The sequence below is a fragment of the Microbacterium sp. CCNWLW41 genome, assembly GCF_037083505.1.
The window spans coordinates 115,344-228,617 of record NZ_JBAOJP010000003.1; the positions used below are offsets into that span (position 1 = coordinate 115,344).

Here is a 113,274-nt window from a genome sequence, read left to right on the forward strand (position 1 = left end):
CGCGAGCCGCCCGTTTCTCAAGCTCGGCGTCTCGAAGGGGCTGCAGTACACCTACGACCCCGCAGCCGCCGCGGGAGCGCACATCCGCACGGTGACGCTCGACGGCGCGCCGCTGGATCCCGCCGCCGTCTACACCGTCGCGGCGAACTCCTTCCTCGCGGCGGGAGGCGACAACTTCGTCACCTTCGCCGAGGGCGCCGACCGGAAGGACACCGGGCAGATCGACCTGGAACTGCTCGTGAACTGGTTCCGCGACAACGGCACCGCCGAGCCCGACCTCGCTCAGCGCGCGGTCGGCGTGGTCCTGGGCGGCGCCGGCGAGGGCGGCTTCGCGGAGGGCGGGCCCGCCGCTCTCGACCTGTCCTCGCTGGCGTTCAGTGCGGGCGAGCCCGCGCCGGGGCCGGTGACGGTCTCGCTGGGAGACACGCTTCTCGCGACCGCGGAGATCGACACCGCGATCGTCGACACGACCGACGAGGTCGGCCGGGCGAGCCTCGCACTGACGCTGCCGGCGGGCGTGTCCGGGGAGCAGACGCTGACGGTCCGGGTGGAGAGCACGGGCACGGAGGTGCAGGTGCCGATCACGATCGTCCCCGCCGCACCGGTCGCCCCGCCTGCGCCGCCGGCTCCTCCGGTGGACGTGCTGCCGCCGACCGGCGCGGACCCGGTTCCGTTCGTCCTGCTCGCTGCGGCCCTGCTCGGTCTCGGCGGCCTCGTGCGGCTCCGCCGGCGGGCCTGACCCGACCGATCCAATGACGGCGACCGGAGCGATCCGGTCGCCGTCATCGTGTCCGCGGGCGTCACGGCGGCGCGCAGATGAGCAGCAGATGACGAGTTGGCCAACATCCTTGAGCGGTGTCGGAGACCGCCTCTAGTGTCAGGGTCGTGCGCCGTCGCGCCCGTCGAAGTGCGCGATCCGTCACCGGGGGGTTCACCGGAATCCGCCGTCCCGTATCCGAGGAGACAGCCCTGATGATGTCCGTCCCCGACGAGAACCGCGACGTTCCCGTCTCGCAGCACCGGCTTCGCGCCCCGTCCCGCGCGCACGCCGCCCGTCTCGGCGTCCTCGCCGCGAGCACCGTCTTCGCCCTCGGGGCCGGCGCCCTGGTCGCCGCCCCGGCCTATGCCGACACCGCGGGCACCGGCGTCGTGATCAACGAGGCGTATCTGTCCGGCGGCAGCGCCGGCGCCGCCTTCACGAACAAATTCGTCGAGCTGTACAACCCCACCGGAGCCGCCGTCTCCCTGGATGGCCTGTCGCTCCAGTACCGGTCCGCCACCGGGACGGGCAACGCCAACGGCGTGGTGCCGCTGTCGGGGGAGATCCCGGCGGGCGGGCACTACCTGGTCCAGGGCGGCAGCAACGGCGCGAACGGCGCGGCCCTGCCGACTCCCGACGCGACCGGCAACCTCAATCCCTCCGGCACGACGGGAACGCTGGCCCTGGTCGAGGGCACGACCGCCGTCGCACTCCCGACGGGCTCGGTCGTCGGGGCTCCCGGCGTCATCGACCTGCTCGGCTACGGCACCTCGAACACCTTCGAGGGCGCGGCGGCGACGCCCCCGGCGGGCAACACCGACGTGAAGTCGCTGAACCGGACGGACGGCACCGACAGGGACGACAACCGTGCGGACTTCTCGCTCTCGGCGACGATCACCCCGGAGAACTCCGGTGGCACCGATCCCGGCCCGGGCACGGATCCGACCGAGGCGACGATCGCCGAGGTGCAGGGCACCGGCGACGTCTCGCCGTTCGACGGCCAGGCGGTGACCGTGCAGGGCATCGTCACGGGCGACTACCGCACGGGCGGCTACCGCGGGATCGTCATCCAGACCGAGGGCACCGGCGGCGAGGTGAAGACCGAGGGCGCCTCGGACGGGATCTTCGTCTTCCTCGACGCGCTCGCCCCCGAGCTCGCGATGGGCGATCTCGTCTCGGTCTCCGGCTCCGTCTCGGAGTACTTCGGCCAGACCCAGATCACGCCCGCGGCCGTCTCGGACGTCGCTGTGGTGACGGCGGGCGTCGGCACCCCGGCACCGGTGGCCCTGCCTGACACGGTGCTCGGCGCCGACCGCGAGGCGTACGAGAACATGCTCGTGGCCCCGGCCGGCGCGTACCGGCTCGCGTCCAGCCACCAGCTCTACAACTACGGGACCCTGTGGCTGAGCGCGGGTGAGGCGCCCCTCGTCAAGAGCACGGAGACCACGCGTCCCGGCGACGAGGCGAACGCGATCGCGGCGGCCAACCGTGCGCACCGGATCCTCCTCGACGACGGATGGTCGCTGCAGGTCACGAACCAGGGGCACCCGGGTGGCCAGCCGTACTTCACGGCCGACACCGTGGTGCGAAACGGCGACGCCGTGACGTTCCCCGCCGAGGGCAGCATCCTCCAGTACGGGTTCGATGACTGGCGGCTCCAGCCGGTCGTGCCGATCGACGACGCGAGCGACGCGAGCCACAAGCCGACCTTCACGACGCTCAACCCACGCCCCGAGGCGGCGCCGGAGGTGGGCGGCGACCTGCAGGTCGCGTCGTTCAACGTCTACAACTACTTCACGACGCTGACGAGCGAGAACCCGGACGCGCGCGGCGCCGCCACGGCGGAGCAGTTCGCGATCCAGAAGTCGAAGATCGTCTCCGCCATCAACGGCCTGGACGCCGAGATCGTGGCGCTCATGGAGATCGAGAACGGCCCGAAGCTCGGCAAGCCGCTCGATGCGGCGCTCGCCGACCTCGTCGCCGGTCTCAACGCGGACGCGGGCTCCGAGGTGTGGGACTACGTGCGCACGCCGGCTGCGCTCGACAACCCGGCGATCACGGACTACATCTCCAGCGCCATCATCTACAAGAAGGCTGCGGCGACGCCCCAGGGGGACAGCGCCACGGTCGTGGACGAGACCGTGTGGGGCAACGCCCGCGAGCCCATCGCGCAGGCCTTCGACGTGGACGGGCGGATCGTGACGGTCGTCGCCAACCACTTCAAGTCGAAGTCGCCGCCGAAGAACGCCGGACCCGAGCCGGCCGACGGCCAGGGCTTCTTCAACGCCGACCGGGTCGCGCAGGCGCAGTCCCTGCTGGCCTTCACCGAGGACCTGCAGGCCCGTGCGGGCAGCGAGGACATGCTGCTCATCGGCGACTTCAACGCCTACGGCAAAGAGGACCCGATCGACGTGTTCGCCCAGGCGGGCTGGACCGACCTCGTCCCCGCACAGGCGCCGGGGCAGTTCACGTACACGTACGACGGCGAGCTGGGGTCGCTCGACCATGTGATCGCCTCGCCGTCGCTCGCTCCGTCCATCACGGGCACGGGGGTCTGGAGCATCAACTCGCCGGAGTGGGGCGATCGCGGGTACGCATACCCGGCCACGGAGGCCGGCACGCCCTTCCGCTCCAGCGACCACGACCCGATCCTCGTGGGAGTGTCCACCGAGATCCCTCCCATCGACATCGATGTGGTGACGGTGAATGATTTCCATGGTCGGATCGAGGCGGATGGTGCGTCGGCGGGGGCTGCGGTGTTGGCGGGGGCTGTGCAGCAGTTCCGGTCGGAGAATCCGAATACGATCTTCGCTGCGGCGGGGGATCTGATCGGGGCGTCGACGTTCACGTCGTTCATTCAGGATGACAATCCGACGATCGATGCGTTGAATGCGGCGGGTCTGGATGTGAGTGCGGCGGGTAATCACGAGTTCGATCAGGGGTGGGCTGATCTGCGTGATCGGGTGCAGGATCGTGCGGAGTGGGAGTATCTGAGCGCGAACGTGTTCCTGACGGAGACGGGTGAGCCCGCTCTGGCACCCAGCTGGGTCAAGGACGTGCAGGGCGTGAAGGTCGGGTTCGTCGGTGCGGTGACCGAGGACCTCGACACGCTCGTGTCGCCCGACGGCATCGCCGAGCTCGAGGTGCGCAGCATCGTCGACTCCGTCAACGACGCCGCGGCGGACCTGAAGGACGGAGACCCCGCCAACGGGGAGGCGGATGTCATCATCCTCCTCGTGCACGAGGGGGCGACCACGGTCGAAGCCTCGAGCATCACGCCGGACTCCCGCCTCGGGGAGATCGTGTACGGGGTCGGCCCGGACGTGAACGCGATCGTCTCGGCGCACACGCACCTCGCGTACAATCACGTGATCGACGGGCGTCCCGTCGTGTCCGCCGGTCAGTACGGCGAGAACGTCGGCCTGATGGACATCAAGGTCGACGCGACCACCAAGGAGCTGATCTCGATCACCAACGAGGTGAAGCCGCTCACCAAGGACAAGCAGCCGCTGTACCCGGCCGTGCCGGAGGTCCAGGCCATCGTCGACGAGGCGAAGGCCATGGCCGACGAGCTCGGCGCGGTCAAGGTCGGCGACATCACGGCGGACTTCAACCGCGCACGCCAGAGCGACGGCAAGACGGAGAACCGCGGCGGGGAGTCGACGATCGGCAACTTCGTGGCGGACGTGCAGAAGGAGGCGACCGGAGCGCAGATCGCGCTGATGAACCCGGGCGGCATCCGCGCGAACCTGTCCTACGCCTCGTCGGGTGACGGAGACCCGGACGGCAACGTCACCTACCGCGAGGCGGCCACGGTGCAGCCGTTCGCCAACACCCTCGTGACCCTGTCCCTCACAGGCGCGCAGCTCAAGAGCGTGCTGGAGGAGCAGTGGCAGCCGGAAGGGGCCGCCCGCCCGTTCCTGAAGCTCGGGGTCTCGAAGGGGCTGACGTACACCTACGACCCCGCCGCCGCGGCCGGGTCCCGGATCACGGGCATCACGCTCGACGGGGCGCCGATCGACCCGGAGGCGTCGTACACCGTGGCGGCGAACTCGTTCCTCGCGGCGGGCGGCGACAGCTTCTTCACGCTCGCCCAGGGCACGGACAAGAAGGACACCGGAAAGGTGGACCTGGCCTCGATGGTCGACTGGTTCGCGACGAACGGCACCGCGTCTCCGGACCTCGCCCAGCGCGCGGTCGGCGTCGCGGTCAGCCCCGCGGACGAGGACGGCTACACGGCCGGCGACCAGGTCACGGTCTCGCTGTCGTCGCTCGCTTTCAGCGCGGGGGAGCCGGCGCCCGGCGAGGTGTCGCTGTCCCTCGCCGGATCCGTCGTCGCGACCGCTCCGGTGGACACGACGGTGGTGGACGCGTCGGATGAGGCGGGCCGCGCCACGCTGACGTTCACGGTGCCCGAGGGCGTGACGGGCGCGCAGTCGCTCTCGATCGCCGTCGCGGGGACCGGGACGACCGCCTCCGTGCCGATCACCATCGCCGACACGGAGCCGGAGGAGTTCGCCGGCACCATCGCGCTCGACTCCTCGAAGGTCGGCGCGGGCAAGGCGGTGACCGTGCGCGGCTCCGGCTACGCGGCGGGGGAGACCGTCACGGCGACGCTGCGGGGCAAGAAGGGCACCACGGTCGACCTCGGCACGATCGAGGTCGGCGCCGACGGCTCCTTCACGGCCCGGCTCACCGTTCCGGCCTCCACGCACCCCGGCCCGTACACCCTCGCGGTGGCGCAGGCCGACGGCGACGAGGCGACGGCGACCCTGCACGTGAACCGCGGCAAGGGCGGATCCGTCGTCCGCGACATCCTCGACTGGCTGTGGGACCTGCTCGACGGCTGGTGGTAATCGCGGCCGCATGAGACGACGGAGGCCGTCGGGAGCGATCCCGGCGGCCTCCGTCGTGTCGGCGCGGGGGCGTGAGACGCCGCCCGAGACGCGGACGCCGCGGCGTCGTCCTCAGGCCCAGGGCAGGCAGGTGACCTCGGGGAACGAGAGGATCCTTTCGTCCTTGGTGACGAGAAGGAGCCCCTCCTGCTGCGCCTGAGCGACGAGCATCCGGTCGAAGGGGTCGCGATGCTCCCAGTCGAGCTCGCCGGCCGCCCTCATGTGGTCGACGCTCAGCGGCAGCTCCGCGGCGAGCAGCGCGCTCAGGAGATGGTCCCATCGGGTGAGGATCCGGTTGCCGTGCGGAAGCCGGCCGCTGCGGTCCTTCTGCGCGATCTCGAACGCACTGGCTGCAGAGACGAAGAGCGCGGCGGCCCGGGTCATCTCGTCGCGTACGGCGACCGGGATCCGGTCCGGGTCGGTGGCGAGCCAGACGAGGACGTGGGTGTCCAGCAGATACGTCGTCATGGCGCGGTCTCGCCGAGCGGATCCCCGGCGCCCCCGCCTTCCCAGGCGGCGAGCTCGCTGTCGGGCAGATCGCCGAACAGCGAGTCTGTGGGGATCGGGGGCAGCTCGGGGAGCAGCGGTCGATCGAGCTGCCGCTTCGGCGGCGAGGCGGCCTCGATCCGAGCGATCGGCGTTCCGGCGCGGGCGATGACGATCTGTTCGCCCGCCTCGACGCGGCGGAGCAGCTCCGACAGACGCGTCTTGGCATCCTGGACGTTGACGATCGTGGTCATGCCCCGATTCTACCTGGTCTGGTCTGCCTGACCAGACCAGGTAGATGCTCGATCGGAGGGCCGCGGCTCCGCGACTAGACTGGAGGCATGCCCGAACCGAAAGTCGCCAGCTTTCCGGCGATCCGCGGTGCGCTGAAGTTCTACCAGATCGCGTCGATCATCACCGGTGTGATGCTCATCCTGCTGCTGGCCGAGATGATCGCGAAGTACAGCCCGATCCACGTCGAGCTGTTCTCCGGCGGATCCGGCGGGCTGCTCTGGTTCGCGCCCGTGATCGCGGGAGAAGGATGCCAGTGGTACTCGCTGTTCATCCCCGGAGGGATGGGGTGCGAGATGACCTCGGCCGGCGACGGCTTCAACTTGTCGCTGCTGATCCTCATCGCCCACGGATGGTTCTACGTCGTCTACCTCTTCGCCTGCTTCCGGGTGTGGAGCCTGATGCGCTGGCCGTTCCTGCGGTTCATCACGTTGGCGCTCGGTGGTGTCGTCCCCCTGCTGTCCTTCTTCATGGAGGCGATCGTCGCCCGCGAGGTGAAGGCGTACCTCGCCCGTCGCGAGCAGGACGAGGCCGCCCGCGCGGACGCGTCCTCTGAGACCCCCTCCCCGTCGGATCCCGCCTCCGACGCCCGTCCCACCACGGAAGGTGCCCGGTGACCGAGACAACCCCCACCGACGGCGCGGCCAACGCGACCGTCCAGCGCCCTGCGCTGGTCGTCGACTTCGGCGCCCAGTACGCGCAGCTGATCGCGCGCCGCGTGCGCGAGGCCGGCGTCTACAGCGAGATCGTGCCGCACACCGCGACGGCCGAGGAGATCGCGGCCCGCAATCCGGTCGCGCTCATCCTCTCGGGCGGCCCGTCGTCCGTCTACGAGGACGGCGCGCCGCAGCTGGACCCCGCTGTGCTCGAACTGGGCGTGCCGACGCTCGGCATCTGCTACGGATTCCAGTACATGGCCCAGGTGCTCGGCGGCGAGGTCGCGAACACGGGGCTGCGCGAGTACGGGGCCACGGATGCGATGATCCCCGTCAACGACAGCTCCCTGCTCGGCGGCGAGCCCACGGAGCAGAACGTCTGGATGAGCCACGGCGACCAGGTCTCCCGGGCGCCCGAGGGCTTCGAGGTCCTCGCGACCACGCCCTCCACGAAGGTCGCCGCCTTCGCGGACGAGCAGCGTCGTCTGTACGGCGTGCAGTGGCACCCCGAGGTCAGGCACTCCGACCACGGCCAGGCCGTGATCGAGAACTTCCTGCACAAGGGCGCGGGCCTGCCCGCCGACTGGAACAGCGACAACGTGATCGCGGAGCAGATCGAGCGGATCCGCGCGCAGGTCGGCGACGCCCGCGTCATCTCGGCGCTGTCCGGTGGGGTCGACTCCGCGGTCTCGACGGCGCTCGTGCACAAGGCCATCGGCGACCAGCTCACCGCCGTCTTCGTCGATCACGGGCTGCTGCGCAAGGGCGAGCGCGAGCAGGTCGAGAAGGACTACGTCGCCTCCACCGGGGTACGCCTGATCACCGTGGACGCCGCCGACACGTTCCTCGGCCACCTCGCCGGGGTCACCGACCCCGAGGAGAAGCGCAAGATCATCGGCCGCGAGTTCATCCGCGCGTTCGAGAAGGTGCAGCGCGAGCTCGTCGACGAGGCCAAAGCCGAGGGCGCACCGATCAAGTTCCTCGTCCAGGGCACGCTGTACCCGGACGTCGTGGAGTCCGGCGGCGGCGCGGGCACCGCGAACATCAAGTCGCACCACAACGTGGGCGGGCTTCCGGAGGACCTCGACTTCGAGCTCATCGAGCCGCTGCGCACCCTGTTCAAGGACGAGGTCCGTGCGATCGGCCGGGAGCTCGGGATCCCCGAGGCGATCGTCGGTCGCCAGCCGTTCCCCGGCCCGGGTCTCGGCATCCGCATCATCGGCGAGGTCACGCGCGAGCGGCTCGACGTGCTCCGGGAGGCGGACGCGATCGCGCGCGAGGAGCTGACCCTCGCCGGTCTCGACCAGGAGATCTGGCAGTGCCCGGTGGTGCTGCTCGCGGATGTCCGCTCCGTCGGCGTGCAGGGCGACGGCCGCACGTACGGTCACCCGATCGTGCTGCGCCCCGTCTCCAGCGAGGACGCGATGACGGCGGACTGGACGCGCCTGCCGTACGAGGTGCTCGCGCGGATCTCGAACCGCATCACGAACGAGGTCCGCGAGGTCAACCGGGTGGTGCTCGACGTCACGTCGAAGCCGCCGGCCACCATCGAATGGGAGTGAGCTCCCGATGACGCGGAGGGGCGCGGACCGTCGAGGTCCGCGCCCCTCCGCGTTCTGCGCGTCACAGGCGCCGGGTCCGGTCCGGGGGTCCCGTCGGGTCGACCGCGCGAGAGTGCGTCGGGCAGGATGAAGAGCATGGCGAACGGACGCACGAAGCTCACGGTGGTCGGCGCGGGGAGCGTGGGGGTGAGCGTCGCGTACGCGGCGCTGATCCGAGGCAGCGCCGCCGAAGTCGCGCTCTACGACATCGCGACCGAGAAGGTCGACGCCGAGGTCCTGGATCTCGCCCACGGCACCCAGTTCACCCGGTCGTCAGTCAGCGGAGGGTCCGACCTCGCCGTGGTGGACGGCAGCGACGTCGTCGTGGTGACGGCAGGGGCCAAGCAGCAGCCGGGGCAGACGCGGATGGAGCTCGCGGGGACGAACGCCCGGATTCTCTCCTCGCTCCTGCCCGCGCTCGTCGAGCGCGCCCCGGAGGCGGTGTTCGTGATCGTGACCAACCCGGCCGACGTCATGACGGTGGTCGGCCAACGGGTCACCGGCCTGCCCCCTCAGCGGATCTTCGGGTCGGGCACCGTGCTGGACACCTCGCGGCTGCGGTGGCGCCTGGCGCAGCGGGCCGGGGTCAGCACGGCGAGCGTGCACGCGGACATCGTCGGCGAGCACGGCGACACCGAGTTCCCGCTGTGGTCGACGGCGACGATCGGTCCGGTCCCGATCCTGGACTGGCCGGGCGAGGAACCGTTCACGCCGCAGGAACTGGACCGGATCGCGGTGGAGGTCCGCGACGCGGCGTACGCCGTGATCCGCGGGAAGGGCGCCACGAACCTCGCGATCGGAGTGAGCTGCGCCCGGATCGCGGAAGCGGTGCTGCGTGACGAGCGCGCGGTGCTCCCGGTGTCGACGGTGCTCGACGGCGTCCACGGGATCAGCGGCGTCGCGCTGTCCGTGCCGTCCGTCGTGGGCGCGGACGGCGCGGTGCCGCTCGCTCGGACGCCGATGACGACCGCCGAGGAGGAGCGGCTGCACGCCTCCGCGGACGCGATCCGCGCCGCCGTCGACGCCCTCGCCCTCGGAGCGTGATCTCGCCTTCCTCGCCGAGCCCGCTGCGCCTGCATCCGCCGGTGCCGCCGCCCGACTGAGTCCTCCGCCGCGGAGCGAATCCTCCCACGGGGCGCGTCAGCCGAGGTGCTTCAGCGCCTCCCGGCGCGACAGGGGAGAGAGCCCCGGATGATCCGCGACGAAGGCCCGGACCCACTCCGGATCCGTCCGCGCGTACTCTCGCAGCGCCCACCCGACGGCCTTGCGGAGGAAGAACCCGGGATCGGGGATGTTGGGCTCGATGACCGCGGTGAGCAGCGCGCGGTCCGTGCGTTCCCTCCGGCCGAGCTGGGAGATGATCGAGGCGCGGCGGATCCACGGGTCCGGGTCCCGTGCCCAGGACCGCAACAGAGCGGTCGCCGCCTCGGGGTGCGCGTCGAGCAGTTCGGCGAGCCGGTGCGCGACCTCGTCGACGTGGTCCCACCAGGCGCCGGTGCGGATCATCTCCTCGTGCACGTCGAGCATGTCGAGGCGGCCTCTGACCGGTCGCAGACCCATGAGCTCGGTCGCCGCATAACGCTCCTCGCGGTGCCCGGCCTCGCGCCAGAGCGTCAACGCCGCGGCGCGGAGCGTCTCGGGGTCCGTCGCGCCCTGGGCGTCCCGCCGGGTCAGCGCGCGCACCGCCGGGACCCGCACGCCGAGGAAGGGCATCTCCGACTTCATGTAGGCCTGCTGTCCGGGGGCGAGCGCGGGGTCGGCGGCCCGGCACAGCGCGTCCCGGATGTCGCTCACGAGCAGGTTCGGCTCCACGCGCCGATTCTAGGCCGGGAGCGAGGGGCGGTGAGGTCCCCCGGGGCAGCCCGGGAGCGGGCGAGCACCTTTCTCGAAGAATTTTCGTCGCGGATGTCGATCCGGCGTCTTCTCGTTCGACGTCTGGAATGAGAGGGTCGAGAAGCGGCCCTCCGACCAGCACCGCGGACCCCGATCGGGGCCCGGTATCCCCCAGAAGGAGAAGAGACGATGAAATTCATGCTGATCATGCGCGCCACCGACGAGGCCGTGGAGGCGTACGAGGACACGCCCTTCGAGCAGGTCATCGAGGCGATGGGCAGGTACAACGAGTCGATGATGAAGGCCGGCGTGCTGCTGGCCGGCGAGGGGCTGACCGACGCGGCCGAGGGCTTCGTCGTGGACTTCAGCGCGGAGAAGCCCCTGATCACGGACGGCCCGTACGGCGAGACCAAAGAGCTGTTCAACGGCTTCTGGATCATCGAGACCGCCACCCGGGAGGAGGCCGCGGAGTGGGCCTCGCGCGCCCCGCTCGGGCCGGGCGCCTTCCTCGAGGTGCGTCGCGTCACGGAGTTCTCGGACTTCCCGGAGGACAACGAGTGGATCCAGAAGGAGGCCGGCTGGCGCGAGGAGCAGGCCCAGAAGGCGCAGGACTGAGCAGGATCCCGTGAGCGATTCCGCAGAGGCGACGGCGCACCCTACCGGATCCGGTCCGGCGGAGCGCGCCGTCGCCGCGGTCTGGCGCATCGAGTCCGCCAAGATCGTCGCGACCCTGACCCGCTACGTGGGCGACTTCGGCCTGGCCGAGGACCTCGCCCAGGAGGCGCTCGTCGATGCGCTCGCCCAGTGGCCGCGCGACGGCGTCCCCACCAACCCCGCGGCGTGGCTGACCGCCGTCGCCAAACGCAAGGCCGTCGACGGATGGCGGCGACGGGAGAGGTACGACGACCGGATCGCGACGATGGCCCACGACCTGGAGCAGGAGCAGGCGGAGGCAGCGGACGCGCCGCCGTGGGACCCGGACGCGATCGACGACGACGTGCTGCGCCTCGTGTTCGTCGCGTGTCACCCGGTGCTGTCGCGCGATGCGCAGGTCGCGCTGACGCTGCGGGTCGTCGGCGGCCTGTCCAGCGAGGAGATCGCGCGGGCCTTCCTCGTCCCGACCGCCACGGTGCAGCAGCGGATCGTGCGTGCGAAGAAGACGCTCGGTGCCGCGCACGTGCCGTTCGAGGTGCCCGCCCGTGAGGAGTTCACCGCCCGTCTGGGGGGAGTTCTCGGGGTCCTCTACCTGATCTTCAACGAGGGCCACGCGGCCACCAGCGGATCCGAGTGGATGCGCCCGGACCTCGCACGTGAGGCCACCCGCCTGGCCCGCGTGCTCGTCGGGCTCGTTCCCGCCGAGCCCGACGCGCACGCGCTTGTCGCGCTCATGGAGCTCACCGCCGCGCGCTTCCCGGCGCGGGTCGACGCACACGGGGATCCCGTGCTCCTCGCCGATCAGAACCGGACGCTGTGGGACCGCGGACGCATCGCGCGGGGCCGGGCGGCGCTGGCCCGTGCGGACGGACAGGGCCGTGGCCGCGGCGCCTACGCGCTGCAGGCGGCGATCGCGGAGACGCATGCCGTGGCGCCGTCCGTCGAGGAGACGGACTGGGATCGCATCGTGCTCCTCTACGAGGCGCTCGGGCGACTCGCGCCCTCCCCGGTGATCGAGCTCAACCGCGCCGCCGCCGTCGCGATGGCGACCGGGCCCGCATCGGCCCTGCGCATCATCGACGCGCTGGCGGAGAGCGGGGCGCTGCGCGGATACCACCTCCTGCCCGCGACGCGCGGGGAGATGCTGCTCCGGCTCGGACGGGAGGACGAGGCGCGCTCGGAGTTCGCCGTCGCCGCGGGGCTCGCCGGCAACGACCGCGAACGGGCGCTGCTGGAGGCGAAGTCCCGCGGCGAGCACGACTGACCCGCGCCCGCGGGACGACGAAGGGGCCGTCCTCCGTGGAGGACGGCCCCTTCGCGGGAGCGGGTCGCGTCAGTTGTTGCCGCGAGCGATCGCGATGATCCGCAGGATCTCGACGTACAGCCAGACGACGGTGACCATGATGCCGAAGCCGCCGAGCCAGCCGTAGACGCGGGGAGCGCCGTTGCGGACGCCCTGCTGGATCTGGTCGAAGTCCAGGACGAGCGAGTACGCGGCCATGAGAACGACCAGGACGCCGATGATGAGGCCCCACGGGATGCCGAAGGGACCGGGGGCGCTGTGCATCCCGAAGCCGTCCTTCACGACGCCCGTGAGCATCAGGATCAGATTCAGCACCGAGAAGGCCAGGTAGCCGAACATGGCGACCATGAAGATCTTGGTGGCGCGCTTGGAGGCGCGGATCTTGCCGCTCGCGAAGAGCGCGAGGGTGACGCCGACGACGGCCACCGTGGCGACGGTGGCCTGCATGACGATGCCCGGCCACAGGACCTCGAAGTACGCCGAGATGCCGCCGACGAAGAGGCCCTCGAAGGCCGCGTAGGCGAAGATCAGAGCGGGGCGGACCTTCTTGCGCGACGTGAAGGTGACCACCATGGCGAGCACGAAGCCGCCGAGGCCGCCGACGACCCACGGCAGCAGGTTCACGGACGGGCGGTTGTACGGATCCGGCACGGGGGCGGCGATGCCGCCGAGGGTCAGGAACCACCCAACCGCGGCCGTCACCAGCAGGATGCCGAACAGGCCCGCGGTCTTCCAGACGGTGTCCTCGACCGTCATGCGGCCGGTCTCGAGCGCGCCGGCCGGCGGCGCCGCGTACATCCCGTCGAGCTGGGCGTTCACGGCCGCGTCCATGGTGGCGTGAGACATCGACGCCGTCTGCGCGCCCTGCGTCGCGCCCGGAGCACCGGGATAGGTCGCGACGTTGCGCGGGTCCGGCTCCTTGAACGCCGGGTTGTTGAACGCGAAATTGCTCATGACTGGCCTCACTCCCAGGGGTTAGTCAACGCTTTCCTCAACGATACCGGAGCAGGCTATGAACAGGGTGTCCTACGCTGAGAGCGTGATCCGACCCGCGCCGCAGGGCCCGCTCGTCATCGGCCACCGCGGTGCGCCGGGCTACCGGCCGGAGCACTCCCGCTCCTCGTACGAGCTGGCGCTGGCGCTCGGCGTCGACGCGGTCGAGCCGGACGTCGTGGCGACCGCGGACGGCGTGCTCGTGGTCCGCCACGAGAACGAGATCTCCGGCACCACCGACGTGGCCGATCGCCCGGAGTTCGCGGGTCGGCGCACGACCAAGACGATCGACGGAGTCGCCCAGACGGGGTGGTTCACGGAGGACTTCACCTGGGCAGAGCTGGCCACGCTGCGCTGCCGCGAGCGGCTGCCGAAGATGCGCGCCGCGAGCGCCTCCTTCGACGGACGCCAGCCGATCCTCCGGCTCTCCGACGTGCTGGACCTCGTGCGCGCCGCCGCTGATGAGCAGGGCCGACGGATCGGCGTCGTGCTGGAGATCAAGCACGCGACCTACTTCGCCGGGATCGGCCTGGACCTCGCCCCGCTCGTCGCGCGCGATCTCGTCGCGGCGGGGTGGACCGGGGGAGACCTCCCGTTGTGGATCGAGGCGTTCGAGCGGACCGTCCTCGACGAGCTCCGCGCGGTCCTGCCCGCTGCGGGGGTCGCGGCGGACTACGTCTACCTGATCGAAGCCGCCGGCAAGCCGTACGACCTCGTCGCCCGCGACGGCCGGCTGGCCGCGAGCTACGCGGACGCCCTCACGCCTGCGGGGCTGGACGCCCTGGTCGGCGCGGTCGACGGGATCAGCGTGGACAAGAAGGTGCTGCTGGCCGCTCAGGGACCCGCGACGGTGGCGGAGGCGCACGACCGCGGGCTGGTCGTCTTCACCTGGACGTGCCGCCCGGAGAACGCGTTCCTCGACCGACGCTTCCGCGCTCCCGGCGGCAAGCCGGCGTTCGGCGACTACGAGGGCGAGTGGCTGCGGATCGCGGCGTCCGGCGTCGACGGCGTCTTCGTCGATCATCCGGACCTCGGCCTGGAGGTCTTCCGGTCCTGAGGACTCAGACCTTCACGACGCTGATCAACTCGCCGAAGACCTGAAAGTCCTTGATGTTGCTGGTGTACAGCGGGAGACCGTACGCATGCGCCGTCGCAGCGATCAGAGCGTCCTTGCTGCGTGCCTTGGCGGGTGCCGCGCTGTGTGCGACATCTGCGAGCATGCCGTAGGACTCGGTGCACGCGTGATCGAAGGGCAGCCAGAATCCGGCCCGTCGATTGTCGAGGGTGTCGATGACGAGCCGCCGCATCTTCGCCGCCTGTGCGTTGCCGCTGCGCTCCGCTCGGCGAACGCCGAACACCAGCTCCCCGCGGGTGATGAGGGACGCCTTGACGCGATGGGCGCTCATCAGCGACGCGAGCGCGGGGGCGTTGATGATGACGTTGGTGTCGACGAGGATCGTGCTCATCCGATGGCTCCTTCGGCGTCGCGAAGGGCTTCGAGGTCGGCCAGCTGCGCCTTCATGTCCGCCGGATCCATCGCTGCGGCCAGCGTCGCGATGACCAGGGTCATCTGCGAGTATGCGTCCTGCTCGCGCTCCTCCCTGCTCGCATCGTCCGCGACGCGGTCCACCGGCACCCAGAATCCAGCTGTCGCGCCGTGATTGGTGACCTCGACGACCTCGCCGCTCGTGACGACCTGTGCGAGGTGGGCCCGATAGTCGCTGACCTTCATGACGCGGTCGCGGTGACTCGGGGGGACGACCATGAACTCGTCGAGGTCGACCGGCGGGGGAGTCGCCGCCGAGCGGGACGCACCAGCTGGCCGGGGCTTGCGGCCGGTGAAATCGTGCAAAGCCATCAGAATTTGACCTAACTACTCCAGTTTCGTACGTAACATCGTTGAACATACACCTGCGAGGTGTGCGCTCGGGCGGAGCGATGCGAGAACAGTGACGGGGGCAGGGGCGGTGCCGGGGCGGGGGCCGGTGTCGGAGGCGGCGCCTAGACTCGGTAGGTCATGACCGAAGCCCCTCTCATCGTGCCCGGAACCGGCTCGCAGGCGCCGGGATCCGTTCCCGCCGACGACCTGCTCGCCGGCCTCAACCCGCAGCAGCTCGACGCCGTCACCTACCGCGGCCCTGCGCTGCTCATCGTGGCCGGTGCGGGTTCCGGGAAGACCAGTGTGCTCACCCGCCGGATCGCGCTCCTGCTGCGTCAGCGGGAGGCCTGGCCCAGCCAGATCCTGGCGATCACGTTCACCAACAAGGCGGCGGGGGAGATGCGCGAGCGCGTGCAGCAGCTCGTCGGGGACGCGGCGCGGGGGATGTGGATCTCCACCTTCCACTCCGCGTGCGTGCGCATCCTGCGGCGCGAGGCGCAGCAGTTCGGCTTCACGTCCGCCTTCACCATCTACGACTCCGGCGACTCCCGCGCCCTCATCAAGCGTCTCGTCAAGGAGCACGAGGCCGATGCCTACGGATACACCCCGGCGGCGGTCCAGTCGCGGATCTCGAAGCTGAAGAACGAGCTGCAGGACGCAGAGTCCTTCGCGCGTCAGGCGAACCTCGCCGATCCCGCGGAGCGGGTCTTCAGCGAGGTGTTCGCCGACTATCAGCGTCAGCTGCAGAAGGCCAACGCCTTCGACTTCGACGACCTCATCGGCCAGACGGTCTTCCTGTTCCGCGCCTTCCCGCACGTGGCGGACACGTACCGCCGCCGGTTCCGGCACATCCTCGTGGACGAGTACCAGGACACCAACCACGCCCAGTACGCCCTCATCCACGAGCTGACCCGGCCCGTCCAGGGCGACGCTCCGGATCCGTATGCCTCGAACGGCATGATGATCTTCGAGCCGGAGACGACTCCCGCCGAGCCGGGGGCCTCGCTCACGGTGGTGGGCGACTCCGACCAGTCGATCTATGCGTTCCGCGGCGCCGACATCCGCAACATCAGCGAATTCGAGCGCGACTTCCCGGGCGCGAAGGTGATCCTGCTGGAGCAGAACTACCGCTCGACTCAGAACATCCTCTCCGCCGCGAACGCGGTCATCAGCAACAACTTCGACCGCAAGGAGAAGAAGCTGTGGAGCGATCGGGGAGCGGGGGAGCGGATCGTCGGCTTCACCGGCTACTCGCAGCACGACGAGGCGCAGTTCGTCGCGGACGAGATCGAGGCGATCCATCGCGCCGGCACGCCCTACTCCGAGATCGCGGTATTCTACCGCACCAACTCGCAGTCGCGCGCTCTGGAGGAGATCTTCATCCGCTCGGCGCTGCCCTACAAGATCATGGGCGGCACGAAGTTCTACGAGCGGGCGGAGATCAAGGACGCGCTCGCCTACCTCGTCGCCGTGGCCAATCCCGCCGACGAGATGGCGGTCCGCCGCATCCTCAACAAGCCCCGTCGTGGGATCGGCGAGGTCTCCGAGACCGCGATCGCCCGTTTCGCGGAGGAGCACGGCCTCACGTTCCGGGACGCCCTCGCGCATCCCGCGCAGCTCGGCTTCGGGCCCAAGATCCAGGCCGCGATCGCCCAGCTGGACGCGGTGCTCCGGGAGGCGACGGAGATCATGATCCCCGCCTCGGGCGAGGTCGCGGCGCCGACGTCGGTCGCCGAGGGGCTGACGCTGCTGCTGTCGAAGAGCGGGTACATGGACGCGCTGCGCGCGAGCAGGGACCCGCAGGACGAGGCGCGGCTGGAGAACCTCGACGAGCTCATCGCCGTGACGAGGGAGTTCGCCCGCAACAACCCCGAGGGCACGATCGCCGACTTCCTCACGGAGGTTGCTCTCGTGTCCGACGCCGACGACCTGGACGATTCCAGCGGCGTGGTCTCGCTCATGACGATGCACACCGCCAAGGGGCTCGAGTACGACGCGGTGTTCGTCACCGGCGTCGAGGAAGACCTGATCCCGCACCGGATCTCGGCCGGTGAGCCGGGTGGTCCGCAGGAGGAGCGCCGTCTGTTCTACGTCGGCATCACCCGTGCCCGCAAGCGCCTGCATCTGTCCCTCGCGATGACGAGGGCGCAGTTCGGCGAGGTGTCGGTGGCGATGCCCAGCCGCTTCCTGCAGGAGATCCCGGCCGAGCTCATCGACTGGCGGCAGTCCCCCGGGGACGTGAACTCCCGCGGCGGGACCCAGTCCCGCGCGCTGAACGCCCGGCGTCCCGGGGGCCGCGGCGGCGACCGGTTCGGGGCGCGGGAACTGCCCCGTCGTGAGACCGACGGGCTGAAGCCCCTCTCGACCGCCATGGACAAGTTCCCGAACCGCGTCACGGGCAAGGTGCGCGACAACGGCGACCTCGAACTGGCGGCGGGAGACCGGATCCGTCACGACGACTTCGGTGAGGGGCGGGTGGACCAGGTCACCGGCGAGGGCGCGAAGCGCGTCGCCCACGTCCGGTTCGACACCGCGGGGGCCAAGAAGCTGCTGATCAAGATCGCCCCGATCCAGAAGCTCTAGGCGCGGCGGCTAGGCTGGCCCGATGGGTCTTTTCTCGCGCCGCAAGAAGCAGGACGACGTCGTCAGCACCGCCGCCGAGGCACCCGCGGAGGAGACGCCCGCGGGCGTCGCTCCCGGGGACGGGACGGTGGCCGGATCCACGGACGTCTCCGAGGCCACCGACGCCCCGACGCCGGACGCGGTCCCGGAGGTCGCGGTGTCCGTGCAGGCGTTCCGGGGCCTCGGCTCACCTGCCGGGCACGACGTGTCGGGGCTCATCGCCGAGGAGGGAACGGCCTCCGCTGCGTCGAACGAGGCCGCGGCACCGAGCGTGTCCGCCGCACCCGCGCCGGCGGCGCCTGCGGTTCCCGCGCAGCGCCGACTGCCGCTCGCTCCCGTGGACCCGCCGGCCCAGACGGAGTCGATCCCGGGGATGAAGGACAACGTCCTCCTCCGCGAAGCGCTCGCCGAGCTGGAGGAGGGGGCGTCGAACGAGGTCCTGCTGGGGGTGCTGCGGCAGACGCTGCAGGGTCATCTCTTCCTGCGCGTCCAGGGCGACGCGGGCGAGCAGCTCCAGGCGGGCAAGCCGCTCTCGGTCGGGATCGTCAAGGACGGCGAGAACACGTTCATGCTGGCCTTCAGCTCGGCGTCGGCCGTGCGCGACTCCGTACAGCTCGAGCAGGACCCCGCCGCCACCAGTGCGGTCGTCCAGCCGGTGCAGGCCGTGCTCCAGCAGGTCGTGAACGGACCGTTCGCGGGCCTCATCATCGACAACGCCTCGGCGCCGCATCGCGTGGTGCTCCCGCGGGAGGTCCTCGCAAAGGCCCTGGAGCAGGCGGATCCGAACCTCACCTTGAAGACGCTGCTGGCCGCGCCGCGCGAGGCGGACTCTGAGGCGAAGGTCGGCGAGGCGCTGGCCACGGCCCGCTTCTGGGTCGCGGTGAGCGCCCCGGGGGAGGACGGCCAGTTCGGCGTCGCGGAGGCCCGGGCGGCGGACGGCTCGCGCTTCCTCCAGGTCTTCTCGCACCCGCTCGAAGTGGTGGCGCTCGCGCGAGGCGACCAGCCGATGCCCTTCTCCGGCGAGCAGATCGGCAAGGTGCTCGCCGGTCACCCCGAGCTGACCGGCGTGATCGTGGACCCGGCCGGCCCGACCATCGCCGTGCGCCGCGACGCTCTCGGCGCCGTCCTCGCGCTCGCCGAGGCCCCCGCCGCGGACTGACGCGGATCCGGCCGGGCCGGGCGAGCGTTCAGTCCGCGGACGGCACGTCGCCCTGCGAGAGCGCGCGCAGCAGGCGGGTGAGCTGGCGGATGTCGGCGAGCTCCCAGTCCTCGAGGGCTCGGACGAGGCGTTCGTCGTCGTGGCGTCGGGCCGCTGTGAGCCGGTCCAGGCCCTCCGGAGTCGCCGAGAGGAGGCTGGAGCGCTTGTCGCGCGGGTCGGGGATCCGCCGGATCAGTCCCTGCCCCTCCAGTTCCCGCACCATCCGGCTGACCAGCGACTTGTCGGACAGCGTCCGCTCCGCCAGCTCGGAGGCGGTCATCTCGCCGCGGCGCGCGATCAGGGAGAACATCTTGTACGCACCGGGGGACAGCCCGGGGGCCACCCGTTCCGCGCCGGCGAGGTAGAGGCGCCGGACCCGCGAGAACAGCTCGCCGAACTCGGCTTCGAGCGCGTGCAGGGCCTCGGTGCGCTCGTCGGCGGCGGGGTCACTCACCGCGGGTCCTCGTGGTCGGGACCGGACCGGTCGCGGGGATCGCGTCCATGGCCTGCGGGGCGCTGACCGTGGCGAGATCCGCCTCGGCGGCCGCCATCCGCTCGCGCGTGGTCAGACGGGTCAGCGGCGTGTTCGGCAGGAAGACCACGGCGATGAGGCTGACGACTGCGAGCGGCACGCCGATGAGGAACGAGGTCGCGATGCCCTGGGCGTAGATGTCCTCGACGATGACCCGGACCGCCTCGGGGAGCGCGTGCACCTCGGGCAGCGCTCCGGAGGCGAGCTGCTGCGCCACCTCGGCGCCCTTCTTCCCCAGCGACGCGATCGCCGCCTGGAGATCCGCCGCCCGGTCGCTGAACAGCTGCGACACGGTCGTGGCCAGCGCCGCGCCCATCACGGACACTCCGACCGTGCCCCCGAGGCTCCGGAAGAACGTCACCCCGGAGCTCGCGGCGCCGAGGTCCTCGGGACGCGAGGTGTTCTGGACGATGAGGACCAGGTTCTGCATGGTCATGCCGACACCGGCGCCGAGCACGAACATGTACACCGAGACGAGGACGAAGTTCGTGTCGTAGTGCAGCGTCGCCAGCAGCGCCGACCCGGCGATCAACAGGACCGACCCGGCGACCAGGTAGCCCTTCCAGCGGCCGTAGCGCGTGATCAGCTGGCCGACGATGATGGACGCCCCGAGCAGTCCCGCGATCATCGGCAGGGTCATCAGGCCGGCCTGGGTCGGGGTGGCGCCGCGCGCCATCTGCATGTACTGGCTGAGGAAGACCGAGGTGCCGAACATCGCGATGCCGATGGCGATGGAGGCGACCACCGACAGCGTGAACGTGCGGTTGCGGAACATCCGCAGCGGCACCAGGGGCTCGGAGACCTTGAGCTCGACGATCACGAACAGCACCGCGCCGACGATCGATCCGCCCACCATGAGGACGGTCTCGGTGCTCCACCAGTCGAAGCTCTGCCCGGCGCTGGTGACCCAGATCAGCAGCAGCGCGACCGAGGCGGACAACAGGACGATGCCGAGATAGTCGATCCGGGCCCGTCGTGTGGCGGCGGGCGTCTTGAGGGTGAGCTGGAGGATGATCAGCGCCGCGATCGCGAACGGCACGGACACGTAGAAGTTCCACCGCCAGCCGGCGACGTCGGTGAGGAATCCGCCGAGCAGCGGGCCTCCGACCGTCGCGACGGCCATGACCGCGCCGAACAGGCCCATGTAGCGCCCGCGCTCTCGGGGGCTGATGATGTCCGCCATGATGATCTGGCTCAGTGCGGCGAGGCCGCCGGCGCCCAGACCCTGGACCGCACGGAAGGTGATGAGCATCCCGGCGTCCTGGGAGAAGCCTGCCGCAGCGGTGGCGCCCACGAAGATGACCAGGGCGATCTGGATGAGCAGCTTCCGGTTGAACAGATCCGCGAGCTTGCCCCAGATCGGCGTCGCGATGGCCGTCGTGAGCAGCGTCGAGGTGACGACCCAGGTGAAGGCGTTCTGGTCGCCGCCGAGGTCGTGCACGATCACCGGTAGCGACGTGGACACGACGGTGCCGGCGATCATCGAGACGAACATCCCCAGCAGCAGGCCGGAGAGGGCTTCGAGCACCTGACGGTGGGACATCGTGGCGGGGGCGGGGACGGCGGTCATTGAACTCCTGAAAGTGGTTGAGAGAAGTCAACTATATGCCGATGGTGGATAGAAGTCAACCAATTGGCCCGCGAGGGATCGGTATCCCGATATTGCGGTTCCGGATCCCGGCGTCCAGGATGGCGATGAGGGGCGCGAGGGGCGCCGACCCGATTCCCGAGGGGAGACACGCATGTCGAAGAAGACCGATCGCCGCAAGGTGATGGCGGTGCTGGCCGGAGGGCTCGTGCTCGGCGTCGGGGCGGCCGTCACGCTGGCCGCCTGGAACGACTCCGAGTTCGCGACCGGCACGTTCGGCGCCGGGCAGTTCAACCTGGAGGGCTCGACGACGTCGGCGACCACCGGGTACGACGACCACAACGTCGACGAGGGGGATGCGGCGGCGTCGCTGGCGTTCACCCTGCCGCTGGCCGACAACCTGACGCCGGGCGACGTCGTCTACGCGCCGTTCTGGGTGCGTCTCGCCGCCGGCACGACGACGCCCGCCTCCCTGACCGCCACCGCCGTCGCCGCCGGAACCGGCGGGAACGAGGCGAACCTCTCCTACTCGGTCTACGCGATCGCCGCCGGCGCCACGTGCAACGCATCGGCGACGACCGGCTCCCTGGTGGCCTCCGGCAGCTCGCTGTCCGCCTTCACGGACGGTGCGGACCTCGCCCTCGCCCAGGGCACCGACGCGGCCACCCCGGGCGCGGCCCAGCAGCTCTGCTTCGTGGTGACGGCGGGCACCGGGCTGGTCCAGGGCGCGGACGCGACGGCGACCTGGTCGTTCACGGCCACGTCGAGCTGAGTCCGTCGTGAGCCGACGCGAAACGACGCGACGCCGGCGACGGGAGCGGATGAGGACCCGCTCCCGTCGGCTGCGGGCGCTGCTCGCGGGCGGTCTCGTGCTCGGCGTCGGCGCGTCCCTGACCTTCGCCGCCTGGACCGACCAGGAGGCGGCGACCTCGACGATCACGGCCGGCACCTTCGCGATCGAGGCGCGCACCGACCTGGGGGCGTTCGTCGACTCGCCGCGCACGCCGGTCGTGCAGCTCCCGCTCGCGGCCACGGGCCTCTATCCCGCACAGAAGCGCGCCGCGTGGATCCAGATCCGGAACAAGGGGACGGTTCCCGGCACCGTGAGCCTGTCCGCGGTGACGGTGACGGGCGCCGACGGGACGAGTGCGCCGACCGGAGCCAGTGCGGCGCTGCAGAACGCGCTCAAGGTCGGTGTCGCGGTCTCGACCACCACGGATCCGTCCGCCGCGCCGTCGTGCACGACGAGCACGCCCACGACGGCCGTGGCGACCGGGGTGCAGAACATCCCCCTCCCCACGGCGACGGGCGCGCTGCAGGCCGGCGGGACGAACATCGTGACGTTCTGCGTCGTGCTGGAGCTCCCCGTCCAGGCCGACAACGCATCCCAGGGCGGGGATGTGCGGCCGACCTGGACGTTCACGGCGACGACGCCGACGGCGTGAGGAGGCGGGAATGAGGTTCGGACGCGCCCTGCGCGCCGTCGGACGCGGCACCCGGGAGGCGGCGCTGACCCTGGCCGCGATCGGCGGGGCCGCGTGCATCCTCCTCGTGATCCTCGCCGTCACCGGCGGGTTCTCCCTGATGATGTTCAAGACCGGGTCCATGAGCCCGGCGATCCCGGCCGGATCCGTGGCCCTCGTGCAGCAGATCCCCGCCGCGGACGCCCATGTGGGGGACGTCGTCACGGTCGACCGGCCCGGGGAGCTGCCGGTCACGCACCGTGTCACCGCGACGGCACCCGGTCCGACCGAGGGATCCCGGGTGCTCACGCTCAAGGGGGACGCGAACGACGTCGAGGATCCCGCCCCGTACACGGTGGAGACCGTGCGCATCGTGCGCGGCTCCATCCCTGCCGTGGCGCACGTCATCGTCGCGCTCGGCTCGCCGTGGGTCATGGGCGGGATCACGGTGGCGGCCGCGTTGCTCGTGGTGTGGGCCTTCTGGCCGCGGGAGGGCGGCCGCGACCACCCGGACGCGGCTGGCGAGGCGACGGGTGCGGGTGAGACGTCGCCCGCGGGTGCGGTGGGCGCGGTCGCCGCTGTCGCCAGCGGCACCCTGCGGAGGGACCGGCGGACATGAGTGTCGCGTCGCGTCCCCGCCGGCTCCGTGGCGCCGGTGCGGTGCTCCTCGCGCTCGGCCTCGTCCTCGGGGTCGCGGCGCCGGCGCTCGCCGCCACGACGACGGAGGTCGTGCAGGGACGCTATCTGCGACTCGAGTCGACCGCGGACTGGGCGGCGGCGTCGCGGCTGTCGGCGGGGGACGTCCTGCGCTGGGACGTCCGGATCAGCGCCGACGCCCCGGATCCGGGACGAATCGCGGTCGGCCTCGTCGCGACGGGCGGCGTCGGACTGACCGTGGACGCACGGCTGTGTCTGCGTGACTGGCAGGGCGAGGTGTGTCCGGGCGGCGAGACGGTGCTCCTGCGCGACGGCGAGGTGCGCCGCGACGGGGTGCGGGTTCCGCTCGGCGAGTTCGATGCGGCCGCCGTCGGCGCGTTGAGGCTCGACGTGTCGCTGGCGCCGTCCGCGGACGCGTCCGCCGCCGCGGCGTCGACCGAGCTGCAGGTCCGCGCCGACGGGTTCGGCGAGGGTGCGGGCGTCGGTCCGCCGTCCGATCTGCCCCCGACCGGCGCCGACGTCCCGGTCGCCGTGATCGTGGTCGGAGCGGTGCTGCTCGTGGGCGGTGCGCTGGCGGTGATCCTCGGCGGGGTCCGTCGGCGGCGCCGCGACGGGGACGCGGACGCCTCCGCAGGCGGCCGGGACGGGGAGGAGCGATGAGGGCGGTCCGGCGGCTGCTGGCCGGCGTTCTCGGGCTCGCGCTGCTCGGCGTCGCGGCCGGGGGAGGCACGCCGATGCCGGTGCAGCAGACGATGGCGGCGTACACGGACAGTGAGCGGGCGACGGCGGTCGCGACGACGATCGTGCTCCAGCCCCCGACGATCACCGGCGTGCCGCTGTGCCGGAGCGTGCTGCTCGGGGGCGACGTGGTGCAGATCACGTGGACCTGGCCGTCCGCGACCCCGCCCTACGACGCCTTCCCCGTCTCCAATGCGCAGTGGAAGATCGGCACGGGGCAGTGGCAGAGCATGCCGACGACGGGGCCGGTCAACGGCGTCTACACCACGACGTTCACGAACTCCCTGCTCAGCGGGCTGCTGGGAAGCCTCCTCGGCCAGAGCTTCACGGCCAAGTTCCGCACGGGCATCGGGGCCTGGACGTCGGCGACCGAGCGGACGTTCACCTATACGCAGGGACTGCTCGGCCCGCTGACGCAGCCCACCTGCACCTACAGCTGATCCCCGGAGGCCGAACGCCCGCGCGACGGGTCAGTCGGCGAGGGCGAGGGCGCGGAACATGTCCCGCTCGCGCAGCGCCTCGCGCCGGCTCTCCGCCGGCACCGCGGTCCGGCTCGGCGGCGTACGGCCGGTCGTCCGGCGGTACAGCTCGTCGATGAGGTCCGTCGCCAGCCCGACGAGCCGGGAGATCTCCCGCTCGTCCCGGTCGATCCACACGCAGTGCGGCTCGTCGTGGACGGGGGAGAAGTCCTCGTGCTCCTCCCAGACGAACAGGGTGCGCTCGGCGCCCAGGACGTGCTGCTGCCACCAGACCTGCCGCAGGTAGGTGCGGGGAATGGCCCGCCAGGACTTGTTGGTGGTCTTGATCTCGGCCAGGAGGATCCGGCCCTCCGCATCGACCATGATCCCGTCGGGCGTCGCGAGGTGGCGCGCCTCTCCCGCGGAGCGGAAGAGGGCCGAGGAGGGGAGGATCCCGTGCGTGGCGGCGACCCAGGCCGCGATCTCGGGCTCGCGGCGGCGTCCGTGGTCCGTATAGGCGTTGCCGGCGAAGCGGGGCCCTGCGCCGAGCTTGGCGTCGGCGGCGCGGGCGATCGAGCGCTCGCTGGTGAGCCCCGCGACGTCCGTGGCGGTGATCCCTCGCGCCCGCGCCCGCAGCCAGGCGACCCGGTCGCGCGAGTCCGCGACGATGCGCGCTTCGAGTTCCGGGGTCACCCTCCGAGCGTACGCCGCCCCGCCGACGCGTCCCGCTGTACACGCCGCCGCGTCGCTGCCCGCCCGCACGATTTGGCGGGGGACGCGGGGGTCGCGTACAGTGGAACCAACCGAAGACCGCCGGTCATCGTTGTGCGCAAGTATGACGATCGAAGCACTGCTCAGCAGGGGCCCGCGCAGGGGACATGATCGTTTCGCCGGATGACCGGCCACGCTCCGTCGCTTGCGCGGAGCGTTTTTTCTTGCCCGCAGCGCCCGGAACCACCGGAGTCGAGGTCGATGCCCCACCTCCGTGAGGCATCTCGTACACACAAGGAGTGGCCATGGCGCAGAAGGAAGCATCGGTCGCCGAGCTCACGAAGAACTTCGAGGACTCGACCGCCGTTCTGCTCACCGAGTACCGCGGTCTGACGGTTGCCGAGCTCAAGGAGCTCCGCAACAGCATCCGTCAGGACGCGGAGTACGCCGTGGTGAAGAACACGCTGACCAAGATCGCCGCGAACAACGCGGGGATCTCGTCGCTGGACGAGGACCTCAAGGGTCCCTCGGCCATCGCGTTCGTGCACGGCGACCCGGTCGCCGTCGCGAAGGGTCTGCGTGCCTTCGCCAAGGCACACCCTCTTCTCGTGATCAAGGGCGGCTATTTCGATGGCAACCCGCTGAGCGCGGATGAGGTCAACAAGCTCGCCGACCTCGAGAGCCGTGAAGTCCTGCTGGCGAAGCTCGCCGGCGCGATGAAGGCCTCGATGACGAAGGCGGCATTCGTCTTCAACGCTCTGCCGTCGAAGGCCGTCCGCACGGTCGACGCGCTGCGCGAGAAGCAGGAGTCCGCGGCCTGATCCAGGCCCCGGCGTCGTAGAACCCCAAATCAAGGAGAAACATCATGGCAAAGCTCAGCACCGAGGAGCTGCTCGACGCGTTCAAGGAGCTCACCCTCATCGAGCTCTCCGAGTTCGTGAAGGCCTTCGAGGAGACCTTCGACGTGACCGCTGCCGCTCCGGTCGCGGTTGCCGCTGCGGGTGCCCCCGCCGCGGGCGACGGTGGCGCCGCCGTTGAGGAGAAGGACTCGTTCGACGTGGTCCTCGAGGCCGCCGGCGACAAGAAGATCCAGGTCATCAAGGTCGTCCGCGAGCTCACCTCGCTCGGCCTCGGCGAGGCGAAGGCTCTCGTCGACGGTGCCCCCAAGGCCGTCCTGGAGGGCGCCAACAAGGAGGCCGCCGACAAGGCCAAGGCCGCTCTGGAGGAGGCCGGCGCTTCGGTCACCCTCAAGTGAGCCCCGCCGGGTCGCCACCGCCTCGCGGTGTCGCCCCGGCACCGGCCGCACGGCCGACAGCTCTGCGAAGGCCCCGGGTTCGCCCCGGGGCCTTCGTGCGTCCAGGGCCGTGCCGCCGATCCCTCAGGAACGCCGGTCCCTCAGGTGCGCGGCGCGGCGGTGGAGGAACGCACCACGAGCGTCGCCGGGGCGATCACGCGCTCCGCACGCGCCTCGGGTGACTCCAGACGCATCCGCAGCAGCCGCACGGCGTCGGCGCCCTGCGCGCGGGGACTCTGCCGGATGGTGGTGAGGGCGAACATCTCCGCGAAGCCGTGGTCGTCGATGCCGATGACGCTGAGCTCCGACGGCACCGCGATCCCCAGCCGCCGTGCCGCGATGATGGCCCCGACCGCGGCCTCGTCGCACACGCCCACGATCGCGGTCGGGCGCCGGCGGCGGTCGCCGAGCAGGTCCGCGGCGGCGACGAAGGCGTCGGGCATCGTGGACGCCGAGCGCACGACCCTCACCCGCTCCGCCAGGCCCGCCGCCGTCATCGCCGACCGGTAGCCCTCGGCGCGGATCTCGTCCCCGAGCCCGGAGCGGACGGTGTCCGGGATGCCGCCGACGAAGGCGATGTCCTCGTGGCCGAGGTCGATCAGATGCTCGGTGACGACCCGCGCAGCGGCGGCATCGTCGATCGAGACCATGCTCATGCCGCCCCTGCTGGTGAGGCCCGGCTCCACAGGGCCGACGGTGACGAGCGGAAGGCCCATCGCCGCCAGGCGCTCCAGCTCGTGCGCCGCCGGCTGGATGCAGACGGCGATGAGGCCGTCGAAGCGGCGACGCGACAGCGCGTGATCGAGCATGCGAGCCCGGTCGCTGCTGCCCTCGACGGCGCTGTAGAGCACCAGGTCGAGACCGTTCTCGATGAGCGCGTGCTGGATGCCCGCGAGCAGCTCCGCGAAGTACCAGCGCGCGACAGAGGGCATCACCACGCCCACGGCGCGCGTGCGGCCGGTCGCAAGGCTCGTCGCGCTGGAGTGGGCCACGTACGACAGCTCCTCCGCGGCGCGTCGCACCCGCTCGCGCGTCGCCTCGGCCACGTATCCCGTGCCGCTGAGCGCGCGGCTCGCCGTCGCCTTGGCGACGCCGGCGCGCGCGGCGACGTCCGCGATCGTGCTCATGGGGCCCTCCTCGGCCGCGCTGCGCGGCTCTGCCAGGGTAGCGCCGCGTGACCGCGATGCGGAACCGGTTCCATCACGATTCCCGCATGATTCCGCGGGAGCGCTCCCATGACCCGCCGGATCGACCGCTTCGGGAGGCCCGAAACTTTGCCGGCTTGTGATGTTGCCGGGATTGTGCGCGTGAGCGAAAGGCCAGTAGTTTGGCCTGGAATCGGTTCCTGATTACGACGTCGCGGGCGCTGGGCCCGGCGACGGGGATCGTGAGACTCGAAGAGGAGAGATCACATGGCTCTGTCACAGCGCTATCGGCGGCTCGCACCGCTGGCCCTGCTCGGTGCGGCCGGAGTCGCGCTCGCCGGATGCGGAGCCCCCGGGGCGGCCCCCGGAGGCGGCGGAGGCGGAGGCGGCAGCGACGACAACACCGTCACCGTCTACGGCACGATCGTCGATGACGAGGCGAAGCTGCTCCAGGAGTCCTGGAAGGAGTGGGCCGACAAAGAGGGCATCACGATCAAGTACGAGGGCAGCCAGGACTTCGAGACGCAGGTGGGCACGCGCGCGCAGGGCGGCAACCCGCCGGACATCGGCATCTTCCCGCAGCCGGGCCTGTTCGCCGACTTCGCCTCGCGCGACTTCCTGAAGCCGGCGCCGGAAGAGGTCGAGAAGAACGCCAACGAGTACTGGACCGAGGACTGGGTCAACTACGGCACGGTCGACGGCACGTTCTACGGGGCGCCGCTGATGGCGAACGTCAAGGGCTGGATCTGGTACTCGCCGGCGAAGTTCACCGAGTGGGGCGTGACCCCGCCGAAGACCCTCGACGAGCTCGTCGCCCTCACGCAGACGATCCAGTCCAAGACCGGCTCGGCGCCCTGGTGCGCCGGGTTCGAGTCCGGCACCGCCACCGGCTGGCCGGGAACGGACTGGATCGAGGACTACGTGCTCCGCGAAGGCGGCACCGAGGTCTACGACAAGTGGATCACCAACGACGTGAAGTTCACGGACCCGGACATCAAGGCCGCGTTCGACAAGGTCGGCGAGATCCTGCTCAACCCCGCCTACGTGAACGCCGGCTTCGGCGACGTGCGCTCGATCAACTCCACGGCGTTCGGCGACGTCGCCGCGAAGGTCGCGGACGGCTCCTGCGCGCTCACGCACCAGGCGTCGTTCCTCTCCGGCTTCTTCCCCGAGGGCACGACCATCGCCGAGGACGGCGACGTCTGGGCGTTCATGCTCCCGGGCGTGGACGAGGCGCAGAAGTCGGTGACCGGCGCGGGCGAGATCGTCGGCGCGTTCAGCGACAAGCCGGCCGTGCAGAAGGTGCTCGCCTACCTGTCCAGCCCCGAGTGGGCCAACAGCCGGGTGAGCCTGGGCGGCGTGACCTCCGCGAACAACGGGCTCGACCCGGAGAACGCCAAGGACCCGATCCTGCAGGAGACCATCAAGATCCTGCAGGACCCGGACACCACGTTCCGCTTCGACGCGTCCGACCTGATGCCGGGCGCCGTGGGCGCGGGCACGTTCTGGAAGGGCATGGTGGCCTGGATCAACGGGACGGCGACGGACGAGGTCCTGAGCCAGATCGAGTCGGGCTGGCCGCAGGGCTGATCGATCGCGAAGGCGGGTCGCTCCACGGGGGCGGCCCGCCTTCCGGTCCTCGCACCATGGGGAAGGGACACCTGTGACCGCGTTCTTCCAATGGGTCGGGACGATGCACCCGATCCTGCAGGCCGTCGTCGTCGTCATCGCGTTCGCGCTGGTGGTGGCGATCATCCTGCTCCTCGTCGACATCGCGCCCCGATCGGGCGCGCTCTATACCGGCATCCGCCTGGCGATGTGCCTGCTCATCCCGCTGATCGTGATGTGGGTGTTCAACTCCTACTACTGGGCGATGGGCGTCGCCGTGGCCGTCGGAGGGCTCTTCTTCCTCCTCGACTATCGATCGCGCGAGGGCAGGGGCTATCTGATCCAGCTCGTGGCCTTCATGGCGCCCGCGATGCTGCTGCTCATGGTCGGTCTGATCCTTCCGACGCTGCAGACGTTCGTGGCCTCGTTCATGAACTCGTCGGGCAAGGACTTCGTCGGCCTCAACAACTACCTGTGGATCTTCGGACAGCCGGACGGGCTCCGCGTCGTGCTCAACACGGTGGTGTGGGTGCTGCTCGTGCCGACGGTCTCCACGATCGTCGGACTCGCCTACGCCGTCTTCATCGACCGCACTCGCGGCGAGAAGATCTACAAGGTGCTCGTGTTCATGCCGATGGCGATCTCGTTCGTCGGCGCCGGCATCATCTGGCGGTTCATGTACGAGTACCGGGGCAAGGAGTTCGACCAGATCGGCCTGCTGAACCAGATCCTCGTCTGGTTCGGCGGAGAGCCGCAGCAGTGGCTGCTCAACCCGCCGTGGAACACGCTGTTCCTCATCGTCGTGCTGATCTGGGTGCAGACCGGTTTCGCGATGGTCGTGCTCTCCGCGTCCATCAAGGGCGTGCCGGCGGAGCTGCTCGAAGCCGCGGAGCTCGACGGCGCGAACCCCTGGCAGCGGTTCATCTCGGTGACCGTGCCGGCGATCCGGCCGGCGCTGATCGTGGTCCTCACGACGATCTCGATCGCCTCCCTGAAGGTCTTCGACATCGTCCGCACCATGACAGGCGGCAACTACGAGACCTCGGTGCTGGCGAACGAGATGTACACCCAGTTCACGAAGTTCGAGGGCGGGCGCAGCGCCGCGCTGGCCGTGATCCTCTTCATCCTGGTGCTGCCGATCGTGATCTACAACGCGCGCCAGATCCAGAAGCAGCGGGAGATCCGATGAGCGCCCCGACGAGTTCCTCCACCGCGCCCGAGACGACGACGCGCGCGATCACCACCGGTCGGGGGCTGGAGGCCTCCGCCGGTCGCGCCCGCAAGCGTCTGTCCCGGCCCTGGGCGTCGGTGGCGTCCATCCTGATCGCGATCCTGTGGACGATCCCGACCCTGGGGCTGTTCATCTCGTCGTTCCGCCCGCGGGACGACATCCAGAGCAGCGGGTGGTGGGAGTTCTTCCTGAATCCCCGGGTCACCGGCGAGAACTACGTGGACGTGCTGCAGTCGGGGACGACGCAGCTGACCATGATCGAGTCGTTCGTCAACTCGATCGCGATCACGATCCCGGCCACGATCGTGCCGCTCATGATCGCCTCGATGGCGGCGTACGCGTTCGCGTGGATCGACTTCAAGGGACGCAACGCGCTGTTCATCTTCGTGTTCGCCCTGCAGATCGTGCCGATCCAGATGGCCCTCGTGCCGCTGCTCAGCTCGTTCTCGCGCGGGCTGACCCTGTTCGGGCTGCCGGTGACGCTCCCGCTGGGGGCTGCCGGCGGATACGCGCAGGTGTGGCTGGCGCACACCATGTTCGCCCTGCCGCTGGCGATCTACCTGCTGCACAACTTCATGTCCGAGATCCCGGGGGAGATCATCGAGGCCGCGCGCGTGGACGGAGCATCGCGGGGCCAGATCTTCTTCCGGATCGTGCTGCCGCTGACGATGCCGGCGATCGCGTCCGTGGCGATCTTCCAGTTCCTCTGGGTCTGGAACGACCTGCTCGTCGCGCTCGTGTTCGCCGACGGAGCCGCGGCGCCGATCACGAAGCTGCTGGCGGAGATCACGGGGACGAGGGGCAACGACTGGCATCTGCTCACCGCAGGGGCCTTCGTGTCGATCATCGTCCCGCTCATCGTGTTCTTCGCTCTCCAGCGGTACTTCGTGCGGGGGCTCCTCGCGGGGTCGACGAAAGGCTGAGGACACCGGGTGCCGAGGCGTCCGTCGCGACCGCGCGGCGGACGCCTCGGCATGTCCGGCGGCCCTTCTGGTCGTTGAGCGAGGAGCGCCGCGACGAGAAGAAACGCCCCGCATCGGGTCGCCGCGTGTCGTCTCGCTTCGCTCGCTCAACGACCGTCACGGCGTTGGACGGCAGAATGGGCGGATGACCAGACGCGCCGCCCTCATCACGGGACTCTCGTGCCTCGGACTCGCCGCCGTCCTGGCCGTCCTCGTCGGGATGTCCGCGCCGTTCCCGGAAGCCCTGGACGAGGCGTGGAACGGCGCGATGGGCGGGCTGCGACTGCCGGGGCTCGTCGGCTTCGCCCTCGCGATGAACGTGATCGGCGGCGGCTGGGTGGCGACGTTCCTGATCCCTCTGGCGATCGCGGGTCTCGCGCTGTGGCGGCGCGGATGGCGTCACGCGCTCTTCGCGCTCGTCGCCTTCGCGGGCAGCGCCGTGGCGGTGCAGGGCATCAAGCACCTGTTGGGCCGCGCGCGACCGGAGGACCTGCTCGTCGCCTCCGACTTCGGCTCGTTCCCGTCCGGCCACACCGCCAACGCCGCCACGATCGCGGTCGTGCTGTGGATCCTCTTCCCCGGCCGTGGCGCGGTGCTCGGCGGCATCGTCTGGATCGTCGCGATGGCCTTCTCCCGGACGGTGCTCAGTGTGCACTGGTTCAGCGACACCGTCGGGGGCGCCCTCGTCGGCGTCGGGGTCGGGCTGGTGCTCGCCGCGGCCTTCTGGGCGTGGGTCGGCCCGGCTCGTCGCCGGGAGGTCGCAGGGCCGCCGACGCCCTCGGTGCCGGGTCGATAGGCTGATCGCACCCCGCCCTTCTTCGCCCCGAGGAGCCCTCGTGCCGCACATCCGTCCGTATCGTCCCGCCGACCGCGACGCCCTGGTCGAGGTGTGCCTGAAGACGGCGGACTCGGGCGGGGATGCGACCGGCATGCTCGCGGACGACGCCCTGTGGGGCGATCTGTTCGCGGTGCCCTACGCCGTGCACGATCCCGGCCTGTGCTGGGTCGTCGAGTCCGACGACGCACGGACGATCGGCTACATCGTGTCCACGGCGGACACGGACGAGTTCGAACGGTGGTTCCGCGACGAGTGGTGGCCGAGCCGTCGGGATCGCTACCGCCGCTCCGGAGAGGCCGAGCCCACGCGCCAGGACCGGCTGCTCGACTACGCCGACGACCGTGGTCCCGGCAGGGAGCCGAACGCGGCGGAGTACCCCGCACACCTGCACATCGATCTGCTCCCCGAGACGCAAGGCCTCGGCCTCGGGCGTCAGCTCGTGCAGACCCTGCTGGCCGAGCTCGGCCGTCGAGGCGTGCCGGCGCTGCATCTCGGGATGAACCCGGAGAACACCGCCGCCGCCGCGTTCTACGAGCGCCTCGGCTTCTTCCCTCTGCCGTCCCCCGAGGGCACGACGATCCTGGGGATCCGGACCCCCGCGGGCTGAGCGAGCGTGTCGGCGGCCGCGCGTAGGGTGCGGTCATGGTCGTCACGATCCCGTCGCTGCCCGATCCGGTCCTCGTCGAGCTCGACGGCGCGACGATCGCGACGTACCGCCTGGGCGACGGCCCGGTGTCCGACACGGTCGTGTTCTGCCACGGCACGCCGTGGTCGGCTCGGGTGTGGGCGGAGGCGGCCATCGACATCGCGAGGCACCGGCCGGTCCTGCTCTGGGACATGCCCGGATACGGCCGGTCGACGAAGGATCCCTCTGTTCCGCTGGGTCTCGGGACGCAGGGCGCCCGGCTCGCCGCGCTCCTGGATCGCTTCGGACTCGAGCGACCGCACGTGGTCGCCCATGACGTCGGGGGAGCGGTGGCGCTCGGCGCCCACCTGCGGCAGGGCAGGGACTACGCGAGCCTCGCGCTCTGGGACGTGGTGACGCTCGATCCGTGGGGCTCCCCGTTCTTCCGGCTGGTCGCCGAGCACGCGGACGTCTTCGCCGCCCTGCCGCCGCGACTGCACGCCGCGCTGGTGACGGAGTACATCGCGGGCGCCGGGAACGGGACGCTGCCCGCCGCCGCGCTCGCCGTCCTCCGCGAGCCGTGGACGGACGCCGAGGGCCAGTCCGGGTTCTACCGACAGATCGCCGCGCTCCGTCCGGCCGACACGAGACCGCTCGTCGAACGTCTCGCGGACATCCGCTGCCCGGTGACGATCGGGTGGGGTGGGGAGGACCCGTGGATCCCGGTGGAACAGGCGCACCGGCTCCGCGCGGCGATCCCAGGGGCGTCGGAACCCCTGATCCTCGACGGCGTCGGCCACCTCGCCCCCGTAGAGGCCGCGGATCGGGTCGCGGACGCCATCCGCGACGGGCTCGCCGTGACCGGATGAGCGGACAGTCTGGCGGTGACGGAGGGACTCCGATGCTCGCCTTCGGCGTGCTTCTCCCCGAATCCCGCGGGTATCGGGAGAAAGCAAGACGGGCCCCCGCTGACGCGGAGACCCGTCTTGCTTTCTGGCGGTGACGGAGGGATTCGAACCCTCGGTTGCTTGCACAACACACGCTTTCCAAGCGTGCTCCTTCGGCCGCTCGGACACGTCACCAGGAAGGAACAACCTGACCATCTTATCCGATCGGGAGTGGTCGCGATGACGCGGGCGCCGGCAGGCGGCGGTCGCTACGCTCGGGGGAGCGGCGTCGCGTCCGCGACGCCCGCCGCCGAGCCGAGGAGTGCCCATGTCGTCGTCCGCCGCCCCGCTCATCGACGGGACCTACAACTCCCGCGACACCGGCGGCACCCCGCTGCGCTCGGGCGGCGAGACCCGGTCGGGCGTGCTCTACCGATCCGACGCGCTGTCCTCCCTGACGGACGCGGGGCGGGACGACCTCGCGGCGACGGGTGTCGGCACGATCGTCGACTTCCGCACGGAGGCCGAGCGCGGCGACGCGCCGAACCTGCTGCCCGAGATCCCGGCGCTGCGCACCGTCTCGCTGTCGATCCTCGAGGGGGCCATGTCGATGCCGGCGGGCGCGGGGGCGGCTCTCGCCGACCCCGCGGCACTTCGCGCTCTGCTGGAGCGGATCCCGACGCTGGAGCGGCTCTACGTCGGGATGCTGGAGAGCGGGGCGGCCTCCTTCGCCGAGGTCGCCCGGATCGTCGCGCGCTCGGCCGACGAGCGCTCCGGCGTCCTCATCCACTGCACCGCGGGGAAGGACCGCACGGGCGTCGCGACCGCGCTCCTGCTGGACGCCGTCGGAGCCGAGCGCGACGCCGTGGTGGCCGACTACGCCGTCAGCGCGTCGAACCTCGCCGGCCCCTGGGCCGAGCGGATGCTCGCACGCGCGGAGTCGTGGGGCGTTCCGCGCGTGCCGCAGATCGAGGCGCTCGTGACCGCGACGCCCCCGGCGGCGATCGAGGCGGCGCTCGCGTGGACCGACGAGCGCGGCGGCGCCGCCGCGTATCTGCGGGCCGGCGGGCTGGAGGACGCCGACCTGGCGCTCCTGCGCGAGCGCCTGGCGGGCTGAGCCGAGCGGCACGGCGACGGGAAGCACCGGGGGAGAGGCGGATGAGCGCGACGGACGACCACCACACGCGCCGCCGGTGGGCGGTGCAGATGCAGCAGCCGCTGCCTCCGGCGACGGTGTTCGATCGTGTCGCGTTCCTGATCGGCACCGCCTCCGCCGTCTGGCTTGCCGTCGTGATCGCGGTGCAGGGGTTCCGGACGCCCTGGGCGTGGCTGCTCTTCATCCCGGTCTGGGCGATCCTCGCGTATCTCGCCCTTCCCCGGCTCCACCGGATGCTGTCGGACCTGTACGTCCCGGACTACTTCTTCGGCCGGACCCGGACGGCCGACGGCCTGCTCGGGGATCCGGTCAACCTCGGCGCGGACGGTTCGGCCGCGCAGCTCGACGCGGCGATGTCCGCGGCCGGCTGGCACCGCGCCGACGAGATCACGGCCGCCTCGACCTGGGGGATCATCGCCTCCACGCTCACCCGGCGCAGCTATCCGACGGCGCCGGTCTCACCGCTCATGCTCTTCGGTCGCCGCCACGACGTGGCGTACCAGCAGGAGGTGGCCGGCAACCCCAAGCAGCGCCACCACGTCCGGTTCTGGCACACCCCGGAGGGGTGGCTGCTGCCCGGCGGGGCCCGCACGGACTGGTTGGGGGCCGGGACCTACGACACGGACGTCGGGCTGTCGTTCTTCACGCTCCAGGTCACCCATCGCATCGATGAGAACACCGACGTCGAGCGCGATCACGTCGTGTCCTCGCTGCAGGAGGCCGACCCGGCGGTGCGGGTGCGGCTGCTGCACGACTTCACCACGGGCTATCACGCCCGCAACGGCGGAGGAGACCGCTTCGTCACGGACGGGAACCTCCCGATCGTGGACCTGACCGGGGTCGCCGCCCCGACCCCACCCGCGGACGCCCCGCTTCCCGCGCACGAGACCCCCACGCCGGAGGACGTCGTCCGTCGCATGCCGCTGGCGGTGGCGGCCGGCGCCGTGATCGTGATGGTGCTCGGCGTGATCCAGCTTCTGACAATCCTGCTCGACCCGGACCTGTGGGAGGCGCTCGCCGGGTCCCCGGGAGACGTCCGTGTCGTCACAGCGGGGATCGTGCTCGTTCTGGCCGGGGTCGTCGCGGCCCAGGTGGTCATGGCGGTGCTCGTGCTGCGGCGGGGACGACGGGCGCGGGCGGTCCTCATCGTGCTGCTCACGCTCGGGATCCTCACCGTCGCGATCGACTACCTCGACGGGTCGATGGTCCCGGGGCTCGACGGCACCCTTCTCATCGCCACGCTGCAGTGCGTCGCGCTGCTGGCGCTGTCGTCGGACTCAGCGGGGGCGTGGGTGCGCCGCACGCGCCGCCGGGAACGATGAGCGGGGCTCGGCTCACTCGGCCTCGCGGGTCCAGTCGCCGCTCTTGCCGCCGGACTTCGCGAGGACGCACACGTCGGTGATGACGGCGCGGTTGTCGACGGCCTTGATCATGTCGTAGAGGGTGAGCGCGGCGATGCTCGCCGCCGTGAGCGCCTCCATCTCCACGCCGGTGACCCCGGTGGTGACGGCGGTCGCGACGATCCGCACGCGGTCGCCGCTCGGCTCGAGGTCGACGGCGAGCTTGGTCAGGGGGAGCGGGTGGCACAGCGGGATCAGCGCGGAGGTCTGTTTCGCGCCCATGATCCCGGCCAGCCGCGCGGTGCCGAGCGCCTCGCCCTTCGGCAGCGAGCCGTCGGCGATCTTCGCCACGACCTCCTCGGTGGTGATCAGCACGGCCTGGGCGTGGGCCTCGCGACGCGTGACGGCCTTGTCGGTCACGTCGACCATGTGCGCGGATCCGTCCTCGCGCAGGTGGGTCAGCTCGCTCATGGGGTCTCCGCTCGTGTCGTCGCCCGGCGTCGGGGCGGGGGTTGCCGCCGTGGCGTCATCCTCCGGCGAAAGGGGGCAGGATGTCGACGGTACCGTGTGCGGGGTGGTCCAGGCGACGGCGGACGACGCCGTCGACGAGGAACGAACCCGATCGCAGGACCGCGGCCATGGCGTCGCCGTAGCGCTCCAGGAGCACGTCACGCAGGGCGGCGAGCGTCGGCTGCTCCGGCAGCGCGATGTCCTCCTGCTCCCGGCCCGCGGCCTCAGCAGCCGCTGCGAAGTACCGGACCGTCACGTTCACCATTGCCCCATCCTACCCCGCATGCGGAAATCTATGTTCGCATGGCGGAAGAACTCTGCCGCAGAGTGGAGAAGCCCGCGTAGACTTCCGGCATGATCCCGCTCGTCGAGCCGGGTCCTGCCCTGGACTCCGCGCGCATCGCCCGCTACAGCCGTCAGCTCATGCTCCCCGGGTTCGGGGAGGACGCGCAACGTCGACTGCGGGCCGCGCGCGTCCTCGTCATCGGGGCCGGCGGACTCGGGAGCGCCGTCGTGCCCATGCTGGCCGCGGCCGGGGTCGGCACGATCGGCGTCGTGGACGACGACGTCGTCGAGCTGTCGAACCTCCACCGCCAGCTCAGTCACGGCGTGGCAGATCTCGGGCGCGCCAAGGTCGACTCGCTCGCCGACGCGGTGCGGGCCATCGATCCGGACACCGTCGTGCACGCTCACCGCGAGCGGCTCGGAGCGCACAACCTCCCCGCCCTCCTCGAGGACTACGACCTACTCGTGGACGGCAGCGACAACTTCCCGACGCGCTTCCTCGCCAACGACGCGGCGGACCTCGCGGGCAAGCCGCTGGTGTGGGGCGCCATCCTGCGATTCCACGGCCAGGTCGGCATCGCCTGGCGCGGCCACGGCCCGACCTACCGCGATCTCTTCCCGGAACCGCCCTCCGGCGACGAGGCGCTGTCCTGCGAGCTCGGCGGTGTCCTCCCGACGCTGTGCCCGGCGATCGGCTCCCTCCTGGCGACGGAGGCGATCAAGCTGGTGACGGGGATCGGGGAGCCGCTGCTCGGGCGTGTTCTCGTGTACGACGCGCTCACTGCACGCACCCGGGAGATCGCCTACCGTGCGGATGAGGACGCGCCTCGGGTCACGGCTCTCGAGCCGGAGTCGCCGGCCGGCGAGCGCGATGAGCGCGACGCCGTCTCCGCGGCCGAGGTGCTGCGCGCGATCCGCGCCGGAGAGCCCCTGCGGCTCGTGGACGTCCGGGAGCCGGACGAGACCGCGCTGCGCCGGATCCCCGGAGCCCGGCTGCTGCCGCTGGGCCGCCTCGACGCGGGCGAGGATCCGGAGGGACCCGCGCCCGTCGTGGTCTACTGCGAGCGCGATCCACGGTCCCGTCGTGCCGTGCGGACGCTGCGGGAGCGGGGAATCGACGCCCGCTACCTCGCCGGGGGGATCCGTGCGTTCGTCGCGATCGGCGGCGAGGTGGAGGCCGGGCAGGCGGGCGCCGAACCGGCTCCGCCCGCGGTCGAGGAGGTCGCGGGGGCCGCGGCCGGAGAAGGGGTTCGAGCATGACCGAGACAGCGCCGGCCATCGCCGAGGGGCCGATCGACGAGGCCGCGGTGGACGCCGCCGTGGGCTCGGACGCGCACGGTGCGATCGTGACGTTCCGCGGGGTTGTCCGTGATCACGACGGCGGTCGCCCGGTGCGCGCGCTCGACTACCGTGCGCACCCCGAGGCGGCCCGGTTCCTCACGGAGATCGTCGAGCGGGTCGCCGCCGAGACGGGCCTGCGGGTCGCGGCGACGCATCGCGTGGGCGACCTCCGGATCGGGGACGTCGCCCTCTACGCCGCCGCGTCCGCCGGGCACCGCGCCGAGGCCTTCGCCGCGTGCGAGCGGCTCGTCGAGGAGATCAAGCGCGGGGTCCCCATCTGGAAGCGCCAGCACTACGACGACGGCGTCTCCGAGTGGGTGGGACTCTGAACCCGCTCGAGAACCGATGAGGACCGGGATCAGCCGCCGATGTAGCTCATCTCGATCCGCTGGCGGGCGGCGCGCAGCTCCGGCGTGAGGCTGGAGCGGATCTCCGAGTAGCGGTCGTCCCGCGCGCCCCAGATCCCGGCCATCGCCGCCGACAGCCGCTCGTCGTCGGCCCCGCCCCGCAGCAGGGCGCGCAGGTCGTGCCCCTCGTCGGCGAACAGGCACGTGTAGAGCTTGCCGTCCGTGGAGATCCTGGCCCGGTTGCACGTCCCGCAGAAGGCCTGCGTGACCGAGGAGATCACGCCGATCTCGCCCTCTCCGTCCCGGTAGCGCCAGCGTTGGGCGGTCTCGCCCGGGGCCGTCGCCTCCGCCGGCTCCAGCGGGAAGACCGCCGAGATGCGGTCCACGACCTCGGCGGACGGAACGACGGCGTCGAGGGACCAGCCGTTGGAGGTGCCGACGTCCATGAACTCGATGAACCGCAGCGTGCACCGCGTCCCCTTGAAGCGGGCCGCCATGTCCACGATCTCGCCGTCGTTCAGGCCGCGCTTGACCACCATGTTCAGCTTGACGGTCGGGAATCCGGCGGACAGGGCCGCGTCGATCCCGTCCAGGACACGGGAGACGGGGAAACGGACGTCGTTGATCTCCTGGAACAGCGCGTCGTCGAGCGAGTCCAGGGACACCGTCACGCGGTCGAGACCCGCTTCGCGCAGCGCGGCGGCCTTCACGGGCAGGGCGGAGCCGTTCGTCGTGAGCGCGATCTCCGGCCGGTCGCCCTCGGGCGTGCGCAGCGCCGCGAGGCGGGCCACGAGCTCCTCGATGCCCTTGCGCAGCAGCGGCTCGCCGCCGGTGAGGCGGAGCTTGCGGACGCCGTGGGCGACGGCGATCCGCGCGATCCGCTCGATCTCGTCGAAGGTCAGCAGCTCGTCGCGGTCCAGGAACGCGTAGTCGCGCCCGAACACGGTCTTCGGCATGCAGTAGCCGCAGCGGAAGTTGCAGCGATCGGTGACGGAGATCCGCAGATCCCGCATCGGGCGGTCGAGACGGTCTGCGAGCAGGCCGGTCGACGGCAGCCGCCGCGCGCCCACGCCGCCCTCTGCGGTGCGGGGAATCGGTGGGATCGTCATCGTCCACCCCCTTACGAGTCGATAACCGTACCACCGCTCAGGCGGAGGAGCGCACGGAGACGTCGGTCTCGGCGATCGTGAACCCCAGCCGCAGGCCGGGCCGGAGCCCGAGCGTCGCGGCGGCGGGGGCCGGGCAGTCGACGGCGATGTCGGGGTGCTCCGCGGTGCGGATCCGGACGCCGCCCGGAACGGGTTCGAGGAGCGCAGCGGTGCCGACCCAGGCGTTCGGCCCCGCCTCCTCTGCGGCGTCGCCCCCCGCACGGACCCGGACCGCGGACGGCGCGAACACGGCGGACGCGGGGGCGCCGTCGATCACCGACCGCCCGTCGGAGAGCACGATCGGCGCCCCGTCCGTGCCCCGCGCCAGGACGCCGCCGCCGACGCCGACGCCCGTGACGAGATTCACCCCGGCCACCGCCGCGACGAACGCGGATCCGGGATGCCCCAGCACCTCGGCCGTGGCGCCCTGCTGGACGATCCGGCCCTCCTGAAGCACGACGGTCCGCGCGGCGAGGACCACCGCATCCATCGGATCGTGCGTGACCAGCACCAACGGGACGCCGGAGCGGTCTCGCTGATCGGCGACGAGGCGACGGGCCTGGCCGGCGGTCTGCGCGTCGAGGCCGGAGAAGGGCTCGTCCAGCAGGAGCGCGCCGGGCCGGGCCGCGAGCGCGCGGGCCAGCGCCACCCGCTGCTGCTGCCCGCCGGAGAGCTGTGCGGGGCGACGCGAGGCGTACCCGGCCATGCCGACCTCGTCCAGCCACCGCCGTGCCTCGGCACGGGAACGGGCGCGCGGCGTCCCCTGCGCCCGCGGGCCGAAGGCGACGTTCTCGAGCGCGCTGAAATGCGGGAACAGCAGGGCCTGCTGTCCGAGTAGACCCACCCGGCGCCGTTCGGCGGGAACGGCGCGTCCGGGGCCGAGGAGCTCCCGGTCTCCCAGGCGGATCGAGCCGGTCGCCGGCCGCTGCCCCGCGATGGCGGCGAGCAGGGTGGACTTCCCCGATCCGTTCGGCCCGAGGATCGCGAGCACCTCGCCGGGCTCGGCGTGGATCCCGGCCTCCAGGACGAAGGCCCCGGCCCGGACACGCACGTCGGCATGGAGGGTCATCGGATCGCGTCCGCCCGCCAGCCGCGCATGAGCACGAGCACGCCGACCGCTACGAGGATGAGCATCAGCGACAGCGCGATCGCGGTGTCCTGACGGACGCCGGCGCCGTTGAACGCCGTGTAGATCGCGAGCGGCATGGTGCGGGTCACCCCGGGGGCGTTGCCGGCGAACAGCGCCGTGGCGCCGAACTCGCCGAGCGCCCGGGCGAAGCACAGGACCGTCCCCGCGACGAGACCCGGGGCCGCCAGCGGCAGGGTCACCCGGCGGAACACGGTGAAGCGCCCGGCGCCGAGGCTCGCCGCCACGCGCTCGTGACCGGTGCCGACGGCCCGGAGCGTCCCCTCGATCGAGATCACCAGGAAGGGCAGCGCCACGAACGTCTGCGCGATCACCACGGCCGCCGTCGTGAACGGGATGCGGACCCCGAGGAGATCGAGCGCCCCGCCGAGCAGCCCGTTGCGCCCCAGCAGCGAGAGCAGGGCGATGCCCCCGACGAGCGGGGGCAGCACGAGCGGCAGCGTCGCGAGCGTCCGCAGGACGGCGGCGAGCCACGACGGGCTCCGCGCGATCACGAGGGCGAGGGGCACGCCCAGCAAGACGCACAGCATGGTCGCGGCGGTCGCGGTGGCCAGGGAGAGGCCCAGGGCCTGGAGGGCCTCGGGAGCGGTCATCGCGGCGGGAACCCCTGCCCAGTCGAGGCGGACGAGGAGGCCGATGAACGGCAGCAGGAGCAGGAGGACGCCCAGGCCCGCAGGCACCGCGAGCCAGACCGGGATCCGGGCGCCGCGGAGCCCGGAGCGCCGCGGCGGCCCCGATGCCGCCGTCGGGAGGGACTCGGCGATCACGGGGCTCCGAAGCCGAAGTCCGCGAGCACCGCCTGGCCGTCGGGGGAGAGCACGAAGTCGACGAACGCGGTCGCGGCCGGCGAGTTCGCGGCGCCGTCGAGGACCGTGAGCGGATAGACGTTCGTGGCCCGATCCGCCCCGTCGATGTCGATGCCGTCCACCTCGCCCGCGGCCGCGGCGACGTCGGTGCGGTAGACGAGACCCGCATCCGCCTCGCCCGAACGCACCTTGGCGAGCACGGCCGTCACGTTCTGCTCCTCGCTGGCGGGCGTCACCGTCACGCCCGCCGCATCGAGCAACGTGTGCGCGGCGTTCCCGCACGGCACCTCCGCCGCGCACGTCACCACCGTGAGCGTGGGGTCGGCGAGGTCGACCAGCCCCTGAACATCTCCGGGGTTGCCCGCCGGGACGGCGATCTGCAGGACGTTCGTGGCGAAGGGGACGGTCGTCGTGGCGAGTCCTGCGTCGGTGATCTTCGCCATGTTCTTCTCGTCCGCGGAGGCGAACACGTCCACGGCGGCGCCCTCGATGATCTGCGTGGCGAGCACCGAGGACCCGTCGTAGGAGATCGGCCGCACGTCGACGCCGGGGTGGGCCTGTTCGAACGCGGCAGCGAGCTCGTCGAACGCCCCGGACAGCGAGGCCGCCGCGAAGATCGTGAGCTCGCCGTCGAGCGTCTCCTCAGCCGGCGCGGACGACGTGCCGGGGAAGGGGGTCTGGGGGGCCGCGTCGGTCGGCGCCCCGGTCGGAGCGCAGGCGCCGAGCCCGAGGGCGGCGGTCAGGAGCGCCGCGGCCAGGCCGGCGCGGCGGAGGAGGGAAGCGTTCATCGGAGGGGGTCCTTGTCGGTCTCGAGGATGACCATGGTCGCCTTGACCACGGCGACGCCCTTGGATCCGACCTCCAGCCGCATCTCGCGCGCGGCCTCGGCGGACATCAGGGACACGACGCGGTGCGGTCCGCACTGCAGCTCGACCTGTGCCATCAGGCCGTCGATCTCCACGCGGGTCACGAGCCCGACGAAGCGGTTGCGGGCGCTGCGGCGGACGTCGCCGACATCCGTGACGTCCGCCGCCATCGCCTTGGCCCGTTCGGCCAGCTCGGCCCCGGGCACGACCTGCCTGCCCGACGCATCCTGCGAGACGGTGAGGGTCCCGTCGTGGACCCACCGCCGGACGGTGTCGTCGCTCACGCCGACGAGCGCTGCGGCCTCGCTGATCCGAAAATGCGTCATGAAGGCGACCATATCTCCGCACATGCGGAACAGCAAGAAGGTATACCACATTGTGGAAGCTTTTTTCCGAATATCCGTGGACGAGCGCGATCTTCGTTGCTAGCCTCGAAGCGCCCGGGAGGATCCCCTCTGAAACTCGTCCAGGGCATCAGATTCCCCACCGCGGATCGACGAGGATCCCTCACCCGATCGGTCCTCACCGCGACAGCGACAGCAAGGAAGCTCTCTGATGCACACGATCGGCCTCAGCACCTCTGGCACCCCCGTCGACGGGGCCGCCGACGCCACCACGCCCAGCCCCGCCGAGTACCTCGCCCGCGCGGTCGACCTCGCCACCGACAACGTCCGCAACTCCGGAGGCCCGTTCGGCGCGATCGTCGTCACCGCCGACGGCCGGGTCTTCGAGGGCGTGAACCGCGTGACCGCCAACAACGACCCGTCCGCGCACGCCGAGGTGACGGCGATCCGCAACGCCTGCGCAGGGCTGTCCACGTTCGATCTCACCGGCGCCGTCCTCTACACCAGCTGCGAGCCGTGCCCGATGTGCCTGGCGACGTCGCTGTGGGCGCGCATCGACCGCGTGTACTTCGCCGCGGACCGCGACGACGCGGCCGACGCGGGCTTCGACGACGCACTGTTCTACCGCTACTTCGAGGGCGACGCCCGGGACCGGGAGATCATGCCCGTGGCCCAGGAGGCGCTGCCCGCCGACCAGCGCGTCGCCCCGTTCACCGAGTGGACGCACACGGCGAACCGCACCGACTACTGACACACCGCGCGATCCGCGCACCCTATCCCCGCACACGACGCGAGCACGTCACCCATACACCGTCGTGCCCGGACGAGGACGTCCGGGCACGCCTTTCGAGCAGGAGAGCACATGTCTCAGACCGCCGAAGTCCGCGATGGCGCGGACGCCATCGAACCTCCCGAGCCCAAGGGCGCCCTGGACCGGTTCTTCGACATCACCCGGCGAGGATCCAGCATTCCGCAGGAGATCCGCGGAGGACTCGTCACCTTCTTCGCGATGGCGTACATCGTCATCCTCAACCCGATCATCCTCTCCGGGGGCACGGACGTCACGGGCAACTCCCTCGACTTCGCGCAGGTCGGGGCCGCGACCGGTCTGACCGCCGGAGTGATGACCCTCCTCATGGGCCTGGTCGCCCGGGTGCCGTTCGCACTCGCCGCCGGGCTCGGGATCAACTCCTTCCTCGCCGTCTCGGTCGTGGGCGACGTGAGCTGGCCCGAGGCCATGGGGCTCGTGATGATCAACGGCATCCTGATCGTCCTGCTCGGGGCGACCGGGATCCGCACGGCGATCTTCCACGCCGTGCCGCAGGCGCTCAAGGCGGCCATCACGGTCGGCATCGGCCTGTTTATCGCCTTCATCGGATTCGTCGACGCCGGCTTCGTCAACCGGACCCCGGCCGGCCCGCCCGTGCAGCTGGGCGACGGCGGCTCGCTGACCTCGATCCCGACCCTCATCTTCGTCGGCACGCTGGTGCTGATGGGCATCCTGATCGCGCGGAAGGTCCCGGGTGCCATCCTCATCGGCATCATCGCGGGCACGATCGTCTCGGTGATCGTCGAGGCGACGATGAAGCTCGGCCCGCTCGATCCCGCAGGGAAGAACCCCGGCGGCTGGCACATGTCCGTGCCGGCGATGCCCGCGCAGTGGGTCAGCATGCCGGACTTCTCCCTGGTCGGGCAGTTCGACCTCCTCGGATCCTTCGGCCGCATCGGCATCCTGTCCGCGGTCATGCTCGTCTTCACCCTGCTGTTCACGAACTTCTTCGACGCCATGGGCGCCATGACCGGGCTCGCCCGGGAGGCGGGGATCGCGCGCAAGGACGCCACCTTCCCGCGCCTGCGCAGCGCGTTCGTCGTCGAGGGCGCCGGCGCCGTCATGGGCGGTGGCACCTCCAGCTCCTCGGCGACGGTCTTCATCGACAGTGCTGCCGGCATCGCGGAGGGGGCCAGGACCGGGCTCGCGGCGCTGGTCACCGGCGGGCTGTTCCTGCTGTCGATGTTCGTCACCCCGCTCACGGCCATCGTGCCGATCGAGGTGGCCGCGGCCGCCCTCGTGATCGTGGGCGCGCTGATGATGGCGCAGATCCGGGAGATCAAGTTCGACAAGTTCGCCGTGGCGATGCCCGCGTTCCTCACGATCGTCACCATGCCGCTGACCTACTCGATCGCGAACGGGATCGGCGCCGGGTTCATCGCCTGGGCGGTCGTGAACGCGCTCGCCGGCCGGGCGCGCAAGGTGCACTGGCTGCTGTGGGTCGTCGCCGCCGGCTTCGCCGTGTACTTCGCCCGCGGTCCGATCGAGGCGCTCCTCGCGGGCGGTTGATCCGCCTCCCCGGTAGCCGAGTGGTCAGTTTCTGCGGGTTCGCGCCGGTGCAACCCACAGAAACTGACCACTCGGCGTGAGCGCGGGGCGGTGGTTCGGTCGCGGGGCCGGGCGGCGGCTCGCTCGCGGTCGGGGCGGGCGGCGACGGCGGACGCGGTGGGAGGATGGAGCACGATGACGACGCAGACGCAGAACTCCCGGTCGGTCTGGCGCGAGCCCGGGATGCCCGCGCTCATCGCGATGATCGTGTCGGGGTTCACCGGCTACGCGCTCCTCTTCCCCGTGGCGCCGCTGTGGGCGGCCCGCGGCGGCGCCGACGAGTTCGGCGTCGGTCTCGTCACCGGGATCTTCATGCTCTGCACGGTCCTCGCGCAGCTTGCCGTGCCGCGCTTCCTCCGTCGCTGGGGGTGGAAGCGGGTGCTGATCGCGGGGCTCGTGTTCCTCGGCCTGCCCGCGCCGTTCCATCTGCTGTCCGACGGGCTGGCGCCCATCCTCGCCATCGCGGCACTGCGCGGCGTGGGGTTCGCGATCCTCACCGTCTGCGGATCGAGCGCCGTCGCCGAGCTCATCGAGCCCGCACGGCGAGGCCGCGCGATCGGCGCCTTCGGACTCGGGATCGCCGGGCCGCAAGTGCTCGTGCTGCCGCTCGCCCCCTGGATCGCCGAGACCCTCGGGTTCGCGGCGGTGTTCGTCGCGTCCGCGGTTCCCCTGGCGGGCGTGGTCGCCGCCGCGCGCCTCGGGGCACGGCTGGAGGCGATCCCGCCCCATCCCGAGCCCGCCCACGCGCATCGGGGCCTGCGTCGCTTCGTGGGGCTGGTGCCGCCCGTGCTTCTGCTGCTCGGGGTGACGCTCGCCGGCGGTGCGCTCATCACCTTCGTCCCGCAGCTCACCGCGAACGCGGCGACCACGACCCTCGCCCTGCTCGCGCTCACCGGACTCGCCGCGCTGACCCGCTGGGGGATCGGGCACATCGCCGATTGGGTGGGGGTGCGACGGCTGCTGTGGCCGTTCGTGCTCACCACCGTCGGCGGGCTGACGCTCGCCGCGTTCGCCGCCGCGGAGCCCGGGCGCGACGCGGCGCTGGCGGCGGGCATGGCCCTCGTCGGGATCGGATACGGCGCGCTGCAGAACCTGACGATGGGCGCGGCCTTCGCCGCCGTCGCCCCGCGCGATCAGGTCGTCGCGAGCGCCGCGTGGAACATCGGCTTCGATGCCGGGACCGGTCTCGGGGCGGTCGTCGTGGGGGCGCTCGCCGCCGCCTTCGCGTTCCCCGCGGCTCTGCTCGCCGCCGCGGCGTTCGCCCTCCTCACCCTGCCTTGCGCCTTCCTCGTCTCCCGTCCTCCCGCGCCCTGATCCGGCGTCCCCCCGGGCTCAGGTGTGTCGGGGTTTTGGGGTGCGATCCGGGGCGAAACGGGACCACGGCGGACCCCGAACCCCTGGAATGGGCCCCAAACCCTAGGGGGGAGGGGGGGAGGGGAGGGGGGGAGAGGGGGAGGGGGCGGGGGTTAGCCGCGGCCGATGAACGGCATACCGGCGGCGGTCACGGTGAGCTGCGGGACGCTCACGTCGAGCGGCAGCCGGGCGACGCGGACCACGAGATCCGCCACATGCGCGGCATCCATCGTGGGCTCGATGCGACGGGAGCCGTCGGCCTGGAGCGCTCCGTCCCCGACGATCCCCGAGACGATGCCCGTGCGGGCGTTGCCGATGTCGAGCTGCGTCGCGGTGATGCCGTGATCCCGGCCGTCGAGCTCGATCGACTTCGTGAGCCCCGCGATCGCATGCTTCGTCGTCGTGTAGGCGACCGACAGCGGCCGCGGCGTCTGCGCGGAGATCGAACCGTTGTTCACGATGCGACCGCCCGCCGGACGCTGCGCGCGCATCTGCCGGAAAGCCGCACCGGCGCACAGGACGGCACCGGTGACGTTGACTGCCCAGGTCGCGTCCCAGTCGTCCGGATCCAGGGAGCCGACGTCGGCGACCGGTCCGAAGACCCCGGCGTTGTTGATCAGGACGTCGAGCCGACCGAACCGCTCGACGTGGCGGCGGACGAGCTCATCGATCTGCGCCGCGTCCGTGACGTCCGTCGGGACGACGAGCGCCGCCTCTGCCCGGATTCCCGCCGTCTCTTCCAGCGCTTCGCCGCGGCGCCCCGCGAGCGTGACCCCGAAGCCGTCCGCGAGGAGGGCGCGGGCGACAGCACGGCCGATGCCGCTGCCGGCACCGGTGACGATCGCGGAGGGGGCGCTCATCCGGGGGACTGTGTTTCGTCTCGCTGCGCTCGCTCAACGACCGAGGGCTGCGTTTCGTCTCGCTGCGCTCGCTCGACGACCGGGGGCTGTGTTTCGTCTCGCTGCGCTCGCTCAACGACCGGGGCCTGGTCGTCGATCAGCTGCAGGATCCGGGCCGCGACGCTCACCGCGATCACCGCGGGCTGCTTCCCGGTCACCTCGGGAATGCCGATCGGCGTCGTCACCCGGGCGAGCGCCGCCTCGTCCTGGCCCAGCTCGCCGAGCTTCTTCCGGAACCGCGCCCACTTCGACGCCGATCCGATCAGCCCGACGGACCCGAGCCCGGGCGTGCGCAGCGCCTGGTCCACCACGGCCAGATCCTCGACGTGGTCGTGGGTCATGACGAGCACGTGCGCGCCCTCGGGGAGCTCCGCCAGCGCGGCCTCGGGGACGGGAGCATGCACGACGCGGACCCGCGCGACGGCGTCGCCCAGGACCCCGGCGGAGCCCGGATCCCCGATCCGTTCGGGCGCGAGCATCTCCGCCCGCGAGTCGACGAGCGTCAGCTCCAGTTCGTGCCGCGACAGGATGCGGGCCAGCTCCAGTCCGACGTGGCCGAGCCCGAAGACGGCCACGGACGGGACGACCCGGATCGGCTCGAGCATCATCGTGACCTCTCCTCCGCAGCACTGCACGCCGTACTCGGTCGTCGCCTTGTCGCTCAGCGTGAGTGTCAGCAGCTCCGGCTCTGCGGTGCCCTGGGCGAGCATGGCGCGCGCCCGGTCGATCGCGGTGGCCTCGAGGTTGCCGCCGCCGACGGTGCCGAACACGTCGCCGGGGGAGACGACCATCTTCGCCCCGCCGTTGCGTGGCGAGTGTCCGCGCACCATGGCCAGGGTCACGACGACCGCCGGCGTGCGTTGTGCGCGCAGCCGCTGCAGGGCGTCGAGCCAGTCCACGGGGTCCTCGGATCAGACGGCGGACAGCGTCCGCTCGGCGTCCGCCGCGGCGGCGTCCCGGGGAGCCCCCGCCTCCTGCGCCCGGCGGACCGCCCAGAACACCGCCTCGGGCGTCGCCGGCGAGCCGAGGTCCACGGAGTGACCGGTGGGCCCGAACTCCGCGACGGCCTGGCGGAGCGCCTCACGGGCACTGAAGGCGAGCATGAACGGCGGCTCGCCGACGGCCTTGGACCCGTAGACGGCGCCCTCCTCCCGCGCGTTCTCGAAGAGGCGCACGTGAAACTGCTCGGGCATCTCGGAGAAGCTCGGCAGCTTGTACGTGGACGCGGACTGCGTCTGCAGCCGGCCGCGGTGCGGGCCGTCGCTCTCGTCCCAGCGCAGCTCTTCCAGTGTCAGCCAGCCCACGCCCTGGACGTAGGCGCCCTCGATCTGGCCGATGTCGAGCATCGGGGAGAGGGAGTCGCCCACGTCGTGCACGATGTCGACGCGCGTCACCCGGTACGCGCCGGTGAACTCGTCGACCTCGACCTCGGTGGCGGCGCTGCCGTACGCGAAGTACTTGAACGGGGATCCGTGCATGGCCTCGGGATCCCAGTGCAGGCCCTCGGTGCGGTAGTAGCCGGCGGCGAACAGCTGGATGCGCTGGAAGTACGCCGCCGCGGCGACCTCGGCGAACGTCAGCCGCTGCACGGTGTTCCCGAGACCGGTGACGTAACCGCCGGAGAAGCGCACGTCGCGCTCGTCGACGCCGAGGAGTCGTCCCGCGACCTTCGCCATCCGCTCGCGGATCTGGTCGCACGCGTTCTTGACCGCCCCGCCGTTGAGGTCGGCGCCGCTGGACGCGGCCGTGGCCGAGGTGTTCGGGACCTTGTCGGTACGGGTCGGAGCCAGGCGCACCTGGTGCAGCTCCAGCCCGAGCGCCGTGGCGGCGACCTGCATCATCTTCGTGTGCAGGCCCTGGCCCATCTCGGTGCCGCCGTGGTTGATGAGCACCGAACCGTCCTTGTAGACGTGCACGAGGGCGCCGGCCTGGTTGAACGCGGCGAAGTTGAAGGAGATGCCGAACTTGATCGGCGTCATCGCGATCGCGCGCTTCACGTGCGGGCTGGCCGCGTTGAAGGCGGCGATCTCCGCCTGGCGCGACACCACGTCCGCCTCGGTGAGGAGCTGGTTCCAGATCGTGCCGAGCCGGTCGGCGTCCTTCACCGTCTGGCCGTAGGGCGTCGTCTGTCCCTGCCGGTAGAAGTTCTGCTCGCGCAGGCGCAGCGGATCGATCCCCAGCTGCGGTGCGACGCGACCGAGGATGTCCTCGATCAGGTACACGCCCTGGGGGCCGCCGAAGCCGCGGTAGGCGGTGTTGGAGGTCTTGTTCGTCTTCGCGATCCTGCCGTGCGCGTGGACGTTGGGGACCCAGTAGGAGTTGTCCAGGTGACACAGGGCCCGCGCGAGGACCGGCTCGGACAGGTCCAGGCTCCACCCGCCGTCCGCCGTCAGCACGGCCTCGAGCGCCTGGATCATCCCGGACTCGTCGAAGCCCGCCTTCCACGTGATGTGGAAGGGGTGGCGCTTGCCGGTCATCGTCAGGTCCTGCGTCCGGTTCAGGCGCAGGCGCACCGGACGACCGGTGAGCTTCGCGCCCAGGGCCGCGATCGCGGCGAAGCCGTGGGGCTGCATCTCCTTGCCGCCGAAGCCGCCGCCCATGCGCAGGCACTGCACGGTCACCTGGCTGGAGGTGACGCCGAGCACGTGCGCGACGATCTCCTGGGTCTCGGACGGGTGCTGCGTGGAGCACTGGATGAAGTACTGCCCCTCCGAGTCGCGCACGGCCAGCGACGCGTGCGTCTCCAGGTAGAAGTGCTCCTGCCCGCCGAACTCGCTCACCCCCTCGAAGACGTGCGCGCTCGCGGCCATGGCGGCCGCGGCGTCGCCGCGAACGACCGTGCGCGGGATCCCCTGGAAGGATCCGGCGTCGATGGCCTCCTGCACCGTGATGAAGGAGGGGAGGTCCTCGTACTCGACCTGCACGCGCTCGGCGCCGAGGCGCGCGGCCTCCGGCGTCTCGCCGAGCACCCAGACCAGGGCGTGCCCGTAGAACATCGCCTCGTCAGGGAAGAGCGGCTCGTCGTGCTTGATGCCGGCGTCGTTCACGCCCGGCACGTCGGCGGCCGTGAGCACGCGGACGACTCCGGGGACCTCGTAGGCGCCGGAGACGTCGACGGTCACCTTCGCGCGCGCGTGGGTGGACTGGACCGGCCAGGCGGTCAGGACGCCCGCGGTCTGCGCCGCGAGGTCGTCGGTGTACATCGCCGCCCCCGTCACGTGCAGGGCCGCGCTCTCGTGCGCGGCGCGGACGCCGACGACGGGGTTCTCGGGACGATCGGCCAGGGCGCTCATGCCGGGACCTCCTTCGAGTCGATGCCCTCGGCCTGAGGGCGCTGCGTGGTGCTGTAGAGCTTGAGCAGGGCCGAGCCCAGCATGAGCGAGCGGTAGTCGGCGCTCGCGCGGTGGTCCGACATCGGTGTCCCCTCGTTCTTGAGGATCTCCGACGCCGTGCGGATGGTGGCGACGTTCCACGGCTGGCCGATCAGGGCCTCCTCCGTCGCGCGGGCGCGCAGCGGCGTGGCCGCGACGCCGCCGAGACCGATCCGCGCGGCCGTCACGATCCCGTCGTCGTCGACGTCCAGGGCGAAGGCGACCGCGACGCTGGAGATGTCGTCGAAGCGCCGCTTCGCGATCTTGTGGAAGGCGGTGAGACCGGCCAGCGGGAGGGGGATCCGAATGGCCCGGATCAGCTCGTCCGCGGCGCGGACGGTCTGCCGGTATCCGGTGAAGTACTCGGCGAGGTCGACCTCGCGCTCGCCGGCGACGGAGGCGAGCACGACCCGGGCTCCGAGCGCGAGCAGCGCCGGCGGGGTGTCGCCGATCGGGGACCCGGTGCCGAGGTTGCCGCCGAACGTGCCGCGGTTGCGGATCAGGCGGGAGGCGAACTGCGGGAACAGCTGGGCCAGCAGGGGGATGCGGCCGTCCAGGCGCTTCTCCACCTCGCTCAACGACAGTGCGGCGCCGATCTCGACGACGTCGTCCTCGATCGAGAGCGTGCGCAGCTCGTCGAGCTGCTCGATCGCGACGACGAGCGGGGCGCGGCGGCCGCGGATGTTGACCTCGACGCCCCAGTCGGTGGATCCGGCGACGAGCAGCGCGTCAGGCTCGTCGTGGAGCAGGCGCAGGGTCTCGGCGAGGGTCGCCGGGCGGACGAAGCGCGCGCCGTCCACGACGGCGTCCGTGGGGACGGCGGAGGGGGCCGGCTCCTGCAGCCGCTGCCGCAGCGGATCGGAGTCCACCGGGGACCCGAGCGAGTACGCGGCGTCGCGGATCGGCCGGTAGCCGGTGCAGCGGCAGAGGTTGCCGCTCAGCGCGTGCAGGTCGAACCCGTTGGGGCCGTGCTCGGCGTCATGCGCGGGGCAGTCCTCGTCGTGCGCCGCGGCGGAGGCGTCGATCGGCGCGCGGTCGGCGCGGTAGTACTCGCCGGCCATGGAACACGCGAAGCCGGGCGTGCAGTAGCCGCACTGGGAGCCCCCGGCCTCGGCCAGCTTCTCCTGCACCGGGTGCAGGTCCTCGGGGGAGCCCAGGCCCTCGGCGGTCACGATCTCCTGGCCGTTGAGCGCGTAGACGGGAACGAGGCAGGCGTTGACGGGCGTCCAGGCGGTGCCGCCGTCCGGCGTCGGGGTGGCCAGCAGCATGGCGCAGGCGCCGCATTCCCCCTCCGCGCATCCCTCCTTGCTTCCGGAGAGGCCGGTGTCGCGCAGCCAGTCGAGGGCGGTCGTGTGCGCGGGGGTGCCGCCGAGCGGACGGGAGGTCCCGTTGACGGTGAGGGTGACGTCGGTGTCAGTCATGGAGGTGTTCTCCTCGTTCCGGCTCGTGCGCAGCGTCGGGCGGTGCGAGCGTTCGTCGCCGGTGCGGACGCTTGGCTGCGAGTCTAGGCGCCGCGTCGCCGCGGCGGCAGGGGCGGTCTCGGGTCAGGTGGTTCGGGGGATCAGGTGGCGCAGGGCGCGCAGGAACCGGCGGGCTCCGGACTCGCGCTGCGCCGGGAAGTAGAAGTCCGGGTCGACGTGGATGAGTGGATGAGCGGCCGCCCGTGCGGCGTCCTCTGCGCGCTGGTCGTCCTGCGGCGTCATCGTCACCTCTCCTCTGTCTCGTCGTCGAGCGCTCCCCGGAAGCGAGGAACGGATCAGAATTCCATATCACGGAACCGAAGTTCTGGATAACGGAAAGCGTAACGGCGCCGCGCGACGGCGGTCAAGAGGATCGGCGGTATACCTTCCGCCCTCGGCGGTATACCTTCCGAGGGGTCGCACCCGCCGGCTTCCGGGTTCTCGGGCGGGGCCAGCGACCCCGCCCGCCGGAGGCGGTGACGAGGGTCAGGAGGCGGCGAGCGCGGCGATCTCCTCGACGATCTCCCGCAGGACGGGCACGGCGCGCTCGGCGAAGTCCTCGTCGACCCGCGCCACGGGCCCCGAGACCGACACCGCCGTCGGCACCGGCATCCCCGGCACCGGCATCGCGTAGCAGCGGACGCCGATCTCCTGCTCGCCGTCGTCGATGGCGAACCCGCGCTCGCGGGAGACGGCGAGGTCGGCGAGCAGGGCGTCGATCGTGGTGAGGGAGTGGGCCGTCGCGGGCGGCAGGCCGGTGCGGCCGATGATCTCGCGGACCTCGTCGTCGCCGAGCTGGGACAGGATCGCCTTGCCGACTCCCGTCGAGTGCAGGTGCGAGCGGCGGCCGACCTCGGTGAACATCCGCATCGCGTGCGGCGACGGGGCCTGGGAGACGTAGATGACGCGGTCGCCGTCGATCGTGGCGAGGTTGGCGGTCTCGCCGAGGCGCTCCACGAGCTCCTTGAGCTGCGGCATGGCGATCTGCCCGAACTTCCGGTTCGCGACCTCGCCCAGCCGCACGAGGCGAGGGCCGAGCGCGTACCGGCGGTTCGCCAGCTGACGGGCGTAGCCGAGCGACACGAGGGTCCGCAGCAGACGATGGATCGTCGGCAGCGGCAGGTCGGCCGCGGCGGACAGCTCGCTGAGGGTGACGTCGCCGCCGGCGTCGGCGATGAGCTCGAGAAGGTCGAAGACGCGGGTGACGGACTTCACGCCGTCCGAGGGTCCAGCGGGCATGAGGGCCTTTCGTCGGGCGGGATATCCGCATCGTGGAAGTCTTCTGTCGGACAGGCTATCCCATGTGCCGCGCGGGAATGCGAAGGCGGAGCGGCGCCGGGCCGCTCCGCCGAGGCGGGTCAGTCCGTCATGCCGCGCCGCAGCAGGCGGCCGCGGGGCGTCTCGCCGTCGACGACCTCGCCGTGCAGCCAGGTCCGCCGGACGACGCCCGCGAGCGCCTTGCCGTGGTACGGGGTGAGGGGGTTCTTGTGATGCAGCTTCGCGACGTCCACGACGAACGCGTCGTCCGCCGCGAAGATCGAGAAGTCGGCGTCGTAGCCCGGGGCGATGCGGCCTTTGCCGGTCAGCCCGGCGAACTGGGCGGGGCGGTCGCTCATCCACGACACCACCGTCTCCAGGGACAGACCGCGCTGGCGGGCCTCGGTCCAGATCAGGGACAGACCCAGCTGCAGCGACGCGACCCCGCCCCAGGCCACGGCGAAGTCCCCGTTCTCCAGGTCCTTGAGGTCGAGGGTGGAGGGGGAGTGGTCGGACACGATGAAGTCGATCGTGCCGTCCTCCAGCCCTTGCCACAGCAGCTCACGGTTGCCCGCCTCGCGGATCGGGGGGCAGCACTTGAACTGCGTGGCGCCGTGCGGGATCTCCTCGGCGGTGAGGGTGAGGTAGTGTGGGCAGGTCTCGACCGTGAGGCGGAGGCCGTCGTTCTTGGCGGATCGCAGCATGGGGAGGGCATCGGACGAGGACAGGTGGAGGACGTGCGCCCGTGCGCCCGTCCATCGCGCGCGCTCGATGACCTCGGCGATCGCCAGGTTCTCCGCACCGCGCGGGCGCGAGGCGAGGAACTTTGCGTAGTCGTCGCCCTCCGGGCGCGGGGCGCGATCGATGGCGCGCGAGTCCTCGGCGTGCACGATCATCACGGAGTCGAAGGAGGCCAGCTCGCGCATGTCCTTCTCCATCTCGTCCGCGTCCAGCGGAGGGAACTCGTCCACGCCCGAGTGGAGCAGGAAGCACTTGAAGCCGAAGACGCCGGCGTCGTGGAGGCCGCGCAGATCGCCGGTGTTGCCCGGGATCGCGCCGCCCCAGAAGCCCACGTCCACGTGGGTCTGGCCCTGAGCGGCCTCGCGCTTGACGTTCAGGGCCTCGACGGTGACGGTCGGCGGGATGCTGTTCAGCGGCATGTCGACGATCGTGGTGACCCCGCCGGCGGCCGCGGCGCGCGTGGCCGATGCGAAGCCCTCCCACTCCGTGCGGCCCGGCTCGTTCACGTGCACATGCGTGTCGACGAGCCCGGGGATCAGCGTCTCGTCCGCGGCGAGCTCGATGACCTCGTCGCCGACGAGGCCGTTGCCCAGCGGCTGCATCGCGACGATGACACCGTCGCGGACGCCCACCTCCCGGGGGCTGACGCCCGCCGTCGTGAGCACCCGCTCGCCGCGGATGACGAGGTCGTAGCGCTCGCCGGTGGGGTCGAGCGACGCCGCGGCGGCGTCGTCCCGTACGGTCTCTTGCGACATGTCGCGGTCCCTTCTGCGGGCTTCCACCATACGAAACCCGGATCTCATCCAAAGAAATTAGCGCACGCCGTTCCCTCGCCCGTCAACTCCTCCTGCGCGGTCACGATGCGGTCGCGGAGCATGGTGGCGTCCTCTCGGGGTTTGGCGTACCATTTCGCAGTGTAGAAGAAAACTTCCGTAGATCGGAAGTAATGATCCGTCCCGCCGGCCCGACGTCCGTTCCGGCCGGTTCGCGGGCCACCGCCGTCCCCGCCTCCCGAAAGAAGGCCGATCCGTGACCGATCTCTCCCTCTCCGCCTCTGTCGCCGACCTCGACGCCGAGGAGGCGGCGGAGTGGCGCGACTCCCTCGACGCGCTCGTGCAGGTGCGCGGGGCCGACAACGGCGCCGCGATCGTCCGCATGCTCGCCGATCACGCGGGGCTGCGCGCCGCGCCGATGACGACGACCGACTACGTCAACACCATCCCGGCCTCGGAGGAGCCCGGCTACCCCGGCGACGAGGAGCGGGAACGGCGGTATCGGGCCTGGATGCGGTGGAACGCGGCCGTCATGGTGCACCGCGCCCAGCGCCCCGGCATCGGGGTCGGCGGCCACATCTCCACCTACGCCGGCGCCGCCACCCTGTACGAGGTCGGCTTCAACCACTTCTTCCGCGGCAAGGACCACCCCGGCGGCGGTGACCAGGTCTTCTTCCAGGGCCACGCCTCGCCCGGCATGTACGCCCGCTCCTTCCTGGAGGGCCGCCTCACCGAGGAGGACCTCGACGGGTTCCGTCAGGAGAAGTCCCGCGAGGGCCATGCGCTGTCGTCGTACCCGCACCCGCGCCTGATGCCGGAGTTCTGGGAGTTCCCTACGGTGTCGATGGGCATCGGCCCCATGAACGCGATCTACCAGGCGCAGGCCAACCGCTACCTTCACGGCCGCGGCCTCAAAGACACCTCCGACCAGCACGTCTGGGCGTTCCTCGGCGACGGCGAGATGGACGAGCCCGAGTCCCGCGGCCTGCTGCAGCTCGCCGCCAACGACGGCCTCGACAACCTCACCTTCGTCGTCAACTGCAACCTGCAGCGCCTCGACGGCCCGGTGCGCGGCAACGGCAAGATCATCCAGGAGCTCGAGGGCTTCTTCCGCGGCGCCGGCTGGAACGTCATCAAGGTGATCTGGGGTCGGGAGTGGGACGACCTGCTCGCCCGCGACACCGAGGGGGCGCTCGTCGACGTGATGAACACCACCCGCGACGGCGACTACCAGACGTACAAGGCGGAGTCGGGCGCCTTCATCCGGGAGAACTTCTTCGGCCGCGACCCGCGCGCCCGCGCCCTCGTCGACGACCTCACCGACGACGAGATCTGGGGGCTCAAGCGCGGCGGCCACGACTACCGCAAGGTGTACGCCGCCTACGCGAAGTCGCTCGAGCACAACGGCAAGCCCACCGTCATCCTCGTGAAGACCGTCAAGGGCTACGGCCTCGGCCCCCGCTTCGAGGCGCGCAACGCGACGCACCAGATGAAGAAGCTCACCCTGCAGGATCTCAAGGACTTCCGCGACCACCTGCGCGTGCCCATCACCGACGCGCAGCTCGAGGAGAACCCGTACCTGCCGCCGTACTACCACCCCGGAGCGGACGCTCCGGAGATTCAGTACCTGCAGGAGCGCCGCCGTGCCCTGGGCGGCTACCTGCCCGAGCGTCGCCCGGCCCACGAGCCCATCGCCCTGCCCGATCCGAAGGTCTTCGAGGTCGCCGCGCGCGGCTCCGGCAAGCAGGAGGCCGCGACGACCATGGCGTTCGTCCGGGTGCTGAAGGACCTCATGCGCGACAAGGAGTTCGGCCACCGCATCGTGCCGATCATCCCCGACGAGGCGCGCACGTTCGGCATGGACGCGTTCTTCCCGACGGCGAAGATCTACAACCCGAACGGGCAGAACTACCTCGCCGTCGACCGCGACATCGTGCTGTCGTACAAGGAGAGCACGTCGGGCCAGATCCTGCACGTCGGCATCAACGAGGCGGGGTCGATCGCGGCGTTCACCGCAGCAGGGACGGCCTACGCGACGCACAGGGTGCCGCTCATCCCCGTGTACGTCTTCTACTCGATGTTCGGCTTCCAGCGCACGGGCGACTCGCTGTGGGCGGCCGCCGACCAGATGGCGCGCGGCTTCCTCATCTCCGCCACCGCCGGCCGCACCACGCTCACGGGCGAGGGCCTGCAGCACGCGGACGGCCACTCGCCCCTGCTCGCGGCGACCAACCCGGCCGTCGTCACGTACGACCCCGCGTACGGCTACGAGATCGGCCACATCATGCGCGCCGGCATCGAGCGCATGTACGGCCCGGACTCCACCGACCGCAACGTCATCTACAACCTCATGGTCTACAACGAGCCGATCGTGCAGCCCGCCGAGCCGGCGGACGTCGATGTCGAGGGCATCCTGGGCGGCATCCACCGCATCTCGGCCGTGGAGAACCCGCGCACGCACCTGCTCGCCTCGGGCATCGGTGTGACCTGGGCGCTCGAGGCGCAGAAGCTGCTCGCCGAGGAGTGGGGCGTGGCCGCCGACGTGTGGTCGGTCACCTCGTGGACCGAGCTGCGCCGCGACGCCGTGGCGGCGGAGGAGGACGAGTTCCTCGGGCGGGGATCGCGCACGCCGTTCCTCGTCTCGCAGCTCGCGGGGGCCGAGGGACCGATCGTCGCCGTCAGCGACTACGCGAAGGACCTGCCCGACCAGGTGCGCCAGTTCGTGAAGAACGACTGGGCGACCCTCGGCGCCGACGGCTTCGGCTTCTCGGACACCCGGGCCGCCGCCCGGCGGTTCTTCAAGATCGACGGACCGTCGATCGCGGTGCGCACGCTGCAGCTGCTCGCGAAGCGCGGAGAGGTGGACGCCGCGGCGCCCGCCCAGGCCGCCGAGCGCTACCGCCTGCTCGACGTGAACGCGGGCACCAGCGGCGGCGACGGCGAGTAGTCCTGCGCCGCGGACGGGTGAGCGCGTTTCGTCTCGCTTCGCTCGCTCAACGACCGGTGAACTGCTGAGGCGTTTCGTCTCGCGGAGACCTGCACTGAGCGAGTGCAGCGAGTCGAAGTGTCGCTCAACGACCGGTGGTTGTCGGTCGTTGCGCGAGGAGCGCAGCGACGAGTCGAAACGTGGTGAGCGCGGTTCGTCTCGCGGCGCTCGCTCAGCGGCCGGACGGGCAGGGCTAGGCGGCGAGCTCGGCGCGGATGGCCTCCGCCGCCGAGCGCAGCAGCGGAACGGCGCGGACGGCGAACGGCTCGTCGACGCGGGAGACGGGACCGGACACCGACACCGCCGTCGGCGTGGGGGCGTCCGGCACCGCCATCGCGTAGCACCGGACGCCGATCTCCTGCTCCTGCTCGTCGATCGAGTACCCCCGTTCGCGGATTCGTTCGAGCTCGGCCAGCAGCGCATCGATCGACCCGATGCTGTGGTCGGTCGGAGTGGGCATGCCGGCGCGCGTCACGATGCCGCGCACGGCGTCGTCGGGGAGCTGCGCGAGGATCGCCTTGCCCACGCCCGTGTCGTGCAGGTGCGCGCGGCGCCCCACCTCGGTGAACATGCGCATGGAATGCGGGGACGGGACCTGGGCGACGTAGACGACCATGTCGCCGTCGAGGACCGCCATGTTCGCGCTCTCGCCGAGCTCGTCGACGAGCCGCGCGAGCTGGGGGCGGGCCAGCGCGCCGAACTGGCGCGAGGCGCCCTCGCCGATCCGGATGAGCAGTGGTCCCAGGGCGTAGCGCCGGTTCGGGAGCTGGCGCATGTACCCGAGGGAGACGAGCGTGCGCAGCAGCCGGTGGATGGTGGGCAGCGGCAGGGCGGTCGACCCGGCGAGCTCGCTGAGGGTCACCTCGCCCCCGGCGTCGGTCACCAGCTCGAGAATCTCGAACGCGCGCTCGACGGAGCGCACCCCGGCGCCGGCCTCGGTCGAGGTCTTGGTCTCCGTCATCGGGTCTCCTCTGGACGATCGTCGTGTCGTCTCGATCCTTCCACAATGCGGTAGCAATCCTTCGGAATCCGAAAATTGGCATACCAAGAGCTTGCGGAGATTTTCCGCATCGTAGATAATTGACTCCACCAGACGAAATGAATGGACGTTCGTCGGGGAGACTGTGGTGGTGGCCGGGAGGCGACGCACCTCGAAGAGGAGGAAACATGGCGAATCCGGGACCCGGGAACTCGATCACGCTGCGGATCGACGCACCGTCGAACTTCAGCGTCACGAGCGAGCTCGCCGCCGCCGCGGCGGGGGCGGGGGCCGCGGTCACCGCGCTCGACGTGGTCGAGTCCCATCCGGCGTCGATCGTCGTGGACCTCACGTGCAACACCACGGACGAGGAGCACGCGGAGCGCATCCGCGACGCGGTCCAGGCGCTGGACGGCGTCGCGGTGCGCCAGGTCAGCGACCGCACCTTCCTCATGCACCTGGGCGGCAAGCTCGAGGTCGTTCCGCGGGTGGCGCTGCGCAATCGCGACGACCTGTCCCGGGCGTACACGCCGGGCGTCGCCCGTGTCTGCACGGCGATCGCGGAGGACACGGCCAAGGCGCGAAAGCTCACGGTCAAGCGCAACACCATCGCCGTGGTCACGGACGGCACCGCGGTGCTGGGGCTCGGCGACATCGGCCCGGAGGCGGCGCTGCCGGTCATGGAGGGGAAGGCGGCCCTGTTCAAGCAGTTCGCCAACGTCGACGCGTGGCCGGTCTGCCTGGACACGAAGGACACCGAGGAGATCATCCGCACGGTCAAGGCCATCGCGCCCGTGTACGGCGGGGTGAACCTGGAGGACATCGCGGCGCCCCGGTGCTTCGAGATCGAGGCGCGCCTGCGCGAGGAGCTGGACATCCCGGTCTTCCATGACGACCAGCACGGCACCGCCATCGTCACCCTCGCGGCGCTGCGCAACGCGCTGCGGGTGGTCGGCAAGACCATCGGCGACGTCCGCATCGTCGTGTCCGGCGTCGGCGCCGCGGGCAACGCCATCGTGCAGCTGCTGCTGGCCGAGGGCGCGGTCGACATCGTCGCCTGCGGCCGCGACGGCGCGATCCACGCGGGCGCCGAGTACGCCGACGCGCACCGCGTGGAGCTCGCCGCGACGACGAACCCGCGCGGATTCCGGGGCACCCTCAAGGAGGCGTTGGTCGGGGCGGACGTCTTCATCGGCGTCAGCGCGCCGAACATCCTCGACGAGGCGGACATCGCCGGGATGGCCGAGAACGCGATCGTCTTCGCGATGGCCAACCCCACGCCGGAGGTGGACCCGGTCGTCGCGTCCCGCCATGCCGCGGTCGTCGCCACCGGCCGCAGCGACTTCCCCAACCAGATCAACAACGTCCTCGCCTTCCCGGGCGTCTTCCGCGGCCTGCTGGACGCCGGGGTGTCGGAGGTGACCACGCCTATGCTGGTCGCGGCGGCGGAGGCGATCGCCGACCGCGTCGGCGAGGACGAGCTCAACGCGAGCTTCATCATCCCGAGCGTGTTCGATCCCCTCGTCGCGGGCGCCGTCGCCGACGCGATCGTGCGCTCGTCCGAGTCCGCCGCGTCCGAGAAGGAGTGACCGTGCCCGACATCCGCACCACCGCGTCCGCGGTCGACCGCGCCCAGGAGATCCTGACCCCGGACGCGCTCGCGTTCGTCGCCGCGCTGCACGAGCGCTTCGCCTCGCGCCGGGACGAGCTCCTGGCCGCCCGCGCCGACGCCCGCGTCGCCGCCTCCGCCGCCGGCCGACTGGACTTCGCGGCGGACACGGCCGCGATCCGCTCCGGCGACTGGCGCGTGGCCGAGGCGCCCGAGGCCCTGCGCGACCGCCGCGTGGAGATCACCGGCCCCGCGACGCCCGCCAAGATGGCCATCAACGCGCTCAACTCCGGGGCGAAGGTCTGGCTCGCCGACCTCGAGGACGCGAGCACCCCGCACTGGCACAACGTCGTCGACGCGCAGGTGGTCCTGCGCGACACGGCGCGAGGCACCCTCGCGCACACCTCGCCGGAGGGCAAGGAGTACCGCCTGCGCGAGGACGCGCCGCTCGCCGTCGTCGTCGTCCGCCCGCGCGGATGGCACATGGACGAGCGCCACATCACCATCGACGGCGCTCCCGCCGTGGGGGCGCTCGTGGACTTCGGTCTGCACTTCTTCCACAACGCGTCCGTGCTGTCGGCGTCCGGACAGGGACCGTTCTACTACCTCCCGAAGATGGAGAGCCGCCTCGAGGCGCGGCTGTGGAACGACGTGTTCGCCTTCGCGCAGGAGCAGCTCGGGATCCCGTACGGCACGGTGCGCGCCACCATGCTCATCGAGACCATCCCGGCGGCGTTCCAGATGGAGGAGATGCTCTACGAGCTGCGCGACCACGCGTCGGGCCTGAACGCGGGACGCTGGGACTACCTCTTCAGCGTCATCAAGTACTTCCGCGACGCGGGGGAGCGGTTCGTCCTGCCGGACCGGGCGAGCGTGGCGATGACGGCGCCGTTCATGCGCGCCTACACCGAGCTCCTGGTCCGCACCTGTCACCGCCGCGGCGCCTTCGCGATGGGCGGGATGGCCGCGTTCATCCCGAACCGACGGGACCCGCAGGTCACGGAGGCGGCGATCGCCAAGGTGCGCGCGGACAAGACGCGCGAGGCGGACGACGGGTTCGACGGGTCCTGGGTCGCGCACCCGGATCTCGTCCCGGTCTGCCGCGAGGTGTTCGACGCCGTGCTCGGCGACCGTCCGAACCAGCTCGACCGGCTCCGGGAGGACGTATCGGTCACCGCGGATCAGCTCCTCGACGTCGCGTCGGCGGGCGGCGAGGCCACCGAGGCGGGCCTCCGGACGAACCTGTACGTCGCGGTCGCGTACACCGCCGTGTGGCTGTCCGGGAACGGCGCCGTCGCGATCCACAACCTGATGGAGGACGCGGCGACGGCCGAGATCTCCCGCTCCCAGATCTGGCAGCAGGTCCGGGTGGGGACGACGCTCGCGGACACCGGTCGCGTGGTGACCCCGGCCCTGGTCGAGGAGCTCCTCGCCGAGGAGGTCGACCGCCTGCGCGGCGAGGTCGACGAGGCGGCGTTCGCGGAGTTCTACGAACCCGCCGCCCGTCTCGTCCGCGACCTCTGCCTGGAGGACGAGTACGTCGACTTCCTCACGACCGCCGCATACGAGCTGGTGAGCTGATGGCCGCGACGCTGAACGAGCAGGACCTCGCGGAGATCGACGCGCGTCTGGCCGACACCGACGCGCTGCTGCGCACCGCCTACCCGGGCGACGACGGCACGCGCCAGCCCGTGCACACCCTCTACGTCCCGGCGGACCGGTTCCGGCCGGGCCTCGCCGACGCTCTGGGCGCGGACGCCGCCGCGGCCGTGCAGTCCTTCGGGGGCACCGCGGCACTCGCCGACGCGGTGGGTCTCGGGCACCTCGCCGAGGATCTCGCGCCCCTCGTGGACGCCAAGCTCCGCCGCGAGCCCGTCGAGGACCTGCGGCTGGACTTCGAGGACGGCTACGGCGCGCGGCCGGACGACGAGGAGGACGCGGACGCGGTCCTCGCCGCCGAGCGCGTGGCCGAGGCGGTCGCCGCGGGCACCGCACCGCCGTTCATCGGGATCCGGTTCAAGTGCTTCGAGGCGCCGACGCGGCGCCGCGGCATCCGCACCCTCGATCTGTTCCTCACCACGCTCGTCGCGAACGGCGGGCTCCCGGCCGGCCTCGTGCTGACCCTGCCGAAGGTCACCACCGTCGCCCAGGTCGAAGCGATGGGCGCGCTGTGCGAGGCGTTCGAGGAACGGCTGGGGCTGGCTCCGGGCCGTCTCCGGTTCGAGGTGCAGATGGAGACGCCCCAGCTCATCGTGGCGGCGGACGGGACCGTGCCGGTCGCCGCCCTGCTGCACCGGGCACCCGGCCGCATCACCGCCCTGCACTACGGCACCTACGACTACAGCGCCTCCCTGCAGATCGCGGCGGCGTACCAGTCGATGGAGCATCCGGCGGCGGACTACGCCAAGCAGGTGATGCAGGTCGCGGTCGCCGAGACCGGCATCCGGCTGTCCGACGGGTCCACCAACGTCATTCCGGTGGGCGACCCCGACCACGTGCGCGAGGCCTGGCGCCTGCACGCCCGCCTCGTCCGGCGCTCGCTGGAGCGCGGCTACTACCAGGGCTGGGACCTGCACGCGGCCCAGCTGCCGACGCGGTACCTCGCGACCTACGCCTTCTATCGCGAGGGGTTCGCGTCGGCGGCCGCACGACTGCGCAACTACCTGCACGGCGGGGACGAGACGATCATGGACGAGCCGGCCACGGCCCGCGCGCTCGCCCGCTTCGTCGTCCGCGGCGTGGAGTGCGGGGCGATCACCGAGGACGAGGTGCAGGGCGCCGCCCGGTCCTCGCGGGAGGCCCTGATCCGCCTCGCGCACCCGAAGCTCGCCCTGTCCGACAAGGAGGACCGATGACGTACACGTACTACACCCCGGCCGGCGGGCTGCCCCCGCAGACGGCTCTGCTGACCGACCGCGCGATCGTGAAGCTCGCCTACACCGTGATCCCGAAGGGCGTGCTGCGCGACATCGTCACCAGCACGCTCCCGGGCTTCACGAACACGCGCGCGTGGATCATCGCGCGCCCGACGCCGAGCTCGGCCACGACGTTCTCGCAGCTCATCGTGGAGATCGCCCCCGGCGGCGGTGCGGCGAAGCCCGAGGCGGAGGCGGGGGTCGAGGGCGTGGTGTTCGTGACCGCCGGATCCCTCACCCTGACGCTGGAGGGCGAACGCCACGTCCTCGAGCCCGGCGGGTACGCGTTCCTCGCCCCGGGCGCCGACTGGTCGCTGGCGAACGAGGGCGAGGAGCTCACGAGCTTCCACTGGATCCGCAAGGCCTACGAATACCTCGACGGCGTGCCGGCTCCCGCGTCCTTCGTCACGCGCGACCAGGACGTCGAGCCGGTGCCGATGGTGGGGACCGACGCGTGGGCCACGACGCGCTTCACCGACTCGAGCGACATCGCGCACGACATGCAGGTGAACATCGTCACCTTCAAGCCGGGGGGCTCTATCCCGTTCGCGGAGACGCACGTCATGGAGCACGGCCTGTTCGTGCTCCAGGGAAAGGCCGTGTACCGCCTCAACGACGACTGGGTCGAGGTGGAGGCCGGCGACTACATGCTGTTGCGCGCCTTCTGCCCGCAGGCCTGCTACGCGGGCGGCCCGGAGGACTTCCGCTACCTGCTCTACAAGGACATGAACCGCCAGATCGCGCTCACCTGAGCCGATGCGCCCCGAGCCGTCGGGGTCCCGGAGCCTCCGGGACCCCGACGGCTTTCGTCATGCGGTCGTCCCGGCCTGCGAGGTGTCGCGGATCTCCGATCGGGCCGCGATCTGGGCGATCACGAGGCACCCGAGGACGATCCCCGGAAAAGCCGCGGTGCTCGCGAGCGTGACGAGCACGCTCGGCCAGGTGACGACGCCGACCAAGCCGCAGGCCAGCAGACCCGCCGCGTACGCGATGTTCGTTCGGGCACGGCTCAGTGCCCCACGTGCCGTCAGCCAGAGAGGAACGGCGTTCGCGGCGGTGGAGGCGAGGACGAGCCCCGCCTGCGCCAAGGACAGGGGGAGGAGATGGCCGTATCGAGGGTCGTTTCCGCTCCACAGGGCCCAGGACGCCAGCGGTACCGCGAACGAGCCGATGAGGACGGTCGCGATGCTCCAGAGGAACGGTCCGGGCTTCCGTCCCATACTCATGTCCGTCATTGCCTCGTCACACGCTCGAGAGATCGACCCAGTGACTCATGCGGAGCCACGACCCGTTCGTCCCCGAGAGACGGAACGAGGTCTCGGCGAGCGTGCGCGGCGAGGTGAGCGCGTTCTGCGGCGGCTTCGTCTGCCACCCCCATCCCGTTTCGTAGCTCCATTCGTTGGCTGCCGGGTCACGGTCGATGGTGGAAGGGAGGGATCCGCCGCTGAGGATCCGGACATGACGGTCCATGAGCTCGAAGCCGAAGTCGGGAGTCCACGAGCCCCAGACCTTCTCGGTGCGGATCTGATCCTCCTTGAGCGAGTACTGCATCGTGATCGACGAACGTACCGAGCCCGGGTACATGCTGCCCTCGACCGTGCCCTGAGGGCCGATCTCGCCGGGGATCGTGTGCACGTCGGGCGAGTCGATCGTCACTGTCCCGTCCGTCGCGGAGATCGCGACCACCTCGGTGTCCTGGTACAGGATCTCTCCGGTCTGTGGGTCGCTGATCACGATCGTCGACGTGACGGATCGGTCGTCCGCCGTGTCGTCCGCAGAAGCGGGCGACGTCAAGGTCGCGACGAGGGCCAGCGCCGTGGCGGCCGCGCCGAGCGTCATGGTTCCGTATCTCATTCTCATCTCCGGTTTCGCATTCGTTCTCTTCTTGACGCAGGGCTTTAACCCCACGCTTTCAACCTATCCATGGCGTTGTTCCCCCTCAACCCGTCAGGCCGATGATCCGCGTCCCCCGCGGGCGGTCGAGTGAGGGTGGGTGGTCATGCGGCCGCACCCTTGACGATGCCCCTTGTGTTCCGTAAGCTTTCGTCTAGTAAAAGTTCTCTTCCGAATAGTGGAAGTTAGGGCGATGAAGGGACCTCGACGATGACGTACACCGTGAACTGCTCGATCCTCCTCACGGAGCTGCCGCTGCTCGAGCGGCCGGCGGCGGCCAAGGCGGCCGGCTTCGACGCGGTCGAGTTCTGGTGGCCCTTCGCCACGGCCGTCCCGACGGACGCCGACGTCGACGCGTTCGTCTCCGCGATCCGCGACGCGGGCGTGCAGCTGACCGGGCTGAACTTCTTCGCGGGCGACATGCCCGCCGGAGACCGCGGCCTCGTCTCCTGGCCCGCCCGCTCGGCGGAGTTCCGGGACAACCTCGCGGTCGTCGCCGGGATCGGCGACGCCCTCGGCACGAAGGGGTTCAACGCGCTGTACGGCAACCGTGTGGACGGCGAGGACCCCGCGGCGCAGGACGACCTCGCCGTGGAGAACCTGGCGCTCGCGGCCCGGGCGGTCGCCCCGATCGGCGGCACCGTGCTCGTGGAGCCGGTCAGCGGCGCCGACCGCTATCCGCTGCGCACCGCCGCGGATGCCCTCGGCGTGATCGAGCGCGTGCGGAGCGAGCAGGGCGAGTCGAACCTGGGGCTGCTGGCCGACTTCTACCACCTGGCCGTCAACGGCGACGACGTGCCCGCGGTCATCGAGGCCCACGCGGGCGACTTCGCCCACATCCAGATCGCCGACGCGCCGGGCCGTGGCGCCCCCGGCAGCGGGAGCGCTCCGCTGGACGACTGGATCGCCCGCAGCCGCGAGCTCGGCTACGCCGGGCCCATCGGCCTGGAGTACAAGGCTCCGCAGGAGAGCGCCTTCGACTGGATCCGCGCGAGCGCCCCCGCCCGCTGATCCGCCCAGACACCGACGCAGCAAAGGACACCGACATGACCAGCATCGCCATCATCGGCCTCGGCATCATGGGTCTGCCCATGGCCAAGAACCTCGTCAAGGCCGGCTACGACGTCACCGGGTACAACCGGAGCCAGGAGCCGATCGACGCCCTCGTCGAGGCCGGCGGCACGGGCGCGTCCGGCATCGCCGAGGCCGTCGCGGACGCGGACGTCGTCATCACCATGGTGCCCGACTCCCCGGACGTCGAGGGGGTCGTGCGCGGCGAGGACGGCGTCTTCGCGAATGCCAAGGCCGGCGCCCTCTGGATCGACAACTCCTCCATCCGTCCCGACGTCGCCAAGACACTGGCCGAGGAGGCCGTCGCCGCCGGGCTCGGCGTCGTCGACGCCCCCGTCTCCGGCGGCGAGCAGGGCGCGATCGACGGGGTGCTCTCCATCATGGTCGGCGGCAGCGCCGAGGACTTCGCGAAGGCCGAGCCCGTGCTGAACGCGATCGGCAAGACGATCGTGCACGTCGGGCCGTCCGGCGCCGGCCAGACCGTCAAGGCGGCCAACCAGCTGATCGTGGCCGTCAACATCCAGGCGCTCGCCGAGGCGATCACGTTCCTGGAGGCCTTCGGCGTCGACACCGACGCCGCGCTGACCGTCCTCGGCGGCGGCCTCGCGGGCTCCAAGGTCCTCGATCAGAAGGGGAGGAAGATGCTCGATCGCGACTTCGCCCCCGGCTTCCGTCTCGCCCTCCACAACAAGGATCTGGGCATCGTCACCGCCGCTGCGCGCCAGGCCGGGGTCACCGTCCCGCTGGGCGCCGCGGTCGCACAGCTCGTGAACGCCCTCGTCGCCCGCGGCGACGGCGGACTCGACCACTCCGGGCTCTTCAAGCTCACCACCGAGCTCTCCGGCCGCTGAGCTCGGACGTTTCGACTCGCTTCGCTCGCTCGACGACCGGGACCGTACTTCCGTTCGTTGAGCGAGGAGCGAAGCGACGAGACGAAACGCCCCACCCGGGACCGCGTTTCGACTCGCGTCGCTCGCTCGACGACCGGGACTCCTCGCTCACCGACCGGTACACACATCTAAGGAAACTCCCATGACCCGTATGCGCGCAGTGGACGCCATCGTGCAGATCCTCGTCAAGGAGGGCGCCGACGAGGCGTTCGGCCTGCCCGGGGCTGCGATCAACCCCCTCTACTCCGCGATGCGCGCCCACGGCGGCATCCGGCACACGCTCGCCCGCCACGTCGAGGGCGCCTCGCACATGGCCGACGGCTACAGCCGCACCGGCGACGGCCGGATCGGTGTGTGCATCGGCACCTCGGGGCCGGCCGGCACCGACATGATCACCGGTCTCTACGCCGCGATCGCCGACTCCATCCCGATGCTGTGCATCACGGGCCAGGCACCGGTCGCGAAGCTCGACAAGGAGGACTTCCAGGCCGTCGACATCGCGTCGATCGCGAAGCCGGTGACGAAGTTCGCCAAGACCGTGCTCGAGGGCGCCCAGGTCCCCGGGGTCTTCCAGGCGGCGTTCCAGATCATGCGCTCCGGCCGCCCCGGCCCGGTGCTGATCGACCTGCCGTTCGACGTGCAGATGACCGAGATCGAGTTCGACATCGACACCTACGAGCCGCTGCCCGTGGCGAAGCCCGTCGCCACCCGGGCGCAGGCCGAGAAGGTGCTCGACATGCTCGTCGCGGCCGAGCACCCGGCGATCATCGCCGGTGGCGGCGTCGTGAACTCGGGCGCGTCCGCCACGCTCGTCGAGCTCGCCGAGACCCTGGGCGTGCCCGTGTTCCCGACCCTGATGGGCTGGGGCGCGATCGCCGACGACCACCCGCTCGCCGCAGGCCTCGTCGGCATCCAGACCTCTCAGCGCTACGGCAACGCGAGCTTCCTCGAGAGCGACTTCGTGCTCGGCATCGGCAACCGCTGGGCCAACCGTCACACCGGCGGGCTGGACACGTACCGCAAGGGCCGCACGTTCGTGCACGTCGACATCGAGCCGACGCAGATCGGCCGCGTCTTCGCACCCGACTACGGCGTGGTCTCGGATGCCGGCGCGTTCATCGACGCCCTGCTCGCGGCCGCCCGCGACCGCGTCGCCGAGCTGCCCGACTACAACGGCTGGGCGCAGGAGTGCCGCGACCGCAAGGCGCGCCTGCTGCGCAAGACGAACTTCGACGACGTGCCGATGAAGCCGCACCGCGTGTACCAGGAGATGCTCTCGGCGTTCGACCGCGACACCACCTACGTCACCACGATCGGCCTGTCGCAGATCGCCGGCGCGCAGCTGCTGCACGCCTATGGCCCCCGGAAGTGGATCAACGCCGGGCAGGCGGGCCCGCTGGGCTGGACCGGTCCCGCGGCGCTCGGCGTCGTGCGGGGCAAGCCCGGCGAGCAGGTCGTCGCACTCTCGGGCGACTACGACTTCCAGTTCATGATCGAGGAGCTCGCCGTGGGCGCGCAGCACAAGCTGCCCTACATCCACGTCGTGGTGAACAACAGCTACCTGGGTCTGATCCGTCAGTCGCAGCGCGGTTTCGAGATGGACTACGAGGTCTCGCTGGCCTTCGACAACGTCAACACCCCGAAGGACTCGTCCAGCGTGGCCGAGGGCTACGGGGTGGACCACGTCAAGGTCGCCGAGGGCCTGGGCTGCAAGGCCCTGCGCGTGGAGCGTCCCGAGGACCTCGCCGCCGGCTTCGCTGAGGCGCAGCGCCTGCGGGACGAGTTCCAGGTGCCGGTGGTCGTCGAGGTGATCCTCGAGCGCGTGACCAACATCGCCATGGGGGCCGACCTCGACACCATGACGGAGTTCGAGGACCTCGCGTCGGTGCCCGAGGACGCGCCCGAGGCCGTCTACGCCCTTCTCGACTGAGAGCGGACGGGGCACGCCCATGCGCATCCTCATCGCCTCGGACAAGTTCAAGGGCTCCGCGACGGGACCGGAGGTGGCCGCCGCGCTCGCCGAGGGGATCGCGCAGTCGGCGCCGGGGACCGTGGTGGACGCGGTCCCCGTCGCGGACGGCGGCGAGGGGACGGTGGACGCCGCCCTCGCCGCCGGGTTCGAGGAGGTCCGCGTCACGGTCAGCGGCCCCACCGGCACGCCCGTCGAGGCGCGCTTCGCCGTGCGGGGCGAGCAGGCGGTCATCGAGATGGCCGCGGCGAGCGGACTGGATCTGCTCCCGGGCGGTGTCAAGGACCCGCTCGGCGCGACGAGCCGGGGCACCGGCGAGCTGATCCTCGCCGCCCTCGACCGGGGCTGCACGTTCCTCGTCCTGGCGGTCGGCGGCAGCGCGAACACCGATGCCGGCGCGGGGATGCTCCAGGCGCTCGGCGTGAGCGTGCGGGATGCGGGAGGGCGTGAGGTCTCCGGCGGCGGGGGGAGCCTCGCCGCGGTGGACGCCGTGGACGTGACCGGGCTGGATCCTCGCGTGGAGCGGGCGCGCGTGGTGCTCGCCAGCGACGTGGACAATCCGCTGCTCGGCGAGCGCGGGGCGGCGGCGGTCTTCGGACCGCAGAAGGGCGCCGCGGGCGACGACGTCGCCGTGCTGGACGCCGCGATGGCGCGCTTCGCCGCACTGCTGGAGCAGCAGCCGGGCGTCCGCGCATCGTCGGAGGCGGCGGGCGCGGGAGCCGCGGGAGGAGTCGGGTACGCGGCGCTCGCCGTGCTCGGCGCGCAGCGGCAGCCGGGCGTCGAGGTCGTGCAGCGGTTGACCGGCCTCTCCGAGCATCTCGTCGGCGCCGACCTCGTCGTGACGGGGGAGGGGAGCCTCGACGACCAGAGCCTGGGCGGCAAGACGCCGCTCGGCGTCGCGGCCGCCGCGCGTGCGGCGGGCATCCCCGTCGTCGCGGTCTGCGGCCGGACCACGCTCGATGCCGATCAAGCGGCCTCGGCCGGCTTCTCCCGGGTCTACGCTCTCAGTGAGCTCGAGCCGGACCCCGACAAGAGCATGGCCGATGCCCGGCGGCTCCTCGAGGAGGTCGGACGCCGCATCGGCGCCGAGGCCGCGGGGATCATCCGGTCCTGACCGGATCCCCGACACGGCGAGGCCGAGGACGGCGTCGCCGGATCACCGCAGAATGAGAGAGGACGGAACATGACCACTGCCGAACGACTCGAGGCCGGTCAGCCGGCGCCGGACTTCGCGCTGGCGGACGCCGAGGGGCGCGTGCGGCGCCTGTCGGACCTGCGCGGCACGCCGGTGATCGTGTACTTCTATCCGGCCGCCTTCACGCCCGGCTGCACGACCGAGGCCTGCGATTTCCGCGACAACCTCGCCTCGTTCCAGGGATCGGGCTACGCGGTGCTGGGCGTCTCGCCCGATCCGGTCGCGAAGCTCGCGGAGTTCGCCGCGGCCGAGCAGCTGAGCTTCCCGCTGCTGAGCGACGAGGACGCCGCCACCGCCAAGACCTGGGGCGCGTGGGGTCCGAAGACGATCAACGGGACGACGTTCGACGGTCTGCTGCGCTCGACCTTCGTGATCGACGCGGAGGGCCGCGTGCAGTCCGCCGAGTATGAGGTGTCCGCCGAGGGGCACGTCGCTCGCCTCCGCGAGGCTCTCGGCGTCTGACGTCGGCATCCTCCTCTCGAGTGGTCAGTTTCTGTGGGTTCGCGGCGCCGAAACCCACAGAAACTGACCACTCGATTGCGTGGAGGAGGCGACGCACGAAAGTCTTGTCTTCGAGGTCGAGTCGGGTTAGAGTTGTCGCATGCTGAAATAACAGTTCCACGATACGAAACCGAGAGCAGGATCCTCGGGATCGTATTTCCGTACACCGTGGATGCCAGCATGAAAGAGAAAGCAGTTCGAGCAATGTTGCTTGAGGAGTTCAACAGAGCCGATCGCTCCGTCGCGATCGCCGCTCTCCGACCGTGCGTCGACGTGACGCGCTGGTGCGAGCACCTCGTCGATCATCGCCCCTACGACTCGATCGAGTCCCTCGTGGCGGAGGCGGCCGTGGCCGCCGACCCGTTCACGGCGGAGGAGATCGAGGCGGCCTTCGTGCATCATCCCCGCATCGGGGAGCGCGCGAAGGGCGAGGGCGCGGAAGCGGCGCTGTCCCGGTCCGAGCAGTCGGGGGTCGACACCTCCGAGGCGGTCCAGGAGGCGCTGCGCGAGGGCAACCTCGCCTACGAGGAGCGCTTCGGCCGGGTCTTCCTGATCCGCGCCGCGGGCCGCAGCGCGGACGAGATCCTCGCCGCGCTGAGGGAGCGCCTGGCCAACGACGACGACGCCGAGGCGGTCATCGTCGCCCAGCAGCTGCGGGAGATCGCGCTGCTCCGACTGAAGGGAGTGGTCGCCGCATGACCGCCGTGTCCCACATCACGACCCACGTGCTCGACGCCGTCCAGGGCCTTCCCGCCCCGGGCATCGCCGTGCAGCTCACCGCCCTGCGGGACGGCGAGTGGCAGTCCGTGGCCGACGCGGTCACGGACCAGGACGGGCGGGCCAAGCAGCTCGGCCCCGAGCGCCTGCCCGCCGGCACCTACCGCCTCCGCTTCGACACCGGCGCGTACTTCGCCGCGCGCGGCATCCCCACCTTCTATCCCGAGGCTCTGCTCACCTTCGTCGTCGATGACGAGGAGCGGCACTACCACGTGCCGCTGCTGCTGAGCCCGTTCGCCTATTCGACGTACCGAGGAAGCTGAATCATCATGACCGACACCCTGACCACCACCGCGACCGCCCCCGCCGACAGCGCCGCCGACGGCATCGTCCTCGGGCCGAACCAGTACGGCAAGGCCGAGGTCCGCGTCGTCAAGGTCACCCGCGACACCGACCGTCACGAGATCGAGGACCTCAACGTCACCTCGCAGCTGCACGGCGACTTCGCCGGGGCCCACCTCGCCGGCGACAACAGCCACGTCGTGGCGACGGACACGCAGAAGAACACCGTCTTCGCCTTCGCCCGCGACGGCGTCGGGTCTCCGGAGGCTTTCCTGCTTCGCCTCTCGGACCACTTCACCGGCGAGTTCGACTGGGTCACCGGCGGCCGCTGGGAGGCGGAGAGCTACGCCTGGGAGCGGATCCTCGTCGACGGCGAGGGGCACGACCACTCCTTCGTCCGCAAGGGACAGGAGACCCGCACCGCCTTCGTCTTCGCCGACGGGGACGAGCGTCACGTGTTCGGCGGGCTCAAGGGCCTCACGGTCCTGAAGACCACCGGGTCCGGATTCGAGGGGTACCCGCGCGACCGCTACACGACGCTGCCGGAGACCACCGACCGCATCCTCGCCACGGACGTCAAAGCGCGGTGGCGCTATGTCCCGGGCACGCGTGACATCGACTTCACCGCGGTGTACGAGGACGTCAAGCGCATCCTCCTCGAGGAGTTCACGCGCCGCTACTCGGCCGCGCTGCAGACGACCCTGTTCGACATGGGGCGCGCGGCGCTGGCCGCGCACCCGGAGATCGCGGAGATCCGGTTCTCGATGCCGAACAAGCACCACTTCGTCGTCGATCTGGCCCCCTTCGGCCTGGACAACCCGAACGAGGTGTTCTTCGCCTCCGACCGTTCCTACGGCCTGATCGAGGCCACGGTCACCCGCGAGGGCCAGGCCGAGGTCCCGGCGGCCTGGGCGGCGGCGACCGCGTTCTGCTGAGACCCCCCAGCTCGGCAGATACCGCTGAGTCCCACGCTCAGCACCACCATTCCGGGTGCGGCGGTCGACGGAGCCCGACCCGCCCGGAAGCCCGGAGACCCCGCGTGCGCGCCGCGTACGCGGGGTCTCCTGCGTCCGCGGGGGCCTGGAGCGGCGGTGGGTCCCGTTTCGACAGCGGGTCGCGTCGTTTGGGAGAATCGCTCGATGGCCACCCCGAAGATCGTGCTCTTCTACGCGTTCACCCCGCTGGCCGACCCCGAGGCGATCCGGCTGTGGCAGCGCGACCTGTGCGATGCCCTGCACCTGCGCGGCCGCATCCTCCTCTCCCCGGACGGCATCAACGGCACCCTCGGCGGCGACCTGCCGGCCGTCAAGCGCTGGCTGCGCTCCTTCCGGTCCTACGCGCCCTTCCGCGACGCGGACGTCAAGTGGAGCGAGGGCACCGCGGTGGACGCCGACGGCTACAGCGCGGACTTCCCGAAGCTCAGCGTCAAGGTCCGCGACGAGATCGTGTCGTTCGGCGCACCGGGCGAGCTCCGGGTGGACGAGCGCGGGGTCGTGGGCGGGGGAGCCCGCCTGACGCCCGAGGCGCTGCACGAGCTCGTCGCGGAGCGCGGCGACGAGGTGGTGTTCTTCGACGGCCGCAACGCGCTGGAGGCTCAGATCGGGCGGTTCCGGGGCGCGGTCGTCCCGGACGCCGAGACGACGCGGGACTTCGTGGGGCTGCTCGACTCGGGCGCGTTCGACGACCTCAAGGGGCGTCCGGTCGTGACCTACTGCACCGGAGGGATCCGGTGCGAGGTGCTGTCAGGGCTCATGCGCTCGCGCGGCTTCGGCGAGGTCTATCAGCTCGACGGCGGCATCGTCCGGTACGGCGAGCGGTTCGGGGACGACGGGCTGTGGGAGGGGTCCCTCTACGTGTTCGACGGGCGAGGGTCCGTCGACTTCAGCGACCATGCGGCGGTGATCGGCGAGTGCGCCGGGTGCGGTGCGGCGACGAATCGCACCGCGAACTGCCCCGATGCGTCGTGCCGTCGTCAGTTCGTGGTCTGCCCCGCCTGCGTCGCCGTCCCCTGCTCCGCCCACGCGGCCTGACCCGCAGTTCGCGAGACCCCCGTCCGGCGTCGAAACCCCCTCGCAGATGCGTGTGTGGGAGGGGGTTTCGGCGGGGGGAGGGGGTTCGGCGGAGACGGAGAAGGAGAGGGACTGAGGGGGGAGGGATCCGAGGGGACTGCGGCGGATCAGGAGACGGAGGCCGCGGTGAGGCGTCCGCCGAAGAGGGAACGGGGAGCCAAGGCCGCCAGGATGCGGTCGCGTGCGCTCACGCCGCCGGCGAGGTCCGCGCGGATCCGCCGTACGGCCGACGCGAGCTCCGCTCCGTCGGCGGCCGTGTTCGCGGTACGGGCTGTGACCGGCGCCGGGTCGTTCCCGCCGGCCGGCCGGTCGCTCCCCCCGGCTGACGGGGAGCCGGACGCGGCCGACGGGGAGCCGGGCGAGGGCGTCCGGGCGTAGCTCGCCCGCTCCACCGCGGTCACGAGGACGCGGACCGCGCCCGGGTCGACGTCCCGGGTCGCCGTGAGCCGCGCGCCGCGGGTGCGCGGCGACTCGGCGGAGGAAGCGGGAAGGCCCAGGTCCAGCAGACTGTCGCGGACCTCCGCCCACGCCGCGGTGGCGTCGCCCCGGCGGATGGCGCCGAACCGCGCGGCGCGTCGGATCGCGCGGGCGAGAGCGGGCAGGAGCACGACCGCGAGCACGCCGAGGATCGTCCACAGCAGCGGGTAGGGATCGAAGGTCCGCAGCGGCACGGCGCCGCCGGCGTCCGGATCCTGGTCGTTGCGGTCGAACGGGTCGCTCGTGGCGGGAGCCGCGGTCGGCTCGCTCGTCGGGGCCTCGGTCGGGGCGGGCGTCCCGCTCCCCGTGCCGTTCGCCGCGGTCTCGAACCGGGTCGGGACGCCGCGGGTCGCGGTGGGCTCGAACGGGATCCAGCCCAGGCCCTCGAAGTAGACCTCGGGCCAGGAGTGGAGCTGATCGCTCGTCACGAGATAGACGGGGCCGCCGTCCTGCCGCTGGTCGCTCGCCGTCCCGGGGAGGTAGCCGACGACGATGCGCGTGGGCATCCCGAGCGAGCGCGCCATCAGAGCGAACGCCCCGGCGAAGTGGACGCAATAGCCCTCCCGGACCGTGAGGAAGGCCTCCACCGCATCCACCCCGGTGCCGTCGAATCCCTCCGCGACCGGGGTCTCCTCCGAGTACCGGAACCCGGCGCGGAACCACGTCTGCAGCGCGACCATGCGGTCGTAGTCGCTGCCTTCCGCCCCCGCCACCTGACGGGCGGTCTCCTCGATCACGGGCGGGAGGTCGGCGGGGAGGTCGCGGAACGGCCCGGCGACGGGGGCCTGCGCGGCGGACGCGGCCCGCACCTGCTCGAGGGTCGGCTGCACCGAGGCCGACTCCACCGTGTAGTTCTGGTCGGCGGCGTCGGCGTCGGAGGCGATGACGGTGCGGTTGTCGCGCATCGCGATCCAGCTCCCGTTCAGACCCCGGACGGTGGTGGCCTGGTAGGGGAGGGGAAGCCAGGATCCGCTCACGCCGGTCACGCGGATCGAGGTGCGGGCGGTCCGGAGGGCGACGCCCTCCGCGGCCGCCACCGCGCCCAGGCCGTCCCGCAGCGCACTCGTCCGCGCGCGGTCCGGGTGCCAGACCTCGCCGTCGAACGCGGAGAGCGTGGCGATCCGCAGATACGGCGCCGAGGCCGCGTCCGTGATGAGGGTGAGCGCGGTGCGCGGCGTCGGTCGCCGCAGGTCCTCGCCGAGTCGCATCGTCGGGTTGAGCGCCGTGCTTCCTGCCACGATCTCGACGCCCGTCGCGGACACCGGGAGAATCGGCGACACCGCGAGAGCGGCGACCACGGCCGCCGCTCCCACCGCGAGCGCGGCGGCGGTGCGCGGCCGGGGCGGTCGTGCCACCGCAGCGGCGGCGTCGTCGCGCCGGAACGCGCTGCGGCCGGACACGTCCCGGCGCACCCCCACCCGCAGCAGCACGAGCAGCACCACGGCGAGCGCCACGAACCAGACCACGTCCACGGTCCCCGGGACGGCCGCCGCCGGGACCACCCCCACGCCCGCCACGGCGAGCACGGCCAGCAGCGGCACCCGCAGCACGACGACGAGCAGATCCAGGACGATCGCCAGCGCGGCCACGCCCAGGGCGATCACCACGGCGACGGGGCGCGTGGACTCCAGCGGCGCGGATCCCAGCAGCACCTCTTGCCAGGCCTGCGCGAACAGCGGCGGCAACGCCCGCGCCGCCTCCGGCGTCGGGAGGACGCCCGCGAGCGCCTCGGCGCGGAACTCCAGGACCGTCAGCATGACGGACGCGGCCAGCGCCTGCCCGACCAGCACCACGGGGATCACCGCTGCGCGCGGGCGTCCGCGCAGGAGGAGCCGCAGCGCCACGCCGGCGACGAGCACGCCGAGTGCGACGCCGAGCGCGTCCGCGCTCCAGCGGCCCGCCTGGATCACGCCGAGCAGGGGCCAGACGGCGACGGCGAGGCAGAGGGCCGTGATCAGGGCGGCGCCCACGACGCCCGTGCCCCGCTCTGCGCCGGCGCCGCCGGTCGCGTCGGACGAGGAGGGGACGGGCCCCTGCCAGGCGGCGGCGGATCCCTGGTCACGGGCGGGCACGGCGGCCCCCTTCGGACACGGGCGTGGGCACGGCATCGGCCCAGGAAGCGGCGACGTCCTCGTCCAGGCGACCGGTGAGCCAGCCCTGGGAGGCCGCGGCCTCCAGCGCCCGCGGTGCGGGGTCCGTCGCCAGCAGGATCGGGGTGGCGGCGCCGCCGTGCGGGAAGACGCCGGCGCTGTCGGTCCCGAGCGCCCCGGTCACCACGACGAGCGGCCCGAGCAGGTGCCCGCCCACGGCCGGCGCCAGGTGGGCGTCGCGTTCGCCGCTGCGCGGAGAGGTCGCCGCGAGGGCCACGAGGAGTCCGTCGCGATCGTCCTCGCCGCCGCGGAGCCGGCCCAGGAGCACTCCCGTGGCGTCGACGACGTCCACGGCGTAGCCGTGATCCGACAGATGCAGGGCGATCGAGGCGCAGGCGGACACCGCGCGCTCGAACGCGTCGTCCGCGGCGCCGCCGACGACGGACCCGGACGAGGAGCGCGGCCAGCGCACGCCGGCGCGATCCAGCACCACGACGGCGTCCGGGCTCGACTCCTGCTCCTCCTGGCGCACCATGAGGTCGCCGCGGTGCGCGGTGGCTCGCCAGTGGATCCGGCGCATGGAGTCCCCGGAGACGTAGCGGCGCGGAGACAGGTTGTCCGCGCCCTGACCGAGCCGGCTGGACGACGTCTGCGCGGTGCCCCCGGCGGCGCCGACGCGGTCGTGGAGGGGCGCGAGGGCGACCACCTCGGGGACGACCATGATCGGCCGGGTCTCGCCGAAGTCCTGGCGACGGCGCACGAGTCCGAACGGATCGGTCGTGGTGAGCGTGAACGGGCCGAGCGACCAGAGACCGCGGCGCACGCCCTGGATCTCGTACGTCAGGGTCAGGGGCACCCCGTCCGCGGTCCGCTCCGCACGGTTCGCCCGCTCGGGCGGGAACGGTCCGGACGCGTCGCCGCGCACGGACGGCGGCAGCGCGTCCTGCCAGAACCCGACGGGCGGACCCGTCACGGACCGGAGGCCGAAGCGCACGAGCACGGAGGAGCTCTCGCCCACGGGGAGGAGGTCGGTCGCGATCGTGCGGGTCACGGCGCCGCTTCGGCGGGGGAGGGCCACCGCGAGCGCGGCGAGGGCGACGAGGGCGAACAGCAGCACGCCGAGGTACAGCAGCACGGGCGTGCCGAGCACGTTGGCCGAGACGACGCAGACCAGGCCCAGGACCAGTGCGGCGGCGCCGCGGCCGGTCAGCGGGCGGTGCCGAGGCGCCCGTCGCCGTCGTGCGCGCGTGTCGTCCGCCATGTCGGGTCCGTCCCTCCGCATCCGTCTCGCCGCGCGGTCGCTCAGCGGGTCGCGCCCACCGGCACCGGGGTGCGCTCGACGATGTGGGAGAGGGCCTGCTCGATCGGGCGGGCACCGGCGCGGTGCGCCCCGCGGGCGGGGATCAGCCGGTGCGAGAACACGGCGGGCAGCAGCTGGGACACGTCGTCGGGGATGACGAACTCCCGGCCGTCCAGCGCGGCGTGCACCTTCGCGGCGCGCACCAGCTGAAGGGTGGCCCGGGGACTCGCCCCCAGATGGAGGTTCGGATCCGTGCGCGTCGCCTGGGCGAGCGCGACGGCGTACTCCTCCACGGCGGGGGCGACATGGATCGAGCGCGCCCAGGCGATCAGCCCGGTGACGTCCGCGGCGGCCAGCACGGGCCGGATCGTGTCGAGCGGATTGACGGTGTCGCGCTGTCGGAGCATGAGCGTCTCGGCGGCGGCGTCGGGGTAGCCCATCGAGATCCGCATCATGAAGCGGTCGCGCTGCGCCTCGGGCAGCGCGTAGGTGCCCTCCATCTCCAGGGGGTTCTGCGTGGCGACGACGAGGAACGGATCCGGAAGCGGGTGCGTGCGTCCGTCCACCGTCACCTGCCCCTCCTCCATGGCCTCCAGGAGCGCGGACTGCGTCTTGGGGGAGGAGCGGTTGATCTCGTCCGCGATGACGATGTGCGCGAACACCGCGCCGGGCTTGAACTCGAACTCGCGGTCCACCGGGTTGTAGACGCTCACCCCGGTCACGTCGCCGGGCAGCAGGTCCGGGGTGAACTGGATGCGGCGCACGGTCGCGTCGATGCTGGCCGCGAGGGCCCGCGCGAGCATGGTCTTCCCGACGCCGGGCACGTCCTCGATGAGCAGGTGGCCCTCGGCGAGCAGGCAGACCAGTGCGCTGCGCAGGGCCTGCTCCTTGCCGTCGATCACCTCCGCGACCGAGGCCAGGATGGCGGATGTCTGCGCGGCGAACGCCGCAGCGTCCATCGGCGTGGAGGAGGCTTCCATGCGGTCCCTTCCGGCGTCGTCCCGGGGCGCCCCGGTGCGCTGCTGCGATCCTACCCGCCGGCTCCCGTGCCGGACCTGGGAGACGGACGGCGTCCCTCCCGCGCCACCTGCCGTTCACCGGCGCGCGCCACGATGGCCCCATGCGCGCCCGTGACACCGCACCGAAGCACCTCCGCATCGCCCGGATGATCCTGCGGGAGATCGAGGGCGGGCGTTATCGTCCCGGCACGCCGCTGCCCAGCGAGGCGACGCTCGCGGCCCGCTTCGGCGTCGCCCGGGGCACGATCCACCGGGCGTTGCAGGACGTGGAGGAGTCGCACCGGAGGGTGAGCCGGCGCGGCGCACGGTGGTACGTGCACGAGGCGCCGCGGATGCAGGACGTCACCGAGCTGCGCTCGTTCGGGCAGTGGGCGCTCGCCACGGGCCTGCGCCCGGGCGGGCGGACGGTCCGCAGCGTGGAGGGGCGGGCGACGGCCGAGGAGGCGCGGGAGCTCGGCGTCGCCGATCGCGCGCCGGTGCTGCGGATCACCCGGGTGCAGACCCTCGACGACGTGCCGGCGATGGTCAAGCGCACGACCTACCCCGCGTGGCTGATCCCGCTGCTGTCCACCCTTCCCGAGGACGCCCGGTCGATCATGGAGGTCGTCGAGCGCGAGGGCGGACCCGGGCTCGCCCACGGCGAGCACCGGATCTCCGCGATGGCGGCGACGCCCGAGGACGCACGGCTGCTGGAGTCGCCGAGCGCGACGCCGCTGCTGCGCGTCGAGCGGACCGTGCGCACCGTCGACGGTCGTCCGTTCGAGCTCAGCGACGACCGCTATCTGGGGACGGTCACGGCGTTCAGCCTCGTCAACGCGGCCCCTGGGCAGTGGCGGCGGGGCCGCGACCGGGCCCGCACCGCCTGAGCGCCCGCGGCCCGTTCTGACACCCCGGCCGAACGGTCAGGCCGGGTGCGGGAACGTTCACCGTGCGGCGAGGAGCCGTGCAGCGCCCGGTCCGCCGGCGGTGATCCGCCGTTCCTTGACTGACCCTGTCGCGCATCGCGCGCGGCCGATTCGGACAGGGAAGGAACGCATCTCATGACCATGCGCATCACGCGGAGCGCTCGACGCGCGGGGACGGCTCTCGCCGTGACCGCGACGGCGGCGGCGCTCACGGCGGGGCTCGTCGCCGTGCCGGCCGCGCACGCCCAGACGCCTGCCACGGCATCCGCCGAGGTCGCCCCGGGCGACGTCGTCCTCTCGGAGGCCTTCGACGACGGCACGCTCCCGGACGGGTGGAACGCGATCGCCGGCGACTGGAAGGTCGCGGACGGCCGGCTCGTCGGCACCAGCGGAGCCCAGGACGCGAAGATCACCTTCGGCTCGCACCTGAAGGACTTCGCCTTCGACGTGGACGTGCGCTTCGAGCAGGCCGCGGACAGCGCCCGCTGGCTGTCGCTGCTGCTGGACGCGCCCGCCGACGGCTCCCACCCGTGGCAGCAGGCGGCCCTGCGCAACGGCTCCAACGCCGCGAACGGGGTGGAGTTCGCCCAGCGCACCCCGGCGGACGCCTGGAACGTCACCGACACCGGGTCCACCGCCGAGGCGATCGGGATCGGCACGGACGCGCACCTGCGCGTCGAGGTCCGCGGCGGGCGGGGCACCTGGTTCGTCGACGGGGTCGAGATCATGTCCACCCGTCAGCTGGTCCGCACCCAGGACGGCGTGATGGGGCTCATCGCGAACCGCTCCACCGTGAGCTTCGACAACGTGGAGATCACGGCGCTGGAGCCGGCGCCGCCGATCGACCTCGTCCAGCCGGGCGACACCGGGATCGTCGCCGCCCACCGCGGCAACTCCTCGGTCGCCCCCGAGAACACGATGCCCGCGTTCGTCTCCGCGTCCCGCGCCGGCGCCGACCTCTTCGAGATCGACATCGCCCTGACCAAGGACGGCGTGCCGGTCGTGATCCACGACGACACCGTCGACCGCACGACCGACGGCAGCGGGCCCGTGCGCGACCTGACCCTCGAGCAGATCCGCGCGCTGGATGCCGGGTCCTGGTTCTCCGACGCGTTCGCGGGGACCCGCATCCCGACCCTGGACGAGGTGCTGACCTACGTCGCCGGGGGCGGCGCGGACCTGCTGCTGGAGTACAAGGGCGACTGGGACGTCGCGCAGACGCAGATGACGGTCGACATGATCAACGCGCACGGCGTCGCCGACCGCACGTTCGCGCAGAGCTTCAGCGCCCTGACGGTGGGCAACATCGCCGCGGTGGCGCCGGATCTGACTCTCGGCTGGCTGGTCGGCGAGCTGAACCAGGACGTGATCGACCGCGGGATCGCGCTCGGGGCGGACGCCGTCAACCCGAACAGCGTCACGGCCGAGTCCGTCGCGGCCGCCCACGCCTCGGGCGTCGGCGTGTTCGTCTGGACGGTGGACAACGCCCAGCAGTGGCAGACGCTGACCGCGTACGGCGTGGACGGGATCATCACGAACCGCCCGGACCAGCTCGTCGGCTGGAACCTCCGCTACAACCAGCACCGCCCCGAGGAGCCGGAGCAGCCGGAGGAGCCCGGTGAGAACGAGCAGCTCATGGCCGTGGAGATCCCCGAGGGCGGCCCGAGCGTGCCCAGCGGCGAGTTCACCTGGCGGTTCCGCTCCCAGGACGTCGTCTCGCTCGGCACGGCGACCGCGCTCGGCGACAGCCTCGTCGCGCAGGGAGCGCTGAACGACATCCTCGTCACGGACACCCGGTCGGCGCCGGCCGGCGCCTGGGCGCTCACCGCGAAGGCCTCCGGGTTCGTCGCGGGCGAGGAGGAGTTCTCCGCGGAGTCGCTCGGCTGGTCCCCGTTCGTCAAGCACCCCGGTGCCGACGCGCAGCCCGGCAAGACCGTCCGGCCGGGTGAGAACGGCGGTCTGTCCGTGCCGTCGCTGCTCGCCTCCTCGGACAGCGACGAGTTCAAGGGCACCGACACCGCCACGATCGGAGCCGGCCTCGACCTGCGCCTGCCCGTGGGTCAGGCCGCCGGCGACTACACCTCGACGCTGACGATCACGGTCGTCCAGTAGCACGGCTGGGCCTGCGGGGCGGGCGCTCCGCCCCGCAGGCCTTCCGACGATCCCGCAAGGAAGGACAGCAACGCATGAACCGCACCCCCTTCGCCGCCCGCGCGGCCCTCGTCCTCGTCCTCGCCGGCTCCGCCGCCCTCACCGCGGCCCCGGCGGCCGCCGCCGCGGAGACCCCCGCCGACGAGGCGCAGGGTGTCGCGTGGAGCATGACGCCGGTGATCACCGCCGTCGGCGAGGAACGCACCAACTTCGCGTACGCCGTGGACCCCGGCGCGCGCATCGACGACGCCGTCCTCGTCCGCAACTCGGGCTCGACCGAGCTCGTCCTGGCCGTCCAGGGAGCGGGCGGCGAGACGACCAGCGAGGGAGCGCTCGACTTCGCCCGGGCCGGCGACGAGACTCCGGCGGACGCGATCGGATCCTGGATCGCCCCCGCGACCGAGAGCGTCACGGTCGCTCCGGGCGCCCAGGCGCGCATCCCGTTCTCGGTCACCGTCCCCGCCGATGCGGCGCCGGGGGAGCACGCCGGGGCCCTGCTGACCGTGCGGCAGCAGACCGGCGACGTCGTCTCGGTCGACATGCGCTACGCCACGCGCGTCACCGTCGCCGTCTCCGGGGAGCTCACCGCGGGACTCGGCCTGTCGGACACGGCGCTCCAGGTGCGGACCGGCTTCTGGCCCTGGGAGCCGGCGTCCGCGCAGGTGGGCTACGCGGTCACGAACACGGGGAACACCCGGCTGTCCGGTCCGCAGCAGGTGGACGTGCAGGGCGTGGCGGTCACCTCGGTCACGGACGGCTCCACGGGGGTCCCGCAGCTGTCCGAGCTCCTCCCGGACGCCGCCGTCCGGGTGGACGCCCGGATCGACGGGATCCCGGCGTGGTCGCCGTTCTTCACCGCCTCGATCGCCGTCGCGCCCACGGTCCTGACCACGGTCTCCGGCGACGTCCCGGTCGTCGAGCAGGCGACCGCGCGCGTGACCGCCGTCGCCGTGGCGCCCGGGACCTGGGTGCTCGCCGCCCTCCTGGTGGGTATCCCGACCCTCGTGCTGCTGCGGTGGCGCCGGCGCCGTGCCGGGGCGCGGACCCCCGCGCCTGCGCCTGCGGACACGGAGCCCGCGCCGCACCTGTAGAATGGACGACGGCCCTCCGCGTGACGACATCCAGGCCAACTCCCCCAGGGCGGAAACGCAGCAAGGGTAACCGGGCTCTGCCGGGTGCGCGGAGGGTCTTCTCATGCCCGCCGTCGGACGGCGCGAAGTCGTGACCGGGAGGGCCTGCAGGCCGGTAGGGTCCAGACATGAGCGGCCGCGAGCGATACTCCGAGACCTACACCTCGGTGCCCGAGCGGATCACCGAGCCCTATCTCATCCCTCCGCTGGAGGCGTCGCGGCGCGGGTATCGCCGCCCGCCGGCGGCCGCGTCCGCCGGCGTCCGGGCGATCCGCCGCACCGTGCTCGTGCTGGTGGTCCTCCTCGTCGGCGGGTTCGCGGCGGTCCAGACGCAGCTGTTCGGCCTGTGGCCTCAGGTGGTCGCGCTCGCCGACGGCGTGTTCGGGACGTCGTCCGACCCGGGGGCGGCCCCGGGAGCGGACCCCGCGGCGTCGGCGACGCCCTCTCCGACGCCGAGCCCGGAGCCGACGTGGGAGGCGCCGGACCCGTCGGCCTTCGTGCCGGTCGATCAGGCGACGCTGGACGCCGTCCTCGACACGCCCGCGGCGCACGCGGATCGACCGCTGCTCGCTTACGCCGTGGTCCTCCAGGCCGGCGGGTTCGAGACCACGGCCGTGCCGGGTCTGCGGGCCTTCTTCGTGACTCTGAGCGCGGACCGGCCCGCCGAGCAGTACGAGTTCCCCACCAGGGACGCCGTGCTGCTCGCACCCACGTCCTCGCACGCCGACATCGCCGAGGGCGACCTGCTGCTCGTCCGGCTCGCCGTCCCGCCCGCCGGTGAGGAGCCGGTGTCCGTCTACAGCCAGTCGGGGATGGGCGTCCCCGAGCTCCGCCTGTTCGCGGCGGAGCCGACGGAGTACGCGGACCTCGTCGCCGATGTCGCGATCGGCGAGATCGACCGCGGCGGCGAGCTGCCGGTCCTGCGCGTGGCCGTCCGCAACAGCACGTCCGTCACGATGTCGTACGCGATCGACGTCACCGCGCTGCGCGCCGACGGCTCGGCGGCGACGAGCACCACCGCGTGGAGCGACCCGATCCCCGGCGGTCAGACGGGCTCGGCGGACATCACGCTGCACGGCGAGCTGCCCGACGGCGTGACCTTCCGCGTCGACGAGGTCCACCGATACCCGGGATAGCGGCGCGGGGCGCGCCGATGACGGCTCGAAGAACGGGCTGTCGTGAGGGCGCGGGCGTGATTACGCTGGACACGCGGCACGTCGCGGTGCCGATCCATCGATCCGTCCGCCGACCGGAGGAGCCGCCGTGCCCGAGACCCCCGCAGCGCCCGACCTCAGTGTCGCCGCCGGCGTGCTCTTCGACCTCGACGGCGTGCTGACGCCGACCGCCGAGGTGCACATGCGCGCCTGGAAGGCGGTGTTCGACGAGGTGTTCGCGGCGTGGGGCATCTCCCCGCCCTACACCGACGCGGACTACTTCGCGTACGTCGACGGGAAGAAGCGGTACGACGGCGTGGCGAGCCTGCTGCACAGCCGCAACGTCGAGATCGCGTGGGGGAGCGTCGACGATCCTCCCGAGGCCGACACGATCTGCGGGATCGGCAACCGCAAGAACGCGGCGTTCGCGACGGCGCTGCGCCGCGACGGCATCGCCCCGTACCCGGGGTCGCTGGCCCTGCTGGAGCGCCTGCGCGACGCGGGCGTGCCGATGGCGGTGGTGTCGAGCTCGAAGAACGCCGAGGAGGTGCTCGCGGCGGCCGGGATCCGTGACTTCTTCGAGGTCGTCGTCGACGGCGTCGTCGCCGAGCGCGAGCACCTCGCCTCCAAGCCCGCCGCGGACGTCTTCCGCGTCGGGGCGGAGCGCCTGGGAGTGGCTGCCGCGGAGGCGGTCGGCGTCGAGGACGCGGTGTCCGGGGTCGCCTCGGCCGCCGCCGCGGGCTACGGCACCGTCATCGGGGTGGATCGCGGCGCGGGCGCCGAAGCCCTCCGCGCCCACGGTGCGACGATCGTCGTCGACGACCTCGCCCGCCTCGTATCCTGAGACGTCCGCTCCGCACACCCCACCCGAACCGGCACCCGCACGCCCACATCCACGGAGAACTGCATGCGACGTACTGAGCGACTGAAGGAGTCGAAGTGATCGACCGCGACGTCTTCCCCGTCGACCCCTGGCGACTCGTCGAGACCCGCTTCCCCGCGGAGGATCCCGGCGTCGCCGAGACCCTCTTCGCCGTCGGCAACGGCTATCTCGGCCTGCGCGGCAACCACATCGAGGGGCGTGAGGCCCTCGAGCACGGCACCTTCCTGAACGGGCTGCACGAGACCTGGCAGATCCGGCACGCGGAGGCCGCATACGGCTTCGCCGAGGTGGGGCAGACCATTGTGAACGCCCCCGACGCCAAGGTCATGCGCGTCTACGTCGACGACGAGCCGCTGAGCTTCGACGAGGCGGACGTCCGCGAGTACCGGCGGGCCTTGGACTTCCGCACCGGCATCCTCTCCCGGGACGTGCTGTGGGTCACCCCTTCCGGCAAGCGCGTGCGCCTGCGCGACGAGCGGATCGTCTCGTTCGACGAGCGCCACCTCGCCGTGCTGCGGCTGGAGGTCGTCGTCGAGAACGCGGACGCGCCGGTCACCGTGTCCTGCCAGATCATCAATCGGCAGGACGGCGAGGACGTCTACGGGGGCGCCCCCACGATCTCCGGCAAGGACGTCCGCGGAGGATCCGCACCGGGCGGATTCGATCCGCGCAAGGCGGAGCGGATCTCGGAGCGGGTGCTCCAGCCGGCGGAGTTCTGGCAGGAGGAGCAGCGCTCGGCGCTGTCGTACCGCGTCGCCGAGTCCGGGATGACGCTTGCCGTCGTGGCCGACCACGTGGTGGAGACCGAGAACGACTACACCGCGCGCCGCCTCATCGAGCCCGACATCGCCAAGAACGTCTTCCGCGTGCAGGCCAAGGCCGGGGTTCCGATCCGGGTGACGAAGCTCGTCAGCTACCACACCTCCCGCGGGGTGCCGCCGCGCGAGCTCGTCGACCGCTGCCGCCGCACGCTGGACCGGGTGGCGTTCGAGGGCGTCGAGGCCCAGTTCGCCAAGCAGGCCGCGTGGCTCGCGGCCTTCTGGGAGCGCTCAGACGTGCGGATCGGCGCCCGGGACGACCTGCAGCAGGCGACCCGGTGGTGCCTGTTCCAGATCGCGCAGGCGTCGGCGCGCGCCGACGGCGCGGGGGTGTCCGCGAAGGGCGTGTCCGGGTCCGGCTACAGCGGGCACTACTTCTGGGACACGGAGATCTACGTCCTCCCGTTCCTGACGTACACCTCCCCGCAGTGGGCGCGCAACGCCCTCCGCGCGCGCGTGCACATGCTCCCCGCGGCGCGGCGGCGGGCGAGGCAGCTCAACGAGGGCGGGGCCCTGTTCCCGTGGCGGACGATCAACGGCGAGGAGGCATCCGCCTACTACGCCGCCGGCACCGCGCAGTACCACATCAACGCCGACGTCAGCTTCGCCCTGGGCAAGTACGTGCGGGGCACCGGGGACGACGAGTTCCTGTACCACGAGGGCGCGGACATCGCGGTCGAGACGGCCCGGATGTGGGAGACGCTCGGCTTCTGGCGCACGGGAGGGGACGTGGAGACGTTCCACATCCACGGCGTGACCGGCCCGGACGAGTACACCACCGTCGTCAATGACAACCTCTTCACGAACGTGATGGCCCGCTACAACCTGCGCTTCGCGGCGCGGGTGGTCAGCGAGATGGCCGAGGACGCGCCGGAGGCATACGAGAAGCTCGTCGACCGCCTCCAGCTGCGCCCGGAGGAGGTGGAGGGCTGGGAGCGTGCTGCGGAGGCGATGTTCATCCCGTTCAGCCCCGCGCTGGGCATCCACCCGCAGGACTCCCTGTTCCTGGAGCGCGAGGTGTGGGATCTGGCGAACACGCCGAAGGAGCAGCGCCCGCTGCTGCTGCACTTCCACCCGCTGGTGATCTACCGCTTCCAGGTGCTGAAGCAGGCGGACGTGGTGCTGGCGCTGTTCCTGCAGGGCAACCACTTCACGGAGGCGGAGAAGCTGGCCGACTTCGAGTACTACGACCCGCTGACCACGGGCGACTCGACGCTGTCGGCGGTCGTCCAGTCGATCCTCGCGGCGGAGGTCGGATACCAGGACCTCGCGCTGGAGTACTTCGAGCAGTCGATCTTCGTCGACCTCGGCGATCTGCACCGCAACGCCTCCGACGGCGTGCATGTGGCCTCGGCGGGCGGCGTGTGGACCGCGCTCGTGTGCGGCTTCGGCGGCATGCGCGACTACAACGGCGAGCTGAGCTTCGACCCGCGCCTGCCGCGGGACTGGCCGGAGCTGTCGTACCCGCTGCGCTGGCTCGGTTCCGTGCTGCAGGTGACGCTCACCCGCGGCGAGCTGGAGGTGGAGGTGCGCGAGGGCGACCCGGTCGACTTCACCGTGCGCGGCGCGGCCTACACCGCGTCCGTGGGCGAACCGGTCCGGGTGCCGCTGGCGCACCAGGGACCCGTCATCCCCGGACGGCCCGAGCTGGGCCTGCAGGCGCGGCGCGAGGACGGCACGCTGCTGTCGGCCTCGGTGCCGACCACCTCCGCGATCCCGATCGTGGGAGCCGCGGGGGAGTGATGCGACGGAGGGCGGGGACCCGAGGGTCCCCGCCCTCCGTGCGTGCGGGTCGGGTCCGGCTCAGATGATGCTGCGGCCCTCGGCCTTGGCCTCTCGCGCCTCTTTCACGAACGCGCGGACGATGACGGCGAGCGTGCCCAGCACGATCACCGGCCAGACGAGGACGTAGGCGGTCAGGAGGACTGTCGACGCTTCCATTCTTCTTCCCTTCTCTCGCGTTCCCCGGTCACGCCCGCCCGACGCCGTCGCGCGGATCCTCGGGCGCGGCGGCGCGCGCGGTCTCGTCCTCGAGCGCGGCGAGCTCCGCATCGAGGTCCTGGTCGAAGTCGCCGGTGCGCTCCTTGATGAGGGCGAAGTCGAAGCGCCGCCTGCTCGGCAGCGTCAGCGCGACGCACACGATCGTGGACACCGCGTACGCGACGAGGGAGCCCGACAGCACCGGATAGGTGTGCAGGAACCCGATCGAGAACGGGGCGGCCGCGAGCGTCGCGACGGTGCCGACCGCGAGAGCGATCCGCTTCCCGAAGAACCCGAAAGCCATGAGCCCGAGGACGACCCCGATGCCGACGGTGGCGAGGACATCGCTGACGATGCCCACCGGGCCCGTCAGCGGCACCCACTCGAACCGGACCGGAAGGAACGCGGCCAACGCCGCGACCACCGCGACGGAGAACGCGAGGTTGGTGACGCGGTCCCAGTAGAAGCTCGCGATCACCGGGAACACCAGGGCTCCCCACATCGCGCCGACGAACACGAGAAGGTCGAGGATGTTGAGCTGCGACCCCGCGAAGGCGAGGCCGGCCACCATCGCGACGATCATCGTGACCCGTCCGACGAGCACCATGGTGCGGGGGTTCGCGCGCTTCTTGCCCGCGATGTTCTGGCCGTACACGTCGGCCATGACGATGGAGGACAGCGCCGTCAGGTCGGCGTCCGCCGTGGACGACAGGGATCCGATGATCATCACGAAGAACACGCACAGCAGCACCGGCGACAGGTACGTCGCCGCCATCTGCGGGATGAGGTTGTTCACGTCCCCGCCGACGGGCTCGATGCCCGCGTAGAGGGCGATGACCCCGAGCATGCCGATCCCGATGATGGTGGCGCCGTAGCCGAACGTCGCCGTGACGAAGGTCTTCTTGATGAGGTCCTCACGGACCGCGAAGAGACGCTGCGCGATGGTCTGGTTGCCGATCGCGTAGGCCAGCACGGCGGCGATGTAGGGCGCCCCCTGGTTGAAGAACGCGTCCGAGGAGAAGAAGTCCCCCTGCTGCGGCGTCAGGTTGTGCGCCCCGGTCTCGAACAGCGCCGGGCCGCCGGCGGCGAAGAACACCACCGGGATGATGATCACGACCGCGCCGAGCATCGCGCACACCTGCGCGAAGTCCGTCAGCACGGAGGCGCGGAAGCCGGACCACAGGGTGTAGAGGAGCACCCCCGCACCGATCGCGAGGATCCCCTGGGTGAACGAGAACGGCGTGAGCATCGAGATGAGCGCCCCGCCGGCGATCAGGTTCGAGGTGAGGCTGATCAGGCTGCCGAGCACGTTGGATCCCGCCAGCATGAGCTGGCTGGAGCGGCCGTGCCGGGCGAACATGACCTCGGCGATCGTGTGCGCGCGGGGCGCGACCTGGCGGATCCGCCGGCCGAAGGGGTAGATCAGCAGGATCATCAGCGCGCCCCACAGCCCGTAGTGGATGGGGCCGGAGATGCCGTAGGTGTAGCCGGACGTCGCGGAGGCGTACATCGAGGCCGCCCAGATCCAGGTCGCCGTCATCGACGCGGCGGAGATCCCGAAGCCGATCCGTCCGCCGCCGGTCATGTAGCCGTCGGCGTTCTCGGTGCGCTTGCGGATGCGCAGGGACATGTACAGGCTGCCGCCGAAGAACAGCAGCAGGAGCAGGACCACGACGGGTCCCGAGAGTTGTTGCAGGTTTTCCACGTCTTCTCCTTGTCTCGTCGGCACCGGCTGCGGTGCCGGGTGTCGGGGGGAGGAGAAGCGCTAACGGGTGGGGAGAGTGGCCTTGAGCGGGCTGGTGCGGAGACGATCGGGGGCGGGCAGCGGCAGTGTGCGGGCCGTCACAGGGTTCCTTTCGACACGGGGCACGCGCGCAGCCATCGTTCCGGCGCCGGCGGATCGACGCGCACGTGCACGGACGACGGGGCCGTCCGTGCGGCCGGGCGGATTCGCGCGACCGCTCACGACACAGCGCTGTCGTGGCGCGGGAGCCGGTGCGGATCCCGGATGCGCGCTCGCGGGTGCGGCGGCGGTCGGGCGAGCGCGCGGCCCGCTCCTCCAACGTAGCAACGGCTCCGGGCAAGTCAAACGCGCGCCCCGTCGGGTGCCCTCCCGCGGCGCCGTCCGGGCTCCGGCGGCGGCGGATTCGACGACGAGGGGCGACGTGTCGGAGGCACGCTCTAGGCTTGTCGGGTGACCACAGCCCTCTACCGCCGCTACCGGCCCGAGACCTTCGGGGAGATGATCGGGCAGTCCCAGGTCACCGATCCGCTGATGACGGCGCTGCGCGGCGACCGCGTGGGTCACGCCTACCTGTTCTCCGGTCCCCGCGGATGCGGGAAGACGACGTCGGCGCGCATCCTCGCGCGCTGCCTGAACTGCGCCGAGGGCCCGACCGACACCCCGTGCGGCACCTGCCCGAGCTGCGTGGAGCTGTCCCGCGCCGGCGGCGGCTCGCTGGACGTCGTGGAGATCGATGCGGCGAGTCACAACGGCGTCGACGACGCGCGCGACCTGCGCGAGCGCGCCACGTTCGCCCCCAGCCGCGACCGCTACAAGATCTTCATCCTCGACGAGGCGCACATGGTCACCCCGCAGGGGTTCAACGCGCTGCTCAAGCTCGTCGAGGAGCCCCCGCCGCACGTCAAGTTCATCTTCGCGACGACCGAGCCGGAGAAGGTGCTCGGCACGATCCGCTCGCGCACCCACCACTACCCGTTCCGTCTCGTGCCGCCCGCGGCGATGCTGGAGTACGTCGAGAAGCTCTGCGCCGAAGAAGGGGTGTCGGTCGAGCAGGGGGTGCTGCCGCTCGTCGTGCGCGCGGGAGGCGGCTCGCCCCGTGACACCCTCTCGCTGCTGGACCAGCTCATCGCCGGGTCGGAGGGCGAGACGGGGTCCGTCGAGGTCAAGTACGAGCGCGCGGTGGCGCTGCTCGGCTACACGCACGCGGCCCTCCTGGACGAGATCGTGGACGCCCTGGCCGCGGCCGACGCGTCCGCCGCCTTCCCCGCGGTCGACCGCGTGGTGCAGACCGGTCAGGACCCGCGGCGGTTCGTGGACGACCTGCTGGAGCGGCTGCGCGATCTCATCGTCATCGCGGCCGTCGGCGACGGCGCCTCGGCGGTGCTGCGCGGAGTGCCGGAGGACGAGCTCGTCCGCATGCGCGACCAGGCCGCGGCGTTCGGATCCGAGCGGCTGTCGCGCACCGCCGACCTCGTCAGCGCGGCGCTGGACGACATGACGGGGGCGACCTCTCCGCGCCTGCACCTGGAGCTCATGGTGGCGCGCGTGCTGTCCGCGGGCGAGGCCGGGCCGGCCGTCGTCCCCGCTCCCGACCGAGCGCGCCCGGGAGACGCGCCCGCGGCGTCGCGACCGACGCAGCCGGTCGAGACGAGGCACGCCGGTCCCGCCGCCCCGCAGTCGGCCGTCCCCACCGAGACGCCCGGCTCCGCGTACGCCTCCCCGGCGTCGTCGACGACCGGCTCCGCCCCGTCCGGCTCCGGATCTGCCCCCTCCGACGCCGGTTCCGCGTCGTCTCCCGCTGCCTCTGCGCCGTCGGTGGCCCCGGCACCGGCTCCGGATGCGCAGGCGGAAGCCCCCGCCCCCGTCGAGACCGGCCCGGTGGACTTCGCCCGGATCCGCGCCGCGTGGCCGGCGATCCTGAGCCGGCTCGAGAAGATCAGCCGCGGCTCGTGGCTCGTGGTCACCGCCGTCCAGCCCCTGGACTTCGACACGGCGACGGACGTGCTCACCCTCGGCTTCGCGAGCCCGAACGACGTCGCACGGTTCAAGGGGACGACCCCCGGCTCCGGCACCTCCGACCATCTGCGCAGCGCCATCGAGCAGGAGCTCGGCATCAAGGTCAAGTACAAGCCGGCTCCGCTGCCGCCCTCCGGAGGATCGGGGACGCCCGAGCCGCCGCCGTCCACCCGACCGGGCGGATCGACGCCCGCTCCGGCGCCGCCGTCCCCGCCCTCGGGTGGGGAGTCCGCGCGCCCGGCAGCGCCGAAGACGGCCTCGGCCTCCGCGGCCCCCGTGACGGAGTGGGCGGTCGCTCCCATCCCTCGGGGTGAGCCCGATGCCGGTCCGGCCGCCTCGCCTCTCGGAGCGGCCCCGGCGGCCTCGCCCTCGGCGGTGTCGACTCCCGCCGCGGCCCCGGTGGTCTCGCCCTCCGCGGTGTCGATCGCCGAGACCGGCACGGGGAGCACGCCTCCGCCCCCGCAGTTCCCGGTGGACGAGGAGCCGGCCGACGTCGAGGCCATGCCGGCGTCCGGGTGGTACGAGCCGGTCCACGACGGCGACGTCCTGGACGAGGAGCCGCCGTACCCGGACGACGAGCCGCCCTACGATCCCGGTCCGCCGCCCCCGGACGACGCGGCGCCGCCCGCCCCGGCCCCGTCGTCGATACCGGCTCCGTCGTTCGGTCCCGACTCCTCGGTCCCGCCCGCCCCGGCCCCGCCCGCCGCGGCGCCGGACGGCACGAGCGCGCGCGCCCCGCGCCCGGCGTCCAACGGTGTGCAGCGCTACGGCGAGGCGGTCGTGCGCCAGATCCTCGGCGCCAGGTTCGTCCGTGAAGAGCCCTACGAGCCCCCGACGAGGTTCTCCTGATGTACGACGGCATCGTCCAAGAGCTGATCGACGAGTTCGGGCGGCTTCCCGGCATCGGGCCGAAGTCCGCTCAGCGCATCGCCTTCCACATCCTGCAGACCCCCTCCTTCGACGTGGCCCGGCTGGCGGAGCTGCTGACCGAGGTGCGCGAGCGCGTGCGGTTCTGCGAGGTGTGCGGCAACGTCGCCGAGCAGGAACGCTGCGCGATCTGCCGTGACCCGCGGCGCAACGGCGCGCTCATCTGCGTGGTGGAGGACGCGAAGGACGTCGCCGCGATCGAGCGCACGCGGGAGTTCCGGGGCCTGTATCACGTCCTCGGCGGCGCGATCAGTCCCATCGCCGGCATCGGACCGGACGATCTGCGCATCGCGCAGCTGATGTCGCGGCTCGCCGACGGCACCGTCCAGGAGGTGATCCTCGCCACCAACCCGAACCTCGAGGGGGAGGCCACGGCGAGCTACCTGAGCCGCCTGCTCACGAGCATGCAGATCACCGTCTCCCGGCTGGCCTCAGGGCTGCCGGTGGGCGGTGACCTGGAGTACGCGGACGAGGTCACTCTCGGCCGCGCCTTCGAGGGGCGGCGCATCCTGTGAACGCCGCCGGAGGGTTCACCCGCAAGGGGTGGCTGCTCTTCGGCGCCATGGCCCTGCTCTGGGGCGTGCCCTACCTGTTCATCAGCGTCGCGGTCGAGTCGTTCTCCCCGCCCGCGGTCGTCGCCGGTCGCACCTTCCTCGCCGCGCTCCTGCTCCTGCCGTTCGCGATCCGCAGCGGTGCGCTGCGCGCCGCCTGGAAGCACTGGCCGTGGGTGCTCGCCTTCGGGCTGGTGGAGATGGGCGGACCGTTCCTGCTGCTCGGGCACGCCGAGCAGACGCTTCCCTCCGGGCTCACCGGCCTGCTCGTGGCGACCGTTCCGCTGTTCGCCGCCCTCATCGCGCTCGGCGGCGGCGACCGGGGCGTGCTGAGGCCGGCCCGCGTGATCGGCCTCCTCGTCGGCTTCGCCGGCGTCGCGACGGTCGTCGCCGGCCCCGGGCTGTTCGGCGGCGAGGTCAACCTCGTGGCCGCCGGAGAGGTGCTGCTGGTCGCCGTGCTCTACGCGATCGCGCCGTTCATCGTCGCGCGCAAGCTCCACGACGTCCCCTCCCTGGGGTCGATCACGCTCGCGCTGCTCTTCATCGGCGTCCTGTACCTGCCGATCGCGCTCCTCACCCAGCACCAGGTGCCGACGCTGCGTTCCGCGGCGGCGCTGCTGGCCCTCACCGTGGTGTGCACGGCGGTGGCGTTCCTCGTCTTCTTCGCCCTCATCCGCGAGGTCGGGCCGGTCCGGGCGCCGCTGTTCACCTACGTCAACCCGGTCGTCGCGATCGTCCTCGGTGCGCTGCTGCTCGCCGAGCCGCTCACCCCGGGACTGCTGATCGGGTTCCCGCTCATCATCGTCGGCTGCTGGTTCGCGGGGACCGGCGGTCGCCTCCGGCCCCCGCGCGCCGCCGACCACGACGAGGCGGAGGCGACCACCGTCGCCACAGCCATGGAGTCGGCGGCCGCGGCGGAGATCGAGGGGCGCGCGGACGGGCGTGTCACGCCTCGCGACGGATCGCCGCCCGCAGGCTGAGCAGAAGCAGGACGAAGCCCGCGCCGACGAGCATGTGGCCGACGCCGGCGAGCCCGGCGATCATCGCCGAGGCCTCTTCGCCGAGGACCTGCAGGATGCCGTGCCACACCAGCAGGGCGCTCGTGAGGAGCACGCCGGCGTTGTAGATCGCGAAGAACCAGCGGAACAGCCGGCCGTCCGACAGATGGAAGCTCTTCTGCAGCGCCAGGACGAGGAGCATGATCACGGCGCCCAGCGTCAGGATGTGGGTGTGGGCGAGACCGAGCTGACCGGACATCCCCTCCGGGAAGCCGTTGGCCTTGGTGAACTCGCGGTAGAACAGGCCCGCAGCGAGGCCGAGGACGACGTAGACGGTGGTGGTCGTCAACAGCAGGCGGAGCGCGGCGGAGCGGGTCCGGGTGACGTCGGCGGACACGGGAACGGTCGGGGATGCGGTCATGCCTCCAGCGTCCGTCCCGTCACGGCCGGGGGGATCCATCGAAAGATCGATCCCCGGGACGCGCGCTCCCGGCCGCCCGCGCGGCAGAATCGGGGGATGACCGCTGCGCCCTCCGCCGTCGTCGGGGACTCCCGGCACCGGATGCTGCGCGGCGCCCGCTTCGCGCTGCACCTCATCACCGTGGTCCTGACGGTGGTTGTGACCGTCCGCGCGGCGCTCGCCGGGGGCGAACTGGTGCTCGTGCTGTGTGCGGCGGGAGCGTTCCTCGCGTGGTACGGCGCCGGCGCGTCGTTCGCGCGCGGCCGAGCCGCGGGCTGGTGGGTCGTCGCGCTGGCGGTGCTGTGGGCGGGCATGGTCGTGCTGTCGCCGGAGTTCGTGTGGCTCGTCTTCCCGATCCTGCTGCTCGCGGGGCACGTGCTGCGGCAGCCGTGGTCCCTGCTGTTCGCCGCGGCGGCCATCGCCGCGGCCATCGTCGTCCCGGCGGTGCACCCCGCCTCGGCGGGCCTCACCACGTTCGCGCATGTCCTCGGCCCGCTCGTCGGCGGCGGGTTCGCCTACGGGGTCTCACTCGGCTACGACCGTCTGCTCCGCGACGCCGCGGAGCGGGAACGCCTCATCGCCTCCCTGCTCCGGGCCCAGGAGGAGACCGCGCGGCTGCAGGAGGAACTGGCGGTCACCCAGCGCGAGGCCGGGGCGGCACGGGAGCGCACCCGCCTCGCCCGGGACCTCCACGACACGATCGCTCAGGAGCTGAGTTCGATCGTGATGCTCGCCCGCGCCGACGACGAGGCCGGGTCGTCCTCCGGAACCGGCAACGGCGGGCAGGTGGCCGCGCTCGCGCAGCACGCTCTCGGGGAGCTCCGTCGCATCGTCGCCGCCCTCGCTCCGGCGGAGCTGGAGGGATCCGCCCTCGCCGCCGCCCTGTCGCGCATGGTCGCGGTGCTGGGGGAAGAGACGGGGATCGCGGCGCGGCTCGACGTGGACGAGACGCTGCCGCCGCTCCCCACGGCCGTGGAGGTCGCCTTCCTGCGGCTGGCGCAGTCCGCGCTCTCGAACGTCCGTCGACACGCCGGGGCTTCCCACGTCCGCGTCATGCTCGCGGCGGACGCCGGGGGCGTCGTCCTGGAGGTCGTCGACGACGGCGTCGGTTTCGACGTCGATGAGGCCCTTCGCCGCTCGGGGTCCTCCTACGGGTTCACGGCGATGCGTTCGCGGCTGCGCGAGCTGGGCGGAGAGCTCCGGATCGCCTCGGCGCCTGGGGAAGGGGTGCGGCTCGCCGCGAGCGTCCCGCTCGCCCCGGGCGGAACGGCGACGGGGGAGCTCGCATGAGCGTGCGCGTGCTGCTCGTCGACGATCACCCCATCGTCCGCGCGGGGCTGCGGGCGCTGGTGGAGAGTCGCGGCTTCCCGGTCGTGGGGGAGGCCGCGAGCGGGGAGGAGGCGGTCCGTCTGGCCGCCGACCTGCGTCCCGACGTCGTCCTGTGCGACCTGCGCCTGGGGGAGGGGATGGACGGGGTCGCCGTGACCCGGGCCGTGCGCGCCCTGCCGGGCGCCCCGGCCGTCCTGATCCTCACCACGTTCGACCACGACGCCCAGATCATCCGCGCGGTCGAGGCGGGAGCCGCGGGCTACCTCCTCAAGGAGGTCCCCACCGACGTCATCGCCGCGGCGATCGCCGACGCGGCGGCCGGGGCGACGGTGCTGACGCCGGGCGGGGACCAGCGTCTGGTGGAGGCGCTTCGCGCACCGCGCGTCTCGCTGACGGCGCGGGAGCGAGAGGTGCTGGTCCTCGTCGACGAGGGAGCGAGCAACCGGGAGATCGCGAGCCGACTGTTCATCAGCGAGGGCACCGTGAAGACCCACGTCGTGCACCTCCTGGAGAAGCTCGGGGCGGAGAGCCGCTCGGCCGCCGCGAGCGAGGCCCGTCGGCGCGGCCTGATCTGAGCGTCACATGTCCCGAGCGGCATGCGGCGCGCTCGTAGAATGTGCGAGGGCGCGGGCACCGAGCCGCGCCCGACCGTTCCCCGGGAGATTTTCGTGGCCCTCATCGTGCAGAAGTACGGCGGATCCTCCGTCGCCGACGCGGAGAGCATCAAGCGCGTCGCCAAGCGCATCGTCGACACCCGCCGCGCCGGGCACGACGTCGTCGTGGCCGTGAGCGCGATGGGCGACACGACGGACGAGCTGCTCGACCTCGCCGCCGAGGTCGCGCCGATCCCCGCCCCGCGTGAGCTCGACATGCTGCTCTCCAGCGGCGAGCGGATCTCGATGGCGCTGCTGGCCATGGCCATCCACTCGATGGGCTTCGACGCGCGCTCCTTCACCGGTCCCCAGGCCGGGATGCGAACCGACAGCCGGTACGGCGCCGCCAGGATCGTGGAGGTCACCCCCACGCGGCTCCGTGAGGCGCTCGACGAGGGGGCGATCGTCATCGTCGCGGGGTTCCAGGGGCTCAACGACGACACGCAGGACATCACGACGCTCGGCCGCGGCGGATCCGACACGACCGCGGTCGCGCTCGCCGCGGCGCTCGAGGCCGACGTCTGCGAGATCTACAGCGACGTGGACGGCATCTTCACCGCGGATCCCCGCGTCGTGCCGATGGCGCGCAAGCTCGGCACGGTCGGGAGCGAGGAGATGCTGGAGCTCGCCGCCAACGGCGCGAAGGTGCTCTACATCCGCGCCGTCGAGTACGCCCGTCGTCACGGGGTGCTCATCCACGCCCGGTCGACCTTCACGTCGAACGAGGGCACCTACGTTCTGGGCGAGGGCATGAAGAACCCCCGCGAATCCGAGGGAGACGCCATGGAAGAGCCGATCGTCGCCGGGGTCGCCACCGATCTCAGCCAGGCCAAGGTCACCGTCACCGGGGTCCCGGACGTCCCGGGCAAGGCCGCCGAGATCTTCAAGATCGTGGCGAAGTCCGGCGCGAACGTCGACATGATCGTGCAGAACGTGTCGCCGGCCTCGACCGCGCGCACCGATATCTCCTTCACGCTGCCGAAGTCGGATGCCGCCGCGGCGCTCAAGGCGCTGGCCGCGGAGCAGCAGGAGGTCGGGTTCGAGAGCCTCGTGCACGACGACCAGATCGGCAAGCTGTCCGTGGTGGGGGCGGGGATGCGCACGCACTCGGGCGTTTCCGCGATCCTCTTCGAGGCGCTGTCCACCGCCGGGATCAACATCGAGATGATCTCCACGTCCGAGATCCGCATCTCGGTCGTGCTGCGCGGCGACGACCTCGCCGAGGCCGCACGCACCGTGCACACCGCGTACGGTCTCGACGGCGAGGTGGAGGCGGTCGTCGCCGCCGGCTCCGGCCGCTGATCCACCCCTCGGTCGTTGAGCGAGCGGAGCGAGACGAAACGCCGCCCGATCTGCACACATCCCTCCGATCCGCACAGGATTCCGGGGAGAGCATGTGCAGATCGAGTCCGAGTGTGCAGATCGGGGCACGCGGTCCGGCGGGGCGGGTGAGGCGCGGGGGTCAGGCGGAGAGCCAGTCCGCGAAGGAGGGACCGATCCGCAGGGCGTCCGGGCCGGGAAGGTTCAGGCCCGCGCGCATCCCCCGCATCTGCGCGTTCGGGACGGACAGCGCGACGACGGGTCCCCGGCGACCGTCCCGGCGGACCTGGGCACGGATCATCTCGACCAGGCTCTCCTCGCGCGGACCCGTGACGTCCGCAGCGCGTCCCTGTGCCCCGACGGCGACCAGGCTCACGAGGTGCCCCGCGAGCGCCGCGGCCGACACCGGCTGCACGCGAGCGCGAGGCGCGAACTGGATCGGCCCGAGACGGGACTGCGCGGCGACCTGGCCCGCGAACTCGTGGAACTGCGTCGCCCGGAGGATCGTCCACGGCGCATCGGACGCGACCACCTGTCGCTCCTGCGCGAGCTTTCCGGCATAATACCCGGCGGGGTTCCGGTCCACTCCCACGATCGACAGCGTCAGCAGATGGCCGATGCGGTGGCGCGACACCGCCCGCAGGAGCGTCGCGGTGGTCGCCTCGTAGAAGGCGGTGGCGGTCCGGGCGTCGAGCGTGGGCACGCTCACGGCGTCCACGACCGCGTCGACCCCGTCGAGCGCGGCGTCGACGCCCTCGCCGGTGCGCAGATCCACGCCGGCGGTGCGCGCGAGCACGACGCTGTCATGGCCGGCGGCGCGCGTCGCCACGACGATCTTCCTGCCGATCGTTCCGGTTCCTCCTGCGATCGCGATCCTCATGCGTGTCCTCTCCTGTGGCGGGCCGCGGCGCGGTCCCTCACCCTCCCGACGACGCAGCACGCGAGAATGTGAGCACGCCCCTGCGCCTCGGTCGTGCGCGGCGGGAGGGAAGGGGTGCGGATGTCCGGCGACACACGGACCGCCGAAGCCGAGCGTCCGCGGCTGATCGCGGTGGCGTTCCGCATGCTGGGCGAGCTCGCGGAGGCCGAGGACGCGGTGCAGGAGGCATACGTCCGGTGGTACGGGCTGGACGACGCGGAGCGCGCGGCGATCCGCGTGCCCGGCGCCTGGCTGACCCGCGTCGTCTCCCGGATCGTGCTGGACGTCCTCGGGTCGGCGCGGGCGCGCCGGGAGCGGTACGTGGGCGAGTGGCTGCCCGAGCCCGTGCCGGCCGAGGCGCTGCGGGTGCCCGGAATCCACGGGACCCCTCCGGGAGATCCCCTCGATCGCGTCTCCCAGGCGGAGAGCGTGTCGACGGCGCTTCTGCTCCTGCTGGAGGCGCTCACCCCGGCGGAACGCGTCGTCTTCGTGCTGCACGACGTGTTCGGCGTGCCGTTCGACGAGGTGGCGGCCGCGGTCGGACGCACGCCCGCCGCCTGCCGCCAACTGGCCTCGTCCGCCCGTCGTCACGTCCGAGAGGGGCGGCGCGTCCGCGCGGACGCCGCGCGCCACGACGACCTCGTGCAGGCGTTCGCCGCGGCGTGCCTCTCGGGGGACCTCGCCGCGGTCGTGGCGGTGCTCGACGACACCGTCACCCTCCGCTCCGACGGCGGAGGGGTCGTCTCGGCGGCCCGGCGCCCCGTCACGGGCGCGACGGACGTCGCGCGGTTCCTGCTCGGCCTCCTCGCGAAATGGCCGGATGCGGAGGTCGAGGCCGTGCGCACGGGCGACGGCCTGGCGCTCGTCGCGAGGCAGGACGGCGCCGTCACGACGGTGGTGAACGTGGGGGCCCGTCCCGACGCGGTCACGGACGTGTGGATCATGCGCAATCCGGAGAAGATGCGGCTGTGGAACCGCTAGACTCGCTCAAACCCTGACACCGGCGCCAGGCGCGGATCCCTCCGCCACACCCGGCGACCGCGTCTGCGCCTCGAACGCCTCACCGCTCGACGCCTAGGAACCCTCATGACCCGTATCTCCGATTCCGGACTCTCCCTCGCCATCGTCGGCGCCACCGGCCAGGTCGGCACCGTCATGCGCGACATCCTGGCGGAGCGCTCCTTCCCGATCCGGGAGCTGCGGCTGTTCGCCTCGGCGCGGTCGGCCGGCACGGCCGTCGAGTTCGGCGGGGAGACGATCCTCATCGAGGACGTCGAGACGGCGGATCCCGCGGGCATCGACATCGCGCTGTTCTCGGCGGGGGCGACGGCGAGCCGCGCCTACGCGCCGCGCTTCGCCGCGGCCGGCGCCGTGGTCGTCGACAACTCCAGCGCCTGGCGGATGGACCCGGAGGTCCCGCTGGTGGTCAGCGAGGTCAACCCGGAGGCGATCGCGCACACCCCCAAGGGCATCATCGCCAACCCGAACTGCACCACGATGGCGGCGATGCCGGTGCTGAAGGCGCTGCACGAGGAGGCGGGGCTGGAGCGGCTCGTCGTGAGCACCTACCAGGCGGTGAGCGGATCGGGGCTGGCCGGCGCGCAGGAGCTGCTCGGCCAGGTCGAGGGCGTGCTCGCCCAGGGCGACACCCTGCGTCTCGTCCACGACGGCTCCGCGGTGGACTTCCCGCAGCCGGAGAAGTACGTCGCCCCGATCGCGTTCGACGTGATCCCCCTGGCCGGATCCGTCGTCGACGACGGGCTGAACGAGACCGACGAGGAGAAGAAGCTCCGCAACGAGAGCCGCAAGATCCTGGGTCTGCCGGACCTGCGCGTGGCGGGCACGTGCGTGCGCGTGCCGGTGTTCACGGGGCACTCGCTCTCGATCAACGCCGAGTTCGCACGGGACATCACCCCCGATCGTGCGCGCGAGGTGCTGGCCGGCGCCCCCGGCGTCGTGCTGGAGGAGGTCCCCACTCCGCTGTCCGCGGCGGGCAAGGACCCGAGCTTCGTCGGCCGGATCCGCGCCGACCAGTCGGCACCGGCGGGCAAGGGCCTCGTGCTCTTCCTCAGCAACGACAACCTGCGCAAGGGCGCGGCGCTCAACGCCGTCCAGGTCGCGGAGCTCGTCGCCGACCGTCTCGGCCGCTGATCGACGGGGCGGGGCGACACGTGGTCGGGGGGCCTCGCGCCCGGAACTAGACTGGTCGGGTGACTGAATCCGTCGACGTCGTCCTCATCGGCGGTGGCATCATGAGCGCCACCCTGGGTACCCTGCTGCACGAACTGCAGCCGGATTGGAAGATCGTCGCCTTCGAGCGGCTCAGCGACGTGGGGCAGGAGAGCTCCAACCCCTGGAACAACGCGGGAACGGGGCACGCCGCCCTCTGCGAGCTGAACTACATGCCGGAGAACGGCGACGGCCCGCTGGATCCGGCCAAGGCGATCTCGATCAACGAGCAGTTCCAGCAGAGCCGGCAGTTCTGGAGCGCGCTGGTCGAGCGGGGGGTGCTGGACGCACCGTCGACGTTCATCAACTCCACGCCGCACATGACGTTCGTCCGCGGTGAGAAGGACGTCGCCTACCTCAAGAAGCGGTACGAGGTCCTCAAGGAGCAGCCGCTGTTCGCGGGCATCGAGTACAGCGAGGACTCCCGGGTCATCAACCAGTGGGCGCCGTTGCTGATGCAGAAGCGCCGGGCGGGCGAGCCGTTCGCGGCGACGCGCGTCCCCTCGGGCACCGACGTGGACTTCGGCGCCCTCACCCACCAGCTCTTCGACCACCTCGCCGAGAGCGGTGTCGAGGTCCGCACGGACCATGAGGTGCGCAGCCTCAAGCGCCGCAAGGACGGCACGTGGCGGGTCGACTACCGCAACGCGATCGGCCGGACCCCCGGTCAGCTCGACGCGAAGTTCGTCTTCGTCGGCGCGGGCGGCTGGGCGCTCAAGCTCCTGCAGAAGTCCGGGATCCCGGAGATCCGCGGATACGGCGTGTTCCCGATCGGCGGGCAGTTCCTGAAGACCACGAACCCGGCGGTGGTGGCGCAGCACAAGGCCAAGGTCTACTCGCAGGCCTCGGTCGGCGCGCCGCCGATGTCGGTGCCGCACCTGGACGCCCGCGTCGTCGACGGGGAGTCCTCCCTCCTGTTCGGTCCGTTCGCGACGTTCAGCCCCAAGTTCCTCAAGAACGGATCGATGCTCGACATCGTCACGCAGGTCCGTCCGCACAACCTGTGGCCGATGCTGCGCGTCGCGTTCGCGAACCCGGACCTCATCACGTACCTGCTCGGCGAGCTGGCGAAGAACCATCGCAAGAAGGTGGACAGCCTGCGCGTCTTCATGCCGACGGCGAAGGACGAGGACTGGACGCTGATCCAGGCCGGCCAGCGCGCCCAGGTGATGAAGAAGGATCCGAAGAAGGGCGGGATCCTCCAGTTCGGCACCGAGGTCGTCGCGGCCGAGGACGGATCCATCGCCGGGCTGCTGGGCGCGTCCCCGGGCGCGTCGACCGCCGTCCCGATCATGCTCGGTCTGCTCAAGCGCTGCTTCCCCGAGCAGTACCCGGGATGGGAGCCCGAGCTGCGTGCACTGATCCCGACGCTCGGGCAGACGCTGAACGGCGACGCCGCCGCGGCGGAGGCGTCGATGTCCACCACCGCCTCCGCGCTCGACCTCACGGCCTGACGGTCCGCCGTGGCGAAGCTGTACTTCCGCTACGGGGCGATGAACTCCGGAAAGTCGACGGCTCTGCTGCAGGCGGCGTACAACTACGAGGAGCGCGGTCAGCACGTGCTGCTGGCCAAGCCCGCGATCGACACGAAGGGCGCCTCCCAGATCGAGAGCCGGCTCGGGATGACGCGTGAGGTCGACTTCCTGATCGGGGCGGAGGACGACGCCCGAGCCCTCTTCCGGCGGGAGCGCGATCGCGTCCGTCGGGAGGCGACGGCGGGGCTGCTGCCGCAGGAGCCGGCGGACGTGGCGTGCCTGCTCGTGGACGAGGCGCAGTTCCTCGCGCCCGAACAGGTCGATGACCTGTTCCGGATCGCGGTGGAGGACGGGATCCCCGTGCTCGCATACGGCATCCGCAACGACTTCCTCACCCATGCCTTCCCGGGGTCTGCCCGGCTCCTCGCCATCGCGCACACGCTCGAGGAGCTCAAGACGATCTGCCGCTGCGGGCGCAAGGCGGTGTTCAACGGCCGTCGTGTGGGGGACGCGTTCGTCTTCGACGGGGAGCAGGTCGCGATCGACGGTGCCGCCGTGACGTACGAGTCCCTCTGCGGCGACTGCTATCTCCAGGAGTCCGGCGGCCGCCTGAGCTGATCCGACTCGGCGGATCCCGCGCGCCACCGGTCGTTGAGCGAGCGCAGCGAGACGAAACGCAGCACGTGCCCACCCGCCGGTCGTTGAGCGAGCGCACCGAGACGAAACGCGTCCCCTCCCACCCGGTCGTTGAGCGAGCGCAGCGAGACGAAACGCAGCACGTCTTCTCCCGCCCGGTCGTTGAGCGAGCGCAGCGAGACGAAACGCGCGCCATCCCACCCCGACCGCGGGCTTGCGTGGTCAGACCACACGGCATATCCTGTGGTCAGACCACAGGAGGATGTATGGCCGAGAGCGCGGACCCCCCGGTGCGCGCCTGGCGCGCGGTGCTCGAGCACGTCGAGCGCGACCTCCTCGACGGCCGCCTCGGTCCCGGCGACCGCCTGCCCTCCGAGCGCGATCTCGCCGCCGATCTCGGCGTCGGGCGGTCCAGCGTTCGCGAGGCGCTGCGAGTCCTCGAGGTCATGGGGCTCATCCGCACGGCCACGGGATCCGGTCCCCAGGCGGGCGCGATCGTGATCGCCGCCCCGGGAGGGGGCCTGTCCGCGCTGCTGCGTCTGCAGGTCGCCGCGCAGGGCTTCCCGATCGCCGACGTGGTACGGACGCGCCTGGTGCTGGAGGAGGCCGTGACGGCGATGGTCGCCGCGGATCCCGAGCGCGACACGACCGCTGCCCACGCGATCCTCGACGCGATGGACGCCCCCGGTCTGAGCAGGTCCGAGTTCCTGGCGCTGGACGCCCAACTCCACCTGGCGTTGGCCGAGGCCTCCGGGAACGCCGTCATCGCGGCGATGATGACCGGGCTGCGCGAGGCGATCGAGTCCTACGTGATCCAGGGATCCGCGGGCATCGAGGATTGGGACGCGATGGCCCAGGCGCTGCGTCACGAGCATCGACACATCATCCGGGCAGTGGACGAGGGGGAGTCCGTCGAGGCCTCCACCCGCGTCCGCGACCACATCCTCGGCTACTACGCCGCGACCGGCCTCACCTGAAGGAAGGGCATCCATGGCACCCCGCATCCCCCGTCAGCTTCCCAAGCCCGCGGAGATCTTCGAGCTGATGAAGTTCAAGGCGCCCGAGCTGGACGGCACCAAGCGCCGTCTCGACTCGGCGCTGACGATCGCCGACCTGCGCACGATCGCGAAACGGCGCACCCCGAAGGCGGCCTTCGACTACACCGACGGCGCGGCCGAGGGCGAGCTGTCGCTGGCGCGGGCCCGTCAGGCGTTCGAGGACGTCGAGTTCCACCCCGGGATCCTCACGCCGGCACCCGACCTGGACACGTCGACGACGATCCTGGACGGTCCCAGCGCGTTGCCGTTCGGGATCGCCCCCACCGGCTTCACCCGCCTCATGCAGACCGAGGGGGAGATCGCCGGTGCGGGTGCCGCCGCCGCGGCCGGGATCCCGTTCACGCTCTCCACCCTCGGGACCACCTCGATCGAGGGCGTCAAGGCGGCCAACCCGACGGGTCGCAACTGGTTCCAGCTCTATGTGATGCGTGATCGCGAGATCTCCTACGGTCTCACCCGCCGCGCGGCCGACGCGGGCTTCGACACGCTGATGTTCACCGTCGACACCCCGGTCGCGGGGGCGCGTCTGCGCGACAAGCGCAACGGCTTCTCCATCCCGCCGCAGCTGACCCTCGGCACGATCATCAACGCGATCCCGCGTCCGTGGTGGTGGTTCGACTTCCTCACGACCCCGAAGCTGGAGTTCGCCTCCCTCAGCAGCACGGGCGGCACCGTGGGCGAGCTCCTGGACGCCGCGATGGACCCGACGATCAGCTACGAGGACCTGGACGTGATCCGCGGCCTGTGGCCGGGCAAGCTCGTCGTCAAGGGCGTGCAGACGGTGGACGACGCCGCGCGGCTGAAGGACGCGGGCGTCGACGGGATCGTGCTGTCGAACCACGGCGGCCGTCAGCTCGACCGTGCGCCGATCCCGTTCCACCTGCTGCCGCACGTGCGCCGTGAGGTGGGGGAGGACTTCACTGTCATGATCGACACGGGGATCATGAACGGTGCCGACATCGTGGCGTCCGTCGCGCTGGGCGCCGACTTCACGCTCATCGGCCGCGCATACCTGTACGGGCTGATGGCCGGCGGGCGCCGCGGAGTGGACCGGACGATCGCGATCCTCCGCAGCGAGATCGAGCGGACGATGCGCCTGCTCGGCGTCTCCACGCTGGCGGAGCTGGAGCCCGCGCACGTCACGCAGCTGACGCGGATGGTGCCCGTGTCTCCGGCCGTCGCGGAGTCGGTCTCACCCGGTCGCTGAGCGACCGCCGCGAGCCCCCTCCGGTCGTTGAGCGAGCGCAGCGAGTCGAAACGCGCTGCCCCCTCGTCAGCGGCGGGGGAGCGTCGGCAGCAGGGCGTCCAGGTGGTCCGCGGTGTCCTCCCAGCCCTCCACGGCCACGCAGGGGACGCCGAGAGCCTTCACGGGGTAGTCGTTGCCGCCCTCGTCCAGCCGGTCGCCGTAGAAGAGCATCTCGCCGTAGGGGATGCCGGTGTGCTCGGCGAGCTCGCCCATGCCGTACGCCTTGTCGATGCCGGCGCGGGTGATGTCGATCGAGGTGGAGCCGCCGGAGCGGACCTCCAGGTCGGGCAGGCGCGGCGCCACGGCGTCGCGCAGGGCGCGGCGCTTGGCGCCGTCCGGGTCCCACGCCTTCTTCGCGTCGCCGGGAGCCTTCTGCCCGAGCGCGGAGAACGTCACCTGCGACCCGCGGTCCTCCAGGATCGGCCCCCACGGCTCGGCCTCCCAGAGGCCGAGCCGACGTGCCTCCTCCTCCAGGGCCCGGAGCGCCTCAGCGGTCTGCTCCGGAGTGAGGTCGCGGGCGTAGACGAGCGTGAAGTCGTCGCCGTCGTGGCGCAGGTAGCGCGTGCCGCAGGTGGGCATGAGGTGGATCCGGGCGAGCGTCGCCGTGTCGACGTCGGTTCCGAGCTGCGAGACGACCTGCGTGCGGAACTGGTCCTCGTTTCCGCCGGAGATGATCGCGACCTCGACCCGGGACGCGAGGTCGATCAGCAGGCGGGCGATCCGCGGATCGATCGGGCTCTTCGAGGGCGCGAGGGTATCGTCGAGGTCGAAGGCGACCAGGCGCGGTGCAGTCATGGTGTGCTCAGCTTATCCGGCGGATCTGGGCTTTCCCGCTCGGCGTCGGGGCCGGAGCGGGGGAGAACGAGAGAGGGACCGATCCGTGGATCGGTCCCTCTGATGTGTCGGGGTGACAGGATTTGAACCTGCGGCCTCTTCGTCCCGAACGAAGCGCGCTACCAAGCTGCGCCACACCCCGTGGCAACCGTTCGAGTCTATACCGAAAACCGCGTGCGTCCGAATCGAGTCACCGCCCGGGAGCGTTGCGCGGCCGTCCGAGGTCCGGCTCCTGGTCGGCGTCGAGTATGACGAACCGGCGCGACACGACTGTGTTGTGGTGGCTCCCGAGGGCGTGGACTGCTTCCGCGACGCGCCGGATGCGCCGTCGTCCCCCGAGCCCTGCGGATGTCAGAGGCGCCGCAGAACCGTCAGGCCTTCGCCGTGAGGGTCAGGAGGGTCGCCTCGGGGCGGCAGGCGAAGCGCACCGGAGCGTAGATCGAGTGTCCGCAGCCGGCGCTCACGTTCAACGGGACGCGGTGCGCGCCGTGGCTCCAGGTGCTCAAGCCCTTGGCCTGCCTGAGCGGGATGTCGCAGTTGGCGACGAGGGTGCCGAATCCGGGGAGACAGACCTGGCCGCCGTGCGTGTGGCCGGCGAGGACGGCGTCGGCGCCGAGGTCGACGAGCCCGTTGAGCACCCGCTGATACGGCGCATGGGTGACGCCCAGGACCGGGACGCCCGCGGGACGCGGGCCGAGGGCGTCGATGGCGGAAGGGAGAGCGTCGAGGTCGTCCCAGTCGCGGTGCGCATCGCCGACGCCGACGAGGTCGAGTCTCCGTCCGCCGACCTCCAGCGTCGCGGCGGTGTTGTCGATGCCCGCCCAGCCGATCTCGTCGGTGAGGAACCGGTCGAGGGCCGCGGTGTCGAGTCGCTCGGCGTCCGGGACGTCTCGCGAGGGGCTGAGGAAGTACCGGAACGGATTGCGCGGTGCGGGGACGAAGACGTCGTTCGAGCCGTGCACGAAGACGCCGGGCACGCCCGCAAAGGGGGCGAACGCGCGCCGGATCCCTTCCAGGCCGTCGCGGTGACCCAGGTTGTCCCCGGTGTTGACGACGAGGTCCGGCTTCAGATCGGCCAGAGAAGCGAGCCAGCGCTGCCGACGCTCCTGCCACGGGGCCATGTGCGCATCGGACACGTGCAGGATCCGCAGGGGAGCGGAGCCTGGCGGGAGCGCCGGGACGGAGACGTGCCGCACCGTGTACAGGTGTCGTTCGATCCCCACGCCCCAGATGACCGCGGACACGCCGACGGCCCCCACCGCGCCGAGCGCGATGAGGGCCGGGTGCGCCGGACGTGCCACTACGGGCAATTCTGCTTCGAGTAGTTCAGTCGGACCGTGGCACCCTTGGCGACCGATGTCCCGGCCGGCGGGTCCGTCGTCGTCACCTTCGCGCTTCCGCCACCGGCCGTGCATTCACCCATGATGCCGACCAGTCCGGCCTGCTGAAGGGCTTCCACCGCCTTGTTCGGAATCTGCCCGCTCACATCGGGCACGGCGGTGCCTTGCCCATTGCTCGGCGAGATCGTGACCACGGTGCCGCCGGTGACCTGGCCGGCACCGGGATCCTGCGCGGCGATGACCCCCGGTGCCAGATTGCTGTTCACAGGGGCGCCGATGGTGTAGTCGAACCCGGCGCTCTCGAGCCGACGCACCGCGTCCTCCTGGCTCATGCCCACGACGTTCGGCAGGTCCACGTAGACCGGCTTGAGGCTGCTGCTCGGCGGATCGGGGAACGGATCGCCGCCGGCCGTCACGATGTTCGCGGCTCCCTGGAAATCCCGTCCCAGCGGGAATCGGATGTCCGGGACGTTGTTGCCGTTGACGTAGAACTCGTTGAGGTTCTGACCGTCGCCGTCGGCCTGGCCGACCCAGATCGCCGTGGCAGCCTTCGTGCTGGACTCGACCAGCATCGTCTGGGCGTTGTTGTGCGTTCCGGTCTTGCCAATGAGCGGAGTCCCGTCATACGGATTGCCGTTCGAGCCGGTGCCGCCCTCCATCACGCCCTGGAGCGCGTAGGCCGTCGCCGCGGCGATCTCAGGTTTGAGCACCTCACGGCACGTGCTGTCGGGGAGCTGCAGCTCTTCTCCGCCGGGTCCGACGACCTTGTCGATCGCGTGCGGCGGGCAGTAGACGCCCTTGTTGGCGATCGTCCCATAGACGGACGCCATATCGACGGGCGCGATCGCCTTCGAGCCGAGGACGTCGAACGCGCCGAGATCGTACGAGGTGTCCGTGACGCTACGGCCGTTGCCGAACTTCACACCCATCCGCTCCGCCACCGCGTTGATCTCACAGACGTCGAGCCTTTCGGCCATCGCCGCGAACCCGGTGTTGAGGGATGCCGCCGTGAACTGCAGGATCGAGCCGGTGTAGCCCCGGTTCCCCCCAGCGTTGCCCACGTCTCTGGGCAGGATGAGCTGATCGCCGTTGCAGGACAGCTTGAAGTCGCGATTCGTCGCGTTGAGGGTCTCGCGGAGAGAGTGCCCCTTCTCCAGCCAGTCGATCAACGTGAAGACCTTGTAGGTCGACCCGACCGAGAAGCCGGTGGACCCCCCGTGGTTGATATCGCCCGCATACACCAGGGAGGTGAAGCCGGGGGCGGGGTTCGACTCGGTGAAATTGGTGTTCTGGACGATGGAGAGGATGCGGCCGCTGTCCGGCTGCACGGTCACCCCGGCGGCGCCGAATGCGGTCATGCCCTCGACGGTGGGCTCCGTGTACTCGTCCATCGCGGCGAGCTGCCGGTCCTGGATGTCGAAGTTCAGGGAGGTGTAGACGTCCAGACCGCCCTTGAGGAGCTTCTCCTGGCGCTCCTCCCAGGTCTCGCCGAAGGCCGGGTCGTTCTCCAGCGTGGCGCGCACGTACTGGCAGAAGTACGCGTAGCCGCCCGCGTCGCCACAGCCCTGGCTGGGCGTGCTGATCACGGGCGTGATCGGCTCCGCGTGCGCCGCGTCGTACTGCTCCTGGGTGATCTTGCCGTCGTCGAGCAGACGCCCCAGCACGTAATTGCGGCGGACGAGCGTCTCGGAGTAGCCGTCCGCGGCGCCGTTCACCTCGTTGTCCGGCTGGTCGATCCGGTACTCGTTGGGGTTCTGCACCATGCCGGCGAGGGTCGCCGCCTGGTTCAGGGTGAGGTTCGCGGCGGACGTGCTGAAGTAGCGCTGCGCGGCGGCCTCGATGCCGTACGTGGTGCCGCCGAAGCTGACGAGGTTCAGGTACCCGATGAGGATGTCGTTCTTCGAGTACGTCTTCTCGATCTGCATGGCGTAGCGCATCTCCTGGAGCTTGCGCTGGATGCCCTGGGAGCCGTCCGAGTTCGCCGCCGCGTTCCAGCAGTCCTCGAGCTGCTGGTCGCGCTCCTCCTGCGGCAGGTTCAGCTTGACCCCGCGCTCGCACTCCTGGAGCTGCACGTTCTTCACGTACTGCTGGCTGATCGACGAGGCGCCACGGGTGGACGAACCGCGGAGGTTGTCCACGAGGGCCTTGGTCGTGCCCACGAGGTCGATCCCGCCGTGGCTGTAGAAGTTCTTGTCCTCACTGGACAGCAGCGCGTCGTACATGACGGGCGCGACCTGGTCGAAGTTCAGCGGGATGCGGTTCTGGTCGTAGAACCGCGCGAGCTGCCGCTGGCTGCCGTCGCGATCCGTCGCATAGATCGTCGTCGCCTCCATCGGCCGGTCGACCTCGAGGTTGGAGGGGAGGTTCTCGAACAGGTCGATCGACTGCGCGGCCGCGGCGCCGGCGACGGTGAACACCGGGGTCACGCTCGCGGTGACGAGGACGCCGGCGACGGTGCTGAGACCGACGAGCCCGGCCAGGCCGCCGAGCACACCCTTCAGCGTTCGTTTGGACTGAGGCATACGCTAGATCGTAAGGGAAGACCCTGAGTACCGTCTCTGACGCGCGCGCGTGCGCGTCCCTTCCGGCAGGAGAGCCATGACCACGTGGGAGTACCTCACCACCCCGCTGCTGATCCACAACACCGCAGCGATCCTGAACAACTGGGGCAAGCAGGGCTGGGAGCTCGTGCAGGTGGTGCAGGGACCCGAAGGGGGTCTCGTCGCCTACCTCAAGCGTCCGGTGAGCGAGGAGGGCACCGCCAACGCCGGCCTCGCCGCGGCCGCCGAGGCGTCCCGCCAGTTCGAGGGAGGCGCGCAGTGACCGTCTCCGCCCGCCTCGCCGAGCTCGGCATCGAGCTTCCCGCCGTCGCGGCGCCGGTCGCCGCCTACGTTCCGGCCGTGGTGCACGGCGGCGTCGTCTACACCGCGGGCCAGCTCCCGTTCCAGGACGGCGCGCTGCCGGCGACCGGGAAGGTCGGCGCCGAGGTGACCCCCGAGGACGCCAAGGGGTACGCCCGGATCTGCGCGCTCAACGCCCTGGCCGCCGCCGCGGACGCCGCTGGCGGGGTCGACCGGATCGCCGGCGTGCTCCGGGTGGGCGGGTTCGTCGCCTCCGACCCGTCGTTCCCCGGACAGCCGGCGGTCATCAACGGCGCCAGTGAGGTACTCGGCGAGATCTTCGGCGACGCGGGGCGCCACGCCCGCGCGGCCGTGGGCGTCTCCGTCCTGCCGCTGGACAGCCCGGTCGAGGTCGAGGTCTCCTTCCTCCTCGCCTGATCCAGCGTGACGTCCCCGCTTGCGGGCTGCCTGGGGGCCCAGGCGGCTCGCCGGATCAGGCGGACGCGGGAGATCAGGCGAGCAGGCTCGCTTCTTGCCTGATCTGGCGTGAGTGCCTGATCTGGTGTGATTGCCTGCGTGCTGCGGCCTGGCGCTCCGCCCGCACGCCGGATCAGGCGGACGCGCGAGATCAGGCGACAAGTCTCGCTTCTCGCCTGATCCGGTGCGAATGCCTGACCTGGCGGGAGTAGCTGAGCACCGCGGCCCTGAGCGCGGAAGCATTCGCGTCGCGGCGACACCTGCGCGCGGGACAACGCGAGAGCCCCGCGTCCGACCGGACGCGGGGCTCTCGCTGTTGTGACCTACTTGACCTGCGCCGAGATCACGCTCATCACGGCGGTGTCCGCGAGCGTCGTGGTGTCGCCGACCTCGCGGCCCTCCGCGACGTCGCGCAGCAGACGCCGCATGATCTTCCCGGAGCGGGTCTTGGGCAGCTCGCCCACGATGTACACGTCGCGGGGACGGGCGATCGGGCCGATCTGCTCGCCCACCCAGACCCGCAGCTGCGCCGCGAGGCCTTCGGGGGAGTGGGCGTCGAGATAGCTCTGCTTGATGATGACGAACGCCACGACCGCCTGGCCCGTGGTCTCGTCCGAGGCACCGACGACGGCGGCCTCGGCCGTCGCCTCATGAGCGACGAGCGAGGACTCGATCTCCGCCGTGGAGAGGCGGTGACCGGAGACGTTCATCACGTCGTCCACGCGGCCGAGCAGCCACAGGTCGCCGTCCTCGTCCAGGCGCGCACCGTCGCCGGCGAAGTAGTAGCCCTGGTCCTCGAACTTCTCCCAGTACGTCTCCTTGAAGCGCTCCGGGTCGCCCCAGATGCCGCGGAGCATGCTGGGCCACGGCTCGGTGATCACCAGCAGCCCGCCGTTGCCGTTGCCGACCTCGGCGCCGGACTCGTCCACCACGTCGATCGAGATGCCCGGGAGCGGCACCTGGGCGGAACCGGGCTTCGCCGCCGTGATGCCCGGCAGCGGCGACACCATGATCGCCCCGGTCTCCGTCTGCCACCAGGTGTCGACGATCGGCGTGCGGTTGCCGCCGATGACCTCGCGGTACCACATCCACGCCTCGGGGTTGATGGGCTCGCCCACGGAGCCCAGCACGCGCAGGCTCGTCAGGTCGAACTCGTTCGGGATGCCGCGGCCGAGCTTCATGAACGAACGGATCGCGGTCGGCGCCGTGTAGAAGATCGTCACGCCGTACTTCTGGATGATCTCCCACCAGCGCCCGGGGTGCGGCGTGTCGGGGGTGCCCTCGTAGAGCACCTGCGTCGCCCCGTTGGCGAGCGGGCCGTAGGTGACGTACGAGTGCCCGGTCACCCACCCGATGTCGGCCGTGCACCAGAACACGTCGGACTCGGGGTGCAGGTCGAACACGTTCTTGTGCGTGTACGCCGCCTGGGTCAGGTATCCGCCCGAGGTGTGCAGGATTCCCTTCGGCTTCCCCGTCGTGCCGGACGTGTAGAGGATGAACAGCGGGTTCTCCGCGGGGAACGCCTCGGCGGTGTGGTCGGCCGAGGCCACCGGGACGACGTCGTGGTACCAGAGGTCCCGGCCCGGATCCCACTCGACTTCGTTCTCGGTCCGCTTGACCACGAGCACGTGTTCGACGGTCTGCTGCTCGCCGTCTCCGCGATCGCTGAGGGCCTGGTCCACGGCGGGCTTGAGGGGCGAGACCCGGCCCTTGCGGTAACCGCCGTCGGCCGTGATGACGAGGCGGGCCC

102 protein-coding genes, 2 tRNA genes and 1 other RNA gene (2 of these 105 running past the window's edge) are annotated in these 113,274 nt (G+C 71.6%); 65 read left to right on the top strand and 40 right to left on the bottom strand.

Annotated features, from left to right (window positions below):
• Both V6R91_RS12215 and V6R91_RS12220 read left to right on the top strand, forming a co-directional pair.
• Positions 1-739, top strand: partial view of a bifunctional metallophosphatase/5'-nucleotidase gene (locus V6R91_RS12215; protein ID WP_336395591.1) — the 3' portion only. It extends 1,361 nt beyond the left edge of the window; 739 of the gene's 2,100 nt are visible here — the last part of the coding sequence; its start codon lies off the left edge, out of view; its stop codon occupies positions 737-739.
• Between the two features lie 233 nt (positions 740-972).
• The gene (locus V6R91_RS12220; protein WP_336395592.1) at positions 973-5,616 is read left to right on the top strand and encodes an ExeM/NucH family extracellular endonuclease; all 4,644 of its coding nucleotides are present in this window, start codon (positions 973-975) and stop codon (positions 5,614-5,616) included.
• Positions 5,617-5,727: 111 nt separating this feature from the next.
• Here V6R91_RS12220 and V6R91_RS12225 read toward each other — a convergent pair whose 3' ends face one another.
• Together V6R91_RS12225 and V6R91_RS12230 are read right to left on the bottom strand one after the other, a co-directional pair.
• Positions 5,728-6,123, bottom strand: a complete 396-nt coding sequence (locus V6R91_RS12225) for a type II toxin-antitoxin system VapC family toxin (protein ID WP_336395593.1) — start codon at positions 6,121-6,123, stop codon at positions 5,728-5,730.
• The gene (locus V6R91_RS12230; RefSeq protein WP_231820150.1) at positions 6,120-6,395 is read right to left on the bottom strand and encodes a type II toxin-antitoxin system Phd/YefM family antitoxin; all 276 of its coding nucleotides are present in this window, start codon (positions 6,393-6,395) and stop codon (positions 6,120-6,122) included. The genes V6R91_RS12225 and V6R91_RS12230 overlap by 4 nt, the downstream gene beginning before the upstream one ends.
• A gap of 87 nt (positions 6,396-6,482) precedes the next feature.
• On the opposite strand from V6R91_RS12230, the gene V6R91_RS12235 reads away from it, so the two are divergent.
• From V6R91_RS12235 to V6R91_RS12245, 3 genes are all read left to right on the top strand, one after another.
• Complete coding sequence (locus V6R91_RS12235) at positions 6,483-7,049, top strand: DUF3817 domain-containing protein (protein ID WP_336395594.1); 567 nt, start codon at positions 6,483-6,485, stop codon at positions 7,047-7,049.
• The gene (gene guaA, locus V6R91_RS12240; protein ID WP_336395595.1) at positions 7,046-8,650 is read left to right on the top strand and encodes a glutamine-hydrolyzing GMP synthase; all 1,605 of its coding nucleotides are present in this window, start codon (positions 7,046-7,048) and stop codon (positions 8,648-8,650) included. The genes V6R91_RS12235 and guaA overlap by 4 nt, the downstream gene beginning before the upstream one ends.
• Before the next feature lie 135 nt (positions 8,651-8,785).
• Positions 8,786-9,733 (top strand): L-lactate dehydrogenase, encoded by a 948-nt coding sequence (locus V6R91_RS12245; RefSeq protein WP_442928116.1) that lies wholly within the window; start codon positions 8,786-8,788, stop codon positions 9,731-9,733.
• Between the two features lie 96 nt (positions 9,734-9,829).
• Here the strand turns inward: V6R91_RS12245 and V6R91_RS12250 are convergent, their stop codons facing one another.
• Positions 9,830-10,501, bottom strand: a complete 672-nt coding sequence (locus V6R91_RS12250) for a DNA alkylation repair protein (protein WP_336395597.1) — start codon at positions 10,499-10,501, stop codon at positions 9,830-9,832.
• Between the two features lie 210 nt (positions 10,502-10,711).
• On the opposite strand from V6R91_RS12250, the gene V6R91_RS12255 reads away from it, so the two are divergent.
• Positions 10,712-11,137, top strand: coding sequence for a YciI family protein (locus tag V6R91_RS12255; RefSeq protein WP_067242282.1), 426 nt, complete (start codon positions 10,712-10,714; stop codon positions 11,135-11,137).
• A gap of 10 nt (positions 11,138-11,147) precedes the next feature.
• Positions 11,148-12,440 carry an RNA polymerase sigma factor gene (locus V6R91_RS12260; protein ID WP_336395598.1) on the top strand — a complete coding sequence of 431 codons (1,293 nt, stop codon included), beginning with the start codon at positions 11,148-11,150 and terminating at the stop codon, positions 12,438-12,440.
• Between the two features lie 69 nt (positions 12,441-12,509).
• Here V6R91_RS12260 and V6R91_RS12265 read toward each other — a convergent pair whose 3' ends face one another.
• Complete coding sequence (locus V6R91_RS12265) at positions 12,510-13,433, bottom strand: Bax inhibitor-1/YccA family protein (protein WP_336395599.1); 924 nt, start codon at positions 13,431-13,433, stop codon at positions 12,510-12,512.
• Positions 13,434-13,491: 58 nt separating this feature from the next.
• Here V6R91_RS12265 and V6R91_RS12270 point away from each other — a divergent pair, with 58 nt between their 5' ends.
• Positions 13,492-14,529 (top strand): glycerophosphodiester phosphodiesterase family protein, encoded by a 1,038-nt coding sequence (locus V6R91_RS12270; protein WP_336395600.1) that lies wholly within the window; start codon positions 13,492-13,494, stop codon positions 14,527-14,529.
• 4 nt (positions 14,530-14,533) lie between these two features.
• Here V6R91_RS12270 and V6R91_RS12275 read toward each other — a convergent pair whose 3' ends face one another.
• Entirely contained in the window at positions 14,534-14,938 is a 405-nt protein-coding gene (locus V6R91_RS12275; RefSeq protein ID WP_336395601.1) for a PIN domain-containing protein, read from the bottom strand.
• Positions 14,935-15,330, bottom strand: a complete 396-nt coding sequence (locus tag V6R91_RS12280) for a hypothetical protein (RefSeq protein ID WP_336395602.1) — start codon at positions 15,328-15,330, stop codon at positions 14,935-14,937. The genes V6R91_RS12275 and V6R91_RS12280 overlap by 4 nt, the downstream gene beginning before the upstream one ends.
• Before the next feature lie 159 nt (positions 15,331-15,489).
• On the opposite strand from V6R91_RS12280, the gene V6R91_RS12285 reads away from it, so the two are divergent.
• Positions 15,490-17,934 carry an ATP-dependent helicase gene (locus tag V6R91_RS12285; protein WP_271062613.1) on the top strand — a complete coding sequence of 815 codons (2,445 nt, stop codon included), beginning with the start codon at positions 15,490-15,492 and terminating at the stop codon, positions 17,932-17,934.
• A gap of 22 nt (positions 17,935-17,956) precedes the next feature.
• Entirely contained in the window at positions 17,957-19,132 is a 1,176-nt protein-coding gene (locus V6R91_RS12290; RefSeq protein WP_336395603.1) for an SseB family protein, read from the top strand.
• A gap of 28 nt (positions 19,133-19,160) precedes the next feature.
• Here V6R91_RS12290 and V6R91_RS12295 read toward each other — a convergent pair whose 3' ends face one another.
• Entirely contained in the window at positions 19,161-19,625 is a 465-nt protein-coding gene (locus tag V6R91_RS12295; protein WP_067242301.1) for a MarR family winged helix-turn-helix transcriptional regulator, read from the bottom strand.
• Positions 19,618-21,273, bottom strand: coding sequence for an MDR family MFS transporter (locus V6R91_RS12300; protein ID WP_336395604.1), 1,656 nt, complete (start codon positions 21,271-21,273; stop codon positions 19,618-19,620). Before V6R91_RS12300 ends, V6R91_RS12295 begins: the two co-directional genes overlap by 8 nt.
• Positions 21,274-21,445: 172 nt before the next feature.
• Here V6R91_RS12300 and V6R91_RS12305 point away from each other — a divergent pair, with 172 nt between their 5' ends.
• The 5 genes from V6R91_RS12305 to V6R91_RS12325 are packed head-to-tail and all read left to right on the top strand — an operon-like array spanning position 21,446 to position 24,589.
• Entirely contained in the window at positions 21,446-22,063 is a 618-nt protein-coding gene (locus V6R91_RS12305) for a SipW-dependent-type signal peptide-containing protein (RefSeq protein ID WP_271062209.1), read from the top strand.
• Between the two features lie 49 nt (positions 22,064-22,112).
• Positions 22,113-22,736: a SipW-dependent-type signal peptide-containing protein gene (locus V6R91_RS12310; protein ID WP_336395605.1), complete on the top strand. Its 624-nt coding sequence runs from the start codon at positions 22,113-22,115 to the stop codon at positions 22,734-22,736.
• Positions 22,737-22,746: 10 nt separating this feature from the next.
• Entirely contained in the window at positions 22,747-23,373 is a 627-nt protein-coding gene (locus V6R91_RS12315) for a S26 family signal peptidase (protein WP_336395606.1), read from the top strand.
• A complete protein-coding gene (locus tag V6R91_RS12320; protein WP_336395607.1) occupies positions 23,370-24,071 on the top strand; it encodes a hypothetical protein in 702 nt (233 codons plus the stop codon). Before V6R91_RS12315 ends, V6R91_RS12320 begins: the two co-directional genes overlap by 4 nt.
• Positions 24,068-24,589, top strand: a complete 522-nt coding sequence (locus V6R91_RS12325; RefSeq protein WP_271062213.1) for a hypothetical protein — start codon at positions 24,068-24,070, stop codon at positions 24,587-24,589. The genes V6R91_RS12320 and V6R91_RS12325 overlap by 4 nt, the downstream gene beginning before the upstream one ends.
• A 30-nt stretch (positions 24,590-24,619) precedes the next feature.
• On the opposite strand, the gene V6R91_RS12330 is transcribed toward V6R91_RS12325, so the two are convergent.
• Positions 24,620-25,300, bottom strand: coding sequence for a YqaJ viral recombinase family protein (locus V6R91_RS12330; RefSeq protein ID WP_231820164.1), 681 nt, complete (start codon positions 25,298-25,300; stop codon positions 24,620-24,622).
• A 323-nt stretch (positions 25,301-25,623) separates the two neighbouring features.
• Here V6R91_RS12330 and rplJ point away from each other — a divergent pair, with 323 nt between their 5' ends.
• Entirely contained in the window at positions 25,624-26,139 is a 516-nt protein-coding gene (rplJ, locus tag V6R91_RS12335) for a 50S ribosomal protein L10 (protein WP_067242328.1), read from the top strand.
• A gap of 44 nt (positions 26,140-26,183) precedes the next feature.
• The gene (gene rplL / locus V6R91_RS12340) at positions 26,184-26,573 is read left to right on the top strand and encodes a 50S ribosomal protein L7/L12 (RefSeq protein ID WP_067242331.1); all 390 of its coding nucleotides are present in this window, start codon (positions 26,184-26,186) and stop codon (positions 26,571-26,573) included.
• Between the two features lie 140 nt (positions 26,574-26,713).
• On the opposite strand, the gene V6R91_RS12345 is transcribed toward rplL, so the two are convergent.
• Positions 26,714-27,739 (bottom strand): LacI family DNA-binding transcriptional regulator, encoded by a 1,026-nt coding sequence (locus V6R91_RS12345; RefSeq protein WP_271062215.1) that lies wholly within the window; start codon positions 27,737-27,739, stop codon positions 26,714-26,716.
• Between the two features lie 285 nt (positions 27,740-28,024).
• Between V6R91_RS12345 and V6R91_RS12350 the strand changes: the two genes are divergently transcribed.
• The 6 genes from V6R91_RS12350 (at position 28,025) to V6R91_RS12375 (ending at position 33,890) form a co-directional block, all read left to right on the top strand.
• A complete protein-coding gene (locus tag V6R91_RS12350) occupies positions 28,025-29,347 on the top strand; it encodes an ABC transporter substrate-binding protein (RefSeq protein WP_271062216.1) in 1,323 nt (440 codons plus the stop codon).
• A gap of 73 nt (positions 29,348-29,420) precedes the next feature.
• On the top strand, positions 29,421-30,554 hold the full coding sequence (locus tag V6R91_RS12355) for a carbohydrate ABC transporter permease (protein ID WP_271062217.1): 1,134 nt from the start codon (positions 29,421-29,423) through the stop codon (positions 30,552-30,554).
• On the top strand, positions 30,551-31,519 hold the full coding sequence (locus tag V6R91_RS12360; RefSeq protein ID WP_219085467.1) for a carbohydrate ABC transporter permease: 969 nt from the start codon (positions 30,551-30,553) through the stop codon (positions 31,517-31,519). Before V6R91_RS12355 ends, V6R91_RS12360 begins: the two co-directional genes overlap by 4 nt.
• 184 nt (positions 31,520-31,703) lie before the next feature.
• Entirely contained in the window at positions 31,704-32,354 is a 651-nt protein-coding gene (locus tag V6R91_RS12365) for a phosphatase PAP2 family protein (protein ID WP_336395608.1), read from the top strand.
• A 40-nt stretch (positions 32,355-32,394) separates the two neighbouring features.
• Positions 32,395-33,003: a GNAT family N-acetyltransferase gene (locus tag V6R91_RS12370; protein ID WP_336395609.1), complete on the top strand. Its 609-nt coding sequence runs from the start codon at positions 32,395-32,397 to the stop codon at positions 33,001-33,003.
• A 35-nt stretch (positions 33,004-33,038) separates the two neighbouring features.
• Positions 33,039-33,890, top strand: coding sequence for an alpha/beta fold hydrolase (locus V6R91_RS12375; RefSeq protein WP_271063087.1), 852 nt, complete (start codon positions 33,039-33,041; stop codon positions 33,888-33,890).
• Between the two features lie 125 nt (positions 33,891-34,015).
• On the opposite strand, the gene V6R91_RS12380 is transcribed toward V6R91_RS12375, so the two are convergent.
• Positions 34,016-34,103, bottom strand: a tRNA-Ser gene (locus V6R91_RS12380).
• Positions 34,104-34,236: 133 nt separating this feature from the next.
• Here V6R91_RS12380 and V6R91_RS12385 point away from each other — a divergent pair.
• The gene (locus tag V6R91_RS12385) at positions 34,237-35,025 is read left to right on the top strand and encodes a tyrosine-protein phosphatase (RefSeq protein WP_271062353.1); all 789 of its coding nucleotides are present in this window, start codon (positions 34,237-34,239) and stop codon (positions 35,023-35,025) included.
• 41 nt (positions 35,026-35,066) lie between these two features.
• A complete protein-coding gene (locus tag V6R91_RS12390; protein ID WP_336395610.1) occupies positions 35,067-36,386 on the top strand; it encodes an LssY C-terminal domain-containing protein in 1,320 nt (439 codons plus the stop codon).
• Positions 36,387-36,398: 12 nt separating this feature from the next.
• Here V6R91_RS12390 and moaC read toward each other — a convergent pair whose 3' ends face one another.
• The gene (gene moaC, locus V6R91_RS12395) at positions 36,399-36,875 is read right to left on the bottom strand and encodes a cyclic pyranopterin monophosphate synthase MoaC (RefSeq protein ID WP_271062355.1); all 477 of its coding nucleotides are present in this window, start codon (positions 36,873-36,875) and stop codon (positions 36,399-36,401) included.
• 55 nt (positions 36,876-36,930) lie between these two features.
• Complete coding sequence (locus V6R91_RS12400; protein WP_271062356.1) at positions 36,931-37,179, bottom strand: MoaD/ThiS family protein; 249 nt, start codon at positions 37,177-37,179, stop codon at positions 36,931-36,933.
• A gap of 89 nt (positions 37,180-37,268) precedes the next feature.
• On the opposite strand from V6R91_RS12400, the gene V6R91_RS12405 reads away from it, so the two are divergent.
• A complete protein-coding gene (locus V6R91_RS12405) occupies positions 37,269-38,459 on the top strand; it encodes a ThiF family adenylyltransferase (RefSeq protein WP_336395611.1) in 1,191 nt (396 codons plus the stop codon).
• The gene (locus tag V6R91_RS12410) at positions 38,456-38,869 is read left to right on the top strand and encodes a molybdenum cofactor biosynthesis protein MoaE (protein WP_067242367.1); all 414 of its coding nucleotides are present in this window, start codon (positions 38,456-38,458) and stop codon (positions 38,867-38,869) included. The genes V6R91_RS12405 and V6R91_RS12410 overlap by 4 nt, the downstream gene beginning before the upstream one ends.
• Before the next feature lie 29 nt (positions 38,870-38,898).
• Here the strand turns inward: V6R91_RS12410 and moaA are convergent, their stop codons facing one another.
• Genes moaA through V6R91_RS12435 form a run of 5 tightly spaced genes read right to left on the bottom strand, consistent with a single transcriptional unit; the run spans position 38,899 to position 43,180 of the window.
• Complete coding sequence (gene moaA / locus V6R91_RS12415; RefSeq protein ID WP_271062359.1) at positions 38,899-39,996, bottom strand: GTP 3',8-cyclase MoaA; 1,098 nt, start codon at positions 39,994-39,996, stop codon at positions 38,899-38,901.
• 37 nt (positions 39,997-40,033) lie between these two features.
• Positions 40,034-41,104: a sulfate/molybdate ABC transporter ATP-binding protein gene (locus V6R91_RS12420; RefSeq protein ID WP_336395612.1), complete on the bottom strand. Its 1,071-nt coding sequence runs from the start codon at positions 41,102-41,104 to the stop codon at positions 40,034-40,036.
• Positions 41,101-41,946, bottom strand: a complete 846-nt coding sequence (locus V6R91_RS12425; RefSeq protein ID WP_378821420.1) for an ABC transporter permease — start codon at positions 41,944-41,946, stop codon at positions 41,101-41,103. Before V6R91_RS12425 ends, V6R91_RS12420 begins: the two co-directional genes overlap by 4 nt.
• Positions 41,946-42,776: a molybdate ABC transporter substrate-binding protein gene (gene modA / locus V6R91_RS12430; protein ID WP_336395614.1), complete on the bottom strand. Its 831-nt coding sequence runs from the start codon at positions 42,774-42,776 to the stop codon at positions 41,946-41,948. Before modA ends, V6R91_RS12425 begins: the two co-directional genes overlap by 1 nt.
• Positions 42,773-43,180, bottom strand: a complete 408-nt coding sequence (locus tag V6R91_RS12435; protein WP_231820172.1) for a TOBE domain-containing protein — start codon at positions 43,178-43,180, stop codon at positions 42,773-42,775. Before V6R91_RS12435 ends, modA begins: the two co-directional genes overlap by 4 nt.
• Before the next feature lie 229 nt (positions 43,181-43,409).
• Here V6R91_RS12435 and V6R91_RS12440 point away from each other — a divergent pair, with 229 nt between their 5' ends.
• From V6R91_RS12440 to V6R91_RS12450, 3 genes are all read left to right on the top strand, one after another.
• The gene (locus tag V6R91_RS12440) at positions 43,410-43,949 is read left to right on the top strand and encodes a nucleoside deaminase (RefSeq protein ID WP_336395615.1); all 540 of its coding nucleotides are present in this window, start codon (positions 43,410-43,412) and stop codon (positions 43,947-43,949) included.
• Positions 43,950-44,060: 111 nt separating this feature from the next.
• Positions 44,061-45,536 (top strand): NCS2 family permease, encoded by a 1,476-nt coding sequence (locus V6R91_RS12445; protein WP_336395616.1) that lies wholly within the window; start codon positions 44,061-44,063, stop codon positions 45,534-45,536.
• A gap of 174 nt (positions 45,537-45,710) precedes the next feature.
• Positions 45,711-46,889, top strand: a complete 1,179-nt coding sequence (locus V6R91_RS12450; protein ID WP_336395617.1) for an MFS transporter — start codon at positions 45,711-45,713, stop codon at positions 46,887-46,889.
• 152 nt (positions 46,890-47,041) lie between these two features.
• On the opposite strand, the gene V6R91_RS12455 is transcribed toward V6R91_RS12450, so the two are convergent.
• From V6R91_RS12455 to allB, 7 genes are all read right to left on the bottom strand, one after another.
• Positions 47,042-47,788, bottom strand: coding sequence for an SDR family oxidoreductase (locus V6R91_RS12455; protein WP_336395618.1), 747 nt, complete (start codon positions 47,786-47,788; stop codon positions 47,042-47,044).
• Entirely contained in the window at positions 47,785-48,726 is a 942-nt protein-coding gene (gene xdhC, locus V6R91_RS12460) for a xanthine dehydrogenase accessory protein XdhC (RefSeq protein ID WP_336395619.1), read from the bottom strand. The genes V6R91_RS12455 and xdhC overlap by 4 nt, the downstream gene beginning before the upstream one ends.
• A gap of 12 nt (positions 48,727-48,738) precedes the next feature.
• Positions 48,739-51,120: a xanthine dehydrogenase molybdopterin binding subunit gene (xdhB, locus tag V6R91_RS12465; RefSeq protein ID WP_336395620.1), complete on the bottom strand. Its 2,382-nt coding sequence runs from the start codon at positions 51,118-51,120 to the stop codon at positions 48,739-48,741.
• Positions 51,117-52,619, bottom strand: a complete 1,503-nt coding sequence (locus tag V6R91_RS12470) for a xanthine dehydrogenase small subunit (RefSeq protein ID WP_271062159.1) — start codon at positions 52,617-52,619, stop codon at positions 51,117-51,119. Before V6R91_RS12470 ends, xdhB begins: the two co-directional genes overlap by 4 nt.
• Before the next feature lie 123 nt (positions 52,620-52,742).
• Positions 52,743-52,901 carry a hypothetical protein gene (locus tag V6R91_RS12475; protein ID WP_271062160.1) on the bottom strand — a complete coding sequence of 53 codons (159 nt, stop codon included), beginning with the start codon at positions 52,899-52,901 and terminating at the stop codon, positions 52,743-52,745.
• Positions 52,902-53,144: 243 nt separating this feature from the next.
• Complete coding sequence (locus V6R91_RS12480; RefSeq protein ID WP_067248604.1) at positions 53,145-53,897, bottom strand: IclR family transcriptional regulator; 753 nt, start codon at positions 53,895-53,897, stop codon at positions 53,145-53,147.
• Positions 53,898-54,016: 119 nt separating this feature from the next.
• Positions 54,017-55,411, bottom strand: coding sequence for an allantoinase AllB (allB, locus tag V6R91_RS12485; RefSeq protein WP_271062161.1), 1,395 nt, complete (start codon positions 55,409-55,411; stop codon positions 54,017-54,019).
• A gap of 274 nt (positions 55,412-55,685) precedes the next feature.
• Between allB and aceE the strand changes: the two genes are divergently transcribed.
• Positions 55,686-58,376, top strand: a complete 2,691-nt coding sequence (gene aceE / locus V6R91_RS12490; RefSeq protein WP_336395621.1) for a pyruvate dehydrogenase (acetyl-transferring), homodimeric type — start codon at positions 55,686-55,688, stop codon at positions 58,374-58,376.
• A 232-nt stretch (positions 58,377-58,608) separates the two neighbouring features.
• Here aceE and V6R91_RS12495 read toward each other — a convergent pair whose 3' ends face one another.
• The gene (locus V6R91_RS12495; RefSeq protein WP_271062798.1) at positions 58,609-59,376 is read right to left on the bottom strand and encodes an IclR family transcriptional regulator; all 768 of its coding nucleotides are present in this window, start codon (positions 59,374-59,376) and stop codon (positions 58,609-58,611) included.
• 206 nt (positions 59,377-59,582) lie between these two features.
• Here V6R91_RS12495 and V6R91_RS12500 point away from each other — a divergent pair, with 206 nt between their 5' ends.
• From V6R91_RS12500 to V6R91_RS12515, 4 genes are read left to right on the top strand one after another with little or no spacing between them, the layout of a single operon-like run.
• Positions 59,583-60,983 (top strand): NAD-dependent malic enzyme, encoded by a 1,401-nt coding sequence (locus V6R91_RS12500; protein ID WP_219086621.1) that lies wholly within the window; start codon positions 59,583-59,585, stop codon positions 60,981-60,983.
• Positions 60,980-62,584 carry a malate synthase A gene (gene aceB / locus V6R91_RS12505; RefSeq protein WP_442928118.1) on the top strand — a complete coding sequence of 535 codons (1,605 nt, stop codon included), beginning with the start codon at positions 60,980-60,982 and terminating at the stop codon, positions 62,582-62,584. The genes V6R91_RS12500 and aceB overlap by 4 nt, the downstream gene beginning before the upstream one ends.
• Positions 62,584-63,858, top strand: coding sequence for a DUF6986 family protein (locus tag V6R91_RS12510; protein ID WP_336395623.1), 1,275 nt, complete (start codon positions 62,584-62,586; stop codon positions 63,856-63,858). Before aceB ends, V6R91_RS12510 begins: the two co-directional genes overlap by 1 nt.
• Positions 63,855-64,670, top strand: coding sequence for a bifunctional allantoicase/(S)-ureidoglycine aminohydrolase (locus tag V6R91_RS12515; protein ID WP_067249464.1), 816 nt, complete (start codon positions 63,855-63,857; stop codon positions 64,668-64,670). The genes V6R91_RS12510 and V6R91_RS12515 overlap by 4 nt, the downstream gene beginning before the upstream one ends.
• A 57-nt stretch (positions 64,671-64,727) precedes the next feature.
• Here the strand turns inward: V6R91_RS12515 and V6R91_RS12520 are convergent, their stop codons facing one another.
• Complete coding sequence (locus tag V6R91_RS12520; protein ID WP_271062770.1) at positions 64,728-65,144, bottom strand: hypothetical protein; 417 nt, start codon at positions 65,142-65,144, stop codon at positions 64,728-64,730.
• Positions 65,145-65,160: 16 nt separating this feature from the next.
• Positions 65,161-65,772, bottom strand: coding sequence for a hypothetical protein (locus V6R91_RS12525; RefSeq protein WP_336395624.1), 612 nt, complete (start codon positions 65,770-65,772; stop codon positions 65,161-65,163).
• 249 nt (positions 65,773-66,021) lie between these two features.
• Here V6R91_RS12525 and V6R91_RS12530 point away from each other — a divergent pair, with 249 nt between their 5' ends.
• From V6R91_RS12530 to trhO, 9 genes are all read left to right on the top strand, one after another.
• Positions 66,022-66,822 (top strand): hydroxypyruvate isomerase family protein, encoded by an 801-nt coding sequence (locus V6R91_RS12530; protein ID WP_336395625.1) that lies wholly within the window; start codon positions 66,022-66,024, stop codon positions 66,820-66,822.
• Positions 66,822-67,733, top strand: coding sequence for a 2-hydroxy-3-oxopropionate reductase (locus V6R91_RS12535; protein ID WP_255218181.1), 912 nt, complete (start codon positions 66,822-66,824; stop codon positions 67,731-67,733). The genes V6R91_RS12530 and V6R91_RS12535 overlap by 1 nt, the downstream gene beginning before the upstream one ends.
• 181 nt (positions 67,734-67,914) lie before the next feature.
• The gene (gcl, locus tag V6R91_RS12540; protein ID WP_271062767.1) at positions 67,915-69,702 is read left to right on the top strand and encodes a glyoxylate carboligase; all 1,788 of its coding nucleotides are present in this window, start codon (positions 67,915-67,917) and stop codon (positions 69,700-69,702) included.
• Positions 69,703-69,721: 19 nt separating this feature from the next.
• Positions 69,722-70,855 (top strand): glycerate kinase, encoded by a 1,134-nt coding sequence (locus V6R91_RS12545; RefSeq protein ID WP_336395626.1) that lies wholly within the window; start codon positions 69,722-69,724, stop codon positions 70,853-70,855.
• A gap of 69 nt (positions 70,856-70,924) precedes the next feature.
• Positions 70,925-71,398, top strand: coding sequence for a thioredoxin-dependent thiol peroxidase (gene bcp / locus V6R91_RS12550; protein ID WP_271062766.1), 474 nt, complete (start codon positions 70,925-70,927; stop codon positions 71,396-71,398).
• Between the two features lie 243 nt (positions 71,399-71,641).
• Positions 71,642-72,136: a 2-oxo-4-hydroxy-4-carboxy-5-ureidoimidazoline decarboxylase gene (uraD, locus tag V6R91_RS12555; RefSeq protein WP_271062887.1), complete on the top strand. Its 495-nt coding sequence runs from the start codon at positions 71,642-71,644 to the stop codon at positions 72,134-72,136.
• Positions 72,133-72,477 (top strand): hydroxyisourate hydrolase, encoded by a 345-nt coding sequence (gene uraH, locus V6R91_RS12560; RefSeq protein ID WP_336395627.1) that lies wholly within the window; start codon positions 72,133-72,135, stop codon positions 72,475-72,477. The genes uraD and uraH overlap by 4 nt, the downstream gene beginning before the upstream one ends.
• 6 nt (positions 72,478-72,483) lie before the next feature.
• Positions 72,484-73,431 (top strand): factor-independent urate hydroxylase, encoded by a 948-nt coding sequence (pucL, locus tag V6R91_RS12565; protein WP_336395628.1) that lies wholly within the window; start codon positions 72,484-72,486, stop codon positions 73,429-73,431.
• 204 nt (positions 73,432-73,635) lie between these two features.
• Positions 73,636-74,526 (top strand): oxygen-dependent tRNA uridine(34) hydroxylase TrhO, encoded by an 891-nt coding sequence (gene trhO, locus V6R91_RS12570; RefSeq protein ID WP_336395629.1) that lies wholly within the window; start codon positions 73,636-73,638, stop codon positions 74,524-74,526.
• A 146-nt stretch (positions 74,527-74,672) separates the two neighbouring features.
• Here the strand turns inward: trhO and V6R91_RS12575 are convergent, their stop codons facing one another.
• The 3 genes from V6R91_RS12575 to V6R91_RS12585 are packed head-to-tail and all read right to left on the bottom strand — an operon-like array spanning position 74,673 to position 79,412.
• Positions 74,673-77,114 carry a transglutaminase family protein gene (locus tag V6R91_RS12575; protein WP_336395630.1) on the bottom strand — a complete coding sequence of 814 codons (2,442 nt, stop codon included), beginning with the start codon at positions 77,112-77,114 and terminating at the stop codon, positions 74,673-74,675.
• Positions 77,101-78,393, bottom strand: coding sequence for a DUF58 domain-containing protein (locus V6R91_RS12580; RefSeq protein WP_336395631.1), 1,293 nt, complete (start codon positions 78,391-78,393; stop codon positions 77,101-77,103). The genes V6R91_RS12575 and V6R91_RS12580 overlap by 14 nt, the downstream gene beginning before the upstream one ends.
• A gap of 41 nt (positions 78,394-78,434) precedes the next feature.
• Positions 78,435-79,412: an AAA family ATPase gene (locus V6R91_RS12585; RefSeq protein WP_336395632.1), complete on the bottom strand. Its 978-nt coding sequence runs from the start codon at positions 79,410-79,412 to the stop codon at positions 78,435-78,437.
• Positions 79,413-79,552: 140 nt separating this feature from the next.
• Here V6R91_RS12585 and V6R91_RS12590 point away from each other — a divergent pair, with 140 nt between their 5' ends.
• The 7 genes from V6R91_RS12590 to V6R91_RS12620 all read left to right on the top strand — a co-directional run bounded on the left by V6R91_RS12590 (position 79,553) and on the right by V6R91_RS12620 (position 88,235).
• On the top strand, positions 79,553-80,317 hold the full coding sequence (locus V6R91_RS12590; RefSeq protein WP_219086910.1) for a GntR family transcriptional regulator: 765 nt from the start codon (positions 79,553-79,555) through the stop codon (positions 80,315-80,317).
• A gap of 174 nt (positions 80,318-80,491) precedes the next feature.
• On the top strand, positions 80,492-82,468 hold the full coding sequence (locus V6R91_RS12595; RefSeq protein WP_336395633.1) for a glycerophosphodiester phosphodiesterase family protein: 1,977 nt from the start codon (positions 80,492-80,494) through the stop codon (positions 82,466-82,468).
• Between the two features lie 74 nt (positions 82,469-82,542).
• Positions 82,543-83,598, top strand: a complete 1,056-nt coding sequence (locus V6R91_RS12600) for a WxL protein peptidoglycan domain-containing protein (RefSeq protein ID WP_336395634.1) — start codon at positions 82,543-82,545, stop codon at positions 83,596-83,598.
• Positions 83,599-83,605: 7 nt separating this feature from the next.
• An RNA gene (ffs, locus tag V6R91_RS12605) (signal recognition particle sRNA small type) lies at positions 83,606-83,702 on the top strand.
• Between the two features lie 63 nt (positions 83,703-83,765).
• A complete protein-coding gene (locus V6R91_RS12610) occupies positions 83,766-84,773 on the top strand; it encodes a hypothetical protein (RefSeq protein ID WP_271060809.1) in 1,008 nt (335 codons plus the stop codon).
• Between the two features lie 127 nt (positions 84,774-84,900).
• The gene (locus V6R91_RS12615) at positions 84,901-85,635 is read left to right on the top strand and encodes a beta-phosphoglucomutase family hydrolase (protein ID WP_336395635.1); all 735 of its coding nucleotides are present in this window, start codon (positions 84,901-84,903) and stop codon (positions 85,633-85,635) included.
• A gap of 95 nt (positions 85,636-85,730) precedes the next feature.
• The gene (locus V6R91_RS12620; protein ID WP_067250144.1) at positions 85,731-88,235 is read left to right on the top strand and encodes a glycoside hydrolase family 65 protein; all 2,505 of its coding nucleotides are present in this window, start codon (positions 85,731-85,733) and stop codon (positions 88,233-88,235) included.
• Between the two features lie 60 nt (positions 88,236-88,295).
• Here V6R91_RS12620 and V6R91_RS12625 read toward each other — a convergent pair whose 3' ends face one another.
• Complete coding sequence (locus V6R91_RS12625) at positions 88,296-88,433, bottom strand: putative transporter small subunit (RefSeq protein ID WP_271060807.1); 138 nt, start codon at positions 88,431-88,433, stop codon at positions 88,296-88,298.
• Between the two features lie 28 nt (positions 88,434-88,461).
• On the bottom strand, positions 88,462-90,177 hold the full coding sequence (locus V6R91_RS12630) for a sodium:solute symporter family protein (protein WP_442928119.1): 1,716 nt from the start codon (positions 90,175-90,177) through the stop codon (positions 88,462-88,464).
• A gap of 489 nt (positions 90,178-90,666) precedes the next feature.
• Here V6R91_RS12630 and V6R91_RS12635 point away from each other — a divergent pair, with 489 nt between their 5' ends.
• Genes V6R91_RS12635 through V6R91_RS12645 form a run of 3 tightly spaced genes read left to right on the top strand, consistent with a single transcriptional unit; the run spans position 90,667 to position 94,690 of the window.
• A complete protein-coding gene (locus V6R91_RS12635; protein ID WP_336395636.1) occupies positions 90,667-93,081 on the top strand; it encodes a DNA polymerase III subunit gamma and tau in 2,415 nt (804 codons plus the stop codon).
• Positions 93,081-93,674, top strand: coding sequence for a recombination mediator RecR (gene recR / locus V6R91_RS12640; RefSeq protein WP_336395637.1), 594 nt, complete (start codon positions 93,081-93,083; stop codon positions 93,672-93,674). Before V6R91_RS12635 ends, recR begins: the two co-directional genes overlap by 1 nt.
• The gene (locus V6R91_RS12645) at positions 93,671-94,690 is read left to right on the top strand and encodes a DMT family transporter (protein ID WP_271060804.1); all 1,020 of its coding nucleotides are present in this window, start codon (positions 93,671-93,673) and stop codon (positions 94,688-94,690) included. Before recR ends, V6R91_RS12645 begins: the two co-directional genes overlap by 4 nt.
• Here the strand turns inward: V6R91_RS12645 and V6R91_RS12650 are convergent.
• On the bottom strand, positions 94,656-95,129 hold the full coding sequence (locus V6R91_RS12650) for a DUF2871 domain-containing protein (protein ID WP_336395638.1): 474 nt from the start codon (positions 95,127-95,129) through the stop codon (positions 94,656-94,658). The two genes, V6R91_RS12645 and V6R91_RS12650, sit on opposite strands and share 35 nt — an antisense overlap.
• Positions 95,130-95,225: 96 nt before the next feature.
• Here V6R91_RS12650 and V6R91_RS12655 point away from each other — a divergent pair, with 96 nt between their 5' ends.
• The 3 genes from V6R91_RS12655 to V6R91_RS12665 all read left to right on the top strand — a co-directional run bounded on the left by V6R91_RS12655 (position 95,226) and on the right by V6R91_RS12665 (position 98,452).
• Positions 95,226-96,458 carry a sensor histidine kinase gene (locus V6R91_RS12655; RefSeq protein WP_336395639.1) on the top strand — a complete coding sequence of 411 codons (1,233 nt, stop codon included), beginning with the start codon at positions 95,226-95,228 and terminating at the stop codon, positions 96,456-96,458.
• On the top strand, positions 96,455-97,072 hold the full coding sequence (locus V6R91_RS12660) for a response regulator (RefSeq protein WP_067247550.1): 618 nt from the start codon (positions 96,455-96,457) through the stop codon (positions 97,070-97,072). Before V6R91_RS12655 ends, V6R91_RS12660 begins: the two co-directional genes overlap by 4 nt.
• A gap of 93 nt (positions 97,073-97,165) precedes the next feature.
• Complete coding sequence (locus V6R91_RS12665) at positions 97,166-98,452, top strand: aspartate kinase (RefSeq protein ID WP_067247553.1); 1,287 nt, start codon at positions 97,166-97,168, stop codon at positions 98,450-98,452.
• Between the two features lie 160 nt (positions 98,453-98,612).
• Here the strand turns inward: V6R91_RS12665 and V6R91_RS12670 are convergent, their stop codons facing one another.
• Positions 98,613-99,350 carry an SDR family oxidoreductase gene (locus V6R91_RS12670; RefSeq protein WP_336395640.1) on the bottom strand — a complete coding sequence of 246 codons (738 nt, stop codon included), beginning with the start codon at positions 99,348-99,350 and terminating at the stop codon, positions 98,613-98,615.
• Positions 99,351-99,470: 120 nt separating this feature from the next.
• Between V6R91_RS12670 and sigJ the strand changes: the two genes are divergently transcribed.
• The 6 genes from sigJ (at position 99,471) to V6R91_RS12700 (ending at position 105,994) form a co-directional block, all read left to right on the top strand.
• Positions 99,471-100,370 (top strand): RNA polymerase sigma factor SigJ, encoded by a 900-nt coding sequence (gene sigJ, locus V6R91_RS12675; RefSeq protein WP_271060800.1) that lies wholly within the window; start codon positions 99,471-99,473, stop codon positions 100,368-100,370.
• 105 nt (positions 100,371-100,475) lie between these two features.
• On the top strand, positions 100,476-101,540 hold the full coding sequence (locus V6R91_RS12680) for an aspartate-semialdehyde dehydrogenase (RefSeq protein WP_336395641.1): 1,065 nt from the start codon (positions 100,476-100,478) through the stop codon (positions 101,538-101,540).
• Between the two features lie 101 nt (positions 101,541-101,641).
• The gene (gene mqo, locus V6R91_RS12685) at positions 101,642-103,072 is read left to right on the top strand and encodes a malate dehydrogenase (quinone) (protein WP_336395932.1); all 1,431 of its coding nucleotides are present in this window, start codon (positions 101,642-101,644) and stop codon (positions 103,070-103,072) included.
• 9 nt (positions 103,073-103,081) lie between these two features.
• Entirely contained in the window at positions 103,082-103,711 is a 630-nt protein-coding gene (locus tag V6R91_RS12690) for a thymidine kinase (RefSeq protein WP_271060798.1), read from the top strand.
• A 284-nt stretch (positions 103,712-103,995) separates the two neighbouring features.
• The gene (locus V6R91_RS12695; RefSeq protein ID WP_271060797.1) at positions 103,996-104,706 is read left to right on the top strand and encodes a FadR/GntR family transcriptional regulator; all 711 of its coding nucleotides are present in this window, start codon (positions 103,996-103,998) and stop codon (positions 104,704-104,706) included.
• A gap of 13 nt (positions 104,707-104,719) precedes the next feature.
• On the top strand, positions 104,720-105,994 hold the full coding sequence (locus V6R91_RS12700) for an alpha-hydroxy acid oxidase (protein ID WP_336395642.1): 1,275 nt from the start codon (positions 104,720-104,722) through the stop codon (positions 105,992-105,994).
• 66 nt (positions 105,995-106,060) lie between these two features.
• Here the strand turns inward: V6R91_RS12700 and V6R91_RS12705 are convergent, their stop codons facing one another.
• From V6R91_RS12705 to V6R91_RS12720, 4 genes are all read right to left on the bottom strand, one after another.
• Positions 106,061-106,828, bottom strand: a complete 768-nt coding sequence (locus V6R91_RS12705; protein WP_336395643.1) for an HAD-IIB family hydrolase — start codon at positions 106,826-106,828, stop codon at positions 106,061-106,063.
• A gap of 107 nt (positions 106,829-106,935) precedes the next feature.
• Positions 106,936-107,009, bottom strand: a tRNA-Pro gene (locus tag V6R91_RS12710).
• Positions 107,010-107,238: 229 nt separating this feature from the next.
• Positions 107,239-108,168, bottom strand: a complete 930-nt coding sequence (locus V6R91_RS12715) for a metallophosphoesterase (RefSeq protein WP_336395644.1) — start codon at positions 108,166-108,168, stop codon at positions 107,239-107,241.
• Positions 108,168-110,729: a transglycosylase domain-containing protein gene (locus V6R91_RS12720; protein ID WP_336395645.1), complete on the bottom strand. Its 2,562-nt coding sequence runs from the start codon at positions 110,727-110,729 to the stop codon at positions 108,168-108,170. Before V6R91_RS12720 ends, V6R91_RS12715 begins: the two co-directional genes overlap by 1 nt.
• 76 nt (positions 110,730-110,805) lie before the next feature.
• On the opposite strand from V6R91_RS12720, the gene V6R91_RS12725 reads away from it, so the two are divergent.
• Both V6R91_RS12725 and V6R91_RS12730 read left to right on the top strand, forming a co-directional pair.
• Positions 110,806-111,030, top strand: coding sequence for a hypothetical protein (locus tag V6R91_RS12725; RefSeq protein ID WP_067247602.1), 225 nt, complete (start codon positions 110,806-110,808; stop codon positions 111,028-111,030).
• Positions 111,027-111,485, top strand: a complete 459-nt coding sequence (locus V6R91_RS12730) for a RidA family protein (RefSeq protein ID WP_067247606.1) — start codon at positions 111,027-111,029, stop codon at positions 111,483-111,485. The genes V6R91_RS12725 and V6R91_RS12730 overlap by 4 nt, the downstream gene beginning before the upstream one ends.
• Before the next feature lie 362 nt (positions 111,486-111,847).
• On the opposite strand, the gene acs is transcribed toward V6R91_RS12730, so the two are convergent.
• Positions 111,848-113,274 carry the 3' portion of an acetate--CoA ligase gene (acs, locus tag V6R91_RS12735; RefSeq protein WP_336395646.1) on the bottom strand. It continues 544 nt past the right edge of the window, so 1,427 of the gene's 1,971 nt are visible here — the last part of the coding sequence; its start codon lies off the right edge, out of view; it ends in the stop codon at positions 111,848-111,850.

Bases quoted from the DNA above. Each gene is read 5' to 3' on its own strand.
- V6R91_RS12220 (WP_336395592.1), top strand. From the start codon at position 973: ATGATGTCCGTCCCCGACGAGAACCGCGACGTTCCCGTCTCGCAGCAC.
- V6R91_RS12225 (WP_336395593.1), bottom strand. From the start codon at position 6,123: ATGACGACGTATCTGCTGGACACCCACGTCCTCGTCTGGCTCGCCACC.
- V6R91_RS12230 (WP_231820150.1), bottom strand. From the start codon at position 6,395: ATGACCACGATCGTCAACGTCCAGGATGCCAAGACGCGTCTGTCGGAG.
- V6R91_RS12235 (WP_336395594.1), top strand. From the start codon at position 6,483: ATGCCCGAACCGAAAGTCGCCAGCTTTCCGGCGATCCGCGGTGCGCTG.
- V6R91_RS12245 (WP_442928116.1), top strand. From the start codon at position 8,786: ATGGCGAACGGACGCACGAAGCTCACGGTGGTCGGCGCGGGGAGCGTG.
- V6R91_RS12255 (WP_067242282.1), top strand. From the start codon at position 10,712: ATGAAATTCATGCTGATCATGCGCGCCACCGACGAGGCCGTGGAGGCG.
- V6R91_RS12265 (WP_336395599.1), bottom strand. From the start codon at position 13,433: ATGAGCAATTTCGCGTTCAACAACCCGGCGTTCAAGGAGCCGGACCCG.
- V6R91_RS12270 (WP_336395600.1), top strand. From the start codon at position 13,492: ATGAACAGGGTGTCCTACGCTGAGAGCGTGATCCGACCCGCGCCGCAG.
- V6R91_RS12275 (WP_336395601.1), bottom strand. From the start codon at position 14,938: ATGAGCACGATCCTCGTCGACACCAACGTCATCATCAACGCCCCCGCG.
- V6R91_RS12280 (WP_336395602.1), bottom strand. From the start codon at position 15,330: ATGGCTTTGCACGATTTCACCGGCCGCAAGCCCCGGCCAGCTGGTGCG.
- V6R91_RS12285 (WP_271062613.1), top strand. From the start codon at position 15,490: ATGACCGAAGCCCCTCTCATCGTGCCCGGAACCGGCTCGCAGGCGCCG.
- V6R91_RS12290 (WP_336395603.1), top strand. From the start codon at position 17,957: ATGGGTCTTTTCTCGCGCCGCAAGAAGCAGGACGACGTCGTCAGCACC.
- V6R91_RS12300 (WP_336395604.1), bottom strand. From the start codon at position 21,273: ATGACCGCCGTCCCCGCCCCCGCCACGATGTCCCACCGTCAGGTGCTC.
- V6R91_RS12305 (WP_271062209.1), top strand. From the start codon at position 21,446: ATGTCGAAGAAGACCGATCGCCGCAAGGTGATGGCGGTGCTGGCCGGA.
- V6R91_RS12310 (WP_336395605.1), top strand. From the start codon at position 22,113: ATGAGGACCCGCTCCCGTCGGCTGCGGGCGCTGCTCGCGGGCGGTCTC.
- V6R91_RS12315 (WP_336395606.1), top strand. From the start codon at position 22,747: ATGAGGTTCGGACGCGCCCTGCGCGCCGTCGGACGCGGCACCCGGGAG.
- V6R91_RS12320 (WP_336395607.1), top strand. From the start codon at position 23,370: ATGAGTGTCGCGTCGCGTCCCCGCCGGCTCCGTGGCGCCGGTGCGGTG.
- V6R91_RS12325 (WP_271062213.1), top strand. From the start codon at position 24,068: ATGAGGGCGGTCCGGCGGCTGCTGGCCGGCGTTCTCGGGCTCGCGCTG.
- rplJ (WP_067242328.1), top strand. From the start codon at position 25,624: ATGGCGCAGAAGGAAGCATCGGTCGCCGAGCTCACGAAGAACTTCGAG.
- rplL (WP_067242331.1), top strand. From the start codon at position 26,184: ATGGCAAAGCTCAGCACCGAGGAGCTGCTCGACGCGTTCAAGGAGCTC.
- V6R91_RS12345 (WP_271062215.1), bottom strand. From the start codon at position 27,739: ATGAGCACGATCGCGGACGTCGCCGCGCGCGCCGGCGTCGCCAAGGCG.
- V6R91_RS12350 (WP_271062216.1), top strand. From the start codon at position 28,025: ATGGCTCTGTCACAGCGCTATCGGCGGCTCGCACCGCTGGCCCTGCTC.
- V6R91_RS12360 (WP_219085467.1), top strand. From the start codon at position 30,551: ATGAGCGCCCCGACGAGTTCCTCCACCGCGCCCGAGACGACGACGCGC.
- V6R91_RS12365 (WP_336395608.1), top strand. From the start codon at position 31,704: ATGACCAGACGCGCCGCCCTCATCACGGGACTCTCGTGCCTCGGACTC.
- V6R91_RS12375 (WP_271063087.1), top strand. From the start codon at position 33,039: ATGGTCGTCACGATCCCGTCGCTGCCCGATCCGGTCCTCGTCGAGCTC.
- V6R91_RS12385 (WP_271062353.1), top strand. From the start codon at position 34,237: ATGTCGTCGTCCGCCGCCCCGCTCATCGACGGGACCTACAACTCCCGC.
- V6R91_RS12390 (WP_336395610.1), top strand. From the start codon at position 35,067: ATGAGCGCGACGGACGACCACCACACGCGCCGCCGGTGGGCGGTGCAG.
- moaC (WP_271062355.1), bottom strand. From the start codon at position 36,875: ATGAGCGAGCTGACCCACCTGCGCGAGGACGGATCCGCGCACATGGTC.
- V6R91_RS12400 (WP_271062356.1), bottom strand. From the start codon at position 37,179: ATGGTGAACGTGACGGTCCGGTACTTCGCAGCGGCTGCTGAGGCCGCG.
- V6R91_RS12405 (WP_336395611.1), top strand. From the start codon at position 37,269: ATGATCCCGCTCGTCGAGCCGGGTCCTGCCCTGGACTCCGCGCGCATC.
- V6R91_RS12410 (WP_067242367.1), top strand. From the start codon at position 38,456: ATGACCGAGACAGCGCCGGCCATCGCCGAGGGGCCGATCGACGAGGCC.
- moaA (WP_271062359.1), bottom strand. From the start codon at position 39,996: ATGACGATCCCACCGATTCCCCGCACCGCAGAGGGCGGCGTGGGCGCG.
- V6R91_RS12420 (WP_336395612.1), bottom strand. From the start codon at position 41,104: ATGACCCTCCATGCCGACGTGCGTGTCCGGGCCGGGGCCTTCGTCCTG.
- modA (WP_336395614.1), bottom strand. From the start codon at position 42,776: ATGAACGCTTCCCTCCTCCGCCGCGCCGGCCTGGCCGCGGCGCTCCTG.
- V6R91_RS12435 (WP_231820172.1), bottom strand. From the start codon at position 43,180: ATGACGCATTTTCGGATCAGCGAGGCCGCAGCGCTCGTCGGCGTGAGC.
- V6R91_RS12440 (WP_336395615.1), top strand. From the start codon at position 43,410: ATGCACACGATCGGCCTCAGCACCTCTGGCACCCCCGTCGACGGGGCC.
- V6R91_RS12445 (WP_336395616.1), top strand. From the start codon at position 44,061: ATGTCTCAGACCGCCGAAGTCCGCGATGGCGCGGACGCCATCGAACCT.
- V6R91_RS12450 (WP_336395617.1), top strand. From the start codon at position 45,711: ATGACGACGCAGACGCAGAACTCCCGGTCGGTCTGGCGCGAGCCCGGG.
- V6R91_RS12455 (WP_336395618.1), bottom strand. From the start codon at position 47,788: ATGAGCGCCCCCTCCGCGATCGTCACCGGTGCCGGCAGCGGCATCGGC.
- xdhB (WP_336395620.1), bottom strand. From the start codon at position 51,120: ATGAGCGCCCTGGCCGATCGTCCCGAGAACCCCGTCGTCGGCGTCCGC.
- V6R91_RS12470 (WP_271062159.1), bottom strand. From the start codon at position 52,619: ATGACTGACACCGACGTCACCCTCACCGTCAACGGGACCTCCCGTCCG.
- V6R91_RS12475 (WP_271062160.1), bottom strand. From the start codon at position 52,901: ATGACGCCGCAGGACGACCAGCGCGCAGAGGACGCCGCACGGGCGGCC.
- V6R91_RS12480 (WP_067248604.1), bottom strand. From the start codon at position 53,897: ATGCCCGCTGGACCCTCGGACGGCGTGAAGTCCGTCACCCGCGTCTTC.
- allB (WP_271062161.1), bottom strand. From the start codon at position 55,411: ATGTCGCAAGAGACCGTACGGGACGACGCCGCCGCGGCGTCGCTCGAC.
- V6R91_RS12495 (WP_271062798.1), bottom strand. From the start codon at position 59,376: ATGACGGAGACCAAGACCTCGACCGAGGCCGGCGCCGGGGTGCGCTCC.
- V6R91_RS12500 (WP_219086621.1), top strand. From the start codon at position 59,583: ATGGCGAATCCGGGACCCGGGAACTCGATCACGCTGCGGATCGACGCA.
- V6R91_RS12510 (WP_336395623.1), top strand. From the start codon at position 62,584: ATGGCCGCGACGCTGAACGAGCAGGACCTCGCGGAGATCGACGCGCGT.
- V6R91_RS12515 (WP_067249464.1), top strand. From the start codon at position 63,855: ATGACGTACACGTACTACACCCCGGCCGGCGGGCTGCCCCCGCAGACG.
- V6R91_RS12520 (WP_271062770.1), bottom strand. From the start codon at position 65,144: ATGAGTATGGGACGGAAGCCCGGACCGTTCCTCTGGAGCATCGCGACC.
- V6R91_RS12525 (WP_336395624.1), bottom strand. From the start codon at position 65,772: ATGAGATACGGAACCATGACGCTCGGCGCGGCCGCCACGGCGCTGGCC.
- V6R91_RS12530 (WP_336395625.1), top strand. From the start codon at position 66,022: ATGACGTACACCGTGAACTGCTCGATCCTCCTCACGGAGCTGCCGCTG.
- gcl (WP_271062767.1), top strand. From the start codon at position 67,915: ATGACCCGTATGCGCGCAGTGGACGCCATCGTGCAGATCCTCGTCAAG.
- V6R91_RS12545 (WP_336395626.1), top strand. From the start codon at position 69,722: ATGCGCATCCTCATCGCCTCGGACAAGTTCAAGGGCTCCGCGACGGGA.
- bcp (WP_271062766.1), top strand. From the start codon at position 70,925: ATGACCACTGCCGAACGACTCGAGGCCGGTCAGCCGGCGCCGGACTTC.
- uraD (WP_271062887.1), top strand. From the start codon at position 71,642: ATGTTGCTTGAGGAGTTCAACAGAGCCGATCGCTCCGTCGCGATCGCC.
- uraH (WP_336395627.1), top strand. From the start codon at position 72,133: ATGACCGCCGTGTCCCACATCACGACCCACGTGCTCGACGCCGTCCAG.
- pucL (WP_336395628.1), top strand. From the start codon at position 72,484: ATGACCGACACCCTGACCACCACCGCGACCGCCCCCGCCGACAGCGCC.
- trhO (WP_336395629.1), top strand. From the start codon at position 73,636: ATGGCCACCCCGAAGATCGTGCTCTTCTACGCGTTCACCCCGCTGGCC.
- V6R91_RS12580 (WP_336395631.1), bottom strand. From the start codon at position 78,393: ATGGCGGACGACACGCGCGCACGACGGCGACGGGCGCCTCGGCACCGC.
- V6R91_RS12585 (WP_336395632.1), bottom strand. From the start codon at position 79,412: ATGGAAGCCTCCTCCACGCCGATGGACGCTGCGGCGTTCGCCGCGCAG.
- V6R91_RS12590 (WP_219086910.1), top strand. From the start codon at position 79,553: ATGCGCGCCCGTGACACCGCACCGAAGCACCTCCGCATCGCCCGGATG.
- V6R91_RS12595 (WP_336395633.1), top strand. From the start codon at position 80,492: ATGACCATGCGCATCACGCGGAGCGCTCGACGCGCGGGGACGGCTCTC.
- V6R91_RS12600 (WP_336395634.1), top strand. From the start codon at position 82,543: ATGAACCGCACCCCCTTCGCCGCCCGCGCGGCCCTCGTCCTCGTCCTC.
- V6R91_RS12610 (WP_271060809.1), top strand. From the start codon at position 83,766: ATGAGCGGCCGCGAGCGATACTCCGAGACCTACACCTCGGTGCCCGAG.
- V6R91_RS12625 (WP_271060807.1), bottom strand. From the start codon at position 88,433: ATGGAAGCGTCGACAGTCCTCCTGACCGCCTACGTCCTCGTCTGGCCG.
- recR (WP_336395637.1), top strand. From the start codon at position 93,081: ATGTACGACGGCATCGTCCAAGAGCTGATCGACGAGTTCGGGCGGCTT.
- V6R91_RS12650 (WP_336395638.1), bottom strand. From the start codon at position 95,129: ATGACCGCATCCCCGACCGTTCCCGTGTCCGCCGACGTCACCCGGACC.
- V6R91_RS12655 (WP_336395639.1), top strand. From the start codon at position 95,226: ATGACCGCTGCGCCCTCCGCCGTCGTCGGGGACTCCCGGCACCGGATG.
- V6R91_RS12660 (WP_067247550.1), top strand. From the start codon at position 96,455: ATGAGCGTGCGCGTGCTGCTCGTCGACGATCACCCCATCGTCCGCGCG.
- V6R91_RS12670 (WP_336395640.1), bottom strand. From the start codon at position 99,350: ATGAGGATCGCGATCGCAGGAGGAACCGGAACGATCGGCAGGAAGATC.
- sigJ (WP_271060800.1), top strand. From the start codon at position 99,471: ATGTCCGGCGACACACGGACCGCCGAAGCCGAGCGTCCGCGGCTGATC.
- V6R91_RS12680 (WP_336395641.1), top strand. From the start codon at position 100,476: ATGACCCGTATCTCCGATTCCGGACTCTCCCTCGCCATCGTCGGCGCC.
- mqo (WP_336395932.1), top strand. From the start codon at position 101,642: ATGAGCGCCACCCTGGGTACCCTGCTGCACGAACTGCAGCCGGATTGG.
- V6R91_RS12695 (WP_271060797.1), top strand. From the start codon at position 103,996: ATGGCCGAGAGCGCGGACCCCCCGGTGCGCGCCTGGCGCGCGGTGCTC.
- V6R91_RS12700 (WP_336395642.1), top strand. From the start codon at position 104,720: ATGGCACCCCGCATCCCCCGTCAGCTTCCCAAGCCCGCGGAGATCTTC.
- V6R91_RS12705 (WP_336395643.1), bottom strand. From the start codon at position 106,828: ATGACTGCACCGCGCCTGGTCGCCTTCGACCTCGACGATACCCTCGCG.
- V6R91_RS12720 (WP_336395645.1), bottom strand. From the start codon at position 110,729: ATGCCTCAGTCCAAACGAACGCTGAAGGGTGTGCTCGGCGGCCTGGCC.
- V6R91_RS12725 (WP_067247602.1), top strand. From the start codon at position 110,806: ATGACCACGTGGGAGTACCTCACCACCCCGCTGCTGATCCACAACACC.